Source organism: Citrobacter sp. B72 (assembly GCF_016894305.1).
Classification (GTDB): domain Bacteria; phylum Pseudomonadota; class Gammaproteobacteria; order Enterobacterales; family Enterobacteriaceae; genus Citrobacter; species Citrobacter portucalensis.
Map to the genome: position 1 here is coordinate 1843803 of NZ_CP069801.1, position 115343 is coordinate 1959145.

Below are 115343 nucleotides of genomic sequence, written 5' to 3' on the forward strand. Positions count from 1 at the left end.
GAATGAAAAGCGCGAAAAATTTCATTTACGCTTCCTCTTCCTGACGCGGGAAGCGGCTTTTCACGTACAACGACAGACGGTCAAACAGCAGATAAATCACCGGGGTGGTAAACAGGGTTAATACCTGACTCACCAGCAGCCCACCGACCATGCCAATACCTAATGGACGACGTAACTCTGCGCCCACGCCGGTACTTAACATCAGTGGCAACGCGCCGAGCAGTGCCGCCAGCGTAGTCATCAGGATCGGGCGAAAACGCAGCAGACAAGCCTGGAAAATGGCATCGCGTGGTGACATTCCCTGTTCACGCTCCGCGGCAAGGGCAAAGTCGATCATCATGATGGCGTTTTTCTTAACGATACCGATGAGCAAAATAATGCCGATAATCGCGATGACGTCCAGTTCGCTCCCGGCAATCATTAACGCCAGAAGCGCCCCGACGCCCGCCGTCGGCAGCGTGGAGAGAATAGTAATTGGGTGAATAAAGCTCTCATACAGCACACCCAGTACGATATACATCGCGACAACCGCAGCCACAATCAACCAGATGGTATTTCCCAGCGCGGCCTGGAAGGCGAGCGTGCTGCCCTGGAACTGGGTGGTAATATTTGCGGGCAGGTTAAGCGTTTTTTCTGCATCCAGAATCGCCTGTACCGCATCACCCAGCGACCACTCGTCTGGCACGTTGAACGAGATGGTGGTGACCGGGAACTGATCGAGGTGGTTAATCGACAGCGGGGCAAAACGCTGTTCAACACTGGCGATCGCGCTGAGCGGTACTATGCCACCGTCGCTACTGGTCAGACGAATTGTATCCAGTGCCGCAAGCCCTGGCGTATTGTTGGTGTCATGTTCTAACACCACGCGATACTGATTTGCCTGGGTGTAGATGGTTGAAATCAGTCGCTGGCCGAAGGCGTTGTACAGAGCGTTATCGACATCTGACATGCTGATGCCCAAACGGCTGGCGCTGTCGCGATTGACGTTCACATATGCTACCAGCCCTTTGTCCTGCCAGTCGCTACTGACATCGGACAGTTGCGGTAGCTGATTTAGTTTTGCTATCAGCTGTGGAACCCAGGTGCTGAGGGCATCAAGGGATGTCGCTTGCAGCGTGAACTGATATTGCGTCCGGCTGACCTGAGTATCAATCGTCAGGTCCTGAGTGGGCTGAAGATAAAGGTCAACGCCGGGAACTCTGTCAACCGCGTCCTGTAGGCGCGCAATCACTTTCTGCACCCGATCGTCACGTTCATCCAGCGGCTTAAGGTTGATTTGTAAGCGCGCGCTGTTCAATGCCGTATTAGTGCCGTCCACACCGACAAAAGCGGTCAGGCTTTCTACCGCCGGATCTTGCAGGATAACATCTGAAACCTGACGCTGGCGCTGGGCCATGCTGGCAAATGAGCTGGACTGCGGCGCCTGCAGCGTGCCCTGGATGATGCCGTTATCCTGGATCGGAAAGAAGCCTTTGGGGATAAAGACCCATAGCATAACGCTCAGCACCAGCGTGCCGAGTGCAACGCCCAGCGTGAGCCACGGATGGTTGAGCACTTTCGCCAGCCAGTGGCCGTACCCGGCAATGACGCGATCAAACATTCGCTCTGAGGCACGGGAGAAGCGGTTTTGCTTACGCAATGAGGCCTGATTCAGCATACGGGCGCACATCATCGGCGTAAGAGTGAGCGAGACAACGGCGGAAATCAGAATCGCCACGGCCAGCGTCACAGCGAACTCCCGGAATAATCGACCTACGATATCACCCATAAATAGCAGTGGGATCAGTACGGCGATCAGTGAAAATGTCAGAGAGATGATGGTAAAACCAATCTCGCCCGCGCCCTTCAGGGCCGCAGTCAGCGGTTTTTCGCCTTTTTCGATATAGCGTGAAATATTCTCGATTACCACGATAGCGTCATCCACCACAAAACCTGTCGCAATGGTTAGCGCCATGAGGGTCAGGTTGTTGATGGAGAAATCGAGGAATACCATCACCGCGAAGGTGCCGATTAACGATAACGGTACGGCGACCGCAGGAATAATGGTTGCCGGAATATTGCGTAAAAACAGGTAGATAATCATGACTACCAGCGCAATCGCCAGCATCAATTCAAATTGGGTATCCGCTACGGACGCACGAATATTGGTTGTACGATCGGAAAGTACGCTGACCTTAACCGATTTGGGCAGGCTCTCGGTGAGCTGCGGCAGCATCTGGCGGATACTGTCTGCCGTGGAGATGATGTTTGCGCCAGGCTGACGCTGAACATTCATCACTATAGCTTGTTGCTTATTGGCCCATGCGCCCAGCCAGCTGTTTTCGGCCCCTTGCTCAACGGTGGCAACATCGCCCAGACGAACCGGCGCCCCGTTTTTATAGGCAACAATGAGCTGACGATATTCATCCGCGGACTGCATCTGGTCGTTGGCTGAAAGGGTAACGGCACGCGTTGGGCCATCAAGACTCCCTTTTGCCGAATTGACGTTTGCACCGGTAATGGCCGTACGGATGGTTTCGCTGGTCAGACCGAGTGCGGCAATGGCCTGAGCGTTAAGTTTCACGCGGACCGCCGGACGTTGCCCACCGGAAAGTGTTACCAGGCCCACGCCGGAAACCTGAGAGATTTTCTGCGCGACGCGGGTTTCGACCATATCTTCCACCTGCGTCATCGGCATGGCGCTGGATGTGACCGCCAGCGTCATGATCGGTGGATCTGCCGGGTTTACCTTGCTGTAGACCGGAGGGTTAGGGAGATCGCTGGGTAATAAATTGGTGGCGGCGTTAATCGCGGCCTGAACTTCCTGCTCGGCAACATCCAACGGGAGCGTCAGTTGAAACTGTAACGTAACGACCGATGCGCCACCGGAGCTTTGTGATGACATCTGTTTTAAGCCAGACATCTGTCCAAACTGACGTTCAAGCGGTGCGGTGACCGCCGAGGTCATGACGTCCGGGCTGGCGCCTGGGTAGAGCGTAACGACCTGAATCGTGGGGTAATCCACTTCAGGTAAGGCGGCGATTGGCAGGAAGCGATAACCGATAATTCCGGCAAGCAAAATCGCGACCATCAGCAGCGTGGTGGCGACGGGGCGCAGAATAAACAGGCGCGATGGTCCGCCTGTGTTGTCCGGAGGTAACACCTGCATCAGGAGTTGGCTCCTTTTTTGCCGTATCCGCGTGGCGCTGATTTCTCGTCGGAAACAGAGGCGTCGTGCGCCTCAACGACTTCGACTTTTGCGCCTTCCGTCAGACGATCAATACCGTCGGTCACGACCCGATCGCCCGCAGACAACCCGGCAGTAATCACCACTTTTTGGCTATCCTGAATTCCCGGTTTAACCAGGTGTTTGCTCACTTTGTTATCGCTGTTCAGTACCCAGACAAAATGGCCTTCGTTACCCATTTGCAGGGCGGCAGTTGGGATCACAACAGCATTTTGTTGTGTGTCGACCAGCATGCGGGCGTTAACGAACTGGTTAGGGAATAAAGCATCATCCTGATTGTTAAAACGAGCCTTAACTTTGATTGTTCCGGTGGTGGCATCAATTTGATTGTCGAGACTGAGCAGGACGCCTTCGCTCAGCTTTTGCGAATTGGTTCGGTCCCAGGCTTCGACCTTCAGCGGGCTCCCCGATTTTTGCGCCTGCAACACGGTAGCAATGTCGTTTTCAGGCAACGTAAATATCAGGTCGATGGGATGCGTTTGCGTAATGACGACAATTCCGGTGGTATCACCGCTGGAAATTTGGTTACCGACATCGACCTGTTTCAGGCCGACACGACCATCGACAGGCGCGGTTATCCGGCTCCAGTCGAGCTGCAACTGAGCGCTGGCGACACTGGCTTCATCCGCTTTTATTGTGCCTAACGTCTCGTTGACCAGCGCCTGCTGGGCATCCAGCTCCTGGCGGGAGACCAGATTGGTTTTAACCAACTGTTGATAGCGGGCAAGATCGCGACGGGCATTCGCCAGCGTGGCTTTATCTTTTGCCAGTTGTCCCTGCGCCTGAGCCAGAGCAACTTTGAACTGGCTGGGATCTATCTCTGCCAGCAGGTCACCGGCTTTAACCTGTTGTCCTTCCTCAAAGTGTAAGGCGATGAGTTGACCATCCACCCGACTACGCACCGTGGCGGTATTTGCGGCAGTAACGGTCCCCAGCCCTGTCAGATAGCGTGGCACGGCTTCCTCGGTGGCGGTGGCAGCCTGCACGGGAGCCAACGGTCCGGAGCGCATTCCACGCCGTCCTGACCCCGCCGTGTGCTGCGCGGGTTTGGTCGCGCCCGGTGCGGTTCCCTGGGATGCGCTGCGGCTTTGCCAGAACCAGATGGCGGCGACGGTGGCCACGACGATCACGATTGCTATCACCCAGCGGGATTTATTACTGCCTTTCATTGTTATGAGTTTCTCATCCTGAAACGATTCGCGGAATGATACTAGTTTAGCCAGTGAACAAGGGAGAAAAATGGAGGAATTATGAAACACTGTCGGGATTCGTCTGAATGCTGACGCGGCTTTGCGAGGCGTTACGCAACAATCGGTGGTGAAGATAGCGAATACGCAATTGTGCGATAGAGTGCTGACAAGGCAAAAAGGAGGAAAGCCAGAGATTTCAGCAGGACGCTGGAACGGGAAAGCCCCTCCCGAGGAAGGGCCAAAATAAGGAAAGGGTTATGATGAAGCAGGTCATCATACTGGTGATGCTCTTAGTCATTAGCTTCGCGGCTTACTAAGACACCAGGGGGAGGGGAAACCCTCCCTAACCCTCACTCCTGAAAATAAGCCACAGCAAGGATGATGTCAATACGCACACTTTTCAGCATGCGAGCGGCTTAGCGGAAAACAACGTCAGCCCAGCGGGCCAGTCCGGCGGTGACAGAACCGAAGTCATCGCCACCCGCGATAGGGATCCCGGGAAGCTGCTGGGCGAGGGCTTTTTTAATCAGCGGCGAACGCGCGCTGCCGCCGGTCAGATAAATCACGTCCGGTTTTTCCTGTGCGTTGTCCAGCGCCAACTGGACCTGCTCCAGAATACGCGCCAGGGGCTGATTGAGCGCAGCTTCCAGTCCGTGTTGATTGATATCGGTTGCCAGCGTGTCGCTGATAAACGGTATCGCCGCCGTTACAATGGTCTGGTCGGAAAGTGCGATTTTGCTCTCTTCTGCACTGCGCACCAGGCGATAGCTCAGACGCTCGCGCCAGACTTTAAGCAGCAGAGCGACTTTATCGGCTTCTCTTGCGTCGCGGACAAGATCGTTGAGCAATCTACCGTTGGCGCTGCTGTAGAAATCACTTTGCGCGGGAACGTCGTTGATTGCGACCGCGTTCCACCAGGGGAGAATCGGTAAGGCGATACCTTTTTCAGTCTCACCGCCCATACCCAGCAGCGGCATCAGGTGTTTAAACGCCAGCGCGATATCCAGATCGTTCCCGCCTACGCGGCAGCCACTGTGTCCCAGCAGGCTGTTTTCGCGATCGGCGCGCTGATGCCATTGCGGCCCCATCAGCAGCAGTGAACAGTCAGTCGTACCCCCGCCGATATCCACCACCAACACGCGTTTTTCTTCCTGCAGCGTCGCTTCGTAATCCAGTCCCGCCGCTACCGGCTCGTACTGGAAGACGACATCCTGAAAACCGGCGCGTTTGGCCGCACGTTCAAGAATGCCCTGCGCCTGGGTGTTGGCGTCATCGCCACCTAATCCCTGGAAGTTGATGGGCCGACCAATCACGGCCTGAGTGATAGCTTCCGGCAGCTGGCTTTGCGCCTGGTTGCGAATGTGCAGCATCATTGCGCAGACCAGATCTTCAAAAAGCGCAACCTGCTGCGGCTTCAGACCGCTGGCACCCAAAAATGATTTTGGTGATTTAACGAAGTACACCTCTTCCGGGTCTTCAATATACTGACCCAGCGATGCCAGACCGAACTGCACGCTGTTGGCGTTAACGTCGATGTCTTCTTCGCGGTTGTAGCGCATCGCACGGCGAAGCAGCGCCTGCGTTTCATCGTCCGTAGTTGGGATGTCATGATGGCGATACAGCCACTCGCTAACCGCTTCGCGCGTTGGTGCGCACAGCATTGAGGGTAGCAGCGTGCTGTTATTTTCCATTTTGAGCAGGTGAGGCTGCCCATCACGCATAACGGCCACTGAACAGTTTGCCGTACCGTAGTCAAAACCAATAAACACCGTAAAAATCCCCATGCCAGTGAAGAAGGGGCGTGACTTTAACGAATAGTTGACGCCCCGACAACTGGAATATGAAAGCAAGGCGTACTGATTGAATACCGTTTATGCTTTAGGTTTGCGAAAAAGGAAAACTAAATGTTCACGCTGAGCTGGCAACCGCCTTATGACTGGCCCTGGATGCTGGGATTTCTTGCCGCCCGTGCGGTTGAAGGTGTCGAAACCGTAGAGGAACTGAGCTATGTCAGAAGTCTGTCCGTAGGGGAGCATCGTGGTCTGGTGCGCGTTGTCCCGGATCTGCACGCCAACGTGCTACACGTGACATTGAGCACAGGGTTACAGCCGGTCGCCTCCGAGTGCCTGGCAAAAATAACGCGCTTGTTCGATCTTGGCTGTTGCCCGCAGCAAATTATCGCCGCGCTGGGTAGCCTCGGTGCGGCGCGTCCGGGACTGCGCCTGCCGGGATGTGTCGATGCGTTTGAGCAAGGGGTACGGGCGATTTTAGGGCAGTTAGTCAGCGTATTGATGGCCGCGAAACTGACGGCGAAAGTGGCGCACGCTTACGGGGAAGCGCTGGAGGATGCGCCCGAGTATGTGTGTTTTCCCTCGCCGGAAGCGCTTGCCAATGCCGATCCGCTACGCCTGAAAGCGTTAGGAATGCCGCTCAAACGCGCTGAAGCGTTGATTCACCTGGCTCATGCAACCCTTGAAGGAACGCTCGCGACAACAGCCCCTGCCGATATCGAACAAGGCGTTAAGCAGCTACAAACGTTTCCCGGGATAGGGCGCTGGACCGCCAACTATTTCGCGCTACGTGGTTGGCAGGCGAAAGATGTTTTTCTGCCGGATGACTATCTGATTAAGCAGCGTTTTCCCGGCATGACACCGGCCCAGATCCGACGGTATGCAGAGCGCTGGAAACCCTGGCGCTCCTATGCGCTGTTACATATTTGGTATACGGATGGCTGGCAACCGTCAGTTGATGGCGAAATTACTGGTATTCAGTAGCAGATCCAGCGGTTGGGCATCGGCAATAATATCGCCATAAATCATATCAACACCGATGCCAGAAAGCGTATCCATGATGAGTGGCAACTGCACCGGACCGGCGATAGTTTTTATGTCCAGGCGCTGGGCATGACCCTGGATAATGGACACCCACATTTCGTCGATCAGGTTGCCGGGAGCGCTGGCACTTAGCTCGCTGTCGAGCAACAGGTAATCGACAATGCGATATTTCAGGTTGTCAAAGAGCTCTAAATCGCGACCAACCTGACTTAATATAATTCGACAACCGTACTGACGCAGTCGATGCAGGGCGGATATAGCCTGCGTTGGGTTGGTTTTGAAGACGCTTGCCGGAATGGTCAGATGCAGCAATCGCGGCGGTAGTGGACTGCGTTGCAAGTGCTCCAGCAGCTCATCGATAAGTTCTGTGTTGAGCAGGCCGACGGCGGAAAGGGGCAGGGCAATACTGAGGCCCTTACTGGCTACTGCTTGGGCAGAGTTCTGGAAGAACTCGCTAAATACCCGACGGTCAAGCGCCTTGCTTAACGCGGGATCGACCAGCCCGGCGCGGAAGGCTTGCTCCTCAATGACTTCACCCTCAGCGGAGCCTAAGCGAAGCGAGAGAAGCCAGAAGCTAAACGTCTCCGGTATACGCGGGGAAGCCACACCTCTGGCGATCATCAGCATTGGGTTGTGCATAATGGTGTGTCTTTGTTCATCCAATGTCAGTTGACTACGCGCGGCATGGGCCTGGCTTTGCTGAGGTTCATAGACACAGACTCGCCCACGGCCACTGTTTTTCGCCGCGTAGCAGGCGATATCGGCCTGAGACATCACATCGGTCGCGACATGGTTTTTCTCATCAATGAGCGTAATCCCCGCACTGGCGCCAATGCGGTGTAACCGGCCCTCCCACATAAAGTGGTAATCGTTGATGGCGCTGATGATGCGACCTGAGATAAAGCGGGCGCTTTCGATATTACAATCCGGTAGCAACAGACCAAACTCGTCGCCGCCCAGGCGCGCCAGCATATCGCTGGATCGCAACATGCTGAGCATAAGCGCTGAGAGTTCACGCAGCAGAGCATCGCCGGCGGCATGACCCGCGCTGTCGTTCACTGCTTTAAAACGATCCAAATCGATAAAAACCAACACATGGCGCTGGTGCGTGTCGTGTACTGAATGCAGCAATTGTTTTAGATGGTTTTCGAAGCTGACCCGGTTTGCCAACTGGGTCAGGTCATCATGCGAGGCGCTGTAGCTAAGCTGGCGGAGCATCTTCCGCGACTCTGTGACGTCCTGAATAACCAACACCGAGCCAATGCTGCCGCCATCGAGGGTGCTGAGGGGCGTGATGCTGTACTGAATGTCATAACTGTTGCCGTTACGACAATGCAGGACCACTTCCTGTTCGATTGCCGTACGCGACATGTCAGCACTGTAGATATTTTCCATCAGCGGACCGTTCTCGCCAAAAGTAATATGTAGTACCGTCAATAGCGGAATGCCGATGGCACTGTCCTGCTGCCAGCCGCTCATTTTCTCAGCGACCGGATTCATAAAGGTCACGTTCATCTCGACATCAATACAAATCACCGCTTCGCCGATTGAATCCAGCGTAATGTGAAGGCGCTCTTTTTCCTGATACAGCGCTTCGTTAAGCTGCTTGACTTCGGTCATATCCATATTGATACCAAGTAAGCGTTCAACTTCACCGTCTTTATTCAGTACCCGGTTGGCCAACGAGCGGATATGGCGTATGCCATCTTTTACCGCGATACGAAACTCAAGCTTAAACGGAGCCCGTGCGGCCAGTGAATCACGAATTACATTTTCGGCGTACTCACGATCTTCGGGTACCACGCACTCATACCAGACTTGCCAACTGGGCTTGATATGCGCAGGAACTTCGTAGAGATCGAACATCCGTTTATCCCAACTGATCACGTCAGGCTGGAGTTCCCATTCCCAGATCCCAATCCCCCCGGCTTCATTGGCGAGGGTAATGCGCTCCATCAACCGTTTGTTAATCCACTCGGTATGCTTCAGGTCGTTAATGTCCTCAACCTGCGCGATAAAATAGAGTGGGGTATTGTCGCTATGACGCACCAACGAAACGGCCAGCAACGCCCAGACGACGTCGCCCGAACGGGTGTAATAGCGTTTTTCCATGGAATAGCTATTAATCTCTCCGCGTGCCAGCATGTTCAGCTGTTCAATGTCGTTGTTCAAATCTTCCGGCCAGGTTAATTGCTGGAAGGTCAGTGAACGTAACTCCTCCTGGCTATAGCCCAGAAACTGACATAAGGCTTTATTGGCCTGTAACCATTGCCCCTCGGTACCGACTAACGCCATGCCAATCGCGGAATATTCCATGGCGTTGCGAAAGCGTGACTCGCTTTCTGAAATGTGCTTGCGTTCGGCTCGAAACGCGTACATCACCATGGTCATCATATTGGCGGGCAACAGGATCATCAAAAACGGCAACCAGGGGATGTCCGTCATCATGTTCGGTTTCGGGGTGTAAAGCAGCGAAGGGTCGGCAGCCAGCATCAGCGAAACCATCATCACGGTGCTGAGGAATATTAAAAACGCCTCCATACGCGGCAGACGGACAGCGCTCCACATCAGCAGGACAATAACGCAGGTAAATGGCCATGGAATGTACATCATGGACAGCCAACTGAGCGTTAAGGTCACCAGCAGGGTAATCAGGGTCTCAAGCAATAATCGCGGGTCGCGATGGCGCAACAGGTAATGTGGTTTAAACAGTAAACCTAACGGCACCAACGCCAGTGCGCCAATGGATTCTGACAGTACCCAAATGAGAAAGGTATTTAACGACGTGTCCTTCGGCAGCAACAACCACATCAAAATGCCGCCCAACAGTGGCGGAACAACCGCGCTACCAAATGCCAGGCGCGCCCAGTCATTCAAATTTTGTAAGGGATTGTACCAGGGCAGCAGTTTACGCAATAACATTGCGCCAACAACAGCCTCAATAATGTTAATGACCGTATAGGAGAAATTAAGCGACTGTCCGGGGAAAAAAAGTAAAGAGGCGCCGATGCTACCGAATGAGCAAGCCAGCGCGATCCCAGGCCACATCTTTCCCGCGTGACGGTAAAAAGCCACCATCATGATAGAGGTTGGAAACCACAGAGGGGCAAGCTGTGCGCCGTAACGTGATAGTTCCAGCGAAAACAACGTAAAGATGAAAGCCACCAGACCTAAACTGGCCAGGCGCAGTAGAGGATGGGGTAAGGTAACTAAAACATGTTGGGATTGTTTACTCATTACCACTCTACCCAAATAGCCGTTGTCGCCCAGCAGAGATGCCGGACGCATCACATTTAATCTGGGATTATGCTAGTACAAACAATTTACAATTTATACGCCAGCTGCTCATAAATTAACACTCCCAAGCTATTAATTCCTAAGGCAGGTGAATAAATATAGCGGCTGTTCTAAATCTGACCATTTTAATTTGCGACAGGGACAGCATTGGTGCAGCCTGGGGTGGCATCGCGCCGCTGAAATCCCTATAATTGCCGCGTTTGGCGTTTCGACGCCGCCCTTCCTTACATCCAGGTTAATCAGGTCGCTAAATTTATGACTGATCAGTCCCATCAGTGCGTCATTATCGGCATTGCCGGCGCATCGGCTTCCGGCAAGAGCCTTATTGCCAGTACTCTTTATCGCGAATTGCGTGAACAAGTCGGTGACGAACATATTGGCGTTATTCCCGAAGACAGCTATTACAAAGATCAAAGCCATCTGTCGATGGAAGAACGCGTAAAAACCAACTACGACCATCCGAACGCGATGGACCACAGCCTGCTGTTTCAACATCTGCAAACGCTGAAACGCGGCTCTGCCATTGAGCTGCCGGTATACAGCTACGTTGAGCACACGCGTACGCAAGACACTATTCATATCGAACCGAAGAAAGTCATTATCCTGGAAGGCATTTTGCTGCTGACGGATGCGCGTTTGCGCGATGAGATGAACTTTTCTATTTTTGTTGATACGCCGCTGGATATTTGTCTGATGCGCCGTATCAAGCGGGATGTGAATGAACGTGGTCGTTCAATGGATTCGGTGATGGCGCAATACCAGAAAACCGTCCGTCCAATGTTCCTGCAATTTATTGAGCCTTCAAAGCAATACGCCGACATCATTGTGCCGCGCGGGGGTAAAAACCGCATCGCTATCGATATTCTGAAGGCTAAAATCAGTCAGTTCTTTGAATAAGTTCAGCGAATTGTGTACCGTTCAGTGATAACCTGGTTCACCCTTAACGCACCTGGCATTAAGGGTTTGAAGCACGAAAGGAGAAAGTGCCATGCGTTTATGTGACCGAGATATTGAAGCCTGGTTGGATGAAGGTCGCCTGTCGATCACTCCACGCCCTCCTGTCGAGCGAATCAATGGCGCCACGGTAGATGTGCGTCTTGGCAACAAATTCCGTACGTTCCGCGGTCATACGGCGGCGTATATCGATTTGAGCGGACCGAAAGATGAAGTCAGCGCCGCGCTGGATCGCGTGATGAGTGATGAAATCGTCCTCAAGGACGGCGAGGCATTCTTCTTGCATCCGGGTGAGCTTGCGCTGGCAGTAACGTTCGAATCCGTGACGCTGCCTTCCGATCTCGTCGGTTGGTTAGATGGCCGTTCATCTCTGGCGCGTCTGGGACTGATGGTACACGTCACCGCACACCGTATCGATCCGGGCTGGTCTGGCTGTATCGTACTGGAGTTTTACAACTCCGGAAAATTACCCCTGGCTCTGCGTCCGGGCATGCCGATTGGCGCGTTAAGTTTCGAACCGCTTTCCGGTCCGGCAGCGCGACCATACAACCGTCGTCAGGATGCGAAGTATCGCGACCAGCAGGGCGCCGTTGCCAGCCGGATCGATAAAGACTGAGTGTTTATCAGTCCATTGGGGATAGCATGAGACGATTTCTGACGACGCTGATGATTCTTCTGGTCGTGCTGGTGGCCGGCTTTTCTGCGTTAGTACTGTTGGTGAATCCGAATGATTTCCGCGCGTATATGGTCAAGCAGGTTGCCGCACGTAGCGGGTATCAGCTGCAGTTGGATGGCCCCCTGCGTTGGCACGTATGGCCGCAACTGAGTATCCTCTCAGGGCGAGTGGTGTTAACAGCTGAAGGCGCCAGCGAGCCTCTGGTTCGTGCCGACAATATGCGTCTCGACGTCGCGTTGTGGCCGCTGTTGAGCCACCAGCTCAGCGTGAAGCAGGTGATGCTCAAAGGCGCAGTGATTCAACTGACCCCGCAAACTGAGGCGGTGCGCGGTAAAGATGCGCCCGTTGCCCCAAAAGACAATATGTTGCCCGATCTGGCGGAAGACAAAGGATGGTCGTTTGATATCGCCCGTTTGCGCGTTGCCGACAGTGTTCTGGTATTCCAGCATGAAGACGATGAACAAGTTACCGTTCGTGATATTCGTCTGGAGATGGAACAAGATAGCCAGCACCGCGGCACGTTTGATTTTTCCGGGCGTGTGAACCGCGATCAGCGCGATCTCGCATTATCCTTTAACGGTACGGTCGATGCCTCCGATTATCCGCACAACTTATCTGCGAATATCGAGCAGTTAAGCTGGCAATTGCAGGGGGCCGATTTGCCGCCGCAGGGGATCAACGGTCAGGGACATCTTCAGGCGCAATGGCTGGAAGAGAAAAAACAGCTTTCGTTTAGCCAGATAAATTTGACCGCCAATGACTCTTCGTTCTCCGGGCAAGCGCACGTATCCTTGTTGGAAAAACCGGAATGGGCCGTCGACCTGAAATTTGGTCAGCTCAATCTGGATAACCTGCTCGTACAGCATGACGCAGCGGCGACAGCAAAAGGTGACGTTCAGCAAGGTCAGAGTCAGTCAACGCTGGCGCGCCCCGTCATTGCTTCCCAGGTTGATGCCGTTTCGTATCAGGGACTCAAGGGTTTTTCGGCAGACATCGCTTTGCAGGCTGACAAAGTGCTGTGGCGGAAAATGGCGTTTGAGAATGTTTCGGCAAAAATAGACAACCAGTTCGGCTTACTGAACATTGCGCAGTTGCAGGGAAAAAGTGATGGCGGGCTGATCTCACTGCCCGGCACGCTGGATGCCAGAAAGGGAGAACCGCGAGCGGTCTTTCATCCGCGCCTGGAAGGTGTGGAAATTGGCACGATTCTGAAGGCCTTTGATTACCCCATCGCACTCACCGGCAAGCTGTCGCTGGCGGGAGATTTTTCCGGCTCAGATATTGATGCCCAGGCGTTTCGCCATAGCTGGCAAGGGCAGGCCCATGTCGAAATGAACGATACGCGAATGGAAGGGATGAACTTCCAGCAGATGATTCAACAGGCTGTAGAACGCAGCGGTGGGGATGTTAAATCTCATCAAAACCTCGATAACGTGACCCGGTTGGATCATTTTGTAACCGATATGACGCTGGATAACGGAGAGGTGACGCTGGATAACATGGCAGGCGAGTCCGCGATGTTGGCGCTAACCGGCAAAGGAACGTTAGATCTGGTGAAGCAGAATTGCGACACGCTGTTTAACATTCGCGTGCTGGGCGGTTGGGATGGCGAAAGTAAGTTAATTAGTTTCCTGAAGGCCACCCCGGTTCCTCTCAGGGTCTATGGCCAGTGGCAATCACTGAACTACAGTCTGCAAGTTGATCAGCTTTTGCGTAAGCATCTGCAGGATGAAGCAAAACGTCGTCTGAATGACTGGGCAGATCGCAATAAAGATTCCCGCAACGGCAAAGATGTTAAAAAGTTGCTGGATAAGCTCTGATTCATATTGCCGGATGGTGGCTAATGCCCCATCCGGCCCGTGACTTACACCTCGTAATCCATCTCTTCTTCACCGTGTAGCGGTATCAGCTGGACCTTTTGCACGCGATGATTTTCCACCTGCAGGGTTTTCAGTCGGTAGTCGCCAACCTGAACTTCCTCCCCGGTTTTTGGGATACGCTGCAAATACTCCATTAACAGTCCGGCAATGGTGTGATACTCACGCTTATCGTCTAACGGGATAGGCACGTACTGCACCAGGTCTTCCAGTGGCATATGTCCGTTAGCGGTCCACGAACCATCGGCGTTTTTCTGAATATCATGGCGGGCGTCGATTTCCTCTACCTCGTTTGGCAGATTGCCGGCGATGGTTTCCATCACATCACTCAGCGTCACAATCCCTTCGACGGAACCAAATTCATCGGCTACAAACGCGAAGTGCGTGCGGGCATTACGGAACTGCTCAAGCGCCGGAAGCAGCGGCAAGGTCTCCGGGAACACCAGCGGCTGGCGAATCAATACACGCAGGTCGAGCGGTTCGCCGCGCAGAGACTGTTGCAGCAAATCGATGACATGCACCACGCCCAGCAGTTCCTCCTGCTCGTCTTCGCCAGTGACCACCAGACGCGTATGCTGGTTTTTTTCCAGTAAGGCGCGGATTTCTGCTTCGGGCGCATTGAGGTCGATATGTTCAATATCGTGGCGCGAGGTCATGATACTGCTGACGGTACGCTGATTGAAGTTCAGCACACGTTCAATCATCCGCCGCTCCTGAGGCGCAAAAATCTGACCTTCATGATGATCCGCCAGCATCGCCGCGGTTTCGGCATCCAGTTCGGCATCTTCCTTTTGCCCGCTCAGCAGCCGCATTACCGCCTCGGCGGTGCGCTGGCGCAGAGTATGGTTGGCTGAGAGGAAGCGACGACGGTTAAAGATAGCCAACTGGTTCAATGCTTCGATCATGACCGAGAAGCCGATGGCCGCGTACAGGTAACCTTTCGGGATATGGAAACCAAACCCTTCGGCCACCAGACTGAAACCAATCATCAGCAGGAAGCTCAGACACAGAATAACAATAGTTGGATGGCTGTTAACAAAGCGCGTCAGCGACTTGCTGGCCAGCAACATCAGGCTGATGGCAATAATGACTGCCGCCATCATCACCGCCAGGTGATCGACCATGCCAACAGCGGTAATGACGGAATCCAGAGAGAAGATGGCGTCCAGCACCACGATCTGCGCGACCACACCCCAGAACTTAGCGCCTTTACGCTGGGTGGGGTTATCGCTGTCTTTCCCTTCCAGCCGTTCGTTGAGCTCCATAGTGGCTTTAAACAGCAGGAAGAAACCACCGAACAGCATGATCAGATCGCGGGCGCTGAAGCTGAGATCGCGAATGCTGAACAGCGGCGTGGTCAGCGTTACCAGCCAGGATATTGATGCCAGCAGCAGCAGGCGCATAACCATCGCCAGCAGTAGCCCGGTAATACGCGCCTTATCCCGCTGGGCAGGAGGTAGTTTCTCCGCGAGGATGGCAATAAAAACAAGATTATCAATGCCAAGAACAAGTTCGATCACGATTAACGTGACCAGCCCGGCCCAGATTGACGGATCGGCAATCCATTCCATAGTAAATGCTATACCCATAGTTGTATGACAATTGTCACAATTCGATCATGGGTAAAACTGGCGAAAAATGCAATGGCGAGAAGGGATTTCTCAGTCGGTTATATCAGAACTGATGCAGGATAATAGCCTTAATGTAACTACAGGAAATGATTTTATTAATCTAAATATATTTAGGAAATATCGCAGGTGGAGTATTTCTATATCAATATTGTCAATATCAATAAAATCCTAAAAATATATAAATCCGACGCTTAATATTAATCTTAAAAGCCAGGTATCGGCGGTTTGTTATCTTGCCTGATATTCGCATAGCTGCAACAATTCTTGCGGTAATAATCAAAAGATAAATATTTCCTCATCAATCAGTGGCGCCATTCCCGATGCGTTAATGCTGTAAATGTGATGAAAATAAAGGAGAGGATAAAAATTTAAATTAATCAGTGCATTGGTAGCTAGTGAAGCCAGGGGCGGTAGCGTGTCTGGTCGCCTGAAACAAGCCTAAATTATTCTGTCAAGAGACCGCAGATGAATTCATTTTTTTTAGGACTGATGCCAGTTAAATTCCATTTCAATTAACGGCAAGGTAAATACGTACAGGCGAAGTCGCTATTTAGATTGCATGTGATAAATACTCTGCCAAAGTGATAAATAATCAATGATGAAATCCAAACTTAAATTGATGCCAGTATTGGTATCGGTGATCTTGATAAACGGTTGTACCGTGCTTCCGGGCAGCAATATGTCTACGATGGGCAAAGATGTGATTAAACAGCAGGACGCTGATTTTGATATCGATCGCATGGTGAATGTTTATCCACTCACGCCACGGCTGGTCGAACAATTACGTCCTCGACCAAATGTTGCCCAGCCAAATATGTCGCTGGACCAGGAGATTTCCGGATATCAGTACCGGGTCGGCCCGGGGGATGTCCTGAATGTGACCGTCTGGGACCATCCTGAACTCACCACGCCAGCTGGGCAGTACCGTAGCTCAAGCGATACCGGCAACTGGGTGCAGCCTGATGGCACCATGTTTTACCCCTACATCGGCAAAGTCAGCGTGGTGGGAAAAACGTTGGCAGAGATTCGTAGTGATATTACCGGGCGCTTAGCGAAGTACATTGCTGACCCGCAGGTGGACGTTAATATCGCCGCTTTCCGCTCGCAGAAGGCCTATGTCTCCGGGCAGGTGAACAAATCCGGCCAGCAGGCCATCACCAACGTGCCGCTTACCGTTCTCGATGCCATTAACGCCGCTGGCGGTCTCACCGAGGCAGCAGACTGGCGCAACGTTGTGCTGACTCATAAAGGGCAGGAGCAACGCATTTCACTGCAAGCGCTGATGCAAAATGGCGACCTGAGCCAGAACCGTCTGCTCTATCCTGGCGACATTCTGTTTGTTCCGCGTAATGACGATCTGAAAGTCTTCGTAATGGGGGAAGTGAAAAAACAGAGCACCCTCAAAATGGACTTCAGCGGCATGACGCTTACCGAAGCGCTGGGCAATGCCGAAGGTATTGACCTGACCACCTCCAATGCCAGCGGCATTTTCGTTATTCGACCATTGAAAGGTGAGGGCGGGAACAACGGCAAGATCGCCAATATCTATCAGCTTGATATGTCCGATGCGACGTCGCTGGTGATGGCAACATCATTCCGACTCCAGCCATACGATGTGGTGTACGTCACTACCGCGCCGGTTGCTCGCTGGAACCGTTTGATCAATCAGTTGCTGCCGACTATTAGCGGTGTTCGCTATATGACGGACACGGCCAGCGACCTTCACAACTGGTAATCATCATGTTTAACAAAATCTTAGTTGTCTGTGTGGGGAACATTTGTCGTTCCCCGACGGCAGAGCGCTTATTAAGGCAATTTCATCCGGCGTTAACGGTCTCTTCAGCCGGTCTTGGGGCGCTGGTGGGGAAAGGCGCGGATCCGTGTGCTATTAGCGTGGCGCAGGCGCACAACCTGTCACTGGATAATCATTGTGCCCGGCAGATCTCGGGACGCATGTGCCGGGAGTATGACCTGATCCTGACCATGGAGAAGCGCCATATCTCTGCCCTGTGTGAAATGGTGCCGGAGATGCGCGGCAAAGTGATGCTTTTTGGGCACTGGGACAGCGAGCGCGAAATTCCCGATCCGTATCGTAAAAGCCGTGATGCGTTTGACGCGGTGTACGCATTACTTGAACGGTCTGCCCGCCAATGGGCTCAGGCACTGAACGCAGAGCAGGGAAAACAATGACAGAAAAAGTTAAACAGTCTGCTGCGCCGGTAACCGGCAATGATGAAATCGATATTGGTCGTCTGGTTGCAACGGTGGTGGAAGCCCGCTGGTGGGTATTAGGCATTACCACGGCTTTTGCATTGTGTGCCGCGGTCTACACACTGTTCGCCACACCCATCTACAGTGCGGACGCGCTGGTGCAAATTGAGCAAAATACCGGAAATTCACTGGTGCAGGATATTGGCTCGGCGTTGTCGAACAAACCTCCGGCCTCGGAAGCGGAAATTCAGCTCATCCAGTCGCGTCTGGTATTAGGGAAAACGGTAGACGATCTTAACCTCGATATCGCCGTTACCAAAGATACATTCCCTATTTTTGGCGCGGGCTGGGACCGGCTGATGGGCCGCCAGAACGAAACGGTTAATGTGACCACCTTCACGTTGCCAAAGGCAATGAATGAACAGACCTTCACGCTCAATGTGCTGAATGACAAAAGCTATCAACTGGTGAGTGACGGGGGTTTTAGCGCCCGGGGGCAAGTCGGCAAGGTGTTGGAACATGATGGCGTGACGATGCTGGTTGAGGCGATTCATGCCAGCCCGGAGAGCCAATTTACCGTCAGCAAATTCTCCACGCTGGGCATGATAAACACCCTGCAAAATAACCTGATGGTGACGGAAACGGGCAAAGACACCGGCGTATTGAGCCTGACGTTTACCGGCGAAGACCGCGAGCAAATCCGCCAGATCCTCGACAGTATTACCCGCAACTATCTGCAACAAAACGTGGAACGTAAATCCGAAGAGGCCGCCAAAAGTCTGGCGTTTCTGGCAAAGCAACTGCCTGAGGTACGTAACCGGCTTGACGTTGCTGAAAACAAGCTGAACGCCTTTCGTCAGGATAAAGACTCCGTGGATTTGCCGCTGGAAGCCAAAGCGGTGCTAGATTCGATGGTGAATATCGATGCGCAGCTGAATGAACTGACCTTTAAAGAAGCGGAGATTTCCAAGCTGTTCACCAAAGCGCATCCGGCGTACCGCACGCTGCTGGAAAAACGCCAGGCGCTGGAAGATGAGAAAAGTAAGCTGAACGGGCGCGTAACGGCGATGCCTAAAACGCAGCAGGAAATTGTTCGTCTGACGCGTGATGTGGAGTCCGGTCAGCAGGTCTATATGCAGTTGCTGAACAAGCAACAGGAACTGAAGATTACCGAGGCCAGTACGGTTGGCGATGTGCGCATTGTCGATCCCGCGATTGCCCAGCCTGGCGTGCTGAAGCCGAAAACGGCGCTGATTATTCTCGGCAGTATCATTCTTGGTTTGATGCTTTCTGTGGTGGGCGTACTGCTGCGTTCTCTGTTTAATCGCGGTATTGAAAGCCCCCAGGCGCTGGAAGAGCATGGTATCAGCGTGTATGCCAGTATTCCGTTGTCTGAATGGCAAAAAGCGCGTGATAACGTTCAGACCATTAAAGGTGTGAAACGCTACAAGCAAAGCCAGCTGTTGGCCGTGGGGAATCCAACGGATCTCGCCATAGAAGCGGTCCGCAGCCTGCGTACCAGTCTGCACTTTGCCATGATGCAGGCGCGTAACAACGTATTGATGCTGACCGGCGTCAGCCCGTCGATTGGTAAAACGTTTGTCTGCGCCAACCTGGCGGCAGTCATCAGCCAGACCAACAAACGCGTGCTGTTGATCGACTGCGATATGCGCAAAGGCTATACCCACGAACTGCTGGGGACCAATAACGTCAACGGCCTGTCTGAGATCCTGATTGGTAAGGGGGATATCTCATCCAGCGCCAAACCGACATCGATTCCGCATTTTGATCTGATCCCTCGCGGTCAAGTCCCTCCCAATCCTTCCGAGCTGTTGATGAGCGAGCGTTTCGGCGAACTGATTGCCTGGGCCAGCTCGCACTATGACCTGGTGCTGATTGACACCCCACCAATTCTGGCGGTGACCGACGCGGCGATTGTTGGCCGTCATGTCGGCACCACGCTGATGGTGGCGCGTTATGCGGTCAACACGCTGAAAGAGGTGGAAACCAGCCTGAGTCGCTTCGAGCAAAATGGCATCCAGGTGAAAGGGGTGATCCTCAACTCGATATTCCGCCGAGCCAGCGGGTATCAGGATTACGGCTACTACGAATACGAATATACGTCGGATGCGAAATAAATCACCAACCCTGCCGGATGCGGCGAAAACGCCTTATCCGGCCTACAAAAGCGTATCTATCCGGAAACGAAAATGACGACAGAAAACCCGCTAATTTCAATTTATATGCCAACCTGGAACCGCCAGCAGCTGGCCATTCGGGCGATTAAATCGGTGTTGCGCCAGGACTACCCTCACTGGGAGATGATCATTGTGGATGATTGCTCTTCATCATATGAGCAGTTGCAGCAGTTTGTTGAGGAACTCAACGATCCGCGTGTGTCGTATACGCATAATTCCACCAACTCCGGGGCCTGCGCGGTGCGTAATCAGGCCATTATGCAGGCCAACGGGCAATACATTACGGGGATTGATGATGATGATGAATGGACACCGAACCGCCTGAGCGTGTTCCTGCAGTATCGGCATCAACTGGTCACACGGGCGTTTCTGTATGCCAATGACTATGTCTGTGAGGGCGAAGTGTATTCGCAGCCGACCAGTCTGCCGCTCTATCCGAAGTCCGTATATTCACGCCGCAGGTTTTATAAACGCAACATCATTGGTAATCAGGTATTTACCTGGGCATGGCGGTTTAAAGCATGCCTGTTCGATACCACGCTGAAAGCGGCGCAGGATTACGACATCTTCCTGCGCATGGTGGTGGCGTATGGCAAACCGTGGAAGGTCAAAGAGGCGACGCAGATCCTGCATGTGAATCACGGCGAGATGCGTATTACCTCATCGCCGAATAAATTCTCCGGTTACTTTCAGTTTTACCGCAAGCACAAAGGCAAATTTGACCGGGCCAGCAAGAAATATCAGCTGTTTACCCTCTATCAGATCCGCAACAAACGGATGAACTGGCGCACGCTGCTGACGCTGCTTTCTGTTCGTAACAGTAAGCGTCTGGCCGACGGACTGCGAGGACGCTAATTATGCTGGAAGATTTACGCGCGAACGGCTGGAGTCTGCGCCCCTGCTGCATGGTGGCGGCCTATCGGATTGCCCATTTTTGCTCCGTCTGGCGTAAAAAAAATATCATAAACAACCTGTGGGCTGCCCCGGTGCTGGTGATGTATCGCCTTATCACCGAATGCCTGTTTGGCTATGAAATTCAGGCTGCTGCATCAATTGGTCGTCGTTTCACCATCCATCATGGCTATGGGGTGGTTATCAATAAACACGTGGTAGCGGGGGATGATTTTACCCTACGCCACGGCGTCACTATCGGCAATCTTGGCGCCAACGATCCATCCTGTCCGGTCATCGGTAACGGCGTTGAGTTGGGGGCCAATGTCACTCTGCTCGGCGACGTTGCTATTGGCGATAACGTGACGATTGGCGCGGGGAGCGTCGTGGTGGATAGCGTTCCGGACAATACGCTGGTCGTGGGCGAGAAGGCACGGGTGAAGGTAATAAAATGAAGATATTACAGTTTAATGTGCGACTCGCAGAAGGTGGGGCGGCAGGTGTGGCGTTAGATTTGCATCTTCGCGCGCTGGAAAAAGGGCTGTCGTCACGGTTTGTCTATGGCTATGGCAAAGGCGGTAAAAAAAGCGCCAGTCATGCGAAATACCCACAGGTTATCAAATATACGCCGCGCCTGACGTCGGCGGCTAACATTGCGCTGTTTCGTTTTGCAAATCGCGACATGTTCGGCAATCTCGACAAGCTATATCGCACGGTTACCCGCACCTGCGGCCCGCTGGTACTGCATTTTCATGTGTTGCACAGCTACTGGTTGAACCTGGAAGAGGTGGTGACCTTTTGCCAAAAAGTGAAGGCGCATAAACCGGATATCACCTTCGTCTGGACCCTGCACGATCACTGGAGCGTGACCGGGCGCTGTGCCTTTACCGATGGCTGCGAAGGCTGGAGAACGGGCTGTCAGAAATGCCCAACGCTCAGCAACTATCCGCCGGTAAAAGTCGATAAAGCCCATCAGCAGTTGCCCGGTAAGCGGCAGATGTTCCGTGCCATGCTGGCGCTGGGCTGCCAGTTTATCTCGCCCAGTCAACATGTGGCCGACGCATTCAACAGCCTGTATGGCGTGGGACGCTGCCGCGTTATCAATAATGGCATTGATGTGGCAACCGAAGCCATTCTTGCCGAACTACCCGCGATGCCTGCGGAGAGCGGTCGGCCGAAAATTGCCGTGGTGGCTCATGACCTGCGCTATGACGGCAAAACCAGTCAACAACTGGTGCGAGCGATTAGCGCGCTTGGGGACAAAATTGAGCTGCATACCTTCGGCAAATTTTCGCCATTTGCGGGAGATAACGTCATCAACCACGGTTTTGAGAGCGATAAGCGCACGTTGATGAGTGCGCTTAACCAGATGGATGGACTGGTGTTCAGCTCCCGTGTCGATAACTACCCGCTGATTTTGTGTGAAGCGCTTTCCATTGGCGTACCGGTAATTGCCACGCACAGCGATGCCGCGCAGGAAGTGCTGGCTAAATCAGGCGGTAAAACGTTCAGCGAAGCGGACGTATTGCAGCTGGTGCAGCTGAAAAAATCAGACATTGCGCAGGCGGTATTTGACACGTCCCTTACCGCGTTCAGTCAGCGCAGTCGGGTGGCATACAGTGGGCAACAGATGCTGGAGGAATATGTCTCGTTCTATCAGAATCTGTAGCTATCTGGTGCTACCGCTGCTTTATCTGCTGGTTAACGTCAAACTCGCCCAGCTTGGCGAGAGCTTCCCGATAACTATCGTCACCTTCTTACCCGTTCTGCTGTTGCTGTTTGTCGAGCGCATCAATATCAAAAAATTAATGATCGCGCAGGGGGTAGGGGGCGGGCTGACGGCGTTTAACTACCTGTTCGGTCAATCACTGGATGCCAGTAAGTACGTAACGTCAGCGATGCTGTTTGTTTATACCGTGGTGATCATTGGCATGGTGTGGAGTATTCGCTTCAAAACCATTTCACCGCATAACTACATTAAGATTTTGCGTTTTTTCTGGCTGGTGGTGGGACTGGTGGTGGGGTTAGCTGCGGTTGAAATGGCACAGATAATTCTCAGCGGCGGCAGCAGTTTAATGGAAGTTATTTCGAAATATCTTATTTACAGTAACAGCTATGTTCTGAACTTTATTAAGTTTGGTGGGAAACGTACTACTGCGCTCTATTTCGAACCGGCATTCTTCGCTCTGGCGTTAATCTCAATTTGGCTCAGCATCAAACAGTTTGGTATCAAAACACCTAAGTCCGATGCTATGATTCTGGCAGGGATAATATTATCAGGATCGTTTTCAGGGGTAATGACGTTTATTTTGTTTTATCTCCTGGAGTGGGCGTTCCAGTACCTGAATAAGGATGCGATAAAAAAGAAGCTACCGCTGGCGATAATCTCATTAAGCGTGTTTTTAGTTGGGGTGATATTTGCTTTTCCGTACATCGCAACGCGGCTTGGTGATTTAGGAACTGAAGGTTCGTCATCGTATTATCGTATCGTAGGGCCATTAGTGATGGTCGGTTATTCGTTACTGAACGTTGATGGCGTAGTGAGATTTGGCTCACTTTATGAATACGTCGCGTCATTCGGAATTTTTAACGGTGCAGATGTCGGTAAAACAATAGACAATGGTTTGTATCTGCTGATTATTTATTTTTCATGGTTCGCGGTGATATTAGCCCTATGGTACATGGGGAAGGTCATGAAAATGATGATCAATGCGTTTGGCGATAATCAGAATTATCGGGTGCAGCTTTATCTTTTTACACCGTTGTCACTGTTTTTTACAGGTTCAGTATTTAGTCCGGAATACGCATTTTTAATTGTGTGTCCGTTTATATTGCGCAAGGCGCTGAATATCGCGAGGTAACTCACATGCTGCTCAGTATCATTACCGTCGCCTTTCGCAATCTGGAAGGGATCGTCAAAACTCACGCATCGCTGGCACATCTGGCGCAAGCGGGTGATATCAGTTTTGAGTGGATTGTTGTTGATGGCGGCTCCTCGGATGGTACGTCGGCGTTTCTTGAAGGGCTCAGTGGGGAACACCGGTTACGGTTTGTCAGCGAGCCGGATAACGGCATCTATGATGCGATGAACAAAGGCATCGCGATGGCGCGCGGGCGGTTCGCGCTGTTCCTCAACTCCGGGGATATTTTGCATGCGGACGCGGCACATTTTATCCGCCAGCTAAAAATGCAGAGCGACCAAACCATGGTCATTGGCGATGCGTTGCTGGATTTCGGCAATGGCAACAAAATTAAGCGCCGGGCAAAACCGGGTTGGTATATTTATCACAGCCTGCCCGCCAGTCATCAGGCGATATTCTTTCCGCTCTCAGGACTGAATGTCTGGCATTATGATTTGCAATATAAAATATCGTCTGATTACGCGTTGGCAGCCCAATTATACAAGTCCGGTTACGCTTTTAAAAAGTTGAACGGGTTGGTATCGGAGTTTTCTATGGGCGGAGTGTCAACGACGAATAATCTGGAATTGTGTCGGGATGCCAAAAAAGTACAGCGCCAGATATTACACATGCCAGGTTTTTGGACCGGTTTGTCAGAATATTTACGTCTGCGCACAACCGCTAAAACAAAAACCTTATATGGGAAAATGTAAGGGCATATTATGCAGGACTTAAGCGGATTTAAAGTGCCTGGAGGTTTTCGCGGCGGTGGTGCTATTAAAGTGCAATTATGGTGGGCGGTGCAAGCAACATTATTTCGCTGGTCACCGCAGGTCATGTATCGCTGGCGTGCGTTTTTATTACGAATGTTTGGTGCAAAAATAGGAAAAAACGTAGTCATTCGGCCTTCAGTAAAAATTACTTATCCGTGGAAATTAACCCTGGGAGATTATGCCTGGGTGGGTGACGACGCGGTTTTATATACGTTAGGTGATATTACGATTGGCGCCCATGCGGTTATTTCGCAAAAAAGTTATTTATGCACCGGGAGTCATGATTATGCCAGTCAACATTTTGATATTAACGCCACGCCGATTGTGGTTGGCGCTAAATGCTGGTTGGCGACAGATGTCTTTGTCGCGCCTGGCGTGACGATTGGTGATGGCACCGTCGTTGGAGCACGAAGCAGCGTATTTAAATCGCTGCCAGCAAATGTTGTTTGTCGGGGAAATCCCGCAGTAGTCACGCGCGAACGCGTCGAGAAAGTTACTCCCTGAGGGGATCACTGAAGAGGTTATAACATGTCAAAAGTCGCTCTCATTACTGGCGTAACCGGGCAGGATGGTTCTTACCTGGCAGAACTCCTGCTGGAAAAAGGGTACGAAGTACACGGTATTAAGCGTCGCGCTTCATCATTCAACACCGAACGTGTGGACCACATCTACCAGGATCCGCATTCAGGCAATCCCAAATTTCATCTGCACTATGGCGATTTGACCGACTCCTCCAACCTGACCCGTATTTTACAGGAAGTCCAACCGGATGAAGTCTATAACCTGGGCGCCATGAGCCACGTTGCGGTGTCGTTTGATTCACCGGAATACACCGCAGACGTTGATGCGATCGGCACCTTGCGTTTGCTGGAGGCGATCCGCTTCCTTGGTCTGGAGAAAAAGACCCGTTTTTATCAGGCGTCCACCTCTGAACTGTATGGTCTGGTACAGGAAATTCCACAGAAAGAGAGCACGCCGTTCTATCCGCGTTCACCGTATGCTGTTGCCAAGCTGTACGCCTACTGGATCACCGTCAACTACCGCGAGTCTTACGGGATGTATGCCTGTAACGGCATTCTGTTCAACCACGAATCTCCGCGCCGCGGCGAAACCTTTGTCACTCGCAAAATTACCCGGGCGATCGCCAACATCGCTCAGGGGCTGGAGTCTTGCCTGTACCTGGGCAACATGGATTCACTGCGCGACTGGGGGCATGCCAAAGATTACGTCAGGATGCAGTGGATGATGCTGCAGCAGGATAAGCCGGAAGATTTCGTGATTGCCACCGGCGTGCAGTATTCCGTGCGCCAGTTCGTGGAAATGGCGGCCGCTCAGTTGGGGATTAAATTGCGCTTTGAAGGCGAGGGCGTGAATGAGAAAGGCATCGTGGTTTCTGTGACCGGACACGATGCGCCGGGTGTGAAACCCGGGGATGTCATGATTGCCGTTGACCCGCGCTACTTCCGTCCGGCTGAGGTGGAAACGCTGCTGGGCGATCCGGCCAAAGCACATGAAAAACTGGGCTGGAAACCGGAAATCACGCTGCGCCAGATGATCTCGGAAATGGTTGCCAACGATCTTGATGCGGCGAAGAAACATTCCCTGCTCAAGTCGCACGGTTACGAGGTCGCCATCGCGCTGGAGTACTGAGGATGAAGACACAACGTATTTTTGTGGCGGGCCATCGCGGGATGGTGGGGGCCGCCATCGTCAGACAACTGGCTCAGCGAGATAACGTAGAACTGGTGCTGCGTACCCGCGACCAGCTTAATCTGCTGGACGCCGGTGCGGTGCAGGCGTTCTTTGCCGCTGAACGTATTGACCAGGTGTATCTGGCGGCGGCAAAAGTGGGGGGGATTGTGGCGAACAATACTTATCCTGCTGATTTTATTTATGAAAATATGATGATTGAGAGCAACATTATTCATGCAGCGCATCTGCATAACGTGAATAAACTGTTGTTCCTCGGGTCATCCTGTATTTATCCCAAACAAGCTACCCAGCCAATCGCCGAAAGTGAACTGTTGCAGGGGGCACTTGAACCGACCAATGAGCCGTATGCGATTGCCAAAATTGCCGGTATCAAGCTGTGCGAATCGTATAACCGACAGTATGGCCGTGATTATCGCTCGGTGATGCCGACCAATCTGTACGGACCGCATGACAACTTTCATCCGAGTAATTCGCATGTGATCCCGGCGCTGCTGCGCCGCTTTCATGAGGCTCGCGAGCAAAATACGCCGGATGTGGTGGTGTGGGGAAGCGGGACGCCAATGCGTGAATTTCTGCATGTCGACGATATGGCGGCGGCCAGTATCCACGTGATGGAGCTGGCTCAGGAAGTGTTGCAGGAATATACCCAACCAATGCTGTCGCATATCAACGTGGGCACCGGTGTGGACTGCACCATTCGTGAACTGGCCCAAACCCTCGCGCAGGTAGTGGGTTACAAGGGGCGCGTGGTGTTCGACGCCAGCAAACCGGACGGCACGCCGCGCAAATTGCTCGATGTTACGCGTCTGCATCAGTTGGGCTGGTATCACGAGATATCTCTGGAAGCGGGGCTTGCCAGTACATATCAGTGGTTCCTTGAAAACCAGCAGCGTTACCGGGGGTAAGCATGTTTTTACGTCATGAGGATTTTGCCACCGTTGTACGTTCAACTCCGCTGATTTCCATCGATTTGATCGTGGAAAACGCCCAAGGCGAATTTCTGCTTGGCAAGCGCCTCAATCGTCCGGCGCAGGGGTACTGGTTCGTGCCCGGCGGTCGGGTGCAAAAAGATGAACCGCTGCGCGCGGCCTTTGAGCGGCTGACTGACGCTGAGCTGGGGTTACGTTTACCGCTGTCCGCTGCAGAGTTTTACGGGGTCTGGCAGCACTTCTATGACGACAACTTTTCCGGGGAAGATTTCTCAACGCATTACATCGTGCTGGGATTTCGTCTGCGGGTGTCGGAAAACGACCTGCAACTGCCTGACGTTCAACATGACGCGTACCGCTGGCTGACAATTGAAGAGATCCTGGCCAGTGACCACGTGCACGACAACAGCCGGGCTTACTTCTGTGAGAAGAGTCAGGCCGGAGTACCCGGGCTATGAAGATCCTTGTGTATGGCATCAACTATTCGCCGGAGTTGACCGGTATCGGTAAATACACCGGTGAAATGGTGGAGTGGATGGCGCAACAGGGGCATGACGTACGGGTGATCACTGCGCCGCCTTATTATCCGCAGTGGAAGGTCAACGGTCGCTATTCATCCTGGCGCTATCGTCGTGAAGAGGGCGATGCCATCGTCTGGCGTTGTCCGCTGTATGTGCCTGAGCAGCCTTCTACGCTCAAGCGCTTGCTGCATTTAGGCAGTTTTGCCCTGAGCAGTTTCTTCCCGCTGCTGGCGCAGCGCCGCTGGAAGCCGGATCGCATCATTGGGGTAGTGCCAACGCTGTTTTGTACGCCGGGCATGCGCCTGCTGGCGAAGCTGTCCGGGGCGCGCACGCTGCTGCATATTCAGGATTACGAAGTCGATGCCATGCTGGGGCTTGGCATGGCAGGCAAAGGCAAGCGTGGCGCGGTGGCAAAACTGGCCAGCGCCTTTGAGCGCAGTGGGCTGTTGAATATGGATCATATTTCGACCATTTCTCGCTCAATGATGAATAAAGCGCAGGAGAAGGGCGTTGATGCACAGAAGGTCATTTTCTTTCCGAACTGGTCAGAAGTAGCGCGTTTTCGTGACGTGAACGATGCCGATGCTCTGGCGTTGCGCCAGCAACTGGGCTTGCCTGATGATAAAAAAATCATTCTCTACTCAGGCAATATCGGTGAAAAGCAAGGGCTGGAAAGTGTGATTGACGCAGCGGCCCTGTTGATCGAACAGCCCTGGCTGTTTGTGATTGTCGGGCAGGGCGGAGGTAAAGCACGGTTGGAGAGTATGTCTAGCGAACGCGGCCTGAACAATGTGAAGTTCTTTCCGCTGCAATCTTATGACGCGCTGCCTGCGCTGCTCAAGATGGCGGACTGTCATCTGGTGGTACAAAAGCGCGGTGCGGCGGATGCCGTATTGCCCTCCAAACTGACCAATATCCTCGCCGTTGGTGGTAACGCGGTGATTACCGCCGAACCTGAGACCGAGTTGGGTCAGCTGTGTGACGCTCACCCAGGCATCGCGGTGTGTGTCGAGCCTGAATCAGTGAGTGCGCTGGTTGGCGGGATTCAACAGGCGTTAACCATGCCAAAGATTAACACGGTGGCACGTGAGTATGCCGAACGCACGTTGGATAAAGAAAACGTGCTGAGCCAATTTATTGCAGATATTCGGGGTACATGATGAGTCAAAACAAACTCTTTCCGGTGGTGATGGCCGGTGGCTCGGGTAGCCGTTTATGGCCTCTGTCCCGCGTACTATATCCAAAGCAGTTTCTGTGCCTGAAAGGCGATCTCACCATGCTGCAGACAACGATTTGTCGTCTGAACGGTGTGGAGTGCGAAAGCCCGGTGGTTATCTGTAATGAACAACACCGTTTCATTGTGGCGGAACAGCTACGGCAACTGCACAAGCTGACTGAGAATATTATTCTCGAACCCGCCGGACGTAACACGGCACCGGCGATAGCGCTGGCCGCGCTGGCGGCAAAACGTCAAAGTCCGGGGGAAGATCCGCTGCTGTTGGTATTGGCGGCCGATCACATGATTGCCGATGAAGAGGCATTTCGCGAGGCGGTTCGCAATGCAATGCCGTATGCCAGCGCGGGTAAGCTGGTGACGTTTGGTATCGTGCCGGACCAGCCGGAGACCGGCTACGGCTATATACGTCGCGGCGAGGTTTCGCCGACCAATACCGACGCCGTGGCTTTTGAGGTGGCGCAGTTTGTTGAAAAGCCCAATCTGGAAACCGCGCAGGCTTACGTGGCGAGCGGCGACTACTACTTGAACAGCGGCATGTTTCTGTTCCGGGCCGGGCGCTATCTGGAAGAACTGAAAAAATATCGCTCCGACATTCTTGAGGCCTGCGAAAACGCCATGAGTACGGTTGATCCCGATCTCGATTTTATCCGCGTTGATGAACAGGCGTTTCTCGCCTGCCCGGAAGAGTCTGTGGACTATGCGGTAATGGAACGTACGGCCGATGCGGTGGTGATGCCCATGAACGCAGGCTGGAGCGATGTAGGCTCCTGGTCATCGCTGTGGGAAATCAGCGCCCATACCGCTGAAGGTAATGTGCATCATGGTGACGTCATTAGCCATAAAACGGAAAATAGCTACGTGTATGCCGAGTCTGGCCTGGTGACGACCGTCGGGGTGAAGGATCTGGTGGTGGTGCAGACCAAAGATGCGGTGCTGATCGCCGATCGCAACGCGGTGCAGGACGTCAAAAAAGTGGTGGAGCAAATTAAAGCTGACGGACGTCATGAGCACCATATTCACCGTGAAGTTTACCGTCCATGGGGCAAGTACGACTCTATTGATGCCGGAGACCGTTACCAGGTGAAGCGGATTACCGTTAAACCCGGTGAGGGATTGTCCGTGCAGATGCATCATCACCGGGCTGAACATTGGGTTGTGGTGGCTGGGACCGCGAAGGTGACAATCAATGATGACATCAAACTGCTCGCTGAAAACGAGTCTGTCTATATTCCGCTGGGGGCGACCCATTGTCTGGAGAACCCGGGGAAAATCCCGCTCGATCTGATTGAAGTGCGTTCCGGATCTTATCTCGATGAGGATGATGTGGTGCGGTTTGCGGACAGATACGGGCGTACCTGATGCCGGATGCGCTGCGCTTATCCAGCCTACAACACCGTAGGCCCGATAAGCGAAGCGCGCCGGGAAATGCATTTAACACTCATTAAAAGGCTCATTAAGAGTCAGGGCCTCCTGTTGCCTGAAGAAGGGTAAATCATGACGAAATTAACCTGTTTCAAAGCCTACGATATTCGCGGCAGGCTGGGCGAAGAGCTGAATGAAGATATCGCGTGGCGTATTGGCCGCGCTTACGGCGAGTTCCTGAAGCCAAAAACGATTGTCCTCGGCGGTGACGTGCGCCTGACCAGCGAGACGCTAAAGCTGGCGCTGGCGAAAGGACTGCAGGATGCAGGGGTGGATGTGCTGGATATTGGCATGTCGGGCACCGAAGAGATTTATTTTGCCACTTTCCACATGGGCATTGACGGCGGTATTGAAGTGACCGCCAGCCATAATCCGATGGATTACAACGGCATGAAGCTGGTGCGGGAAGGGGCACGGCCCATCAGCGGAGATACCGGTCTGCGCGACGTGCAGCGCCTGGCGGAAGCCAATGACTTCCCGATGGTTGATGAGACAAAACGTGGCCGCTACCAGCGCATTACTACCCGCGATGCCTACATTGATCACCTGCTGGGTTACATCAATCCCGCCAACCTGAAACCGATGAAGCTGGTGCTCAATTCCGGTAACGGCGCGGCAGGTCCGGTGGTTGACGCTATTGAAGCCCGTTTTAAGGCGCTGGGCGTGCCGGTCGAGTTCATCAAAATTCACAACACGCCGGATGGCAACTTCCCCAACGGTATTCCCAACCCTCTGCTGCCGGAGTGTCGGGCAGACACGCGTAACGCGGTGATTGAACACGGCGCGGATATGGGGATTGCCTTCGACGGTGATTTTGACCGCTGCTTCCTGTTCGATGAAAAAGGTCAGTTCATTGAGGGCTACTACATTGTCGGCCTGCTGGCGGAAGCGTTTCTGGAGAAGAATCCGGGGGCGAAAATTATCCACGACCCACGCCTGTCCTGGAACACCGTGGATGTAGTGACGGCGGCAGGCGGTAAACCGGTGATGTCTAAAACCGGGCACGCGTTTATCAAAGAGCGGATGCGCCATGAAGATGCCATTTATGGTGGCGAAATGAGCGCGCACCACTATTTCCGCGATTTTGCCTATTGCGACAGCGGAATGATCCCGTGGCTGCTGGTGGCGGAACTGCTGTGTCTGAAAGGACAGTCGCTGGGCGAACTGGTCCGTGACCGGATGGTGGCCTACCCGGCGAGTGGTGAAATAAACAGTACGCTGGCAGAGCCGACGGCAGCGATTGCGCGCGTGGAGCAGCATTTTTCTCGTGAGGCGCTGTCGGTGGACAGAACGGACGGTATCAGCATGTCGTTTGTCGACTGGCGCTTCAATTTACGCTCTTCCAATACCGAACCGGTGGTGCGCCTGAACGTGGAATCGCGCGGAGATATTCCGTTGATGGAAGCGCGAACGCGCACTCTTCTGGCGTTACTGAATCAGTAATGCTGGTGCTTCCTTTGCCCGATTCTGGGCAAAGGGTGACTAACAGGAACCACGATGACACATCTAAAGAAGCGCGAGCGCGCCAAAACCAATGCGTCGTTAATTTCGATGGTACAACGCTTTTCAGATATCACCATCATGTTTGGCGGGTTGTGGGTAATCTGCGAATTAAGCGGTTTGCCTTTCCTGTACATGCACCTGCTGGTGGCGCTGATCACGCTGGTCGTTTTTCAGATGCTCGGTGGCATAACGGATTTTTATCGCTCCTGGCGCGGTGTCAAAATTTCCACTGAGCTGGTGCTGTTGCTGCAAAACTGGACGCTGAGTCTGATTTTTTGCGCAGGTCTGATCGCCTTTAATAACGATTTTGATAACCGTCTCGCCGTCTGGCTGGCGTGGTATCTGCTATCCAGTGTTGGCCTGGTGTTGAGCCGTTCGTTTATTCGCTACGGCGCGGGATGGTTGCGTAATCGCGGGTATAACACTCGCCGGGTGGCGGTGGCAGGGGACCTGCCCGCGGGACAAATGCTATTGGACAGCTTTCGCCATGAACCGTGGCTGGGATTTGAAGTAGCAGGGGTCTATCACGATCCTATCCCTGGAAAAAACTCCCGCGACTGGGCCGGTAATCTGCAACAACTGGTGGACGACGCCAAAGCCTCTCGTATTCATAACGTTTATATCGCCATGTCGATGAGCGATGGCGCTAGCGTCAAAAAACTGGTTCGCGAGCTGGCCGATACCACCTGTTCAGTGATCCTTATTCCTGATGTCTTTACCTTCAACATTCTGCATTCACGGATTGAAGAGATGAATGGCGTTCCGGTGGTGCCGTTGTATGACACGCCGCTCTCGGGGATTAATCGCCTGTTGAAACGCGCGGAAGATATCGTGCTGGCTTCGCTGATCCTGCTGCTTATTTCTCCGGTGCTGTGTGGCATAGCGCTACTGGTAAAACTGACCTCCAAAGGACCGGTGATTTTCCGCCAGACCCGTTACGGCATGGATGGGAAGCCGATCAAAGTCTGGAAATTTCGCTCGATGAAAGTGATGGAAAACGACGCGGTGGTGACGCAGGCGACGCAAAACGATCCGCGCGTTACCCCTGTGGGGAATTTCCTGCGCCGAACGTCACTCGATGAACTGCCGCAGTTTATTAACGTGCTGACTGGGGGCATGTCTATTGTTGGGCCACGCCCGCATGCGGTAGCGCATAACGAACAGTACCGCCAACTGATCGAGGGGTACATGTTACGCCATAAGGTGAAACCGGGTATTACCGGCTGGGCGCAAATCAACGGCTGGCGCGGTGAAACCGATACGCTGGAAAAAATGGAAAAACGTGTGGAGTTTGACCTCGAATACATTCGCGAGTGGAGCGTGTGGTTCGATATCAAAATTGTTTTTCTGACGGTATTCAAAGGCTTTGTCAACAAAGCGGCGTATTAACATGAGCTTACGAGAAAAAACGCTGAACGGCGCAAAGTGGTCGGCGATTGCCACGGTGATCATCATTGGTCTGGGGCTTATCCAGATGACCGTACTGGCACGGATTATTGATAACCACCAGTTCGGGTTGTTAACCGTGGCGCTGGTGATCATCGCGCTGGCAGATACGTTGTCTGACTTTGGTATCGCCAACTCAATTATTCAGCGCAAAGAGATTGGCTATCTTGAACTGACCACGCTGTACTGGCTCAACGTTGGGTTGGGTATCGTGGTATGCGTGGCGATGTTTCTACTGAGCGAGACGATTGCCAGCGTACTTAATAACCCGGAACTGGCACCGCTCATCAAAACGTTATCGCTGGCGTTTGTGGTGATACCGCACGGGCAGCAGTTTCGCGCGCTGATGCAAAAAGAGCTGGCCTTCAACAAAATTGGCATGATTGAAACCAGTTCGGTACTGGCCGGTTTTACCTTTACCGTAGTCAGCGCCCATTTCTGGCCGCTCGCACTGACGGCCATTCTCGGGTATCTGGTAAACAGTACGCTACGTACGCTGCTGTTCGGCTATTTTGGTCGCCGGATTTACCGTCCGGGGCTGCATTTTTCGCTGGCATCCGTTTCGTCGAATCTGCGTTTTGGTGCGTGGCTGACGGCAGACAGCATCATCAATTACATCAATACCAACCTTTCCACGCTGGTTTTGGCCCGCACGTTGGGAGCTGGCGTGGCGGGTGGATTCAATCTCGCCTGGAATGTGGCGGTTGTCCCCCCGATCAAACTGAACCCGATTATCACCCGCGTGCTGTTTCCGGCGTTTGCCAAAATCCAGGACGACAGTGAAAAGCTACGGGTGAATTTTTACAAGCTGCTGTCGGTGGTTGGGATTATCAACTTCCCGGCGCTACTGGGACTGATGGTGATATCGAATAACGTGGTGCCACTGGTATTTGGCGAGAAGTGGAATGGCATTATCCCCATCCTGCAACTGCTGTGCATTGTTGGGCTGCTGCGCTCGGTGGGGAACCCGATCGGTTCACTGCTGATGGCGAAGGCGCGGGTCGATATCAGTTTCAAATTCAATGTGTTCAAAACCTTTCTGTTTATTCCCGCCATTTTCATCGGTGGACATCTGGCCGGAGCGATTGGCGTGACGCTGGGCTTTTTGCTGGTCCAGGTGATTAACACCGTCCTCAGCTATTTCGTGATGATTAAACCTGTTCTTGGCCCCAGCTACCGCCAGTACATGCTCAGTCTTTGGCTGCCGTTGTATCTCTCCTTGCCAACCCTTGTAGTGAGCTATGCGCTGGGCGTAATGCTGCATGACCAGCTGTCGTTGGGCGTGTTGTTGGGGAGCCAGATAGCGGCAGGGGCGCTGGCGTTTGCGCTAATGATAGTGCTGTCGCGTCATCCGCTGGTGGTGGAAATAAAACGCCAGCTCTGTCGCAGTGAAAAAATGAAAACCTTGCTCCGTGCAGGATAAGAACAACGCTTTAAGAGGTCAAAATGAAACTATTAATTTTGGGCAACCATACCTGCGGAAACCGAGGGGATAGCGCGATCCTGCGCGGTTTGCTGGATGCCATTAACGCGTTGCGTCCCGAGACTGAAGTGGATGTTATGAGCCGTTACCCAGTGAGCTCCTCATGGTTACTGAACCGCCCGGTGATGGGCGATCCGCTGTATTTGCAGATGAGACAACACAACAATGCAGTGGGTGTTATGGGGGGCGTGAAGAAAGTGCTGCGTCGTCGCTATCAGCACCAGGTACTGCTCTCGCGTGTTACCGACTCCGGTAATCTGCGCAATATCGCTATCGCCCAGGGCTTTACCGATTTTGTTCGTTTGTTGTCGCGCTATGACGCCATCATCCAGGTCGGCGGATCGTTCTTTGTCGATCTGTATGGTGTGCCGCAGTTTGAACATGCGTTGTGTTCGTTTATGGCAAAAAAACCGCTGTACATGATTGGTCATAGCGTGGGGCCATTCCAGGATGAGCAGTTTAATCAACTGGCGAACTACGTGTTTGGCCACTGTAATGCATTGATTTTACGTGAATCCGTCAGTCTGGATCTGATGAAGCGCAGCGCAATTACCACGGATAAAGTCGAAACAGGCGTAGATACGGCCTGGCTGGTCGACAATCATCATGAGGATTTTGAGCCGGGTTATGCGGTACAGCACTGGTTAGACATGGCGGCTAAACAGAAGACCGTTGCCATTACATTGCGCGAGCTGGCGCCTTTTGATAAGCGTCTGGGGACAACGCAGCAGGCCTATGAGCAAGCCTTTGCCGGGGTAGTGAACCGCATACTCGACGAAGGTTACCAGGTGATAGCGCTGTCAACCTGCACCGGTATTGATAGTTACAACAAAGATGATCGCATGGTGGCGTTAAACCTGCGCCAGTATGTTAACGACCCGGCCCGATATCACGTGGTGATGGATGAACTTAACGATCTGGAGATGGGGAAGATTCTGGGGGCATGCGATCTGACGGTGGGTACTCGGTTGCACTCGGCCATTATCTCGATGAATTTTATGACGCCAGCCATCGCCATTAACTACGAGCATAAATCGGCAGGGATCATGCAACAGTTGGGGTTGCCGGAGATGGCTGTCGAAATTCGCCATCTGCTCGATGGCAGTCTGGAAGGAAAGGTCGCCGATACCCTCGGACAGCTACCTGAACTGAACATACGGCTTGGGGATGCTGTGACACGCGAACGCGAACGCGGGGTGCACATGGTGCAGTCGGTTTTAACGCGTATTGAGGGGGAAAAATGAAGATTGGCTTTTTCCTGCTTAAATTTCCTCTCTCTTCTGAGACCTTTGTACTCAATCAGATAACCGCATTTATCGATATGGGCTACGACGTGGAGATTGTCGCTTTGCAGAAGGGCGATCTTGAAAATACGCATGCCTCATTTAATACCTACCGGCTGGGTGAAAAAACGCGCTGGTTGCTGAATGAACCGGAAAGCAAACTGGCGAAGCTGAAATATAGGGCGGCGGCGGCTCTGCACGGTCTCACCCGCGCAGCGACCTGGAAAGCGCTTAATGTTGCACGCTATGGCGAGGAAGCGCGCAATCTGATTTTGGCGGCCATTTGCGGTGGGAATCCGCGGGCGTTTGAAGCGGATGTCTTTATTGCTCATTTTGGGCCAGCAGGCGTAACGGCCGCCAAGCTGCGAGAGCTTGGGATGATCCGCGGAAAAATCGCCACGGTATTTCACGGCGTCGATGTTTCGCATCGGGATGTGCTTACCCGCTATACCCCTGAGTATCAGCAGCTGTTTCAACGTGGAGATTTGATGTTACCCATCAGCAATCTCTGGGCCGGACGTTTAAAAAACATGGGATGCCCGCCGCAAAAAATCGCGGTTTCGCGTATGGGTATTGATATGACGCGTTTTACCCCTCGCCAACTGAAAGCACCAGCTGCAGCGCTGGAAATTATCTCTGTCGCCCGGTTAACCGAGAAAAAAGGACTGCACGTCGCCATCGAAGCTTGTCGTCAGTTAAAAGAGCAGGGCGTTTCATTTCGTTATCGCATTCTGGGTATCGGCCCTTGGGAGCGTCGTTTACGCACACTGATCGAGCAATATCAACTCGATGACGTGATTGAGATGCCCGGCTTTAAGCCCAGCCATCAGGTAAAGGAGATGCTTGAACAGGCGGATGTATTTTTGCTGCCGTCGATTACCGGAAGAGACGGCGATATGGAGGGGATCCCGGTGGCGCTGATGGAGGCGATGGCGGTAGGTATCCCGGTAATTTCAACTGTTCACAGTGGGATCCCGGAGCTGGTCGAGTCGGGCAAGTCTGGCTGGCTGGCACCGGAAAACGATGCGCAGGCCCTGGCTGAGAGATTAGCGGCATTTAGCCTGCTCGACAGTGAGCAGGTACAGCCGATTGTGCAGTGTGCGCGCGAAAAAATTGAAACTGAATTTAATCAGTTAGCGATCAATAAACAGTTAGCCAGTCTGCTGCAAACGATGTAAATCGAGGTTGTATGTCAGAGAACAAACTCTCACGCCGTACTTTTCTGACGGCAGGCTCTGCGCTTGTCGTACTGCATTCTCCCGTTGTCCGGGCGCTTGAATCATCGGACAGCGTCAACATTCAGAATTACAACCCAAAGGATTGGGTCGCTTCTTTCAGGCAGGCGTTCAAAGAAGGACAAACGGTAGTCGTACCCAAAGAACTGGAATGTAAGGATCTCAATACCGCTATCGTTATTCCTCCTGGCAAAACGCTACACCTGCAAGGCAGAATCAGCGGCAATGGCCGTGGTCGCTTTGTTCTGCAGGATGGATGTAAGGTAGTGGGTGAGCAGGGGGGGAGCCTGAGGAATGTTACCCTCGATGTGCGCGGTTCGGACTGCGTGATAAAAGGGATTGCCATGAGTGGTTTTGGCCCAGTGACACAAATCTATATCGGCGGCAAAACACCGAGGCTGATGCGCAATCTGATTATCGATGATATTACCGTCACGCGCGCCAACTATGGGATCCTGCGTCAGGGCTTTCATAACCGGATGGATGGCGTAAAGATTACAAACTGCCGTTTTAGCGATCTACAGGGAGATGCCATTGAGTGGAATGTGGCGATCAACGACAGCAACATCCTCATTTCTGACCATGTCATTGAACGTATTAACTGTACCAATGGCAACGTGAACTGGGGCATCGGCATTGGGCTGGCGGGCAGTACCTATGACAATACCTATCCCGATGAGCTGGCGGTAAAAAACTTTGTGGTGGCGAATATCACCGGCACCGACTGTCGACAGTTAGTCCATGTAGAGAACGGCAAACATTTTATCATTCGTAATATCACCGCACGAAATATTACCCCAGATTTTAGCAAGAAAGCAGGCATTGATAATGCAACGGTCGCTATTTATGGCTGTGATAATTTCGTGATTGATAATATCAATATGGAAAATAGCGCAGGCATGCTCATTGGCTACGGTGTTATTAAAGGACGATATTTATCCATCCCGCAGAACTTTAAGTTAAATAATATCCATCTGGATAACACGAAACTTGAATATAAATTACGAGGCATTCAGATCTCATCAGGTAATGCAACGTCGTTCGTGGCCATCACCAACGTGGAGATGAAGCGAGCCACGCTTGAGTTGCACAACCAACCGCAGCACCTTTTTTTACGTAACATCAGAGTGATGCAGCAATCCGCAACAGGACCCGCGCTCAAGATGCACTTCGATCTGCGCAAGGACGTACGCGGCAAGTTTATGGCCAGGCAGGACACACTGCTCTCACTGGCCAACGTACATGCAGTAAACGAAAGCGGGCAAAGTTCAGTTGACATTGACCGGGTAAACCATCAGGTAGTGAATGTCGAAGCGGTGAATTTTCGACTGCCGGGGCAGGGGAGGTAACTTTGCGACCATTCCTGGCAAAAGTTGTACCCGCCTGGGATTAAGATTACTGCATTCCGCAGTTAAGCGGCGTAACATACGCCGCATCGGAGTAATGTAATTCATACTGGCTAAAACAAGCTAAAAAGCTATAATTCAGCAACAATTGAATAGGTGAATGACTTAATGATTAATTTGAAAGCAGTTATTCCGGTAGCAGGTCTGGGGATGCACATGTTGCCTGCCACGAAGGCAATCCCTAAAGAGATGCTGCCGATCGTAGACAAGCCGATGATTCAATACATTGTCGACGAAATTGTAGCTGCCGGTATCAAAGAAATCGTTCTGGTGACTCATGCGTCTAAGAACGCCGTTGAGAACCACTTCGACACCTCTTACGAACTCGAATCACTCCTTGAGCAGCGTGTTAAGCGCCAGCTCTTAGCCGAAGTGCAGTCTATCTGTCCTCCGGGCGTGACTATCATGAACGTTCGTCAGGCTCAGTTGCTGGGTCTGGGCCATTCCATTCTTTGTGCTCGCCCAATTGTTGGGGATAATCCGTTTGTCGTGGTATTACCTGACGTTGTTCTGGATACCGCGACTGCAGATCCCCTGCGCTACAACCTGGCTGCCATGGTTGCTCGTTTTAACGAAACCGGGCGCAGTCAGGTGCTGGCAAAACGCATGGAGGGGGATCTGTCTGAATATTCGGTTATTCAGACCAAAGAGCCTTTGGATAACGAAGGTAAGGTCAGCCGTATCGTTGAGTTCATCGAAAAACCGGATCAGCCGCAAACGTTGGATTCCGATCTGATGGCCGTAGGACGCTATGTGCTTTCTGCTGATATCTGGGCAGAACTGGAAAAAACTGAACCAGGTGCCTGGGGACGTATTCAGTTAACAGATGCCATTGCAGAACTGGCGAAAAAACAGTCTGTTGATGCCATGTTGATGACCGGCGAAAGCTACGACTGTGGTAAAAAAATGGGCTACATGCAGGCGTTTGTGAAGTACGGGTTGCGTAACCTGAAAGAAGGATCGAAGTTCCGTAGGAGCATTGAAAAGCTACTTAGCGAGTAGATATTTACAGATCTTCGTGAAGGTAAGCCAGAAAAAATAACGGCAGTTAACATTCCACCGCCTATGATTTATGCAGCGGAGTGTTACTGTCGTTTTTCATATAAAAACAAAGAATTACAATAAGTTAACCTACCAGGTTTAATCTGTTTTTTGTTGGATTTTTTCTTGTTTCTGGTCGCATTTGGTAAGACAATTAGCGTTTGAATTTTAGATAGCTTCGCGCTAACTGGCGGGGGCTAGTTACATCATTATCATTCAAGTAGTGCTCTGGTTGCTGCAAAGCCAGGGGCGGTAGCGTGCGTAATGCCCAGAAACGTGCATTATGTGCCAGCATATTAATAGTATTCGTACAAACGATATTCGGAATTAAACGTGAAAATACTAGTTACTGGTGGAGCGGGTTTCATTGGATCTGCAGTAGTTCGTCATATTATTAAAAATACTCAGGATACCGTTGTTAATGTTGATAAACTAACCTACGCCGGTAACCTGGAATCTCTTGCCGAAGTCAGCGAAAATAATCGCTATTATTTTGAACACGCGGATATCTGTGATAAAGCGGCAATGGAGCGTATTTTTGCCACTCATCAACCGGATGCGGTGATGCATCTGGCAGCTGAAAGTCATGTTGACCGCTCTATTACAGGGCCAGCAGCGTTTATCGAAACGAATATCGTCGGTACTTATGTACTGCTGGAAGCTGCTCGTGGCTACTGGAACGAGCTGGATGCAGATAAAAAACAGGCATTTCGTTTCCATCATATCTCCACAGATGAAGTATACGGCGACCTGCCACATCCAGATGAAGTGGCTGCCGGTGATGTGTTGCCTCTGTTCACTGAAAAGACAGCTTATGCGCCGAGTAGCCCATATTCTGCTTCAAAGGCCTCAAGCGATCATCTGGTTCGTGCATGGTTGCGCACCTATGGCTTCCCAACAATTGTCACCAACTGTTCCAATAACTACGGGCCATATCACTTCCCTGAAAAACTAATCCCGCTGGTGATTCTGAATGCGCTGGAAGGTAAAGCATTGCCAATTTATGGCAAAGGCGACCAGATTCGCGACTGGCTTTATGTCGAAGATCACGCCCGAGCGTTGTACACCGTAGTGACCCAGGGGATTGTAGGTGAAACATACAATATCGGTGGCCATAACGAGAAGAAAAATCTGGACGTGGTCCATACTATCTGCGACTTGTTGGACGAAATAGTGCCAAAAGAAGGTTCTTACCGCGATCAACTTACCTACGTAGCCGACCGCCCAGGACACGATCGCCGCTATGCGATTGATGCAGCGAAAATCAGCAATGAACTGGGGTGGAAGCCGCAGGAAACCTTTGAGAGCGGGATCCGTAAGACCGTTGAATGGTATCTCTCGAATACGCAGTGGGTTGAAAATGTGAAAAGCGGCGCCTACAAGACGTGGATCGAGCAGAATTATGCAGCACGTTAATTTTTTGATTTTATATTATATCAAAAAAACAGCGGCTATACTTAATACTAAGTAATATAGAGAAGGTTAAATGATAAAGCTAAATTGCCCCATTGTTCCAGATATATCTAAGTATACATCACTAATAGAAAAAATTAATGAAAATGGATGGTATACAAATTTTGGGCCAATGCATGAAGAACTAACAGAACGATTATCATTATATCTTGGAGTTGATAATTTACTATTGGTCTCAAATGGTACATTAGCGCTTCAGGTTGCGTATGAAACTCTTGGTGTCAAAAGAGCAATAACCACACCATATAGCTTTGTTGCAACTGCATCAACGTTAGCTTGGCAAAAAAAAGATATTATTTATGCAGATATTCAAAAAGAAACCGGTAATATTTGTTTCGATAATGTTCAGAATATATTAAATGAAAAAAATGATTATGATAGTGTAGTTGCGACACATGTATTCGGAAATCCATGCGAAGTTGATAAGTTTATAGACTTAGATAAAAAAGTAAATGTGATATATGATGCCGCGCATGCTTTTGGTGTAAAGAATAAAGGTAAAAGCATCCTGAGTTATGGAGATGCCAGTACGATTAGTTTTCATGCAACGAAAGTTTTTCACACTATAGAAGGTGGGGCGATTGTTTTTAAGACAAAAGCTCATTTTGAGGAAGCTAAGCGATTAATCAATTTCGGTATAGAGTTAGATAAAGGCATTCAATCTGTTGGTATAAATGCAAAACTAAATGAATACCAAGCAGCTGCAGGCCTTGTGTTAATGGACAATATCGGCGAAATCATAGATAAAAGGGTCAGTTTATTCGAATTATATCGCGAGTCTCTAGATGATGTTATTGCTATGCCTAAATGGCTAGAAGGCTCAACCTATAATGGCGCGTATATGCCGATTTTTTGTAATAGTGAAGAACAGCTTATCCTCTTAATGGAAAAATTAGGAGCTTGTGGTATTCAGACAAGAAGATACTTTTATCCATCATTAAATAATGTTATTAAAGCTAATGATACAAGCTGTACTTCGAATTCGGATGATCTGGCCAGACGATCACTGTGTCTTCCACTACATTATTATATGACAAACAAAGACGTACTAACTGTAACTGAAAATATAAAAAAAGTTTTAAAATAAATAAGGAATGGAAATGAAAGTAGGAATAATGCAGCCATATTTTTTCCCTTATGTTGGATATTTTCAGCTTGCTAGTGCAGTTGATAAATTTGTTATTTATGATGACATAGAGTTTTCAAAGAAAGGGTGGATACAGAGAAATCGCATATTGATTAATAAACAGCCAACAACCTTTAGTATAGCTCTTAAAAAAGATTCAGACTATTTGGATATAGTACAAAGAGAGTTGGCTGATACCTTTGATCGTATGAAACTATGTAGACAAATACAAGGTGCATATAGGAAAGCACCATATTTTAATGAAGTATATAAATTACTAGAAGATATAATATTGTATGAGGATAATAATTTATTTAATTATATTAAAAACTCAGTGGTACAGTTATTAAATATATTAAATATTGATGTCGAATTAGTTACTTCATCGGCTTTAAATTTATCCAGAGACTATAAGTCACAGGAGCGTGTTATTCGTACGTGTATTGCACTGGGAGCTGATGAATATATTAACCCACCCGGTGGTTTAGAATTGTATACGGAATCTGAATTCGTAAAGAATGGATTGAAGTTAAAGTTCCTGGAACCTGTAATAGAACCTTATCAGCAGTCAGTTGATTCATTTATTTCCCATCTTTCTATTATTGATGTAATGATGTGGAATGGTCTCGAAAAGACTCAACAAATGGCGCACAAAAATGCATTCATACAAAATAGCTAAGGTCGATGAGTTTTTAGCAGCAGGTTTTATTGATTTTGTGGTAAGGAATGATGTTTTTTTTACGCCACCTCTTTCACAACGTGTGGTGCTACATAATTACATAACGAAACTTTTGGAAAATGCAAGGAGTTATCTTCTTCTTATGGATGAAGATAACGAAATAGCCTGTGCTGTATCCTGCTATGTGAATAGAAAAGAGTTTGCTTTTATAACGATGGTACTCACCGATTATAAATTCAAAGGCAAAGGGTATGCTCGAATACTGTTGCAACATGTGTTGTCTGATATTGGTACATATGGCCACTCTGAGGTACGGTTAGAAGTACACAAAGATAATAAGGCAGCAATCGGATTATACAAAAGTCTAGGTTTTTCGATATTACAAACTCATAAAGATGTTTACTATATCATGACATTGGTGTCACATGATAAATAAGTTATTTGTTAATGTAGTGGCTAACTATATAGGACAAGTATACATTGCAATCGTTGGGATTGCGGTAGTTCCTATATATCTATCAAAGCTCGGAAGTGAAGGTTTTGGGCTGGTTTCATTTTTCACATTATTGCAATCATTACTAGTTGTATTAGATTTAGGCATCTCATCCACTTTATCCAGAGAGGTGGCTATTTTAAAATCTAAGGCTGGCTATTTGCCAGTCTTTAAAAAAATATTAAAATTTGTGATTATTGCTTTTCTGATTGTGGCAGTTTTGATCATTGGAAGCATCAATTTTTCCAAAGAAATAATAGCGACAAAATGGCTGAATACATCAGGTACTAATTTATTTTTAGTAGAATACTCACTCTCTATCATTGGAGTAATTATTGCTTTAAGGTGGTGTGCAGGTCCATTCAAAAGCGTTATTCTTGGTTGTGAAGAGCAAATTAAATTCAATATAATAAATACTATAGTTGCTACGTTAAGGTTTGTGATAGTAATACCAGTAATGTCTTTTTATGGTAATAATGTTAAAGTTTTTTTTACATATCAACTCTTGGCCGCAATAATTGAATTTGTATTATTTTTACTATTGTCTATATTCTGTTTTAAAAAAATAGAGAAAGAAGTCAAAGAAGATACTCACAGTTCATTTACTCATGAGTTTTATTCAGAGATTAAGCGAGTGGGAAAATTCTCTTGTGGCATTGCACTGACATCCGCAGCATGGATAGCGATCAGTCAATCAGATAAAATAATTCTTAGCAAGTTCTTAACTATTTCTGATTATGGGATGTTTTCTGTAGCTGCAACTATTGCAGGTGGTATATTAATTCTGAGCACTCCGATATCACAAGCTATATTACCCAGGATGAGCTCATTATATAGCGATGGTGATCTCGATGGCCTATATAATGTATATTCTTTAGCTTCAAAGGGGGTGATTAGTTTACTTGCGCCGATATCGTTGGTAATGGCAGCAAATTCAGAATTGGTTTTATCTGTTTGGACTGGAAATAATGTTATTGCCACTCACTCAGCAGATGTTTTAACTTGTTATGCTTTAGGTAATTTATTTTTTGCTATTGCTGCATTCCCATATTATCTGCAATATGCTTTTGGTCAGATTAGATTACATGTATATGGGAATATTTTCTTCATAATCATTATTATTCCTAGTTTAATTTTATCAATTAAGACTTTTGGAGCTATTGGTGCTGGTTATGTTTGGCTAATACAAAATGCTATTTTCCTTATTCTTTGGAGTTGGTTTATTCATGGGCGATTTATTCGTTCTAAACGTATAGCATGGCTCATAAGTGACGTATTAGTAACTTTAATACCTACAATATTAATTATTATAATATTCAAAATAATTTATCCTTCGGAAGAACATGGCCGCATGTTTTCGTTTTTTATTCTGGCATCACAATCTGTAATAGCTTTTTTATCAACTATATTAGCAGACACTAGAGTAAGAAAAATTATAAAAATAAAAATAATTAAGAGGAAATATGAAATTTAAGATTACTGATGCGCGAGTGATTATTTTTCTGATCTATCTTGTCCCAAATCTTATCGCTTTTATTTTGTCTAGTAGTCAAGGCAATATCTTGGTAGAAAGTTACTCCTTTAGTTATGAATCAATAAATGGGGTTATAGGTTTTGGGTATGTTATCTTTTCATTGATATTTATCACTGTTGGATATTTTGTATTTTCGAATATATGTTATCCAAAGAATAAACCCTTAGCAGAATTAGGTTATACCCAATGTACTAGAATTGGATTTTTTATCTTTATCATTCAATTTCTTTTTATCATTTTTAATAGGTATTATGGGTTAAATATAGCTGGTGCTGAGATCGATATCAGTGCCAGCCCAGTAGTCTTGCGTTATTTTTTTGTTATCTTAAATCCTGATATATTCTTCCTTATCTATGCTTGTAAATCTGCTAACAATAATTTATTCAAAGTTAACTGTGTGATCTATTTATCTTCAACCATTTTAAGAGGTTGGAGTGGGGGGGTTGTATTTCTGTTCTTAATATTTCTCTGCAGATCTAACACAATTAAAATTGGTCTGAAAGTAATACTTCTTTCTTGTCTTCTTATTCTTATTTCACCATTTATAATGGAAATTAAATGGTTTATCAGATCTAATGGCATGGAATCTGCTAATTTATTTTCAACGATTCACTATAGCGAAGCTCTTTACCAATTTTTTGAATATTTGGTCTATAGATTACAACAGTTAACAAATGTCATTTTTCTTACTGACAGAGTTGGTTATTTCTCTCTTTTATATCAACAGAATGAAATAGTTCCATATTGGGGAGAGATTTTAGGACTTAAGAATATTTATCAGGCTTCATATCCAAACGCACTTCCATTAGGCCAATGGCTAAATAGCTGCGCGGAATAGTAGATCACTGAAAGGGAACTCAGCCCGGATTGCGCGATCTGATCATTCGCCAAACCAACCAAAACCACCAACCGGACTGAGCGATGCCGATCATAGCACCAATACCCCGTGGCGAACGACGCCTGATGCAGAAAGCTATTCATAAAACGCGCGATAAAAATCATGCCCGCAGACTCACGGCCATGCTGATGCTTCATCGGGGTGAACGGGTCAGCGATGTTGCCAGAACTCTCTGTTGTGCCCGTTCATCCGTTGGTCGCTGGATTAACTGGTTTACGCACTCAGGTATTGAAGGCCTGAAATCCTTACCCGCAGGGCGCTCCCGACGCTGGCCTTTTGAACATATCTGCACCCTGTTACGTGAGCTGATAAAGCATTCTCCCGGCGATTTTGGTTATCAACGTTCACGCTGGAGCACCGAATTACTGGCAATAAAAATCAATGAGATAACCGGTTGCCAGTTACATGCAGGAACCGTTCGCCGCTGGTTGCCATCTGCGGGGCTTGTATGGCGCAGGGCCGCGCCAACTCTGCGCATCCGTGACCCACATAAAGATGAAAAGATGGCGGTAATCCACAAAGCGCTGGATGAATGCAACGCAGAGCATCCGGTATTTTATGAAGATGAAGTGGATATTCACCTTAATCCTAAAATCGGTGCGGACTGGCAGTTGCGCGGACAGCAGAAACGGGTAGTGACGCCGGGGCAGAACGAAAAATACTATCTGGCCGGCGCACTGCACAGTGGCACGGGTAAAGTCAGCTACGTGGGCGGCAACAGCAAAAGTTCAGCGCTGTTTATCGCTCTGCTGAAGCACCTGAAAGCCACTTACCGGCGGGCGAAAACAATCACGCTGATCGTTGATAACTACATTATCCATAAAAGCCGCGAAACACAGCGCTGGTTGAAAGCAAATCCCAAGTTCAGGGTAATTTACCAGCCGGTTTACTCGCCGTGGGTGAATCATGTGGAACGGCTATGGCAGGCACTTCATGACACGATAACCCGTAATCATCAGTGCCGCTCAATGTGGCAGTTACTGAAAAAGGTCCGCCATTTTATGGAAACCGCCAGCCCATTCCCCGGAGGAAAACATGGTCAGGCAAAAGTGTAGCGGTATTAGGCGCAGCTATTTAGGTGGAAGTATTGAAAATACGGTTGTATCATGGAACTCCAACCCAGGTCTCGCAGGATGGATTATCTTACTTTCGAACTATTCGCTGATTTCAGCTGGTCTTGCAATCTTGGTTGTAATTGTTTCTTTATTCTTTAATATATACTTTTCATCTCTAATTGGTGGTGAGGTTTTAAAGAGATTCTCTTATGTCTTTTGCATTCTCTATCTTTTTCCAGGATGGATGGGAATGTACATTAATCTATTATTTTATTTCGTTATTTGGCTTGTGATATGTAAATTCTTAAGGGTTAAATGAATGAAACTTAGCGTATGTGTAAGTACATATAACCAAGAAAAATATATTAAAGAATGTCTTGATAGTATTGATATGCAGGAAATGGAAATTCCTTTTGAAATCATTGTTGGGGTTGATAAATCCTCTGATAATACTTTGAGTATAGTTTCAAATTTCGCTAAAACAGCAACTAATACTGTAAAAATAATAACGAGTGACACTCAGGTTGGGGCATCCGAAAATTATTTAAGGATTCACCAAATAGCCAATGGTGAGTATGTTTGTCACATCGATGGCGATGATTTAATGTTGCAGGGTAAATTACAAAAACAGGTTTCCATATTAGATAGTAATTCAAATTTAAGTGCTGTATGGCACAATATGGTATTATTTTCTGATTCAGGCGATGTTTTAAATCCCAGTTATGCGTCTGTGTGGGATGGTGAGATCTCATTAAGTGATTTTCTTCGCGTTGGATTCGTTTCAGCACATTCTTCGATTATGTACAGGCGTGATTGCAGGAGCACTTACAAATACGACTACCCAGTTCCAGATTATGCAATATTCTTAGACCTTTTAGCCCATGGCAATGGATACGTTATTAATCAATCCCTTGGTCAATACAGACACAATGTTGTTTCCGGTGTTATTAGCACAGGATTTAATAGTTTCAAATGTAATCTATATCGCTCATTATATGATTTTGTACTGACGGCCGATGGAAGTAGTTATAGGAAAAAAGATATATTTTGTTTCTCTCTATTGAATTTGTTATCTGACATTAAGTCGAAAAGGGGAGTAGATAGACTATTAATGCTCATTTTGAAAAAAAATATATCACTAGTAAATCCCTTTATACTAATTGACAGCTATAAGAAAATGATGCTCGCTAGTGTCAGGAAAAAAGGATAGCGTAATGAAAAAAGCTATAGTTGATGTATGTGATACGCTTTATTATAGTAATACTACGTTTGATTTTCTTGAAAGGATCGCGTCAAAAAAACTGGAAACCCAGCTATTAGCTTTGCGTAGAGTAAGAAGTCTGATGCTGTTGAATTCAGTACTCTTTAAATTATTTAAAGTAGATATTTATCGACGATTGTGTATTTATAAACTCCTGTCAGGAAAAAAATTATCAGAAATAAAGTCAGAGAGTGAATTATTTTATGAAAATGTTTTATGTGCAAAGAAGATTATTGAAACGCATGCAATAATAAAAAAGTTGAGTGAAGATTTTCAATTTATCCTCTGTTCCGCCTCGATTGATCCTGTAGTCGAAGTGATCGCTGATAAAATGGGGTGTGAACAATTTTTTAGTACTCGCCTTATAGCAAAAGATGGTATCTATACAGGGCAGATTTTCGTAGATTTGTTAGGCCGGAAAGGTAAGCATCTAAAAGAAGCAGATGTAAGCTATAATTTAGTTATCACGGACAACAAAAGTGATATAGATTTAATAGAAACCTGCGGAAAAGCCATAATAATTTCAGAAGAGAAAAATATTAACTTTTGGAATGATTTTAAATTAAAAAATAAGACAATGGATATCAAGGTTGTGATTGTATGATTTTCTATTATGTGCCAATTTTATATTTATTCCACACGAGATTAAAATCACTCCCGGAAATTATCTCATGGACTATATTTTATTTGCTTCCAATGTTTGTAATAGGATGCAATATAGTAACTATAAGTAATGTTATTTATATAATACTTGCAATTTTATTTGTTTATACCTTTTATGAGGTTGGCTATATATTCAACGATGCTATTTTAATTAAAAAGGAAAAAAATCCAACGCTACGCCTAACAGATATTGAACTTGAATATGTATATCATAATTTCTCTAAGATTATGATTGTTAGGACTGTTTGGGCAATATTAATTCTTTCTTTGTTCTATTTTTCTGGTTTCCACTATATATCGGCTAGCCTGGGTGGCATTGGAATTCTATTGATATATTATTTTTATAATACGACAAGAAGTAATTTTAGTGCTATCTTATATTATTTGCTTATTAGTTTTAGGTTTTGTGTTCCTTTTATGATCCTTTACCAACATATCCCTCTCTTGCTTCTGGTGATGCAGCCACTTTTGGCAACATTGGAATACACTGGAAAGAAAAAACTTTTCAATGGAATGTTTACATGGTTTATAGCTTACAAGGAGTATACACGATTTATTTGGTATCTCGTAATATCCTCTCTTATCTATGTTCTTCCTTTCCCTTTGGGTGAGGATATCCGCTCAAGTCTGTTATTTGTTGCGTTAATGGGGCTGATGTTTAGAAGTGTGATTTTGTTTAAAATGGTTGTAAAAAAAATGTAAGGCTTGGAACATAGATATGAAAATTACACTAGTTACTAACACCGTATCATCAATATTCTATTTTAGGTTAAGGCTAATTTCTAGACTTCTTCAAGACCATCATCAGATATCAATTCTTATTCCAGAAACTGAGTCCATGAATCCACTAATCGTGGACCTTAAAAAATTAGGTGTTTTGGTGCTTTTTTATAACGCATCAAGAACTGGCATTAATCCCTTTACAGAATTCCTAACTATAATTTCTCTTTATAAAGTAATAAAAAAGATCAGTCCTGACGTAGTATTTTCTTTTTTCCCAAAACCAATTGTTTTTGGTTCTATAGCCGCAAAGTTAGCTGGAGTGAAACGTATTGTTTCTATGTTTGAGGGGCTCGGTTTTTGTTTTACTAAACGCCCAGAAGAGGATGGCGTAAAGAAAGTAATTCTTAGGGCAGTACAACTTTCTCTATATAAAATTTTTTTGAGGTTATCTGATTCCGTTTTATTTTTGAATGTTGATGATGCAAACGAATTAATAAAAAAACATAATATTAAAGTCAGGCATCATCAGGTGGTCGGTGGTATTGGGGTTAATTTGGAAACGTATAAGTTGAAAGACCTGACCTATAAAAATGGACCACTAACGTTTACTATGGTATCACGATTGCTAATTGATAAGGGTATTCGTGAGTATGTTTCTGCCGCAGAAATTGTTAAGAGAGAATATCCAGATACGATTTTCCAGGTTATTGGTGGAATGGATGATAATCTTGGTGGTATATCTTATCCGGAGTTTGAAAAATGGAAATCTGATAATAATGTTGTTTTCACTGGTGTAATTAGCAATGTTATTGATATTTTGAAGAGTTCTGACGTTTTTGTTCTTCCATCCTATCGCGAGGGAGTGCCACGAAGTAGTCAAGAGGCTCTTGCTGTTGGCTTACCTATTATTACTACAGATGTGCCTGGGTGCAAAGAAACGGTAGTTGACGGTGTTAACGGATTTCTCGTACCACCTTGGGACTCAGAATCATTATCCAAAAAAATGATAGAGCTTATTGAAAACAAAAAATTACTTATAGAAATGGGAAAACAAAGTAGATTGTTAGCAGAGAATAGGTTCGATGAAGAAAGTTTTTGTGACAGGGTGATTAATATATTGATTAATAGAAAATGTAATTAAGCAGTTGGTGGTTTTTGATTGCTGAAATAGTTTGTCTTGTGATAAATCTATTAAGTTCCTTAGGTATCTTATATTTGTATCACTAATCAAAACTCGTTAACATGATTTTCCTCAATATCATCTATTTATTTAATCAGTACTTTATTATTGCTTGTAAGATGATACTTCTGTCAGGTCATGCGTTGATTAAATGATGATATATTGTTCAATCGAAATGTAAAGAATGAATTTTTTGGAGCTGAAATGAAAGGTATTATATTGGCTGGTGGTTCCGGATCCCGACTTTACCCCATTACATTAGGTGTCTCAAAACAACTGATGCCGGTTTATGATAAGCCGATGATCTATTATCCCTTGTCAGTGCTAATGCTTGCAGGTATTCGTGATATTCTTATAATCACTACACCATATGATTTACCCAGTTTCAGACGCTTACTTGGTACTGGTGAACGTTTCGGAGTTAATATTAGCTATCAAGAACAACCATCCCCTGATGGTTTAGCACAGGCGTTCATTCTTGGTGAAGAGTTTATTGACAATCAAAGATGCGCCTTGGTGTTGGGTGATAATATCTTCTTTGGTCAAAATTTTGCGCCTCGGCTTGAATTTGTAGCTGAACGTGATATAGGGGCAACGATTTTTGGCTACCAAGTAATGGACCCAGAGCGATTTGGAGTTGTTGAGTTTGATAGTTCCAATCGAGCTATTTCAATAGAAGAGAAACCATTAAAACCTAGGTCAAACTGGGCTGTTACTGGGCTTTATTTTTATGATAGTAATGTCGTCGAAATGGCAAAGAAAATAAAACCATCTGCTCGTGGCGAATATGAAATTACTTCCCTTAATCAAATGTACCTTGAACAAGGTTTGCTTAATGTTGAACTTTTAGGTCGTGGGTTTGCTTGGTTAGATACAGGAACCCACGAAAGTCTTCTTGATGCGAGCATGTTTGTAAATACTATCGAAAAAAGACAAGGATTTAAAATTGCCTGTCTTGAAGAGATAGCTTTACGAAAAGGATGGGTTTCACCTGAACAGTTGGCTGAAGATGCTAACATATTAGGAAAAACAGATTATGGTAGATACATTCTACAACTGATTAATAAATGAAGCATACAGCTAAAATCTTATAGTGCTTTTCCTTTTGTCTGATTTATATATTTAATTTATTTATGATTTACTAGCTGTAATTTTTTGGGTTAACATTTTAGATACATTCAAGCCGCCCACAAGTCGCGCGGTGATCACACCTGACAGGAGTATGTAATGTCCAAGCAACAGATCGGCGTCGTCGGTATGGCAGTGATGGGGCGCAACCTGGCGCTCAACATCGAAAGCTGTGGTTATACCGTCTCCATCTTCAACCGCTCCCGCGAGAAAACTGAAGAAGTTGTTGCCGAGAACCCGGGTAAGAAACTGGTTCCTTATTACACGGTGAAAGAGTTCGTCGAGTCTCTTGAAACCCCACGTCGTATCCTGTTAATGGTGAAAGCGGGTGCAGGCACCGATGCTGCTATCGATTCCCTGAAGCCGTATCTGGATAAAGGCGACATCATCATTGATGGTGGTAACACCTTCTTCCAGGACACTATCCGTCGTAACCGTGAACTGTCCGCTGAAGGTTTTAACTTCATCGGTACTGGCGTATCCGGCGGTGAAGAGGGTGCTCTGAAAGGCCCTTCCATCATGCCTGGTGGTCAGAAAGAAGCCTATGAACTGGTTGCGCCGATCCTGACCAAAATCGCAGCCGTTGCGGAAGATGGCGAGCCGTGCGTGACCTATATTGGCGCTGACGGCGCAGGCCATTACGTGAAGATGGTTCACAACGGCATCGAATATGGCGATATGCAGCTGATTGCTGAAGCCTATTCTCTGCTGAAAGGCGGTCTGAACCTGTCTAACGAAGAGCTGGCAACTACCTTCACCGAGTGGAATGAAGGCGAGCTGAGCAGTTACCTGATCGACATCACCAAAGACATCTTCACCAAAAAAGATGAAGACGGTAAATACCTTGTTGATGTGATCCTGGACGAAGCGGCGAACAAAGGTACCGGTAAATGGACCAGCCAGAGCTCTCTGGATCTGGGCGAACCGCTGTCGTTGATCACCGAATCCGTATTCGCTCGCTATATCTCTTCTCTGAAAGACCAGCGCGTTGCGGCATCTAAAGTACTGTCCGGCCCGCAGGCTCAACTGGCTGGCGATAAAGCCGAGTTCATTGAGAAAGTCCGTCGCGCGCTGTACCTGGGTAAAATCGTCTCCTACGCGCAGGGCTTCTCTCAACTCCGTGCCGCGTCTGACGAGTACAACTGGGATCTGAACTACGGTGAAATCGCGAAGATCTTCCGCGCAGGTTGCATCATTCGTGCGCAGTTCCTGCAGAAAATCACTGACGCTTATGCTGAAAACAAAGGCATTGCTAACCTGCTGCTGGCTCCGTACTTCAAAAATATCGCTGACGAATATCAACAAGCGCTGCGTGATGTAGTGGCTTACGCTGTGCAGAACGGTATTCCGGTACCGACCTTCTCTGCAGCGGTAGCCTACTACGACAGCTACCGTTCTGCGGTGCTGCCGGCTAACCTGATCCAGGCCCAGCGCGACTACTTTGGTGCACATACGTATAAACGCACCGATAAAGAAGGTGTGTTCCACACCGAATGGCTGGATTAATCTGATTTAGTCTAACTGTAAATGCAGGCCCGGAGCGCTCCTCCGGGCTTTTTTATTGCCAAAAAATGGGATTCAGTCAGGTCTGATATCCGGTGTTGTAGCAAAGCACGATATACTGGTGCAATGCAGAGCCGATGCGCGACGTTGTTTGCAGCGTGTTCACCCTCAAATGTTTAACCGGAAGAAGTTACACAGCGAATGAAGATAACTATCTCAGGAACAGGTTATGTTGGTTTGTCGAACGGTATTCTGATTGCCCAGCACCATGAAGTGGTCGCTCTGGATATCGTTCCGACGAAGGTCGAGATGCTGAATCAGAAAAAATCGCCGATCGTTGATAGAGAGATCGAAGAGTATCTGGCGACAAAACAGCTGAATTTCCGTGCAACGACCGATAAGTATGATGCTTACCGCGACGCGGACTACGTCATCATCGCGACACCGACTGATTACGATCCGAAAACGAACTACTTTAACACCTCCAGCGTCGAGTCAGTGATCCGCGATGTGGTCGAAATCAACCCAAATGCGGTGATGGTAATTAAATCAACGATTCCTGTTGGCTTTACGAACTCCATTAAAGAACAGTTAGGTATTGACAATATTTTCTTTTCGCCAGAATTCCTGCGTGAAGGTCGTGCACTGTACGACAACCTGCATCCGTCCCGTATCGTTATTGGTGAACGCTCTGAACGCGCCGAGCGGTTTGCTGCGTTGTTGCAGGAAGGTGCGGTTAAAAAAGATATTCCGACGCTGTTTACCGACTCGACTGAAGCTGAAGCCATCAAGCTGTTTGCTAACACCTATCTGGCGTTACGTGTGGCTTACTTTAACGAGCTGGATAGCTATGCAGAAAGTCTTGGCTTGAACTCACGGCAGATTATTGAAGGTGTGTGCCTGGATCCGCGTATCGGTAATCACTACAACAATCCGTCATTCGGCTATGGTGGCTACTGTCTGCCGAAAGATACTAAGCAGTTGCTGGCGAACTACGCGTCTGTGCCGAATAACATTATTGGCGCGATCGTTGATGCGAACCGTACGCGTAAGGACTTCATTGCAGATTCTATTCTTGCGCGTAAGCCTAAGGTGGTTGGCGTGTACCGTTTGATCATGAAAAGTGGTTCCGATAATTTCCGGGCTTCATCGATTCAGGGCATCATGAAGCGCATCAAGGCAAAGGGCGTGCCCGTTATTATCTATGAACCGGTCATGGAAGAGGATGAATTTTTCCATTCCCGAGTTGTGCGTGATCTTAATGCGTTCAAAAATGAAGCAGATATTATTATTTCTAACCGCATGACGTCAGAATTAGCTGATGTTGCCGATAAAGTTTATACCCGCGATTTGTTTGGTAGTGATTAATCTCGTTTCCATAAAAAAGGCCTTATATAAGGCCTTTTTTATTTTAATCAGGTCAGTAATTAAACTTTGTAGAAATCACGGTACCAGTCAACAAAGTTCTTCACCCCATCTTTAACCGTGGTTTCAGGTTTAAAACCAATAACATCATACAGCGCTCTGGTGTCTGCGCTGGTTTCCAGCACATCACCTGGCTGTAGCGGTAGCATATTTTTCTTCGCTTCAATACTCAGTGCATCTTCCAGAGCCTGGATATAGTCCATGAGCTCAACCGGTGAACTATTGCCGATATTGTAGACGCGATAGGGCGCAATGCTGGCTGCTGGCGTACCTGTTTCAACGGTCCACTGGCTATCTGCGTGTGGAATGACATCCTGCAGGCGAATGATTGCTTCTGCGATATCATCAATATAGGTAAAGTCACGCTTCATTTTGCCATAGTTATATACGTCAATACTTTTACCTTCCAGCATCGCTTTGGTGAACTTGAACAGCGCCATATCAGGACGACCCCAAGGACCGTACACGGTGAAAAAACGCAACCCGGTTGTGGGCAATCCGTACAAATGGGAATAAGTATGGGCCATCAGTTCGTTGGCTTTTTTGGTTGCTGCATACAGCGACACGGGATGATCGACGGAATCATCCGTAGAGAAAGGCATTTTGCGATTCAGGCCGTAAACTGAACTGGATGAGGCATAGAGTAAATGCTGAATTTTATGATGGCGACACCCTTCCAGTATGTTCAGAAAGCCGGTGAGATTTGAGTCTGCGTAGGCATGCGGGTTTTCGAGTGAATAACGTACACCAGCCTGTGCGGCGAGATGGATCACACGCTCAAAATGCTCGGATGCGAAGAGCTAACTCATACCCTCGCGGTCGGCTAAATCAATTTTATGAAACTGGAAACCAGGCTGCGCCAGTAATTCCAGACGAGCTTGTTTAAGGCTGACGTCGTAGTAATCGTTCAGGTTATCAATACCGACTACTTGATGGCCAGCCTCAAGGAGGCGTTTGCTAACGTGGAAGCCGATGAAACCAGCGGCACCCGTAACCAGGTATTTCATGTTTATTCCTCTTTTTGGCTAAATAATAGCCAGGCACCAACATGTGCTACTAAAAAGTGGAATGATACCTTTAGATGGTAAAAAAGCTAATTGTTATATTATTTACGCCTACCATTTTTACTGGTTAGACGGTAAATATTCATGCTGTGAATTCAATAAAATGAATTGTAAAGTATAACGATTAGCGGGCATGAAACCTGTTTGTTGATGGTTTATTGCGCATGAAGACGCTCTTTGAGTATTGACACTTTTGTTTAATCGTATCGCTATTCAGTAGTGTTTGAAATACCAATCAAAATCCCAGAAACAATTTGATTTTTTTATCATTAATCCTATGGCATTGCCTCAATTTATAGCTAAACTAATCCCAGTTTAAGTCTTTCCTTATCTAGGGTTTCTATGTCTGTAAGTGATAACAACATGTCCGGGCGCAGTCACGATCCGGAACAGATTGATCTGATTGATTTACTGGTACAGTTGTGGCGTGGGAAAGTAACAATCGTTATCGCGATTGTTATTGCCTTAGTACTTGCTGTGGGCTATTTGGCAGTTGCTAAGGAGAAATGGACCTCAACAGCCATTATTACTCAACCGGATGTAGGTCAGATCGCTACATATAACAACGCCCTCAATGTGTTGTATGGTGTCAGCGCCCCCAAGGCTACTGAACTGCAGACAAACGTGGTTGGTCGTTTCAGTACTTCTCTCTCTGCATTGGCTGAAATGCTAGATAATCAGGAAAAACCACAGAAACTGTCAATTGAACAGTCTGTTAAAGGTCAACCGCTGCCGCTAGCGGTTTCTTATGTGGGTAGCTCACCAGAAGACGCTCAGCGTCAACTGGCTGAATACATTCAACAAACAGATGAAAAGGTTGCTAAAGAGCTGGAGCTTGACCTGGTTGATAATATCAAGTTGCAAACAACCACGTTGCAAGACTCTCTGAAAACTCAGGAAGTGGTCGCGCAGGAGCAAAAAGATCTGCGAATTAAGCAAATTCAAGAAGCGCTGCGTTATGCAGAGCAGGCTGGGGTGATTAAGCCGCAAATTCAGCAGACGCAGGATGTGACGCAGGACAGTATGTTCCTGTTGGGTAGTGATGCCCTCAAGTCCATGATTGAGCACGAATCTACACGTCCTTTGATATTGTCTGATAACTACTTCCAGACCAAGCAAAAGCTTTTGGATATTGAAAATCTTAAGCTTGAAGGGGCTGAGTTACACGCCTACCGCTATGTGATGAAACCAACGTTACCGATTCGTCGTGACAGCCCGAAAAAAGCGATTACCCTCGTGCTGGCGGTTCTGCTCGGTGGGATGATTGGTGCAGGCGTAGTGCTGGGGCGAAATGCTCTGCGTGGTTACAAAGCCAAAGCTGAGTAAGTTTGAACCTGACGACAAAAAACCGGGCAGCGCCCGGTTTTTTCATATCTGCAACTTACTGATGACGCTTACGTAAATTCTCAATCACCGTCGTCAGGTCGAGGTCCTGGTCCTGCAGCAGCACCAGCAGGTGATACATCAGATCAGAAGCTTCATTTGTCAGCTCAAAACGATCGTTCACGGTCGCAGCCAGCGCGGTTTCTACGCCTTCTTCACCTACTTTCTGTGCGATGCGTTTGGTGCCGCTGGCATACAGTTTCGCGGTGTAGGAGCTGGCTGGGTCAGCGGTTTTACGTTCGGCCAGCAGTTGCTCAAGCTGATACAGGAACAGCCACTGGTGGCTGGCGTCACTAAAGCAGCTTGAGGTGCCTTTATGGCAGGTTGGGCCAATCGGGTTAACCAGCACCAGCAGGGTGTCGTTGTCGCAGTCAGGCGCAATGCTCACCACATTCAGGAAGTGACCGGAGGTTTCTCCTTTGGTCCACAGGCGCTGCTTGGTCCGTGAGAAAAAAGTCACTTTGCCGCTTTCGAGCGTTTTATCCAGCGCCTCCGGGTTCATATACCCCAGCATCAGTACTTCACCGGAAACCGCATGCTGCACGATGACTGGCATCAGTCCGTCGGTTTTTTCCCAGTCCAGCTCGCGGCATTGTTGCTTCGTTAACATATCCTGATCTCCACGCCCTGTGTTGCCAGGTACGCTTTTAATTCGCCAATATTGATAATTTGCTTGTGGAAGACGGAGGCGGCAAGCGCGCCGTCAACGTCGGCATCCCGGAAGGCTTCCAGGAAGTGTTCCATGGTGCCCGCACCGCCGGAGGCAATCAGCGGAACGTGGCAAACATCACGCACTTTTTTCAGTTGCTCCAGGTCATAACCGTTACGTACGCCGTCCTGGTTCATCATGTTCAGGACGATTTCGCCCGCGCCGCGTTTTTGGACTTCCTGCACCCAGTCCAGTGTTTCCCACTGCGTGACGCGGGTACGGCTTTCATCTCCGGTATACTGATTTACATGATATTTGCCGGTTTCGGCGTCATACCAGGTATCAATACCCACCACGATGCACTGCACGCCAAAGCGATCAGCCAGACGGGTGATAAGTTCCGGTTCGGCCAGCGCCGGGGAGTTGATGGAGATTTTGTCCGCCCCGAAGGAGAGAATGCGCGCCGCATCGTCGATGGATTTAATGCCACCGGCAACACAGAACGGAATATCGATCACTTCCGCTACGCGTGATACCCAGCTTTTATCCACTACGCGTCCATCGCTGGAAGCGGTGATATCGTAGAACACCAATTCATCTGCGCCTTCATCGGCATAGCGTTTTGCCAGCGGGACAATGTCGCCAATAATCTCGTGATTGCGGAACTGGACGCCTTTTACCACCTGCCCATCACGGACGTCCAGACAAGGAATTATGCGTTTTGCCAGCATTGAATGGCCTCCTCAACGGTGAACTTACCTTCCAGCAGGGCTCGTCCGACGATCACGCCACGAACACCAGTCCCGCGCAGGGCCGCTACGTCCTCGATTCCGCCAATGCCGCCAGATGACTGAAATGCCACCTGCGGGTATTTGGCGCACACTTCTTCATACAGCGCGACGTTTGAGCCTGCCAGCGTACCGTCGCGGGAGATATCGGTGCACAGCACGTGCTTCAGGCCGACGGGTAAATAGGTCTCAACCAGTTCTTCCAGTGAAACCCCTGAATCTTCCTGCCAGCCACTGACCGCAACCTGTTTATTCCCGTGCTCGTCAATACGAACGTCCAGCGCCAGTACCAGCGCATCGGCACCAAAACGGGCAAACCAGCTCTTGACTATCGCGGGGGATTTTACCGCCGTCGAACCCACCACCACGCGCGCCACACCTGCGTCAAGAAGCGCCGCCACGTCTGCTTCCGTACGCACGCCGCCGCCAACCTGTACCGGAACATTGACGCCAGCGACCAGCGTTTTGATCAGCGGGATCTGGCGCTGTGCCGGGTCTTTCGCGCCGGTTAAATCTACCAGGTGCAGCACTTCAGCCCCCTGGGCTGCATAATCCTGCAAACGGGGGAGAGGATCGTTACCGTAATCACGTTGCTTAGCGTAATCGCCCTGATGAAGACGCACCACCGTGCCGTCGATTAAATCTAATGCCGGAATAATCATTACATCTCCAGAAAGTTTTTCAGCAACTGTGCCCCAGCCGCGCCCGAACGTTCCGGGTGAAACTGTACGCCAAAGAAATTGTCTTTTTGTACTGCCGCGGTAAACGGTTCGCCGTAATTGCACTGGGCGATGGTCCACGGGTTTACCGGCATAGCGTAGCTGTGTACAAAGTAGAAATACGCACCATCTTCAATACCCTGGAACAGACGGTTCCCCGCCTGCGGATAGACGCGATTCCAGCCCATATGCGGCAGCGGCAGACCGAAATCGGTCATCTTCGGGACGTCCTGCTCAATAATGCCCAGCAGGGAAACACCGTTACTCTCTTCGCTGCGACGGCCCAGTAGTTGCATACCTAAACAGATCCCCAGTACCGGTTGCGTACAGGCTTTAATCAATTCGATCAGTTCGCGCTCGCGCAACTGGTCCATAGCCGCCTGCGCGGTGCCGACGCCCGGCAGAAACAGTTTATCGGCGCGCAGCACTACGTCCGGGTCACGGCTGACAACCGGGTCGTATCCGTGGCGTGCGACGGCGGATTTTACCGAATGCAGGTTGGCGCAGCCGGTGTCCAGAATCACCACGTTCATTACAGCACTCCTTTTGAAGAGGGCAGCGTGTCGCCTTCTACACGAATCGCCTGACGCAGCGTACGGCCAAAGGCTTTAAACAGGCTTTCCACGCGGTGGTGATCATTTTTGCCTTTGGTTTTCAGGTGCAGGGTGACGCCCATGGTGTAGGAGAGTGAACGGAAGAAGTGTTCGATCATCTCCGTGCTCAGATCGCCAACGCGCTGGTAGGTAAACTCCGCGCGGTACTCCAGGTGTGGACGCCCGGAGATATCCAGCGCGCAACGTGCCAGACACTCATCCATCGGCAGCACAAAACCAAAACGGTTGATGCCGCGTTTATCGCCTAACGCCAGCTTTAAGGCTTCGCCCAGCGCCAGACCGGTATCTTCAACGGTGTGGTGATCGTCTATATACAGATCGCCCTTGACGGCAATCTCCATGCGAAAACCGCCGTGGGTGGCGATTTGATCCAGCATGTGGTCAAAGAAGCCAACGCCAGTATTGATTTTGCTGCGGCCTTCGCGGTCCAGCCAGACTTTGACGTCAATCTGCGTTTCTTTAGTATTACGCTCAACGTGTGCGTAGCGGTCACGTTTGGTCAGCTGCTCGCCGATCATCGCCCAGTTCAGGGTGTCGCGATGGTAACGCAATCCGCTAATGCCCATGTTTTCAGCGAGCTGAATATCGGTCACCCGGTCGCCAATGACGTAGCTGTTCGCCATATCCATGGCCTGTTCAACCAGATACTGTTCAACCAGCTTCACTTTTGGCTTACGGCAATCACACTCGTCCGCTGGCAGGTGCGGGCAAATCAGTACCTCATCAAACGTCACACCCTGAGAGGTGAAAATTTGCATCATCAGGTTATGCGGACCGTCAAAATCAGTCTGTGGGAAACTCTGGGTTCCGAGTCCATCCTGGTTAGTAATCATAACCAGCTTAAAACCTGCTTTTTGCAGTTTCAGCAAAACGGGAACAACTTCCGGCTCGAAGGCGAGTTTGTCAAAGCGATCGACCTGAAAGTCACTTGGCGGTTCGGAAATCAGGGTTCCATCACGGTCAATAAAAAGATACTTCTGGCTCATACTTGCTCCGCACGTAAGGCGTCAATGACGCGCTGGCTCTCTTCACGGGTTCCGACAGTAATTCGCAGGCAGCCGCTTAACGAAGGTTGTTTATTCTGATCTCGTAAGATAATGCCCTGATCCCACAAAGATTTAAATACGCTACTTGATGCGGTGAAGCGCGCCAGAACATAGTTGGTTTCAGAATCGAATACCTGCTCTACACAGCGAATTGTTTTCAGGTTATCTACCAGATACTGACGCTCTTCCAGGATCTGCTCTACGCGTTTACGCATGGCGGAAATCCCTTGCGGCGTCAGCGCCTGGGCGGCGATATCTGCCACCGGCGTAGAGAGTGGGTAAGGGGCTATCACCTTTAACAGCAGATTGATAACCTCTTCATTCGCCAGCGTAAACCCGCAGCGTAAACCGGCGAGCGCAAACGCTTTGGACAACGTGCGTAATATCACCAGATGCGGATACTCAGACAGCCAGCCTGCCAGCGTGGCCTGTGGGCAAAACTCGATATAGGCCTCATCAGCGACCACAATAGCTTTACCCTGCGCCATTTCGAGCAGTGAACGCAGATCCTGCGGGTTAATTAGCTGGCCGGTTGGGTTATTAGGGCTGCATACGTAGACCACCTTCACGCCATCAAGCTTGTCCGCGATGCCTTGCAAATCCAGTTGCCAGTTATCAAGGGTCGGAACGGTGCGGCACTCAACGCCAATCGTTTCGGCGCTGACGCTGTACATGCCGTAAGTCGGCGGGCAGTAGAGAATGGCATCTTTACCGGGTTCGCAAAAAGCGCGCACCAGCAGTTCGATCCCTTCATCTGCGCCGCGGCTGACCAGTACCTGCTCCGGTTTGACGTCAGCATACTGCGCGTAATTCTCAATCACCGCTTTCGGCTGGCATTCAGGGTAGCGGTTCAGCGTTTGCTGAGTGAGCTGGAACTCAACGGCGGTTGGGTACTCATTCGCGTTGAGCCAGACATCGCCGTTACCACCGAGACGACGGGCAGACTGATAGGGTGTTAACTCGCGAACATTCTTACGGGCTAAATCAGTGACGCTGAGAAAGTTGTCAGTGCTCATGCTTGCTCCTTCAGGGCGTTAACGCGCAGGGTGACGGCATTTTTGTGGGCAGTCAGTCGTTCAGCAGCGGCCAGTATTTCAATGGTTGAGGCCAGGGCCGAGAAACCTTGTGGGTTTAATTCCTGTACGGTCATCCGTTTCTGGAAATCAGCCAGCCCAAGGCTTGAGCAGGTCGCGGTATAGCCGTAGGTCGGAAGAACGTGGTTGGTGCCAGAAGCATAGTCGCCTGCGGATTCCGGCGACCAGTCGCCGAGGAACACCGAACCGGCGCTAGTGATCTCATCAACCAGTTCACGCGCGTTGCGAGTCTGAATAATCAGGTGTTCCGGACCGTAGGCGTTAGATATTTCAACGCACTGCGCCAGATCTTTCGCCACGATTAAGCGGCTGGCGGAGAGTGCCTGACGTGCGGTCTCTGCGCGGGAAAGCTCAGCAAGCTGGCGTTCAACGGCTTTGGCAACGCCTTCGGCAAGCGTAGCGTCTGGCGTCAGAAGGATAACCTGCGAGTCGGGGCCGTGTTCTGCCTGAGATAGCAGGTCAGAGGCAACAAAGTCCGGCGTCGCGCCGCTGTCGGCGATAACCAGCACTTCTGACGGGCCTGCAGGCATGTCGATGGCCGCGCCGTCAAGACGCTGGCTGACCTGGCGTTTGGCTTCGGTCACATACGCATTGCCCGGCCCGAAGATTTTATCAACCTTAGGAATAGATTCGGTGCCCAGCGCCAGCGCGGCAATAGCCTGCGCGCCGCCTACATTAAACACCTCTTTTACGCCACACAGCTGCGCGGCGTAGAGGATTTCATCGGCAATCGGCGGCGGTGAGCACAGTACCACTTTTTTGCAACCGGCGATGCGCGCCGGGGTCGCCAGCATTAATACGGTAGAAAACAGCGGCGCCGAACCTCCAGGAATATACAGGCCCACGGAAGCGATAGGGCGGGTAACCTGCTGGCAACGCACGCCTGGCTGGGTCTCGATATCCACCGGCGGCAGGATCTGCGCGGTGTGGAAAGTATCAATATTACGCACCGCCGCCTGCATGGCTTGTTTCAGTTCGTCGCTCAGGCGACTGCTGGCTTGCTGGATTTCTTCCTCGGTCACGCGCAGCGCGCCAACCTCGGTTTTATCGAACTTTGCGCTGTATTCACGCAGCGCCCGGTCGCCGTTATTTTTGACGTTCTCAAGGATCTCGGCCACCGTACGGCTGATGCTTTCAGAGGCGGAAATCGCCGGGCGCATCAGCAGTTCGCGCTGCTGCTCAGGGCTATAGCTATTCCAGTCAATCAGGGTATTGAAGCTCATGGTCGTTACTCCATCATCGGGTGTTGCCGGATGGCGGCGCTGCCTTATCCGGCCTACAAGACCCGTAATATCAATGATTGTGACAATTCTTGTAGGCCTGATAAGCGAAGCGCCATCAGGCATCAGATCACTCCATCATCTTCTCAATCGGCAACACCAGAATTGAGCTGGCACCGAGCGCTTTCAGTTTTTCCATTGTTTCCCAGAACAGGGTTTCGCTGCTGACCATGTGCATGGCAACACGCTGCTGGTCGCCCGCCAGAGGCAGAATGGTAGGGCGCTCAGCGCCGGGCAGCAGGGCGATGACCTCGTCCAGACGCTCGCTCGGCGCGTGCATCATGATGTATTTGGATTCACGGGCCTGAATAACCCCCTGGATACGGGTTAGCAGTTTGTCGATCAGTTGTTGCTTGGCTTCGGCCATTTCGCCGTCGCGCTGAATCAGACAGGCTTTAGAGCGGTAGATCACTTCTGCTTCGCGCAGACCGTTGGCTTCAAGCGTTGCGCCGGTGGACACCAGATCGCAAATCGCATCAGCCAGACCCGCACGGGGAGCAACTTCTACAGAACCGTTTAACAGACAAGATTTAAACGAAACTCCTTTCTGATCGAGATAACGTTTGAGCAGGTGTGGGTAAGAGGTCGCGATACGTTTACCGTTCAGCGCTGCCGGGCCATCCCAGGCTTCATCAACCGGGGTAGCCAGCGAGAGACGGCAGCCGCCGAAGTCCAGACGGCGCAGGGTAAAATAGCGAGGGTCTTCACCCTGTGCCCGGCGGTTGAGCAGTTCCTCTTCCAGAACGTTTTCCCCGATGATGCCGAGGTCAACGACACCGTCCATCACCAGACCCGGGATATCGTCATCACGCACACGCAGAATATCGATCGGCATGTTCTCCGCCATCGCAATCAGGCGCTGGGTGTGAAGATTAATTTTAATGCCGCAACGGGCCAGTAATTCGCGTGAATCATCGCTTAAGCGGCCTGATTTCTGCATAGCTATGCGTAAACGGGTGTTGTCTAACATTCTTTATTCCTCGTTATCCTGTCTGAATCAGTTTGGGTCACGCACAAAAAAAAGCCCCCGGAAGAAATCTTCCGGGGGCTTTCTCATACGCTCATGCACCGCTGGAAGATTTAAACGTCTCCCAGCACACATCGCCTGAAAGACTAGTCAGGATGATGGTGATGATGGTGTTTGAATTGAGCGCGTGTCATAAATTTTCTCGATGAATGTTTATTCATTTGATGTCTTTTAACCTAAACCACTTTAGCTACGGAAAGCAAGGGCTTTTTTTGATCATTAATTCATTTCATATTGATACTATGAATTGTCAGCCACCGTGGGCTGGCGTAGCCTTGCGTTATAGGCCAAAAGTCAGGAGAGAAGGCATGAAAAAGGTCGCAATTGTCGGGTTAGGTTGGTTAGGCATGCCGTTAGCCATGTCGCTGGCGGCGAGAGGCTGGCAGGTTACCGGCAGCAAAACCACATTGGATGGGGTGGAAGCGGCCCGCATGAGCGGTATCGAGAGTTATTCGCTGCGCCTGGAACCTGAACTGGTCTGTGAGGCTGACGATCTCGATGCACTGATGGACGCCGATGCGCTGGTTATTACGCTACCTGCGCGTCGTAGCGGTCCTGGGGAAGCATTTTACCTGCAGGCCATGCAGGAGCTGGTCGACAGCGCGCTGGCGTATCGGATCCCACGAATTATTTTTACCAGTTCGACGTCAGTCTATGGTGACGTTCAGGGCACAGTGAAAGAGGGGACGCCGCGTAATCCGGTCACGGCGAGCGGTCGTGTCCTGAAAGAACTTGAAGACTGGTTGCACAATTTGCCAGGCACGTCGGTGGATATTTTGCGTCTGGCCGGGTTGGTCGGTCCGGGAAGACATCCTGGTCGCTTCTTCGCTGGCAAGACGGCACCTGACGGACATCATGGCGTCAATCTGGTGCATCTGGACGATGTAGTATCTGCCATCACGTTACTGCTGCAAGCGCCTAAAGGGGGACACATCTATAATATATGTGCGCCTATGCATCCGGCGCGTAACGTGTTCTATCCGCAGATGGCCCGCCAGTTGGGGATGGAGCCGCCGGAATTTCGCGGCGGTACGGATAACGGTAAAGGTAAAGTCATTGATGGCAACCGTATTTGTAATGAGCTTGGGTTTGAGTACCAGTATCCCGACCCGCTGGTGATGCCAATGGAGTGACAGGCCAGCAGAGTGCCGCTGTATACCGCCAGGGGGCGAGTATGAAACCACTGCTGGACGTTCTTATCATCCTCGATGCATTAGAAAAAGAGGGCAGTTTCGCGGCGGCGTCGGCAAAATTGTTTAAGACGCCGTCTGCGCTCAGCTACACCGTCCATAAGCTGGAAAGTGATCTTAATATTCAGCTACTCGATCGCAGCGGACACCGGGCTAAGTTCACCCGCACCGGGCAGATGCTGCTGGAAAAGGGGCGGGAGGTGCTGCACACCGTTCGCGAACTTGAAAAGCAGGCGATTAAACTTCACGAAGGCTGGGAGAATGAACTGGTTATTGGCGTAGATGATACGTTTCCCTTTTCACTGCTGGCCCCACTCATCGAGTCTTTCTATCAACACCACAGCGTGACGCGCCTGAAATTTATCAATGGCGTGCTGGGCGGCTCCTGGGATGCCCTCACTCAGGGCCGGGCGGATATTATCGTTGGCGCCATGCATGAACCCCCTGCAGCGAGTGAATTTGGCTTTGCACGGCTCGGGGTTTTGGAACAGGTGTTTGTGGTTGCGCCGCATCACCCGCTGGCGCAGGAACAGGAACCGTTAAATCGTCGTACCATTCGCCGTTTTCGCGCCATTGTGGTGGGCGACAATGCGCAGCATGCCAACGTCTCAGGTTCCCAGGTGCTGGACGATCAAGAAGCCATTACCGTTTTTGACTTCAAAACCAAGCTGGAACTGCAAATCAGCGGTCTGGGATGTGGCTATATTCCGCGCTACCTGGCGCAGCGATTTCTGGAGAGCGGCGCACTGATTGAGAAAAAAGTGGTCGCGCAAATTGTCTTTGAACCCGTGTGGATAGGCTGGAATGAACAGACCGCCGGGTTGGCCAGTGCCTGGTGGCGGGATGAAATTTTAGCAAATAGTGCTATTGCGGGGGTGTATGTTAAAACGGCTGCTGACAAATCAATCAGTTAAGAAAAAATATTCTTTTGTGGCCGCTTCAATCTCTTGTTATTTCTCCCCAAATTAGTGCAAAATACGCCGCTTGCAAAAAATGACATTAACCGACGTTTTAATACGCGTCGGTTATTTTTTTGCATCAAACCAATCATTCATAAAAGAGGCCGGGCTTCGTACCGGATAGATACTTACTTAAAAATCGACAGTTGTTGTCGCTGAGGATTAACAAAAAATGGGGCAATTTTTTGCTTACGCGACGGTTTTCGCCGTAATGGGGGATAACCATGTCGCATAACGCTACTCCAAACACCTCTCGCGTGGAATTACGTAAAACGCTTACGCTGGTTCCGGTTGTCATGATGGGCCTTGCCTATATGCAGCCGATGACGCTGTTCGATACATTCGGTATCGTATCAGGAATGACCGATGGTCACGTCCCGACAGCTTACGCCTTTGCACTGATAGCCATCCTCTTTACCGCACTGAGCTACGGTAAACTGGTGCGTCGCTATCCGTCTGCAGGCTCTGCCTACACTTACGCCCAGAAATCCATTAGCCCGACCGTTGGCTTTATGGTGGGTTGGTCATCACTGCTGGACTACCTGTTCGCTCCGATGATCAACATTCTGTTGGCAAAAATTTATTTTGAAGCCTTGGTGCCGTCGATACCGTCATGGATATTCGTGGTGGCGCTGGTGGCCTTCATGACCGCCTTTAACCTGCGCAGCCTTAAATCCGTTGCGAATTTCAACACCGTAATCGTGTTGTTGCAGGTGGTGCTGATTGCAGTGATCCTCGGCATGGTCGTTTATGGCGTGTTCGAAGGGGAAGGTGCTGGTACATTGGCGAGCAGCCGTCCGTTCTGGTCAGGTGATGCACACGTGATCCCGATGATCACGGGCGCTACCATCCTGTGCTTCTCGTTCACCGGTTTTGACGGTATCAGCAACCTGTCAGAAGAAACCAAAGACGCTGAGCGCGTGATCCCGCGTGCGATTTTCCTGACTGCGCTGATTGGTGGCCTGATCTTTATCGTCTCCACCTATCTGTTGCAGCTGTACTTCCCGGATATCTCGCGCTTCAAAGATCCAGATGCTTCACAGCCGGAAATCATGCTGTACGTTGCCGGTAAGTTCTTCCAGGTTGGCGCGCTGATTTTCTCTACCATTACCGTACTGGCGTCCGGTATGGCAGCGCATGCTGGCGTAGCGCGTCTGATGTACGTGATGGGGCGTGACGGCGTGTTCCCGAAAAGCTTCTTCGGTTATGTACACCCGAAATGGCGTACTCCGTCCATGAACATCATTCTGGTTGGTGCGATTGCTTTGCTGGCAATCAACTTCGACCTGGTAATGGCGACGGCGCTGATTAACTTTGGTGCGCTGGTGGCGTTTACCTTCGTTAACCTGTCGGTGATCTCCCAGTTCTGGATCCGTGAGAAGCGTAACAAGACGCTGAAAGACCACTTCCAGTATCTGTTCCTGCCGATGTGCGGTGCGCTGACCGTTGGTGCGCTGTGGGTGAATCTGGAAGAGAGCTCAATGGTTCTGGGTCTGATCTGGGCTGGTATCGGTCTGATTTACCTGGCTTGTGTGACCAAAAGCTTCCGCAACCCGGTGCCGCAGTACGACGAAGATGTCGCGTAATAACGGTATTTAGCTGAAAAAAAACGGAGACAAGTTCTCCGTTTTTTTATACGTGGGATTTATACAATCTCTTCGGCGTACTGCCAGAGTGATTTCAGCAGCATCAACTTTTCTTTGTTATCCGCATATTGCTGGCTCAATAGCTGCAATTCATTGGCGTAATTTTGCAAAAACTCCGGTGTGAATACCTGGCGACGATGGTCCAGCCAGCGCTGCTGTTCAGCTTCGTCCAGCGTTCCCGGGAAGTTACGTGCACGGTAATTAAACAGCAGTTTTTCAATGCGCTTATCGACAAAGGAGATATCCAGCGCCGGTAAATTGCGCGGTTCGGTTTCCAGAACGATTTTCATCGCCGCACGGTCAGCATCGCTGAAAAAGCCGTTATACAGTTGGGCATCCACGTTATCTGATGGTGTAAAGGGTTCCGCATCGGCAAAGATCGCGACCACTTTGTCGCGTATCTGCGGATTTTCGCGCAGGACTTTGAGATTATCCAGACAGTGCTGGCGGTTAATGCCAAGACGGTCGGCATCTTCCGGACGCAGGGTATTCGCCTGTGCCAGTACCGGGCATTTGTTGATGTGCACAAGTTTAACCGGTACGGCCGGGTTATCACCCAGATCCGCTTTAGACGTGTAGAGCCGCTCGCGCAGGGCGTCACTGTCGAGCTCGAGCAGCGGCGAAATATCACCGGCTAAGTCGACCATAATAACCGCGTTACGATTCTCCGGATGCCACGCCAACGGCGCTACCCAACTGGTGTTTCCGCGCCATGCGCCGAACATACCAGAGACATGGACCAGCGGCTTCATTTGCGGGACATCAATCAGCGCGGCCAGCTTGTGTTTATTACGATGGCTGTAGAGATAATCAAACAGACGCGGCTGGCGCGACTTCACTAATTGCGCCATTGCGATTGTAGCGTATACGTCCGCCATAGCATCGTGAGCATTGGTATGCTCAATACCGTTGGCTTTGGTCAAATGCTCCAGCCGGAAGCTGGGTAAGCCGTCGTCGTTTTCCGGCCAATTAATGCCTTCAGGGCGCAGGGCATAGCAGGCGCGCATCACATCCAGCAGATCCCAGCGCGAATTATCGTTCTGCCAGCTCCAGGCATAGGGATCGTAGAAATTGCGATACAGGATGTTGCGCGTCACCTCATCATCGAAGCGAACGTTGTTATAACCCAGGATACAGGTTTTCGGCACGGTGAACAGGGCGTGGATGCGTGCAGCAAAAGCGGCTTCATTTTCTCCCTTTTCACGTGCTTCCTGCGGTGTGATACCCGTAATCAACACCGCCTCAGGCTGCGGCAGATAATCGTCCGCGGGTTTGCAATAAAAGACTTCTGGTTCACCGATGATGTTGAAATCATTATCTGTGCGGATAGCCGCAAATTGCGCGGGTCTGTCCAGCGCCGGATGGGTACCAAAGGTCTCGTAATCGTGGAAGAGAAAACCAGGTTGCTGCTTGCCGTCATTCATTGTTCAGTTATGTCCGGGATCAATTTAGCGCTGGTTCAAGAATACCAAAAAATAGCGAGATAATCAGCTATGGCATTATAGAAGCTGGATTGTGTACGCAATAAAATTGAGATAAACAGGACATTAATGGAATTAACTAATAAATTTCGCGCGGTTAAAATAAATTACGGAAATAAAATATCTTGAGGTTGCGGGTTTGTAAATAATCTAACTGATAACCATTATTGTTATTTTCCTTTTCTTTGCTGTGTTCTGGAAACTTTAAAAATCTTTTATAAACAATGGGTTTTTATTTATGTCAATTCGCTGTCATGCATTGTAATGAAATGTGATTGATGTAAAAAATAAATAATCTAAACGCCATATAATTATTGGATATATCTAATAACAGGAGGTTATATGAGTATTAGTCGGCGTAATTTTTTGCGAGGCGTGGGTATAGGCTGTTCAGCCTGTGCGATAGGCAGTTTCCCGCCTGGGGCACTGGCGCGAAATTCTCCAGAGAGTATCAAAGGGAAAACATCACTGACGCCAAGTTTGTGCGAGATGTGTTCTTTTCGCTGCCCAATTCAGGCTCAGGTGATTAATAATAAAACGGTTTTTATTCAGGGGAACCCTAATGCGCCACAGCAGGGGACACGTGTCTGTGCTCGCGGCGGCAGCGGCGTTAGCCTGGTCAACGACCCTCATCGCATTGTTAAACCCATGAAACGCACAGGACCTCGCGGGAGCGGTGACTGGCAGGTTATTAGCTGGGAACAGGCGTATAAAGAAATTGCCGAAAAAATGACGGCAATAAAAACGCAATATGGTCCCCAGGGAGTAGTCTTCTCGTCTAAATCTGGCTCGCTGTCTGGCCATTTATTTCACCTCGCGACGGCTTTCGGGTCACCGAATACCTTTACTCACGCATCAACGTGTCCTGCCGGTAAAGCCATTGCCGCTAAAGTTATGATGGGTGGCGATTTAGCCATGGATATCGCCAATACCCGTTATATGGTCTCTTTTGGCCATAACCTCTATGAAGGGATCGAGATTGCTGATACGCATGAGCTGATGACCGCGCAGGAGAAGGGGGCGAAGATGGTCAGCTTCGATCCCCGTCTGTCCGTATTCTCCAGCAAGGCGGATGAATGGCATGCGCTCAAGCCGGGCGGCGACTTACCGGTGCTGATGGCCATGTGTCACGTCATGATCAATGAAAATCTGTATGACGCGGACTTTGTTGCGCGCTACACCACGGGGTTTGAGCAGCTGGCAGAAGCGGTACAAGAGACCACGCCAGAATGGGCGCAGCAGCTCGCGGATGTGCCTGCTGATGTCATTGTTCGGATCACCCGCGAAATGGCCGCCTGCGCGCCTCATGCCATCGTCAGTCCGGGCCATCGCGCGACGTTTTCGCAAGAAGAAATTGATATGCGGCGCATGATTTTTACCCTCAATGTGCTGCTTGGCAATATTGAGCGTGAAGGCGGTTTGTATCAGAAAAAAGCGGCGGCAACTTACAATAAGCTGGCTGGAGAGAAGGTCGCTCCGGTGCTGGCAAAACCCGATGTCAAATTACCCAAGCCAACGGCTCAGCGTATCGATCTGGTAGCCCCGCAGTTTAAGTACATCGCGGCGGGCGGTGGTGTGGTGCAAAGCATCATTGATGCTGTGTTAAACCAGACGCCTTATCCGGTGAAGGGATGGATTATGTCCCGACACAACCCTTTCCAAACCGTAACCTGTCGACCAGATCTGGTCAAAACCGTTGAACAGCTCGACCTTGTGGTCAGTTGTGATGTCTATTTAAGCGAAAGCGCGGCGTATGCCGACTACCTTTTGCCTGAATGTACTTACCTTGAGCGCGATGAAGAAGTTTCAGATATGTCGGGTCTGAATCCAGCCTATGCCCTGCGTCAGCAGGTAGTAGAACCTATTGGTGATGCGCGTCCGAGCTGGCAAATCTGGAAAGAGCTGGCCGTGCAGTTAGGCCTTGGCCAATTCTACCCATGGCAGGATATGCAAACGCGTCAGTTATACCAGCTTAATGGCGATCATGCGCTATCTGCTGAATTGCGTCAGAAAGGGTATCGGGAGTGGGGTGTTCCGTTGCTGCTGCGTGAACCTGAAGCGGTGCGTCAGTTTGTGGAACGCTATCCGGGCGCGGTGGCGGTTGACAGCGACGGTACCTATGGCGAGCAACTGCGCTTTAAATCTCCGTCAGGAAAAATCGAACTCTATTCCGAAGAGCTGGAAACGCTCCTGCCTGGCTACGGTATTCCGCGCGCGCGCAATTTTGCGCTTAAAGGCGACAGTGAACTCTATTTTATCCAGGGAAAAGTGGCGGTGCATACCAACGGTGCGACGCAATACGTGCCACTGCTTAGCGAGTTGATGTGGGATAACGCAGTGTGGATCCACCCGCAAACGGCCCGTGAAAAAGGCATCAAAAGCGGTGATGACATCTGGCTGGAAAATGCGACCGGCAAGGAAAAAGGCAAAGCGCTGGTCACCGCCGGAATTCGGCCCGATACGCTGTTTGTTTATATGGGATTTGGCGCCAAGGCGGGAGCCAAAACCGCAGCGACAACGCACGGTATCCATTGCGGTAATTTGCTTCCGCATGTTACCAGTCCGGTTTCCGGTACGGTGGTCCACACCGCTGGCGTTATGCTTCGTCGGGCATGAGAAAGGAGAACATCATGAATCAATCTACAAACCCTTATGTCATGCTGCATGACGAGAAACGCTGTATCGGCTGTCAGGCATGCACGGTTGCCTGCAAAGTTCTGAATGATGTGCCAGAGGGATTTAGCCGTCTACAGGTGCAGATCCGTTCACCCGAACATGAACCCGAGGTGCTGTCCCACTTCCAGTTTGTTCGCGTTTCCTGTCAGCATTGTGAAGATGCGCCTTGCGTCAGCGTTTGTCCGACCGGTGCATCATTTCGCGACGAAAATGGCATTGTGCAAGTGGATAAGTCTCGCTGTATTGGCTGTGACTACTGCGTTGCCGCTTGTCCGTTCCATGTCCGTTATCTCAATCCGCAAACGGGAATTGCCGACAAATGTAACTTCTGCGCAGATACCCGACTCGAGAGCGGTCAATCGCCCGCCTGCGTTTCCGTTTGTCCGACGGATGCGCTGAAATTTGGTCGTCGTGACGATCCGGAAATTCAGCACTGGATAAATCAAAAAGAGGTTTATCGCCAGCAGGATACGCGTAGCGGTCCGGTGAGTGTTTATCGGCGTAAAGAGATCCATCAGGAGGGTAAAGCATGAATTCTATCTGGGGAGCAGAGCTTAACTATGCGCCGGACTACTGGCCGCTGTGGCTCATTTATGCAGGCGTTGTTGTTGTGCTGATGATTGCGGGCCTGGTTATGCACGCGCTGTTACGTCGGATGCTGGCACCCAAGACGGCAACCGGAGAAGAGCACCGGGATTACCTCTATTCTCTGGCAGTCCGCCGCTGGCACTGGGGTAATGCGCTGCTTTTTATCCTGCTTTTGCTGAGTGGCCTGTTTGGGCACTTCTCTGTCGGACCGGTGGCATTGATGGTGCAGATACATACCTGGTGCGGTTTCGCCTTGTTGGCCTTCTGGGTTGGTTTTGTGCTAGTCAACGCAACCAGCGGCAACGGTTGTCATTACCGGGTGAAGTTTAATGGGTTGATATCACGCTGCTTGTTGCAAACGCGCTTTTATCTGTATGGCATCATGAAGGGTGAACCACACCCGTTTGCCGCAACGGCAGAGAGTAAATTTAACCCGCTACAACAGCTGGCTTATCTGGCCATCATGTATGCGCTGGTTCCGCTGCTAATCATCAGCGGGTTGTTATGCCTCTACCCGCAGGTGATAGGGGCAGGGCCTGTGATGCTGGTGCTGCATATGGTGTTGGCGATTGTCGGCTTACTGTTCATCTGTGCACATATTTACCTGTGCACGCTGGGTGACACGCCGGGGCAAATTTTCCGCAGCATGATAGATGGCTATCATCGTCATCGTAGCCATCACGCAGAAACGGCACCGCGCAAAGGGTAACGCCAGACGCGGTCGATATCTGAAATCCTTTCCTTACAGCAAGAAAATGTGCCTTATGTCACATTTTCTTGCAATTTATCCATGTTTGTTCGCCAGAACTTCCGTAAAAAGAACGGCTATTTCTCCATTTCCTGAGGACATGCTGTTGAAACGCCGTTTGTTTATTGCCGCTTCACTATTTGCGATGAGTTTTTCGCCCGCGTACGCGACTGACGTCGCCAGTTTCGCTCCACAGCCTCCAGCAATTAATGCCGGGGCGTGGGTATTAATGGATTACACCACGGGCCAAATCCTGACAGCCGGAAATGAACACCAGCAGCGCAACCCTGCCAGCCTGACCAAGCTGATGACCGGCTATGTTGTCGATCGCGCAATCGACAGCAAGCGTATTAGTCCGACAGATATTGTCACTGTAGGACGAGATGCCTGGGCGAAAGATAATCCGGTATTCGTCGGTTCATCCTTAATGTTCCTGAAAGAAGGGGATCGCGTATCTGTGCGCGATCTGAGTCGCGGGTTAATTGTTGATTCCGGTAATGATGCCTGTGTGGCGCTGGCGGATTACATCGCCGGAGGGCAGCCGCAGTTTGTCGCGATGATGAACAACTATGTGCAAAAGCTGAACTTGCGGGACACGCATTTTGAAACGGTACATGGTCTGGATGCGCCAGGTCAGCATAGCTCAGCTTACGATCTGGCCGTGCTTTCGAGAGCTATCATCCATGGAGAGCCGGATTTCTACCATATGTACAGTGAAAAAAGCCTTACCTGGAACGGAATCACGCAGCAAAACCGTAACGGTTTGTTGTGGGATAAAACCATGAACGTCGATGGTCTGAAGACAGGACATACCTCCGGCGCTGGATTCAACCTGATTGCTTCTGCCGTTGATGGGCAGCGCCGCCTGATTGCAGTTGTGATGGGGGCGGAGAGTGCGAAAGGGCGTGAAGACCAGGCGCGAAAACTGCTGCAATGGGGACAACAGAACTTCGATACCGTGCAGGTTTTACGTAGCGGTAAGCAGGTTGGTATTGAACGGATCTGGTACGGCGATAAAGAAAAAATTAGCCTTGGCACAGAGCAGGATTTCTGGATGGCTCTGCCTAAAGCCGAAGTCGCTAATATCAAGGCAAAATATGTTCTTGATAAGAAAGAACTGGTTGCCCCCATTACTGCCCATCAACGTGTGGGGGAAATTGAACTCTACGATCGGGATAAACTGGTGGCGCACTGGCCTCTGGTTACGCTGGAGTCTGTCAACGAAGGCGGCGTCTTCTCGCGTTTGAGCGATTACTTCCACCACAAGGCGTAGTTTTTCCTGATGTGCCTGACTGGCAAGAGTGCGAATCTGCTCACATAATAATCACTGATTCCTTGTGGCCGTCATACCTAAAAATTACACTGTATATAAATACAGTGTAATAACGGAGGTTATATGGAGTACGAGATAAAGCAGGTCGAGAAACGCATAATTGCCGGTTTCCATATGGTTGGACCGTGGGAACAAACGGTAAAGCAGGGTTTCGAGCAGTTAATGATGTGGGTCGACGGTAAGCAGATCGTACCGCTGGAATGGATAGCTGTTTATTACGACAATCCTGACGTTGTTCCGGCGGAAAAACTGCGTTGTGATACCGTGGTGTCTGTGCCTGAAGGTTTTGAGATCCCAGAAAACAGCGAAGGGGTGATCCAGACCGAACTGGCGGGGGGCGACTATGCTATCGCCGTTGCGCGCGTTGAAAATCATGACTTTGCGACGCCGTGGTATCAGTTCTTTGAGCGCCTGCTGCAGGATTCGACGTATGCGATAGCCGCTAAACCCTGCTTTGAAGTTTATATGAACAATGGCATGGAGGACGGTTACTGGGACATTGAAATGTACGTGCCGGTACAGTCGAAGTAACTGTTTTTGGTGTAAATCAGGATGAATGTCCTGGTCATCAGGGTGATGTTTTCACTCAAAAAACAGGTACAATTCTGTTCTTTGCAATTCCCTGACGGAGTGCATGAGTGCGTGCAGATAAGTCACTGAGTCCTTTTGAAATTCGTTTGTATCGTCATTATCGTGTGGTGCATGGTGTTCGCATTGCGCTGGCGTTTCTTTTTACTTTTCTGTTGGTTCGCCTGTTGAACATTCCTGAAGGTACATGGCCTCTGATTACGCTGGTGGTAATCATGGGGCCTATTTCCTTTTGGGGGAACGTTGTCCCCAGAGCGTTTGAGCGTATTGGTGGGACAATTCTGGGTTCGGTACTTGGGCTGGTGGCTCTTCGTCTGGAGCTCTTTTCACTTCCGCTAATGCTGATATGGTGCGCGGTGGCGATGTTTCTCTGCGGCTGGCTGGCACTGGGTAAAAAGCCGTATCAGGCGTTGCTGATTGGTATAACGCTTGCGGTCGTTGTGGGTGCCCCCGCTGGAGATATGAACACAGCGTTATGGCGCGGTGGCGATGTTATTCTGGGTTCATTACTGGCAATGCTGTTTACCGGTATCTGGCCGCAGCGGGCATTTATACACTGGCGAATTCAGCTGGCGCATTGCGTAACGGGGTACAATCGAGTGTATCAGGCTGCGCTATCTCCCAACCTGCTGGAGCAACCGCGACTGGAAAAGCATTTACAACAGCTTTTAAGCGATGTTGTCAAAATGCGTGGGCTCATCGTTCCTGCCAGCAAAGAAACCCGCATTCAAAAATCCATCTTTGAAGCTATTCAGACGGTTAATCGCAACCTGGTCTGCATGCTTGAGCTGCAAATCAATGCGCTATGGGCCAGCCGTACCAGCCACTTTGTCATGTTGAATGCGCATACTTTGCGTGAAACACAGCTCAGGACACAACAGGCGCTACTGACGATAACCCACGCATTGTATGAAGGTAATCCACAACCGGTGCTTGCCAATACGGAAAAACTCAATGACACCGTGGTGGAGTTACGTCAGCTTATTGCTGAGCATAAGGGCGATAATGTCGCTGAAACGCCCATTCACGGCTACGTTTGGCTAAATATGGAAATGGCGCGACAGCTGGAGTTGCTCTCTCATTTGATCTGTCGCGCGCTGCGCAAATAAAGAGCAGATGAGGGGATTGGTTCTACTGCTGCTTCGATTCAGCAACGAATAGAGGTATGATACTGAAAAAGGCTAAAACCATTGGTAACTGCAATGGCTTTACCCTCGATAATTCAGGTTTCAACCATGCATGGTCGATGCAGATGCAACTTGAAGTATGGCGGGCATGAAAGTAATGTTGACCCACTTTAGCCGTTGTTTTAACGAATCCGAATCTCACATTATCAGGGGTGTAAAAATGGAAACTACCAAGCCTTCTTTCCAGGACGTGCTGGAATTTGTTCGTCTGTTCCGTCGTAAAAACAAACTGCAACGTGAAATCCAGGACGTTGAGAAAAAGATCCGTGACAACCAGAAACGTGTTCTGCTGCTGGACAACCTGAGCGACTACATCAAGCCTGGAATGAGCGTGGAAGCGATTCAGGGCATTATCGCCAGCATGAAAAGCGATTATGAAGATCGTGTTGATGATTACATCATCAAAAACGCTGAGATCTCTAAAGAGCGCCGCGACATCTCTAAAAAGCTGAAAGCGATGGGCGAAGTGAAAAACGGCGAAGCGAAAGCCGAGTAACGATTTTATGCTTGTCCGGGTCGCTGCTTAGCGGCGGCCCTTATTGCAGTTCGACCCCGCCAGTTACCATCCGCAACAAATGCTGTTCCGGCCAGTGTTCCGTTAATTTTTTCTGCGTCAGCATCCATTTAATGTAGTCCACATCATGACGCTTTCTGTCGAGCATCAGACCGACTACGCTGCCACTGTGCGCAACGTTGACACCGTATAAATCACATTCTTCTACCAGCGCTAAAAGTGAATCAAAATTTGGTTTAGGTAACAGCAACTGGCTGGCGATCGCGCTCAGCGTGGCGGCTTCACCCATCCGATAAGGATTTTGACTGACACAGGCTTCCTGTACCTTTTCCCATGCGCGTTTCAGCGTTGGAGCGCCTGCCAGTAACCCTGACTGGCGTGGAGTACGGTGATAATCAGCAGTAAGCAAGGTTTCCGGACTTTCGAGAACCAGCAGATCGAGTTGAGGCTGGGCTTCACAGGCAATTTGCGTGGAGGCGTCGTTATGATCGAACAGCGTAAGCTGGCGGAAAACGGTGCTGTCGGTAGGTTCCAGCGAAACGCAAAGCTGCGCCAGAGTGGATTCGTCTAGCTGATGCCCCAGATACTGCGCCGTGGCGATTGCCGTGGCGGCGATATCCGCTGTGCTGCTGGCCATCCCTTTAGCGACAGGAATGGTTGACTGGACATCAATTCGGATATCCTGACTCATGTGTGCCGGGTATTGCCAGTGCAGCAATAACCTCTTAACCATCGCCCGCGAAAGTGGGCGTTCATCTGTCAGCGGTGAACCTGAAGTGACCTCAACGGTGCTATACCATTCAACCGGGCAGGAGACCAATTTCTCACTGCCCAGAATCCAGCCCTGGATAAGTTCTCCGCACGATGCGGGACATTGCGCAACAGCCACGTCTTCACCTATGTGATCAGCAATCCTCGGCGCATAGTGTCATGGCGATCGCGCTATTACCATGATTTGCCGCAATTTGCGGTGCGGCAGTATTATGCAGGAATGCCCAATGTCACAGTTTCAGATATTGCTAAACGCATAACGTCTTGCGCAATCATCAGCTCTTCATTGGTATTAATCACAGCTACTTTGACCATCGCATTTTCCGTCTGAATGAAGGTGGTATTACGCTGATTTTTTTCCTCATCAACGGCCAGCCCCAGGAAATTCAGGTTACGACAAATCGCAGCGCGCGCCCGTGCGGAGTTTTCGCCAATACCACCGGTAAATACCAGGGCATCCAGACCGCCCATCTGCATAATATAGCTACCAATGGTGGCACGAATGCGCTCAGCAAAAAGCGTCAACGCCAGCGCAGCCTGGTGATTGCCCGTATCTGCGGCATGTTCAACGTCGCGGTAGTCAGGGGAGATGCCAGAAACACCGAGCAATCCGGACTCATTGTTGAGCAATTGGTTGAGCTGCTGCGGTGTTTTGCCTTCTCGCAGGGCAATCCACGGTAAAATGGACGGATCGATATCGCCACTTCGCGTGCCCATCATCACGCCAGACTGCGGCGTAAAGCCCATTGACGTATTCACCGATTGTCCGCCTTTGATGGCGCAGATGCTGCTGCCGTTGCCCAGATGACAACAAACAACGCGCAGGGCGCTGAGTGGTACACCCAGTTTTTCAGCAAGCTGTGAGCTAACGTATTTGTGGCTGGTACCATGAAAACCATAGCGACGAATACCCAACTCTGAATAGTAACGCCAGGGCAGGGGATAGATGAAAGAAGGCTCATCAAGCGTTTGATGAAAGGCAGTGTCGAACACCGCAACGGCTGGCGTTTTGGGCAATAGCTGGCGGAATACCGCGATCCCCAACGCATTTACCGGGTTATGCAGAGGGGCCAGTTCCGCGAGTCGCTCGATTTCTGCGAGCGTTTCATCAGTTACCAGCGCAGAGTCTTTAAAGGATTCCCCGCCGTGCGCGACGCGATGGCCCACGCCGTCGATCTCTTCCAGACTGCTGATAATGTGGTGGTTGAGCAGTTTTTCCAGGAGCAACGTTACGGCTTCACGGTGATCGGCTACGGGCAAAGTCTCCTGCCATTTCTGCGCTGGTGTTTTTAGGGTGACCTGCGCATCAGACAAACCGATACGTTCAATCAACCCCTGACAGATCATTTCACCCTGCGGCATCGCCAGTAGTTGAAATTTAAGCGAGGAACTACCTGCATTAATGGCCATTATTTTGTGAGACATGAAGGTTCCTTTGCATTCAGAAAAATGAACATCTCATCGACCCCAGTATTCTCCAGCGCGCTGGTGACAAATACTTTTTGCGCGCCAGCCTGAACTATCCAACTCTCCACAAGAGAAATACGCTGCGGGTTGGCTAAATCGGCTTTGGTAACGAGGCCAATAACTGGTCGGTTCATTGGTCCGGTAAAACCGGGAGAAAATGGTGACCACGGCGCGTCAGCATTGAGTACCAGGGCAATAATGTCTGCTTCACAGGCGCTGGCCAGCAGCGCGCTGTACAGGCAGCGGTTCTCAAGATATTCACCCGGTGTGTCTATTGTCGTAGGAGACCAGACTATGGCCTGAGTTTTCTGGTAGTGAAGCGCTTCTCCCCGCATGCACTGTGTGAGCGATGTTTTACCGCACTGGCTGGGGCCAATTAGCATGATACGTTTCATGAGATTACGTCCGAGTGATGGGACACGCGGTAAAACGCATCATTTCGCCCAGCGTTCGGGTTACCTGTTTCAGCGCGTACTCAACGGCGGAAACATCACCCGTCAGAACCACCGCACCGGTAAACCTGTCGAGAAAACCAATCTCTACCGCCCCGGATTTCGTGGCGATATCACAGGCGATGATTGAGGCTTCGCTGGGGGTAATGGTCAGAATACCGATTGCGGAAACCGCATCTGGTAATCCCAGCTTCTTGAACAAATCTTTACCTGGATTAGCAATAAGATGCGCCAGCGTGACCTGTTTGCCAGGAACATATTCCTGAATCATTCGATCCGTGGTGGGTTGTCTTTCCATTATCCCTCCACCATTTGTCGCCACATGCTTTCATGCGGGCGAGGTATGACCGAGCGGTAAACCAGCAGGCCTTTTTCTCCCGCACTTTCACTGGCAACCGTCACTGCGTTATTCACATCGGATACATCGCCAGCAACGACCATGTAGCACTTACCGCCAATACCAAATGCCATATGGACGCGTACCAGCGTGACGTTGGAGGCTTTAACCGCCCGGTCGGCGGCGCAGATGCAGGCAGCAACGCTCCATGTTTCGACAATACCAACTGCCTGACGCTTATCCACGCTGTTTAGCCCGCTGATTGCGGGGAGTACGCTGGCATGAATGTTGGGGAGTACCAGACTGTCAACGAGCATATCGCCGGCAAGAGATGTTCCAGTGGCAATCGCCTGCTGTACGGCACCTACGTCACCACCGAGCATGAGTAGAAATTTTCCCGGGCAGATGGTCTTGCTGACCAGTAAATTCACATTCGCGCTTTTTAACATGGCATCACCCGCTTCCATTCCTTTGGCAATGCTGGTGAGTTCTAAAATCCCTATAGCCTGAGACATGATTAACCTCTAATTACCGTGATAGATTGCTCAGTGATTTCGCTGACAATACCGTCAATGCTGGCGTGAACAGGCGCGCCTAATGCACCGGACGGCACATCGGCAACGCATTGACCGCGAACAACGTGTTCGCCTTGTTCTACACATGGGATGGCGCTGGCACCAATATGCTGGCGTAACAACAGCGTCGTTTTATCTGTGGAATAATCAGTTTCAGCCAGTGGCGCATCGTGATACCAGTCGCTAAGACCCAGTTTGGTAATAAGGCGCTTAACCGGGATCAACCGGTACTTCGCCATTTCATCCTCAGGATTTAGCGGCCCTTCATAACGATGGTTGAGCGCCCGCAGCTCGCGTTTCAGCATACGGTTGATGCGCATCGGTGAAATCCCAACCGGGCAGGCTACGCTTTCACACACGTTGCATTCTGAACAGGTCAGGGCCGTGAGCAGCAGCTGCGGTGTGGCCGCCTGCTGATAATTAACCGCACGAACCAACAGGTGCGGGGATAATTCATGGCCGATCAAATGTCTTGGGCACAAATCCGTACACAAACGGCACTGCTCGCAAACGGTTTTTGCTACAGAAAGCACGGTGCGTTCATCCTGCATCCGCCGCTGAATCAACGCATGAGACTTAGGCAAAACCAGCAGGCCCCCGGTGGTCTTGCTTACGGGGGTATCCAGTGAAGTAATCAGGCCGCCCATCATCGGACCACCGTTAATAAAGCCGGGATCGTCAACGGTTGCGCCACCGGCCAGCGCCAGAACGTCACGTAAAGACATTCCGATAGGGACAGTGAGTGTGATGGGACTGGCGACTGCACCGTTAACGGTCAGGGTGCGACGCGTAACGGGGTACTGCTGCTCAACTGCTCTGGCGATGTTGAGCACGGTCTGAACGTTATTGACCACCACACCGACGCTGACCGGCAGCGCGGCAGGCGGAACTCTCCGACCTGTTGCCATCCAGATGGTCAGAACCTCGTCACCAGCCGGGTAGACATCAGGCAAAATATGTAAGCGGATCCCGGCAGGTAGAAGGGGTGTTAATGCATTGATAGCACCTTGGTATTTCTCCTTGAGCGCAATAATTCCGGCACTGGCTCCCGTCGCCGTCATGGCATATTGAACGCCGCGGATAAGTCGCTCAGCCTGGACGGCCATCAACTGCTGGTCAACTTTCAGCATTGGCTCACATTCAGCCGCATTGACCAGAAAGGTATCGACCTGCGCCTGTAATTTTACGTGAGTAGGAAAGCCTGCGCCTCCGGCTCCGACAACACCCGCTGCGCGAACGCGTTCGCTAATGGTCTGTGCATCATAAAGCGTGGACTCTGCCGTCATGGCTGTCTTCATAATAATTCCTCAAGCAGTTCCTGCATGGCACTGGCATCGGCAACACGAGGATTGGTTTGCAGCGTGACGTCAGCCAGCGCGGCCTGAACCATCGACGGGATACGTTGTGACCAGACTTGCTTTCCGTCTTTAAGCGCGTCAACGAAAGAAGGTAACGCACACTGTTTTTTGAGAAGCTCAATTTGATGAATGAGCGTATTCAGCGCAGCCGTATCGTTCGCATTATCCGGGCATAAATGGCAGGCTTTAGCAAAACGGGCATAGCGCTTCGCAGCTCGCGGATCGCGGGCATTAAAATGAATGACATGGGTCAGCAGCAGCGCATTGGCAAGTCCATGCGGCAGATGAAACTGACCACCCAATTGATGGGCAATTGCATGATTGATCCCCAGTCCAGCCTGACTAAATGCCATTCCCGCGAGCGTTGATGCATTGTGCATTTTCCCCCTGGTTGCCAGACAGTCGCCTTTGCTGACGGCGACAGGCAGGTACTGGAAGACGATTTGAGCCGCTTTTTCAGCCAGTGCGTCTGTGAAGTCGCTGGCCTTCGTGGACACGTAAGCCTCCAGCGCATGCGTTAACACGTCCATGCCGGTATTCGCGGTGATGGCAGGTGGTACGCTGACAACCAACGTTGGATCAAGGATGGCCATGTCCGGGTAAAGCGCATTATTAAACAATGGATATTTAATGCCTTTATCCGGATCGCTAATCACGCAGGCACTGGTTACCTCGGAGCCTGTGCCGCTGGTGGTGGGAATTGCGACACAGGTTTCAATTTCAATACCGAACTGTCGGCTGAACCAGACGATGGCTTTTGCGGCGTCCAGTGCTGAGCCGCCACCAAAACCCATCACGACGTCCGGTCGCAGGGACTGCATTTGTGCAATCCCTTGTACTACCGTACCGATGGTGGGATCGGGGGTGATATCGCTGAAAATGCTGATGCGGTTATCCGCTGGCAGAGCGTTGCGCAGCTTTTCAATCAGGGGAGAACGCGCGAGAAAACCATCGCAAATAATCCAGATATGCTTATTCGTGAAACGCTTGAGCACATCCAGACTTCCCTGGCCGCTGTACAATCGAGTTTGCAGTGAAAAGCTATTCATAACGGCCCCATTAGCGAATAGAAAAACCGTTTGTCAGCACGCAACGACGAGAGCGTGCGAAAGTGCGCGCAGATGTTGTTCCTTCACCGGTTGGCGTCGCAATAGTGAAGGTTGTAAAACCTTCGCCACCAACGCCGATCCCGGCGTAAGAGGGGCCATTTTTCACAAAGATGGAGGTCTGAAGCGTGCGCGCGGCAAGGTTCAAACGTGACACATTTTGCGAATGCATAATGGCGGTGTGATGCAATCCCTCTTCAACTTTCAGGGCCAACGTTAATGCACTGTCAAAATCGCTCACCGTTACGACGGGGAGCATTGGCATCAATTGCTCGCTGGTAACCCACGGGTCGTCAGCCTTGACGATGCCTGTCAGTAATCGAGGTGCTTTTGCCGGAACCGGTATTCCTGCTGCTTCCAGTAAGGTTGCTGGGCTTTTACCTACCAGTTTTTTATTGGCTATGCCTTCTGGTAGACAGACAGCGCGCAGTTTGTCTACCTCTTCGCTATTGAGAAGCATCGCACCAAAAGACTGCATCTGTTGAACCAGTCGTTCGGCAACGGCATCAACAACAATCAGGCTCTTCTCAGCAATGCAGGGGAGGTTGTAATCAAAGGATGCGCCATTGATGATATCTTCCGCCGCCTTAACCAGATCGGCCGTTTCATCAACAATGCAGGGTGGATTTCCTGCGCCTGCGCCAATGACTTTTTTCCCGCTTTTCATGCCCATAGCAACAATGCCAGGGCCACCGGTAATCGCCAGAACTGCGATTTTAGGGTGCGCCATCATCTGCTGGGTAGCCTCAAAAGTGGGTTCTGTGACCGTGACGACAAGATTACGAATTCCGCAGCAACGGAAAGCAATATCTTCAATCATGGCAATCAGCTTGAGTGAAACCTTTTTAGCACCCGGATGCGGACTGAAGTAAACGCTATTCCCTGCCGCCAGCATGCTGATGCTGTTGTTAATAATGGTCTCTGTCGGGTTAGTACTGGGGGCGACAGAACCAATCACGCCAAATGGGGAATACTCGAATAACACCATGCCGCCGTCACCGGTTAACGCCGTGGTAGTGAGATCTTCGATTCCTGGAGTGTTGTCCAGCGCAGCTTTATTCTTGAGGAATTTATCCTCTTTGTTGCCCATTCCTGTTTCAGCTGCGCTCTCAGCGGCCAGTGAAGCAAGATGAGGCGTCAGTTCTTCGCGTAGGGCGTTTATGATAGCGCTGCGGGTTTTCAATGGACATTGCTGGTAACGCAGAAAAGCCTGATGCGCTGCATCGATAGCTTCGCCAACGGACGGAAAAATACCGTTACCCTGAACTTCTGCTTTTGCCGGGGCGAGTTGCTCACTCAAAATGTTACGAATAAGGGTTTCAAGTTCTGAAGTATTCATTGATGTGTTCTCACGTTAATCGCCGCAATGGCCGTTTCTGCAATGTCCATATCCTGTTCAACGCTTCCTCCGCTGATGCCAAGACCCCCGAGGAGTAAACCCTCACGCCATAATGCGTACCCGCCACCGAAGGTGACGACTTTTCCCTGCATATGGCTTTCCAGACCGTAAAGCGCAGCGCCGGGTTGCACTGCCGATGTCAGCTCATGCGTGGCGGTTTTCATCGCCACGGCAGTCCAGGCTTTTTTGGGTGCCAGTTCGCTACTCACGAGTAAAGCGTCAGGCATGCGCCAGGCCACCATTTGGGTCCCGTTCGCATCAACAATGCTTATGACGACCGGAACCTGAAGTTCTTCTGCTCTCGTCACCGCAGCGCGAGTGAGTTGGTGGAGCTCCTGAAAAGACAGAGACATAGTCGGCTCCTTTATGGCTGGTGCTTGAACGGCAGCGAGATAGCGCTCAGCCACTTTCTGAATGATGTCGTTTTGATGTGCGTCATGATCTTCTGCCCGTGCAATTGCATATAAGCAGTCGGACAGGCGATTGATATAACGCATCAGCACGTGTCTGACGGATATCTCGGTGGAGAGCTCGACCAGTCGTCTCTCTGCGCGGCGTGCCAGCGTACGGGCAAAGTGCAGTCGGCTGGCGGCTTCGCTGCGGCCAGGTAGAATAAAGCTGCGCAGGGGCGGTACTCTTCCCATTGCGGTATCGATGGCCGCTTCCAGTGCTGCAATTTCTTCTGAGCTGATGTAGCGCTGCTCTGGCGTTGGTTCTTCGCTTTCGCTTGCCAGTTCGGCGCTGAACCAAAAAAGCTGCAGCTGGATATTCTCAAGTAACTGCCGGTGCTGCGGGTTTTTCGCTGCACAAATGCACAGACTTAGCGCCGCATTCAGTTCGTCCAGCGTACCGTAGGCTTCCACGCGTGGATGCGTTTTGCTCACGCGCTGTCCGGTAAAGAGGGCTGTTGTTCCGGTATCACCAGTGCGGGTATAAATCGCCATAATTCCTCCTAACGAGAAAGCGTGTCGACAATGCCGACGATAGCCAGATCGATGGCCTCGTTAGGGCCAGAAAAAACGTGTCTGGCGCTGGATCCGCTGCTGAGTAATACCAGTTCGCCGGTCCCTGCGCCGACAGAATCAACAGCGACTTCATCTCCACTCACCGGGGATGCAGGAAGCTCTCCGTCAGCACTTACCCGACGTACCAGCAACAGTTTTTTTCCCACCAGTGATGGGGATTTTTGCGTGGAAACCACAACGCCTGTAACCCGGGCCAGATGCATAGCTCACTCCTGCTTAATTAGTTGGACATTTCGCAGACTGACTGCTTCCTGAGCCAGAGCCGTCACGACACACCGACGGCGCAACACCAGTACGCCATCCCTTAATTGGGCGACGTCGGCATAGCTGAGAAGCTTCTCAGGATGCAAAAAGATGATTCGTCCCCGTTCGTCATTGAACTCCAGCGGCAGACGTGCGAGTTTTTTCACGGGGATTGCGGGTAACAATCGGTGTTGTAGTGAAATTTTCACGCGGACTCCGCATGCCAGCGCGTCGTGAATCTTTCCCACCGACATGTTGGCTGGGCAGCCTTCGGCAATTTGTTCCAGTAATGGCAGATCCACTTGCTGGAGATGGAGCGACGAGTACTGGCAGCATACTGTCCGTGAATCGATTTCCCGTAACTGCGCGACGCTAAGAGTGAGCGTGCTTTCCGCGCGTTTTTTTAATCGGGAAACAACCTCCTCGATAATGCGTTGCAGCAGTTCGTTGTTCATCGTGAGGTCACCAGTGTGGCGAATGCCTGGGGATTATCAGCGCCTGCGGCATTGGCTTCGTCTGTATCGATATGCATTTCGAGGCGCATATCCGGCGAAACGCGTACGGCGACGTTATCGAAAATCAGTCGACGTTCATCGCCATTAATGGCAACCGAGACTTTATCACCATGGGAAACCCGCAGAATCAGAGCATCGAGCGGAGACATATGGATATGCCGTTGGGCGACGATCACCCCAGATGCTAAGTCCAGTTCAGCAAATGGGCTGACGAGACGAACACCGGGTGTGCCCTGAATATTGCCCGACATCCGCAGCGGAGCAGCAATTCCCAACGTGCGGGCGTCGGTACGAGAAATTTCGACCTGGCTGGTACTGCGCAGCGGGCCGAGTAAACGCACATTTTTTAACTGACCTTTTGGTCCCACCAGCGTGACAGTCTGCTCTGCTGCATATTGTCCCGGCTGCAGCAGCCCTTTTTTCTCACTAATGGGGTGATTGGGAAACAAGCGACCGTAATCTTCAGCGCACAGATGAATATGACGATTAGAGATCCCCAGCGGAATCGGGCGCTCGCGCATTTCATCCAGAACCTTAGCGACAGTGGTCTCCAGTTGCTGTTTATCCATTACGCTTCACCTCGTTTGCCAGAGTGAAGACAAAGCGTGCGCGGCTCGCCTTTTTGGCGAGGGCAGGCAGGATCAAGACACAAATTGCAGCTAATCAACTCTGCATCTTGCGGTGCTTCGGGTACATCATGGTCTACAAATATCTCTTCATGCGGTACGGCTGGTATGGGTTCGGGCGTTGGCTCAGGCTCCAGGACAACGCTATGCGACAGGATCCCGTCCCCGGGTCTGGAAATGACTTTGTGAGCCACCAGTCCATCTCGCTGGTCAGCGAAACTGACACCGGTGGAAATGGCCGCCTGGACGGAGGCCACATCCCCGATTATCTTGATCACCGTCCAGCCTGAGCCGTTGGTTTTTTCGAGGCCCACCAGCGTGATGGAGGCGGCTTTCGCCATGACGTCCGCGCAACTGATGGCTAATGCCAGACCACTAACTTCAAGTAATCCCAGTGAGTGCTTCACGCTGTGCTCCTTGGTTGCAACGACTTATGCGGATTTAGGTAAAATGGCTTCAACGTCGCTGTGCGGACGCGGGATAACGTGGCAGGATTTCACCTCACCAACGGCGCTTGCGGCTGCGCTTCCAGCATCTACGGCTGCTTTCACCGCGCCGACATCACCGCGAACCATAACGGTGATAAGGCCAGAGCCGATTTTTTCGTAACCAACCAACTGCACGTTTGCGGATTTCACCATGGCATCAGCGGCTTCAATAGCGCCGACAAGCCCTTTTGTTTCAACCAGTCCCAGTGCGTTATTCATACTGCTTTTCTCCTGTGGGTTATGAGTGGCATTCCCGGAACGGAATGCCTTTAACCAGCCGCGCAGCGTTGTTACCAATGCTGCGGCGATCGTGGCTATTTTGTTGATACGTCAGCGTAAAAAGTGGTGCTGACGTGGGTAAGTTTTTGTAGTGCACGACCAGTTTTTCGCTGCTACAGCCAATACCGACCAGCAATGGAGACTGGCAGGCGGCCAACCATGCGTTGTGGATAACGTCAGTTGAGCTACTCTCCTGAATCACAAAGGGAATCCCTTCTTCTTCAATACCCAGCAGTACGTCATTCCAGACGTCAGCACAGTCAGCACTGGTGAAGATAACGATGGCTGGTGTGGTGAGATTACTTTCCATGAGCGAATGCCTTATGCCAGGAGAGAATCAGTCCTGTCGCAACCGCATTGCGCGGACCTTCGGTACCACGAATGTTGCCGCGCCCGGCAACCAGTCGATAATGCGCCAGAGCATCGGTGACCAGCTGTGGAACTTCAAAATCCAGAGATGAGCCGCCAACCAGTACCACAAAGGGAATATCCCGAATGTTCCCGGTCGGACTGACCTGGCGTAGCGCTCTGAGTGCGTTAGTAACGAAAACGCGCTCCTTGGCGCTGCGACGAATGGCCCGTACTTTCTCCAGCGCCAGTTCACCAGGCAGTGGCACCAGTTCATCGGGTTTCACTACGCACACGCGCGCAAAAACCGTTGGTGGGAGAGGCGTAGGGAAGAACTGAACGCTGCCGTCTTCGTGGCGAAGGTGGAACAAGCTCTCAACTTTCGCCAACGGATACTTTTTAATTTCTTCAGCGAGATAACGGTCATCCAGACCCAGTTCACGGGCAATGATCATCGTGACCATATCGCCTGCGCCTGCCAGGTGCGTGGCAATAATTTCGCCCTTAGGATTGATGATAGAAGCGTCGGTTGAACCCGCGCCGAGATCCAGAATAGCCAGTGGTCGTGTTGTGCCCGGAGTTGTTAAGGCTCCCAGAATGGCAGCTTCGGCTTCGGCCCCGCCAACCTGGACGTCAATGTTGAACTTTTGCGTGATCTCCTGGGCAATCATCGCCATTTGCAGGCGGTCTGATTTCACCATGGAGGCTATGCCGACAGCCTGCTCCAGCGAGAACTCACCGGCAAGTCCACCCGTCACACTGACGGGAACCGAGGTATCGACCGCCAGCAGATCCTGAATAAAAATTTCATGACTGGGTTTGTTGGTTAATTCAGCCATCGTCTGGCGCACATGCTCCAGCATGCCGCCAATATTGGTGCCAGCTTCTCCGGTAACGTTATCCAGTTTCGGGCATTCACCAACCTCTTTCATAATCGCTTCGGCGCCCGCGGCAACGTCGACCCGTACGGTACGACCCTGAGACTGTAGCTCCAGATTTCCGGCAGGAATCGCTCGCGCTTTCACATCACCTGACGGCGTTTTCACCACCACGGCTGAACGGTTGCCGATCAGCGCCCGTGCCATCGGAACAATGTTTTTAGTCTCATCGGCATTGAGGCCAAAGACAGTTGCAATGCCGTAGGGGTTAGAAAGGGTTTCAATGACCTTTCCTGGTACAGCGACCTCAATGGCAGCCAGCATCCCCAACGGGATGCGGTCGATATGAAGGACTTCATCGACGATGGGCAGGGGGTGAGTCAGACGATTGCTGACCAACACGCCATCGTCCTGCTGCAAAATAACGCCAGTTAACTGGTATCCAGCTCGGACGGAGGCATTAATCATCGTAGCGACATCGGCGAAATCAAATGCCGATGACACCACCAGAATATAGGGCGTATCCGCCGGGCGACTGAGAAGGTCTTCCGGCGTAATAGTGACGCCCACGCCTAACCCGACGCCGCCCGGTGTTTTAGGGTTATGGCCGATCATGGTGGATTCAGTGATGATGGTTTCGGTTATTGTTTCCATCGCCACGTCGCCAATGACCGGGGTGGCTTCGTTAATACGGATGAGCGAAATATCGCTGACATTGATACCGGCGTTTTTTGCCGCCAGCGTAAGGGCCTCCTGAATGCCAAACACATTACGTAATGTGCCCTTAATTCCGGTGGTTTCTGCCAGCGCGCTGCCGGTGATGCTCAGCACGCCAGACTCATCCAGAGTAGCCAGAGCGACTTCCGTTGATGAGTTGCCTATGTCAATGCCAGCTATATATCGCATGATCCTGTCCCTGAGTTAGTCGTCGCCTTTGAGTTTTTTACGCTCAACGTACAGCGCTGCCGCTTCACGAACGAAAGCTGCACAGATTTTTGCCTGATAACGATTTTCGAGATCGTCGGCGATAGCCATCAGCTCATCTTTTGTTGAGCGGTACGGGCGCAGCGCGTTGTAGATCTCAAGAATGCGATCGTCAGGAACAGCGGTTAGCTCGGCTGCGCGCTCGAAGTTCATCGCCAGCCTGTCACGTCCGGCATCTTTGGCAATTTCCGCCTGCAGGCGCAGTGTTTCAGGGGTGATGCGCATGTCCTGCGCGGTCACTTTGTTGCTCAGAACATTTTCAAGCGTGAAGTCGTCCAGCGTTTTGTTGGTCGCAGTTTTTACCCACTCAGGATGTTTTTTCGCGAGAGGGTAATCCGTGACTTTCGCGGTATGTGCTGATGAACTCGCCGCGGGCGGAGTCGCAGACTCGCCTTGCAGGCTGTTCATCCGGCTCAACACATCCCGAACCATCGATTCAATTGCGTCGGTATTCATGGAGGTATCCTTTATCAAAGCGCCACGCGCAGTTCCTGCGGGTTTTTGCCTGTCACAACGTATTTGGTCTCTTTAATGTGCAGAATGGCTGATTTGGCCTGGTACTTAGGACGGGCCATCTGGTCATTCAAAGTAGGGACCGGTTGCGGAGATTCACGCTTGGCATAACGCGCGGCGTTTTTACCGATCTGACGATAGGTTTCCAGCGTCAGAAGCGGTGCCTGAGGGAACAGCTCCAGGTTTGAAAGCGGCGGTAACCCCTGCTGGTGGATCACCGTGGTACCTTTTGACTGGATGCCGATAGAGATCCCGGAACCGCTCAGACGGTTCCCCTCAACGGCGACAAACGCCACATCGGAGGATTTAAAGCAGCGGATAACGCGCGCTTTAATGCCTTCTTCTTCAATACCGGCAATCACTTCGCGCAAGATATTCTTATGCGGGATCCCTACGATATTGACGGTTTGCGAGAGCCCGAACGCCGGCCCTACGGCAATAATCACTTCGTCCTGTTGCTGGCCTTGTTTGGCTTCACCAATCTCGGTCAGAAAGCTGTCTCCCTGTGTCGCCGCAGCCTGAGGTGCGCTTGCCGCTGTAGATGCGCGGAAAGAGACGGGTTTGTCGCTGGTCTGCATTTCAGACAACACATCTTCAATTATCTGGCGCAGCAGTTTTTCATTAATTTCCATTTTTCACCCCTTAGCCAAGCTCGTTGGGATCAAGTGCGCCAGGGATGTTTTTGATCTCTTCCCAGCGTTCGCCTTGCAGGCGATAACCTGTTGCCGGACCGGCATAGTCGTTAACATCATTGACAGCGGATAGCACCTGTCCGTCGCCAACGATAATGGCGGAGGTATGCAGGTAATCCCCGGTTAACTTGGCTTTCTGGATGTTGAGCATGTCCTGAGCGACATCGGTAAATCCGCCCTGAGCTAGGGCTTTCACCACTTCCAGACCGTTACGGTTTTTATTGATGATCTCTTGTGCAAACTTGATGTCTTCAACGATGTTACGTTCCGGCATATCTTTCGAACCGTGGGCGTAAGTCGCAGCTTCCACTTCTTCATCAGTGATTGGTGGTAATCCCATCCCGGCAAAGACGGCCTGCAGCGCACGTGCCGCTTTGTTACGAATGGCAATAACGTCTTCTTCCCGAACCGGGCGCAGACCACCGTCTACTTTCAGGTCACGCTGGAGAACGTTGTAGTCGTCAAAATCTTCAGCATCTTCGTTCGAACCCGCAAACATGTTGTCGTAGTTCGGCACCGCGGAATAACCAGAAGAAATGAAGTCAGTACCCGGCAGGAACTGCATCAGCAGACGCGCAGTACGACGCATATCCGAGTGGGTAAAGGTTTGGTCGTTGCTGGAGGCGCATTCCAGATCCAGAGAGGAACAAATCAGGTTTTCAGCCAACACTGCACGAATGCCTGACGGCACGGCGGAAGGGACACCGATGCAGCTTACTGAACCGTTTTGCAGGCCCTGTACACCCGCAGCTTTGGTGATGTAAATGCAGCGGGCTTCCAGATAAAGCATCGATTTGCCTTCGGCGTAACCCATCTGAACTTCTGAGCCAGAGCCGGAGGTAAAGCGCATTTTCAGACCACGGGAAGCATAGGACGAGGCGAGGAAGCCTTTCGACCATGGCGTGTCATCGCCGTCGGTAAAGACGGGTTCAGTACCATAGACGGAGATGGTTTCCGCGTAGCATGTGTGGCCTAGCATGCCGAGTTTAAGTTCGGTAGCTTCTTCCAGCGAGCACTGGGTTAATACGCCCGGGCGTCCAACCTGTGAGCCGACTAACAGCGCAATGGCGTTAAATGGCGCATAACGTGCAACGGCAACGGTCGTTTCCTGCTCGTCAAACCCGCGCCATGCGCCTTCAGCGGCATCAGCGGCAATCTGCACCGGGTTATCTTTGACGTTAGTGACGTGCGCTTGTTGAGAGGGTGTACGACGAGCGCGCATTTTCTGCATCGCCATCATCATCTCAACGACGTTCATATGGGACACCACTTCGACAATTTTTGCCGGCGTCATTGCGGTGGTCAGCGGCACTATGTCTTTGCGCTTTACGTTAGGGTCGCAAAGCATATTGGCCAGTTTGACCGAGTCCATCGCCATGACCTCTTCAGCGCGCGCCAGGTTAATGCCATAGCGGGCAATGAAATGGTCGATTAAGTCAAATTCACTGGCGGATTTACCGTCCAGTTCAGTGACTGTACCGTTGACGATTTTAATCGACGGTTTGGGGTCGTTCGGGCTTTCCATCGCAATGAAGCCTTCTTCGATCCACTCCTTAACGAAACCATCCTGATTCACAGGGCGTTTCGCCAGTGCTTCAAATCTTTTCGATCTCATGAATCAGCCTCACTGATATCAGATGTAGGACGGACGATCGTTTTTCGGCTCTGAGCCGAGGGTCCCGAGTACGGTTTTACCGATTTCACGGGCGGAGATAACGGCCTGACGAACAGCGCCAGAGTCACCCGAAATAACCAGAATGGCTTCGTTACTGAAGCTGGTGCCATGGGCAGGGGAGCTGTAGGCCACAACTTCCACGTTGGCGGATTTCAGGGCCGTATCGGCCATCAGGACACCAACAGATGCCGGCGCGCCGACGATAACGCCACAGGCACGGCCAATCGGTGCGCCAAAGGCTTTTTCCAGTGCGTAGCTGGCGCGTGCGGTGTACTGCATTTCGATGTGACCGGCTTCGTTGGCATAAACATCGCCAAAGGTGCGATCAAGTTCTTTCAGTGCGACTTCAATGCCACGTTTCACGTCGGAAACATCGTTGCCACCAAGGATAATCAGCGAGCCATGACCTGCGCCGCCTTTGGTATCACGTGGTAACTCAATACTGACGACTTCAGTATTGGTGGCTTTTACCGCTTCATCGGCGGCCATGATGTGCGGGCCAGCGCCAGTACGGGCACCAAGGATGCCAATGGAGCGATACCGTTTTTCAAGTTTCATTGCGTCCAGTAGGGCGCTGTCTACGTTGGCGATTACCAGACCGACGGTGTCGCCAATCGCGGTACCGACAAACTCCGTTAAACTGCAGCTTTTCTCTGCCATAGCCGTTTCTCGTGTTGGGGGATTATTTTCAGGGATAGCCTGCTGTTCCGGCGTTGCCACGCGAGCAATCACCTGCGCCATGATCTGTTCAACCAGCTCATTGCTGCTCATTAGCTAATTCCCTTCGGTAAGATTTTTTCTACATCGGTATGCGGGCGTGGGATGACGTGTACGGCTTTCACTTCTCCCACATTACGGGCTGCGGCGGCACCTGCATCTGTTGCTGCTTTGACTGCGCCGACATCGCCACGGACAATGACTGTTACCAGCCCCGAACCAATTTTTTCGTAGCCGACCAGCATTACATTGGCTGACTTCACCATTGCATCTGCGGCCTCTATGGCTGCAGTTAAGCCTTTGGTTTCTACCATTCCTAACGCTTCTTGTTGCATAAAGACCTCGCCTGGGTTGTCCCGATTTTCATGACTATAAAAAGAAGCGAGGAAAAAGAATGGCTGAGTTGAAAGTAAGAGTGAAAAAATAGTGGGGTTATGGTGAGATAAAATTGCCATTTATCATTATAACAATTTGTTTTTGTTGGTTATTTTTAGTTTAGGTGATGTGACTATTTGGTTATGTTAATTCCATATTTACACTTTTCCGAGTGACAGTTTAAATATCATTTGCTATGCGAGAAAAATGAAATTGTGATGATCGTTTGAAAATGGAATTCTGCTGTTCGCAATATTTTATTATTTTGAAAATGTACTTTTAATAGGGTAAATCCTCGTTTTACCGCCTGCTTTAATAAAGGTAATAGCAAGAATTTGCTATCACAACACGATTTTTAAGGGCATGTCGCTTGCAGATTGCCAACAATTTGCCGATACAGATTTTTATAGTAAGCCTTGAAGTAATCTTCCTGCCAGCAAGGAGTCCGCTGGTAAAGACACGAACTCTGCTTAGAAGGTGTCACAATGAACGATTCACTAAGAGCGCAATGTATTGCTGAGTTTTTGGGTACCGGACTATTTTTGTTTTTTGGTATTGGGTGCCTGAGCGCCCTGAAGGTCGCGGGTGCCAGTTTGGGATTGTGGGAGATCTGCATCATATGGGGCTTGGGGATCTCGCTTGCAGTTTACCTGACAGCCGGGATTTCTGGGGCCCATCTCAATCCTGCTATTACCATCGCACTTTGGTTGTTTGCCTGTTTTCCGGGTCGTAAGGTACTACCTTATTCTGTCGCTCAGATAGCGGGGGCCTTTGGTGGCGCTATGCTGGCCTATTTGTTGTACGGCAGCTTATTTATTGAGTATGAATCAGCCCATCAAATGGTACGCGGTAGTCTGGAAAGCCTGCAACTTGCCAGCATTTTTAGTACGTATCCTGCCGCCGCACTGAGTGTCTGGCAGGCCGCACTGGTCGAAGTGGTGATTACCTCCATTCTGATGGGGATGATTATGGCGCTAACGGATGACGGTAACGGTGTTCCCAAAGGCCCGTTAGCACCACTGCTGATTGGTATTCTGGTTGCTGTTATCGGCGCATCAACCGGTCCACTTACCGGTTTTGCGATGAACCCGGCACGTGATTTTGGTCCTAAATTGTTTGCCTGGATGGCCGGGTGGGGTGATGTTGCGATGACCGGGGGGCGTGATATCCCATATTTCATTGTGCCGATTGTGGCTCCCATCATCGGCGCCTGTGCGGGCGCAGCAATTTATCGTTATTTTATTGGCAAAAATTTACCGTGTAATTCGTGTAAGTTGGAGGAAAACGAGAGCTAGCTTCACGAAAGATGTTTATTATTGAAAGGTAAAAACTGTTTTCGTGATCCGGTTTCCTGAACGGCTTAAAAAGTCTCCCAACAATGGGAGACTTTTGTTATGTTCAATGCTGACTTTCATCAGAGCGCTGGATCGCGAGATGAAAATGAATGTGTGAATAATATGTTTTATTTATAACAATAAATTAACTGAGAGGTTTTATCATGATTTCTGCGAGTGCCCTGAACTCAGAACTCATTAATAAAATCGCACAGGATTTTGCACAGGCCACCAGTCTGGCTGTTGTGGTTGTCAATATTCACGGTGATGAAATTTCTGAGCTTTTTAATTTCACTCCTTTTTGCCAGTTGATGCGCCAGCATCCTCAGCATAGTACGCGTTGTCGTATGAGCGACCGCTGTGGAGGGTTGGAAGCCTCTAAATCCGATCAACCCTGCATTTATCGCTGCCATGCCGGACTTACCGATTTCTCAATTCCGCTGGTCATCGCGGGACACCTGGTAGGATTTGTGCTTTGTGGACAAGTACGCTTAAGTAACGATGTTGGCCTCGTTGATATTCTGAACGTCGATGACCGCTGGCAAGCCGATCCCGAACTGGTCAACGAGTTCCGTAATGTACCTGAAATGGACTATTCTCGAGTCATTGCTTCAGCGGATTTACTCAAGCTCATCGTCGAAAATTGCCTTAAGAAACAACTTAATTTTGTTGTTATCAAAGATAACCCGCAGCAGTCAGAGCCGGTACGCGCTAACCGTAGTACCAACCCTCATGACAGTAAAATGAAAAAAGCCCTGCGCTATATTGATGCACATTTATCAGACGATCTACGTCTGGAAGATGTTGCCTCTCATGTTTTCCTTAGCCCGTACTATTTCAGCAAATTGTTCAAAAAATATCAGGGTATTGGTTTTAACGCATGGGTAAACCAGCAAAGAATGGCCAGTGCCAAAGAGCTGCTTTGTCACAGTGACTGGAGTATAGCCAGCATTGCGCGTAATTTAGGCTTTTCGCAAACAAGTTATTTTTGCAAAGTTTTCCGCCAGACCTATCAGGTTACGCCGCAGGCATTTCGTCAGCAAATAAATGTCATTTCACGCGGTGAATCCGCTTAAATAGCAATATTTTGCTATTGCCGATTTTTGATATCGGGCGCTATGTTAGTCATTATAAAATGAAATGTGACAACAGCAGTCAATAAATTGTCATAGCGCAACAAAATAATGGTATTAGAGGGATAAACTGCACCAGTTTTTATTTTTGTGATGAGATACAGTGTCTGTGTGAATGACTTTCTTTATTCTTAGCTGATACTTTCATTCAAAAAGTGAACGTGTGAATAAGTGGGTTAAGGCCAGAAAATTGGCTGAATGAACTCGGAAAGATATTAAATTGAATTATTGTCATGAGGTCGTGAATTTACCTCATAACAGAGAGCTTAATTAACCAGGCTCTTGAACTGACAGGTTTGCCACATTTGTGGTAGGGAAGGGGGTGAGAATCCCCCGCAGCCCCCGCTGCTGTGATGCTGACGACCCCGTATGGACCACTGATCGCAAGATTGGGAAGGACGGGTGAGGATGACGCTAAGCCAGAAGACCTGCCTGTCAGTGACTACCAACAACTTCGGTGGGAAGTGGGTGGTTCAGATGCATACAGTCGAGAGACTGGGTATCTCTACACCCCTACCACCCTGAACAGGATCAGGGTATGGCGGCCAATTTTCACGCATTTGTTCTTGCAGGTACCGGAAGCGGCTGTGGTAAAACCACGGTGACGCTGGGCTTGTTGAGCTTGTTGAAAAAACGCGGTTTGCGCGTCCAACCTTGCAAAGTGGGTCCTGATTACCTTGATACCGGCTGGCATACAGCGGTATGCGGTACCGCTTCCCGCAATCTTGATAGCTTCATGCTTCCCGTCCCCACGCTGAACGCTCTATTCAACGAGCAGATGCAACATGCGGATATCGCCGTTATTGAAGGTGTGATGGGGCTGTATGACGGCTATGGTACCGATCCAAACTACTGCAGCACCGCCGCGATGGCTAAACAGTTAGGCTGTCCGGTCATCTTACTGGTTGATGGCAAAGCCGTTTCCACTTCAATCGCCGCAACGGTAATGGGTTTTCAGCATTTTGATCCCACCCTGAACATCGCCGGCGTTATTGTTAATCGGGTTAACAGCGAAACGCATTACCAGTTACTGAAAGTCGCAATCGAACGTTACTGCGATGTACCCGTCTTGGGCTACGTACCCCGTATGGAGGGCGTTGCCCTTCCCGAACGTCATCTGGGTTTAGTAACCGCACGTGAGTCGGTTATCAATCAGCAACCGTGGCAGGCTTTTGCCGCGACGCTGGAGCAAACCCTTGATATCGACGCGCTACTGACACTAAGCCAGTCAACCAATCTTCCTGCTGGCGAATGGCCCGCGCTTCCTGCCGCAGACGCCGGAGCAGGGCTAACGGTTGCAATTGCCGATGACGAAGCCTTCAACTTCTACTACCCGGACAACATTACGCTGCTGGAACGTACGGGGCTTAAAGTTGTCCGTTTTAGCCCGTTGCACGACACCTGTTTACCGGACTGTCAGATGATCTGGTTAGGTGGCGGATATCCTGAGCTACACGCTGCGGCGCTGGCTCGCAATGTCTCGATGCTGAATCAACTGCGAGAGGCACATCAACGTGGCGTCGCGATTTATGCAGAGTGCGGCGGGCTGATGTATCTCGGCAGTTCGCTTGAGGACAGCAACGGCGATACCTGGCTGATGGCGGATATCATTCCCGGCCACAGCAAAATGGGGAAACGTCTGACCCGATTTGGCTATTGCGAAGCGCAGGCCGCGCAGCAAACATTGTTAGCTGCAGAAGGCGAAGTGCTGCGCGGACATGAATTCCACTACTCCGATTTTACCCCTGAAACGCCAGCGGTAATGAACTGTCGCAAAGTGCGCGATGGTAAAACGCTGCAAGCCTGGTCCGGCGGCTGGCAGGTCGGAAACACCTTCGCCAGCTATCTACACGTTCATTTTGCTCAACGTCCGCAGATGCTTAACCATTGGCTGGCAGCTGCGAGGAGTGCGCTATGACGATCCTTGCGTGGTGTGTTGCCTGGCTGCTTGATTTTATCATCGGCGATCCGCAGAACTGGCCGCATCCGGTGCGCTGGATTGGCAATCTGATTTCTGCCGTGCAGCGAGTTATTCGGCGTTATTGCCATAGCGACCGTGCGCTGCGCATCGGCGGCGCGGTGATGTGGATTGTGGTGGTTGGTCTGACCTGGGCGGTGTCCTGGGGCGTGCTGGCACTGGCAGAATCTATTCATCCCTGGTTGGGTTGGGTGGTAGAGGTATGGATGATCTTTACCGTGCTGGCCGGGCGCTGCCTGGCAAAGGCCGCGCAGGATGTCGAACGTCCTCTACGTGCCGGTGACCTTGCTCAGAGTCGGGAGAAATTGTCATGGATTGTGGGGCGTGATACCTCACAGCTGCAACCGCAGCAGATCAATCGCGCGGTGGTGGAAACCGTGGCTGAAAACACCGTAGACGGCATTATCGCGCCGTTGTTCTTTCTCCTCCTCGGCGGTGCGCCCCTGGCGATGGCCTACAAAGCGGTAAACACCCTTGACTCCATGGTGGGCTACAAACATGAAAAATACCGCGCTATTGGTATGGTCAGCGCGCGTCTGGACGATGTCGCGAACTTTATTCCTGCAAGACTGAGCTGGCTGTTGCTGGGCGTGGCGGCATTTTTATGTCGTAAAGACGGCTCGCGAGCTTTACAGATTGGCTGGCGCGATCGCTACAACCACAGCAGCCCAAACTGTGCATGGTCAGAGGCATCCGTAGCCGGGGCATTAGGCATTCGGCTGGGTGGTCCTAATGACTACTTTGGCGAGCGCGTTGAGAAACCGTGGATCGGTGATGCTCAACGTGACATTTCGGTAGACGACATTTCCCATACGATTCGACTGATGTGGGTGGCATCGACGCTGGCACTGGCGCTGTTTATTGCGCTGCGGTGGCTGTGGGTCGGTGTAGCCTGAGGACAACATAATGCAATACATCCAGCAACCCCAGGCGATTGAAGCCAAAAGTTTCGACATTATTGGCGAGATCATCCGTGAAACCCGTCCGGACTATCAGTTTGCCAGTCCGTTACATGAAGCCATTATCAAGCGGGTTATTCACACGACGGCAGATTTCGACTGGCTGGACATTCTGTGGTTTTCCAGTGATGTGCTGGAGCAGTTTTGTGCGGCGCTTAGCCGTTCGAGCGTGATTTATACCGATACCACGATGGCGCTTTCCGGGATCAATAAAACGCTGCTGGCAAAATTCGGCGGTGAGTGCCGCTGCTACATCAGCGACCCGCGGGTTGTGCGTACGGCAAAAGAGCAGGGTATTACCCGGTCCATGGCGGCAGTCGACATTGCGGTGAAGGAAGAGGGGGAAAAGCTGTTTGTCTTTGGCAACGCGCCGACTGCGCTGTTCCGCCTGCTTGAGCATGATGTTGCCGTCAGCGGTGTGGTGGGTGTACCGGTCGGATTCGTTGGTGCTGAAGAGTCGAAAGATGCCCTGACCCAAAGCAATTTGCCCGCCATTGCAGCGTTAGGCCGCAAAGGGGGAAGCAATGTCGCCGCCGCTATCGTCAACGCCATGCTTTATCACATGCAGGGGGCGCGATGAGCGAGGCCTTCGATACGCCGGTGTGGCACAACGGTAAAGCGCTGCGTAAAGGGTATACCACGGGATCGTGCGCCACGGCGGCGGCAAAAGTTGCCGCGTTGATGGTATTGCGCCAACACCTCATCCATCAGGTTTCCATCGTGACGCCTTCCGGGGTGACGCTGTGCCTGAACGTGGAGTCACCGCATATCGAAGGGCAGCAGGCAATAGCGGCCATCCGCAAAGACGGTGGAGATGATGTGGACGCCACCCACGGCATGCTGATTTTTGCCCGTGTGACGTTAGACGATAGTGGCGTGATTGCCTTACAGGGCGGTGAAGGGGTCGGTACGGTAACCCGCAAAGGGATTGGCCTGCCGGTGGGCAGTTCGGCGATTAACCGTACACCTCGCCAGACCATTGAATCTGCCGTCCGCGAAGCGATTGGCCCAAATCGTGGGGCGCAGATTGAAATCTTCGCGCCAGAAGGCGAAGAACGGGCGCAAAAAACCTACAACTCTCGCCTTGGCATTCTTGGCGGCATTTCGATTATCGGCACCACGGGTATTGTCACGCCGATGTCAGAAGAGAGCTGGAAGCGTTCACTGTCGCTTGAGCTGGAAATTAAGCGGGCGGCAGGGCTGGAGCGTGTTGTACTGGTGCCGGGAAACCACGGCGAGCGTTTTGTGCGCGAGCAGATGGGTATCGACACCCAGGTTGTGGTCACCATGAGCAACTTTGTCGGTTACATGATTGAAGAAGCCGTACGTCTGGGGTTCCGACAAATCGTACTGGTGGGGCACCCCGGTAAGCTCATCAAAATCGCGGCGGGGATCTTCCACACTCATAGCCATATTGCCGATGCCCGCATGGAAACGCTGGTGGCTCACCTCGCGCTACTTGGCGCACCGCTGGAACTGCTGACGTTGGTCAGCGAGTGCGATACCACCGAAGCGGCGATGGAACATATCGAGGCGTACGGTTTCCAGCACATTTATGACCATCTGGCTCAGCGCATTTGTATGCGTGTCCTGCAAACATTGCGCTTTACCAAAAATCCACCGACCTGCGATGCCATCATGTTTTCTTTTGATAATCAGGTTCTTGGAAGTAATCGTCCGGTCGCAGAAATTGCTGAGGAGATGCAATGTTAACCGTTGTAGGGATGGGCCCCGCCGGTTTGCATTTGATGACGCCTGCCGCACGAGAAGCGGTCGCGACGGCGGATGTTCTGGTCGGTGGAAAGCGGCATTTGCAGCAATTCCCGGATTTTGCCGGTGAACAGTTTGCTCTTGGCGCCAATATCCCGGAACTCCTGAGCTGGATTAGCGCGCACCAGGAGAAGCATGTTGTGGTACTGGCGTCTGGCGATCCCCTATTTTACGGCATCGGGACGCGCATGGTGGCGCATTTTGGTATTGAGAATGTGCGGATTATTCCCGGCATTAGTGCGGTGCAGTACCTGTGCGCGCAGTCCGGTATTGATATGAACGATATGTGGCTGACCAGTAGCCATGGCCGCAGCGTCTGTTTTGATGAGCTGGCGCGACATAACAAGGTGGCGATGGTGACTGATGCGCTGTGTGGCCCGCGTGAAATCGCGCAGCAGCTCATTGCCCGAGGCAAGGGGCATCGCTGGATGGTGATTGGCGAAAACCTGGCGATGGAAAACGAACAGATCCATTTCCTGCCTGTGCGTGAAGTTAACGCTGAATATGACATGAATGCAGTGGTGATCCTTGATGAAAGATGAGCTGTTTCTGCGTGGAGAGAAAGTGCCGATGACCAAAGAAGCGGTACGCGCACTTGCCCTCTCAAAACTTGAATTACACCGCGCCAGTCACCTGATTGATATTGGTGCCGGAACCGGCAGCGTGTCGATAGAGGCGGCGTTGCAATATCCCGGATTACGTGTAACGGCCATCGAACGTAACCCGGCTGCGCTCAGGTTGCTGGATGAAAACCGCCAGCATTTTGCCTGCGCAAATATCGATATTTTTCCCGGCGTTGCTCCCATGACCATCGCGGAAAAAGCCGATGCCATTTTTATGGGCGGCAGCGGCGGCCATCTGACCGAACTGATTGACTGGTCGATGCGCCAATTGCATCCCGCAGGGCGTTTGGTGATGACGTTTATCCTCCAGGAAAACCTCAACACCGCGCTGGCACATCTGGATCATCTTGGCGTACAGGGAGTGGATTGCCTGCAGCTACAGGTTTCCTCGCTTACCACGCTTGGCAATGGTCACTATTTTAAACCGAATAACCCCGTATTTGTTATCGCCTGTCAGAAGGAAGGAAACCATGTCTGAGATTTTTGATCCCCGTAGCGTGTGGTTTGTTGGCGCAGGTCCTGGCGATCGCGAGCTGATTACCCTCAAAGGTTACCGGTTGCTGCAGCAGGCGCAGGTTGTTATCTACGCCGGATCGCTGATTAACACTGAATTGCTGGAGTATTGCCCTGCCGGTGCTGAATGTCACGACAGTGCCGAACTGCATCTGGAGCAGATCCTTGATCTGATGGAAGCCGGAGTGAAAGCGGGCAAGACCGTTGTGCGCCTGCAAACCGGCGATGTCTCGTTGTACGGTTCCGTACGCGAGCAGGGTGAGGAGCTGACCAAACGCGGGATTGACTGGCAGGTGGTGCCCGGCGTCAGCGCGTTCCTCGGCGCGGCGGCAGAGCTGGGAGTTGAGTATACCGTGCCCGAAGTTTCACAGAGCCTGATCATTACGCGCCTGGAAGGCCGCACCCCGGTACCAGAGCGTGAACAGCTGGAGTCTTTTGCCAGCCACCAGACATCAATGGCGATTTATCTTTCCGTCCAGCGCATTCATCGGGTGGCTGAGCGTCTGATTGAAGGCGGCTATCCGGCGACCACGCCCGTGGCGGTGATCTATAAAGCGACCTGGCCGGAAAGTCAGACCGTGCGCGGGACCCTTGCGGATATTGGCGACAAGGTTCGCGATGCGGGCATCCGTAAAACGGCCCTTATTCTGGTCGGTAATTTCCTGGGCTCGGAGTATCACTACTCCAAACTCTATGCGGCGGACTTTAGCCATGAATACCGTAAAGCCTGAGTCAATTGCGCTTTTTTGCCTGACTCCTGGTGGCGTTGTGCTGGCGAAACGTCTGGCAGCCATGCTGCCGGTTACCTGTTTTACCAGTGAAAAGCTGCTGGAGGAGGGGTTTATTCCCTTTGAAAACGGCTTTGCGAATACCGCCCGCGAAGCGTTTACGAATTACTCGGCGCTGATTTTTATCGGTGCGACCGGCATTGCGGTGCGCGTACTGGCCCCGCTGGTCAATGACAAATTCTGCGATCCGGCGGTGGTGGTCATTGATGAACGTGCCCAGCATGTCATCAGCCTGCTCTCCGGTCACGCGGGCGGTGCCAATGCGTTGGCGCGTTATCTGGCGGGCATGTTGGGCGCTGACCCGGTTATCACTACCGCGACGGATGTGAACGATATGGCGGCACTGGATACGCTGGCATTTCAACTGAATGCCCGGATGAGTGATTTCCGTTCGGCGGTGAAGATCGTGAATCAGATGCTGGTCAGCAATAAGCGGGTTGGTCTGTGGTGGGATGACGAACTGACGCAGGATGTCAGCCATTGCGACCGGCGCGGATTTATCACGGTAACCGATCTCAACCAGCTCCCTGAACTGGATGCGTTGGTGTGCATCACCTTACGCACCAATTTACCTGACCTGCCTGTTCCGCACTGGAAGTTGGTGCCACAGCGGGTTGTGGCCGGAATTGGCTGTCGCCGTGATACGCCGTTCCCTCTGCTGGCTGCGCTGCTTGCCCGGCAACTTGAAGCTCAACAGCTCGATCCGTTGGCACTAAAAGCGATTGGCAGCATCACGCTGAAAAAGGATGAACAGGGACTTATCCAACTGGCTTCGTGCTGCCGCGTTCCTTTCGAAACCTTTACTGCTGACGCGCTGCGTGAGCATGAGCACCGTTTTCCAGCCTCATCGTTTGTTCGCAAAACGGTGGGTACAGGAAGCGTTTCCGGTCCTGCAGCCTGGCTGTTGAGCCACGGAAAACTGTTGGGCGAGACCCTGCGAGAACAGGGCGTCACTATCACTTTGGGAGTTTCACACTGATGTTAAGCGTAATTGGAATTGGCCCTGGCTCGCAGGCAATGATGACCATGGAAGCCGTTGAAGCACTGCAGGCAGCGGAAATCATCGTTGGCTATAAAACCTACACCCATCTGGTAAAAGCGTTCACGGGTGACAAACAAGTGATCAAAACCGGGATGTGCAAAGAGATTGAACGCTGCCAGGCGGCGATCGAACTGGCACAGGCGGGTCACAACGTGGCGCTGATCAGTAGCGGTGACGCGGGGATTTACGGTATGGCCGGGCTGGTGCTTGAACTGGTCAGCAAGCAAAAGCTGGATGTTGAGGTCAGGCTAATACCTGGCATGACCGCTAGTATTGCCGCGGCCTCTTTGCTGGGCGCGCCGCTGATGCACGACTTCTGCCACATCAGCTTAAGCGATCTGTTAACGCCATGGCCGGTTATCGAAAAACGCATCGTTGCCGCCGGTGAGGCAGACTTTGTTATCTGTTTCTACAACCCGCGCAGTCGGGGTCGCGAAGGTCATCTGGCGCGCGCATTTGAACTGCTTTCCGCCAGCAAAAGCGCACAAACGCCGGTGGGTATTGTGAAGTCTGCCGGACGTAAAAAGCAGGAAAAATGGTTAACCACGCTCGGTGAAATGGATTTCGAACCGGTTGATATGACCAGCCTTGTGATCGTGGGTAATAAAACAACCTATGTTCAGGACGGCCTGATGATCACACCACGAGGTTATGTGCTGTGAATTATGGTGATGTGCTGGTCATGGGCGGTACGAGCGATGCGCGCATGCTGTGCCAGCAACTGGATGCGGCAAACGTGGCCTATACCCTGTCAGTTGCAACCCCAACAGGGAAACAACTGGCGGGAGACATCAAAGGCCAGGTGCGCTGCGGGCGTCTGGAGCGCGAACAAATGATTGCCTGGCTACAGGAAAATCGGACGCGCTGGGTGATCGATGCCTCGCATCCGTACGCCGAGGTGGTGAGCCGCAACATCATGAGCGCCTGCGAAGCGGCGGGCGTACTGCTGAGCCGCTACCAGCGCCCTGAGCAGTTGAGTGGTTTAACTCACCCGCACCTGTATACCGTACAAAGCATTCCGCAAGCCTGTGAGGTGGCGCGACGCTTCGGCGATCGTGTGCTGCTGACGACCGGCAGTAAAGATCTGGCCATCTGGCGCGAAGGGTTGCCTGAAAAAACGCTGCTGGCGCGCGTTCTGCCTGTTCCTGAGGTCATTCAGCAATGCGCGGATCTGGGATTTGGCGTCGGTGAAATTTTCGCACTGTGCGGGCCGTTTAGCGCCGAGTTCAACGCCGCGTTTTATCGTCAGTGTCAGGCTGATGTGGTGATCACCAAAGCATCCGGTGCGGAAGGTGGTTATCAGGAAAAAGTTCAACCCTGTCTGGATGCCGGTATCCCCTGCATCGTGATTACACGTCCGGCACCGTTGGTGACGGGAGAAGAGTTACTGGAAAGTCAGGCCGCCTTTGGGGCGCGTTTAACGCGCTGGCTGGCCACTGCTTAAGGAGTTTGAGATGAAAAAGGCGCTTCTGGTGGTCAGCTTTGGCACCAGCTATCACGACACCTGCGAGAAAAATATCGTGGCCTGTGAGCGCGATCTTGCAGCTAGCTGCCCTGACCGCGACCTGTTCCGGGCGTTTACCTCCGGGATGATAATCCGCAAGCTCAAGCAGCGCGACGGCATTGAAATCGACACGCCGCTGCAGGCGCTGCAAAAACTGGCGGAGCAGGGGTATCAGGATGTAGCTATTCAGTCGCTGCACATTATTAATGGTGATGAATACGAAAAAATTGTCCGCGAAGTGCAAAGTATGCGTCCGCTGTTTTCACGCCTGACGCTCGGCGTACCGCTGCTGAGCAGCCATGAAGATTACGCACAGTTGATGCTGGCGCTGCGACAGCAGATGCCGGCGCTTGGCGAAAGTGAAAAAGTGGTCTTTATGGGACACGGTGCCAGCCACCATGCATTTGCCGCCTATGCCTGTCTCGATCATATGATGACGGCGCAGCGCTTTCCCGCGCGGGTTGGGGCGGTGGAAAGCTATCCGGAAGTGGATGTGCTGATTGAAAGTTTATCTAAGGAAGGGGTGACGGCGGTGCATCTGATGCCGCTGATGTTAGTCGCTGGTGACCATGCCATCAACGATATGGCCTCCGACGAAGATGATTCCTGGAAAACGTTGTTCAATGCAGCAGGGATACCGGCTACGCCGTGGCTTAGTGGTCTGGGTGAGAACCCAGCGGTTCGCGCCATGTTCGTGGCACATTTACAGCAGGCGCTTAATGTGGCGCTGGAGGAAGCAGCATGAGCGGAAAACTGTATGCACTGAGCACCGGGCCAGGTGCTTCCGACTTGATTACCGTGCGTGCCGCACGCACGCTGGGCGCGCTGGATATTCTCTATGCGCCTGCCGGGCGTAAAGGCGGCGACAGTCTGGCATTGTCGATTGTACGTGAGTATATCGGTGAACAGACCGAAGTCCGCTGCTGCCATTTTCCTATGAGTGCCGATAGCGCTGAAAAAGAGGCCGTCTGGGATGAAGTTGCTGCCGCGCTGGTTCAGGAAGTCGAGGCCGGTAAGCAGGTGGGGTTTATCACTCTCGGCGATGCGATGCTGTTCAGCACCTGGGTCTTTTTACTTCAGCGTATTGGTTGTCCTGACTGGCTGGAAATCGTTCCTGGCGTCACGTCTTTCGCCGCGATTGCCGCGCGTTCCAAAACGCCGCTCGCTATGGAGCAGCAGTCACTGGCGGTGGTCTCCTGTACCGCACCGGAAGCGGAAATCCAGCAGGCATTAAAACAGCATGACAGTCTGGTGTTGATGAAAGTGTACGGTCGTTTTGCGCGTATTAAAGCGCTGCTACAACAAGAGGGTTTGTTGGACTGTGCATTAATGATGTCTGAAGCCACGCTGCCGGGTGAACAGTGCTGGCGTCATCTCGATGAGGTGAGCGACGATCAGCCGCTGCCTTATTTTTCGACCATTCTGGTCAATAAACAGTGGGAGTATGCACAATGAAGCTTGAACAACAGCTAAAACAGCTGTCTTTCAGCGGGTTGGCTGCGGCGCTATTACTGATGATTGTTCCTGAACAAGCGTTCGCCATGCACATTATGGAAGGTTTCTTGCCGCCGATGTGGGCGCTGGCCTGGTGGCTGCTGTTTTTACCCTGCCTGTGGTACGGACTGGTACGTCTGCGCCAAATCGTGCAGGAGGATAACCACCAGAAGGTTTTGCTGGCCCTGTGTGGCGCTTTTATTTTTGTGCTGTCGGCGCTGAAAATTCCTTCCGTTACTGGAAGCTGCTCACATCCTACCGGTGTAGGCCTGGCGGTTATCCTGTTTGGACCGGGCGTGGTAGCCATCCTTGGTGCGATTGTCCTGCTGTTCCAGGCACTTTTGCTGGCGCACGGTGGTTTGACGACGCTCGGCGCGAACGGCATGTCGATGGCGGTAATTGGCCCGGTAGTGGGTTACATGGTGTGGAAAATGGCCTGCCGTGCAGGGCTGCGTCGTGATGTCTGCGTCTTCCTGTGCGCGATGTTGGCGGATCTCGTCACCTATTTCGTGACCTCGGTGCAGTTGGGCGTTGCGTTCCCGGATCCGTCCGCTGGCGCTACCGGCTCAATCATCAAGTTCATGGGGATTTTCTGCCTGACGCAGATCCCAATTGCGATAGCGGAAGGGTTACTTACCGTGCTGATTTACGATCAGCTAACCAAACGCCAGTTGATAACCGCACAAGGGCATTAACGATGAAAAAGACGCTGATTATATTGGGCATGGTAGTGGCGCTGGTGATCCTGCCGTTCTTTATCAACCACGGTGGGGAGTACGGCGGTTCAGATGGTGAGGCGGAAAGCCAGATTCAGGCTATTGCCCCGCATTATGAGCCCTGGTTCCAGCCGTTGTATGAACCCGCAAGCGGTGAAATTGAAAGTCTGCTGTTTACGCTCCAGGGATCGCTTGGCGCAGCCGTGATTTTCTATATCCTGGGTTACACCAAGGGCAGGCAACGCCGTGATGACCGGGCTTGACAGGCTTAGCTATCAAAGCCGTTGGGTTCATGTCTCGCCGGTGCGGAAATTTCTGCTCTGGCTGGTGATGATGATTCTGGCGTTTACTCTGCCCCCATTGGGGCAGGGTATTGAGCTTTTACTTATTGCCGCGCTGAGCTGCTGGCTGCTGCGTATTTCCTTCTGGCGCTGGTGCCGTTGGATGGCATTGCCATTTGGTTTTCTCACGGTTGGCGTGGTGACCATTTTGTTTAGCATCAGCCGCGATCCACAGACGCTGTTGGCCAGCATACCTGTGGGAAGTTACTGGTTGGGGATCAGCGCACCTGGCCTGGTAACCGCCAATGAAACCTTCTGGCGCAGCCTTGCCGCGTTGGCGGCAACCTTCTGGCTGGTACTGAATCTGCCGTTTCCGCAATTAATTATCTTACTCAAACGCGCGCACGTTCCTCGCCTGCTAACTGAGCAGATCCTGCTGACCTGGCGGTTTATTTTTATCCTGTTAGACGAGGCGCTGGCTATACACCGCGCACAAACGCTGCGTTTTGGTTATCGTAGCTTGCCGTTGGGCTACCGCTCTCTGGCAATGCTGGTGGGATTGCTGTTTACCCGTGTGTTGATCCGCTACCAGCAAATGACCACCACACTGGATATCAAACTGTATCAGGGTGATTTTCACCTGTAAGGAAAAGTATGCTTGCCACCTCAGCGCTTTGGTTTCGCTATCAGGATGACCCGATCCTCAAAGGGCTAACGCTGGATTTTTCGACGCATGCCGTCACCGGACTGGTAGGCGCTAATGGCTGCGGGAAATCCACGCTGTTTATGAACCTGAGTGGCTTATTGCGCCCACAGCAAGGCGCGGTGATGTGGCAGGGCAAACCGCTGGATTACAGCAAGCGCGGCCTGCTGGCGCTGCGTCAACAGGTGGCAACGGTATTTCAGGACCCCGATCAGCAAATCTTTTATACCGATATTGACAGCGATATCGCCTTTAGCCTGCGCAATCTTGGGGTGGATGAAGCTGAAATCGCTCGGCGCGTGGAAGATGCGCTTACGCTGGTCGACGCCCAGCATTTTCGCCATCAGCCCATTCAGTGTTTAAGCCACGGGCAAAAAAAACGTGTAGCAATTGCCGGGGCGTTGGTGTTGCAGGCGCAGTATCTGCTGCTGGATGAACCTACTGCGGGCCTCGACCCGTCAGGCCGCACGCAGATGATTGAGATAATCAAACGCATCGTTGCGCAAGGAAACCACGTCGTAATTTCCAGCCATGATATCGATCTTATCTATGAAGTCAGCGATGCGGTGTACGTTTTACGCCGGGGCGAAGTGCTCACGCACGGTACGCCAGGCGACGTTTTCGCCCGTACGGATCTTATTGAACAAGCGGGATTAACTCAGCCCTGGCTGGTGAAGCTGCATACAGAGTTGGGCTTCCCGCTGTGTAAAACAGAGGCTGAATTTTTTAGCTGTATGCGAGAGAACGCACTGAAGGAGGCGTCATGACGCAGGCAATAATGTTGCAGGGAACGGCATCTGATGTGGGTAAAAGCGTATTGGTCGCCGGGCTGTGTCGTATTTTTTATCAGGATGGACTGCATACCGCGCCGTTCAAATCGCAGAACATGGCGCTGAACTCTGGCATTACGCCAGAGGGAAAAGAAATGGGCCGCGCGCAAATTTTTCAGGCCGAAGCCGCAGGCATTACGCCAGATGTGCGTATGAACCCAGTGTTACTTAAACCGACCAGCGATCGAAAAGCGCAGGTAGTGCTGATGGGTAAAGTGGCAACCGATATGGACGCGGTGAGTTACCACGAGTACAAGCCACGTCTGCGGGAACAGATCCTGTCAGTTTATAACAGCCTGGCGCAGGAGTTCGATGTGCTGGTGCTGGAAGGTGCGGGGAGCCCGGCAGAGATTAACCTGCGCGATCGCGATATCGTCAATATGGGTATGGCAGAGATGGCGCAGTGCCCTGTCGTTTTGGTGGCGGATATCGATCGTGGCGGGGTGTTCGCCTCCATTTACGGCACGCTGGCGCTGTTGCACGATCACGAACGCGCGCGGGTAAAAGGGGTGATCATCAACAAGTTTCGCGGTGATGTGACGCTACTGCACTCCGGTATCGAGCAAATTGAAGCGCTGACCGGTGTTCCGGTACTGGGCGTGATGCCATGGCTGGATGTTGATCTGGAAGATGAAGACGGCGTTGCGCTGCAAAAGGGCAAGTATTTGCGCACTGACAAACGCGATATCGACATCGCCGTAGTTCAAATACCGCACATTTCTAACTTTACTGATTTCAATGCGCTTGCTGCTCAGCCGGACGTGCGCGTGCGCTATGTTCGCCAGCCTGAAGAGCTGGCGGGGGCCGATTTGGTGATTTTGCCGGGTAGCAAAAACACCCTTGGCGATCTGGTGTGGCTGCGTGAAAGCGGGATGGCGCATGGCGTCGTGCAATTACATCGTAATAACGTACCGGTGGTTGGGATTTGTGGCGGCTATCAAATGCTCGGCGACACCATCATTGATGAAGTAGAGTCGGGCCTCGGTACGCTGCCGGGTCTGGGCTTACTTAATACAGTCACCCATTTTGCCCAGCACAAAACCACGACCCTGGTTGAGGGACAAATGTCTTCATCGCTGCCTGACTGGCTGGCGGGCACGGCGGGGTTATCCGTTCGCGGTTATGAAATTCATATGGGCGAAACAGCATTAACCGATGAATGCCGGTCGGTGATGACGTTGCACAAAGACGGCGGCAACGTTGTTGACGGCGCGGTCACTCCGGATGGCCTGGCGTTCGGCACCTATCTTCACGGTCTTTTCGACAGCGATGATTTCACCCGTGCGTTGGTCAATGGCCTGCGAGAACGTAAAGGGTTAGCTCCGCTGGATTCCACCTTCCATTACGCGCAATATAAATCGCAGCAGTTTGATCTGCTGGCGGATGCGATGCGGCAACACATCGATATTGAAAAAATTTATACCATCATGCAGCAACACCGGGAGCCAGTATGATGATTCTGGTTACTGGCGGCGCGCGAAGCGGTAAGAGTCGGCATGCGGAAGCGCTGATCGCTGATTCCCCAAACGTTTTGTATATCGCGACTTCGCAGATTTTTGATGAGGAGATGGCTGCGCGAATTCAGCATCATCGCGATGGACGTCCTGCGCACTGGCGGACAGCCGAACGTTGGCAACATCTTGATGAACTGATCACGGACACGAACGATCCTCAGGAAGCTATTCTGCTGGAATGCATCACCACGATGGTGACCAACTTGCTGTTTGCGCTGGGCGGTGAAAGCGATCCGGACAGCTGGGATTACGCGGCGATGGAGCAGTCTATCGAAGGTGAAATCCGTTCGCTGATCGCAGCCTGTCAGCGCTGCCCGGCAAAGATCGTGTTGGTCACTAACGAAGTGGGTATGGGGATTGTGCCGGAGAATCGTCTGGCGCGGCATTTTCGTGATATTGCAGGACGCGTGAACCAGCGACTGGCGGCGGCAGCGGATGAGGTCTGGCTGGTGGTATCAGGAATTGGAGTCAAAATTAAATGAGTAAGTTGTTCTGGGCAATGCTCTCTTTTATCAGTCGCTTGCCCGTTCCTGCTCGCTGGTCGCAAGGACTGGATTTCGAGCACTATTCCCGCGGTATTGTAATGTTTCCCCTGATTGGCGTCGTGTTGGGAGGGCTGACGGGGCTGGTCTTTATGGCGCTCCAGCCCTGGTGCGGTATTCCGTTGGCGGCCCTTTTTGCGGTGCTGACACTGGCATTGCTGACCGGGGGATTTCATCTGGATGGTCTGGCGGATACCTGTGACGGCATTTTTTCGGCGCGCCGACGCGAGCGGATGCTGGAAATCATGCGCGACAGTCGTCTGGGCACCCACGGTGGACTGGCGTTAATTTTCGTTTTACTGGCGAAGGTGCTGGTGGTGAGCGAACTGGCTTTGCGTGGCACGCCAATGCTGGCCGCGCTGGCAGCGGCATGTGTCGCCGGGCGAGGAACGGCGGTGTTGCTGATGTATCGGCATCGCTATGCCCGTGAAGAAGGGCTGGGCAACGTTTTTATTGGCAAAGTCACCGGGCGTCAAACCTGCGTTACGTTGGGATTAGCGGCGATCCTTGCCGCCGTGCTACTTCCTGGCATGCGCGGCGTGGCAGCGCTGGTTGTCACAATGGTGGCGGTTTTTATTCTTGGGCAGTTATTAAAACGCACGTTGGGTGGGCAAACCGGCGATACGCTGGGCGCTGCCATTGAACTTGGCGAGTTGATTTTCTTGCTGGCTCTGCTCTGAGTCAGCCCACATACTGGAACCCTTATGCAGACTTTAACCTCTTTACTCCGCACGATCCCATCACCAGACAGTGCCGCGATGCTGCGTGCACAGCAGCATATCGACGGCTTGCTTAAGCCGCCGGGAAGTTTGGGGCGACTCGAATCTCTCGCCGTACAATTGGCCGGGATGCCTGGCCTGAAGGGTGTGCCGCATGTGAACGGCAAAGCGATGCTGGTGATGTGCGCCGATCACGGCGTGTGGGATGAAGGGGTTGCCGTTTCGCCTAAAGTTGTCACGGCTATTCAGGCTGCCAATATGACGCGTGGAACGACCGGCGTCTGCGTCCTGGCCGCTCAGGCTGGGGCGAAGGTTCATGTGATAGATGTTGGGATTGATGCTGAACCTATTCCCGGTGTGGTGAATATGCGTGTGGCACGCGGTTGCGGCAATATAGCCGAAGGCCCGGCAATGAGCCGTTCGCAGGCCGAGGAGCTGTTGCTGGAAGTCATCCGCTATACCCATGAACTGGCAAAAGACGGTGTAACGCTGTTTGGCGTCGGGGAGCTTGGTATGGCAAATACCACACCTGCGGCGGCCATTGTCAGCGTGCTGACCGGCAGTGATGCTGAGGAAGTCGTGGGTATTGGCGCTAACCTTCCTCTTTCTCGGGTGGGGAATAAGGTAGACGTTGTGCGCCGGGCAATTGCCGTCAATCAACCGGATCGCCATGACGGTGTCGATGTGCTGGTTAAGGTTGGCGGGTTTGATCTTGTCGGTATGGCGGGGGTGATGCTTGGGGCGGCCTCCTGTGGTCTGCCTGTGGTGCTGGACGGTTTTCTTTCGTATTCTGCTGCTCTGGCGGCCAGCCAGATTGCGCCGCAGATTAAACCCTACTTAATTCCGTCACACTTCTCCGCTGAGAAGGGCGCTCGCACCGCGCTGGCGCATCTTGAATTGGATCCTTATCTGAATATGGGGATGCGTTTGGGTGAAGGCAGTGGGGCCGCGCTGGCGATGCCGATTGTTGAAGCTGCCTGTGCGATGTACAAAAATATGGGGCAGCTCGCCGCCAGTAACATTGTGCTTCCAGATGGTAAGGAAGCGTAGTTACCGTTCAACCTGAACCTCGCCTGATGGCGAGGTTTTTTTATGCGCAAATATGTCGTAACCCACTAAAACAGATAATAAAAGCTATACTTAACGGATATCTGTTGCGACGAAGGAAAGGAAAAAGATGCGTCGTGTAAAACTGCTTTGTTCACTCATTATGCTGCTTGCGAGTCAGGGCGCGCAGGCGGTGAGTTATCCGCTGCCGCCAGAGGGGAGTCGCCTGGTGGGTAGCCCATTGACTATTACGGTTCCACCAGGAAACACCAAGCCGCTGGAGGCATTTGCCGCTCAGTACGGGCAGGGGTTGAGCAATATGCTTGAAGCCAATCCGGGCGTCGATGTTTTTCTGCCTAAATCGGGTTCAACGCTGGTTGTGCCACAGCAACTGATACTTCCGGATACCGTGCGCGAGGGGATTGTCATCAACGTCGCCGAGATGCGGCTTTACTATTATCCTGCTGGCAGCAATACGGTTGAGGTTTTACCCATTGGCATTGGTCAGGCGGGTAGAGAAACGCCGCGTAACTGGGTGACGGCGGTCGAACGTAAGCAGGAAGCACCAAGCTGGACGCCGACGCCAAATACCCGACGTGAATACGCCGCTCGCGGGGAAAGCTTGCCGGCATTTGTTCCTGCCGGACCAGAAAATCCGATGGGCCTGTATGCAATTTATATTGGCAGGCTTTATGCCATTCACGGGACAAACGCCAATTTCGGTATTGGTCTGCGGGTAAGTCAGGGGTGCATCCGTTTGCGGAATGATGACATCAAGTACCTGTTTGATACGGTGCCTGTAGGGACGCGTGTACAACTGATAGACCGACCGGTGAAATACAGCGAAGAGCCGGACGGTAGTCGCTGGGTAGAAGTACATGAGCCGCTGTCACGAAACCGTTCGGAATACGAGTCTGACAGAAAGGTGCCTTTGCCAGTCACTCCCGCTCTGCGCACCTTTATCAGCGGGAATGACGTGGATGTGAGCCGCGGGAGCCAGGCGTTGGAAAGACGTTCCGGTATGCCGGTGAACATCAGCCTGGTACAGAAGCATTATTAATTTTCAGGGCGACCCTGTTGACCTTCAGGTCGGATGGGTCGCTTTTTTAATTTGATACTGCCCCATTTTTACCACGCCAATATGGTCAGCCATTAGCTGGGCTTCGTGTTCACTGTGGGTAACCAACAGCGCCGTTTGCCCGGCGGCGCGCAAAATATCCCGTACCTCGTTGCCAAGACGCTCACGCGTGCGCTTATCAAGGCTGGAGAAGGGTTCATCCAGCAACAGGATTTCCGGATGTGGCGCCAACGCGCGAGCAAGGGCGATACGCTGTTGTTGCCCGCCGGAAAGCTCATGCGGATAGCGGTTGGCATGGCTGTGTAACTCCACCATTTTCAACAGCTCAGTCACTCTGGCCTGTTGTTCCTCACGCGGCAT

112 protein-coding genes, 2 pseudogenes, 1 riboswitch and 1 other annotated feature (2 of these 116 cut by a window edge) are annotated in these 115343 nt (G+C 50.9%); of the genes and pseudogenes, 75 read left to right on the forward strand and 39 right to left on the reverse strand.

From position 1 onward, the window contains the following. The 3 genes in view from mdtC to JQN59_RS08645 are tightly spaced (each overlapping or abutting the next) and all read right to left on the reverse strand, a layout consistent with a single transcriptional unit that may run on beyond the window. Positions 1-25, reverse strand: the 5' end (the start) of a protein-coding gene (mdtC, locus tag JQN59_RS08635; protein ID WP_103014219.1) for a multidrug efflux RND transporter permease subunit MdtC. The gene continues 3056 nt to the left of window position 1, outside the view; the window shows 25 of its 3081 coding nt (coding positions 1-25); it begins with the start codon at positions 23-25; its stop codon lies off the left edge, out of view. Continuing rightward, on the reverse strand, positions 26-3148 hold the full coding sequence (locus JQN59_RS08640) for an MdtB/MuxB family multidrug efflux RND transporter permease subunit (protein ID WP_149607994.1): 3123 nt from the start codon (positions 3146-3148) through the stop codon (positions 26-28). Further along, positions 3148-4395, reverse strand: coding sequence for an MdtA/MuxA family multidrug efflux RND transporter periplasmic adaptor subunit (locus tag JQN59_RS08645; RefSeq protein WP_103014221.1), 1248 nt, complete (start codon positions 4393-4395; stop codon positions 3148-3150). Before JQN59_RS08645 ends, JQN59_RS08640 begins: the two co-directional genes overlap by 1 nt. Before the next feature lie 278 nt (positions 4396-4673). On the opposite strand from JQN59_RS08645, the gene JQN59_RS08650 reads away from it, so the two are divergent. After that, positions 4674-4733, forward strand: a complete 60-nt coding sequence (locus tag JQN59_RS08650) for a type I toxin-antitoxin system Ibs family toxin (protein WP_133158643.1) — start codon at positions 4674-4676, stop codon at positions 4731-4733. A 99-nt stretch (positions 4734-4832) separates the two neighbouring features. Here the strand turns inward: JQN59_RS08650 and yegD are convergent, their stop codons facing one another. Beyond that, the gene (gene yegD / locus JQN59_RS08655) at positions 4833-6185 is read right to left on the reverse strand and encodes a molecular chaperone (RefSeq protein WP_032943940.1); all 1353 of its coding nucleotides are present in this window, start codon (positions 6183-6185) and stop codon (positions 4833-4835) included. Positions 6186-6320: 135 nt separating this feature from the next. Here yegD and alkA point away from each other — a divergent pair, with 135 nt between their 5' ends. Then, complete coding sequence (gene alkA / locus JQN59_RS08660; RefSeq protein WP_103014222.1) at positions 6321-7190, forward strand: DNA-3-methyladenine glycosylase 2; 870 nt, start codon at positions 6321-6323, stop codon at positions 7188-7190. On the opposite strand, the gene JQN59_RS08665 is transcribed toward alkA, so the two are convergent. Further along, positions 7158-10487, reverse strand: coding sequence for a diguanylate cyclase (locus tag JQN59_RS08665; RefSeq protein WP_149607993.1), 3330 nt, complete (start codon positions 10485-10487; stop codon positions 7158-7160). The two genes, alkA and JQN59_RS08665, sit on opposite strands and share 33 nt — an antisense overlap. A 315-nt stretch (positions 10488-10802) precedes the next feature. On the opposite strand from JQN59_RS08665, the gene udk reads away from it, so the two are divergent. From udk to asmA, 3 genes are all read left to right on the forward strand, one after another. After that, positions 10803-11444 carry a uridine kinase gene (gene udk, locus JQN59_RS08670; protein ID WP_003036776.1) on the forward strand — a complete coding sequence of 214 codons (642 nt, stop codon included), beginning with the start codon at positions 10803-10805 and terminating at the stop codon, positions 11442-11444. Between the two features lie 91 nt (positions 11445-11535). Continuing rightward, the gene (dcd, locus tag JQN59_RS08675; protein ID WP_003834269.1) at positions 11536-12117 is read left to right on the forward strand and encodes a dCTP deaminase; all 582 of its coding nucleotides are present in this window, start codon (positions 11536-11538) and stop codon (positions 12115-12117) included. Between the two features lie 26 nt (positions 12118-12143). Further along, a complete protein-coding gene (gene asmA / locus JQN59_RS08680) occupies positions 12144-13997 on the forward strand; it encodes an outer membrane assembly protein AsmA (protein ID WP_149607992.1) in 1854 nt (617 codons plus the stop codon). Positions 13998-14041: 44 nt separating this feature from the next. Here asmA and JQN59_RS08685 read toward each other — a convergent pair whose 3' ends face one another. Then, positions 14042-15625 carry a TerC family protein gene (locus tag JQN59_RS08685; protein ID WP_032941964.1) on the reverse strand — a complete coding sequence of 528 codons (1584 nt, stop codon included), beginning with the start codon at positions 15623-15625 and terminating at the stop codon, positions 14042-14044. 655 nt (positions 15626-16280) lie between these two features. On the opposite strand from JQN59_RS08685, the gene JQN59_RS08690 reads away from it, so the two are divergent. The 35 genes from JQN59_RS08690 (at position 16281) to ugd (ending at position 54961) form a co-directional block, all read left to right on the forward strand. Further along, positions 16281-17420 carry a polysaccharide export protein gene (locus JQN59_RS08690; protein WP_003834266.1) on the forward strand — a complete coding sequence of 380 codons (1140 nt, stop codon included), beginning with the start codon at positions 16281-16283 and terminating at the stop codon, positions 17418-17420. A gap of 5 nt (positions 17421-17425) precedes the next feature. After that, positions 17426-17875, forward strand: a complete 450-nt coding sequence (gene wzb / locus JQN59_RS08695) for a low molecular weight protein-tyrosine-phosphatase Wzb (protein WP_032949610.1) — start codon at positions 17426-17428, stop codon at positions 17873-17875. Beyond that, on the forward strand, positions 17872-20034 hold the full coding sequence (gene wzc, locus JQN59_RS08700) for a tyrosine-protein kinase Wzc (protein ID WP_048215955.1): 2163 nt from the start codon (positions 17872-17874) through the stop codon (positions 20032-20034). The genes wzb and wzc overlap by 4 nt, the downstream gene beginning before the upstream one ends. Positions 20035-20106: 72 nt before the next feature. Continuing rightward, entirely contained in the window at positions 20107-20949 is an 843-nt protein-coding gene (wcaA, locus tag JQN59_RS08705) for a colanic acid biosynthesis glycosyltransferase WcaA (RefSeq protein WP_000206145.1), read from the forward strand. A 2-nt stretch (positions 20950-20951) separates the two neighbouring features. After that, positions 20952-21440 carry a colanic acid biosynthesis acetyltransferase WcaB gene (gene wcaB / locus JQN59_RS08710; RefSeq protein WP_032943932.1) on the forward strand — a complete coding sequence of 163 codons (489 nt, stop codon included), beginning with the start codon at positions 20952-20954 and terminating at the stop codon, positions 21438-21440. After that, the gene (wcaC, locus tag JQN59_RS08715) at positions 21437-22654 is read left to right on the forward strand and encodes a colanic acid biosynthesis glycosyltransferase WcaC (RefSeq protein ID WP_111465365.1); all 1218 of its coding nucleotides are present in this window, start codon (positions 21437-21439) and stop codon (positions 22652-22654) included. Before wcaB ends, wcaC begins: the two co-directional genes overlap by 4 nt. Then, positions 22629-23846 carry a colanic acid polymerase WcaD gene (gene wcaD / locus JQN59_RS08720; RefSeq protein ID WP_149607991.1) on the forward strand — a complete coding sequence of 406 codons (1218 nt, stop codon included), beginning with the start codon at positions 22629-22631 and terminating at the stop codon, positions 23844-23846. Before wcaC ends, wcaD begins: the two co-directional genes overlap by 26 nt. 5 nt (positions 23847-23851) lie before the next feature. Then, on the forward strand, positions 23852-24598 hold the full coding sequence (gene wcaE, locus JQN59_RS08725) for a colanic acid biosynthesis glycosyltransferase WcaE (protein WP_149607990.1): 747 nt from the start codon (positions 23852-23854) through the stop codon (positions 24596-24598). Positions 24599-24607: 9 nt separating this feature from the next. Next, a complete protein-coding gene (wcaF, locus tag JQN59_RS08730) occupies positions 24608-25162 on the forward strand; it encodes a colanic acid biosynthesis acetyltransferase WcaF (protein ID WP_001153539.1) in 555 nt (184 codons plus the stop codon). A 24-nt stretch (positions 25163-25186) separates the two neighbouring features. Then, on the forward strand, positions 25187-26308 hold the full coding sequence (gmd, locus tag JQN59_RS08735) for a GDP-mannose 4,6-dehydratase (RefSeq protein ID WP_003036748.1): 1122 nt from the start codon (positions 25187-25189) through the stop codon (positions 26306-26308). Positions 26309-26310: 2 nt separating this feature from the next. Continuing rightward, the gene (gene fcl, locus JQN59_RS08740) at positions 26311-27276 is read left to right on the forward strand and encodes a GDP-L-fucose synthase (protein WP_149607989.1); all 966 of its coding nucleotides are present in this window, start codon (positions 26311-26313) and stop codon (positions 27274-27276) included. A 2-nt stretch (positions 27277-27278) separates the two neighbouring features. Further along, positions 27279-27758 carry a GDP-mannose mannosyl hydrolase gene (locus tag JQN59_RS08745; RefSeq protein ID WP_048215960.1) on the forward strand — a complete coding sequence of 160 codons (480 nt, stop codon included), beginning with the start codon at positions 27279-27281 and terminating at the stop codon, positions 27756-27758. Beyond that, positions 27755-28981 (forward strand): colanic acid biosynthesis fucosyltransferase WcaI, encoded by a 1227-nt coding sequence (gene wcaI / locus JQN59_RS08750; RefSeq protein ID WP_149607988.1) that lies wholly within the window; start codon positions 27755-27757, stop codon positions 28979-28981. The genes JQN59_RS08745 and wcaI overlap by 4 nt, the downstream gene beginning before the upstream one ends. Next, positions 28981-30417 (forward strand): mannose-1-phosphate guanyltransferase, encoded by a 1437-nt coding sequence (gene cpsB, locus JQN59_RS08755; RefSeq protein WP_204528209.1) that lies wholly within the window; start codon positions 28981-28983, stop codon positions 30415-30417. Before wcaI ends, cpsB begins: the two co-directional genes overlap by 1 nt. A 135-nt stretch (positions 30418-30552) precedes the next feature. After that, on the forward strand, positions 30553-31923 hold the full coding sequence (gene cpsG / locus JQN59_RS08760; RefSeq protein WP_149607987.1) for a colanic acid biosynthesis phosphomannomutase CpsG: 1371 nt from the start codon (positions 30553-30555) through the stop codon (positions 31921-31923). 54 nt (positions 31924-31977) lie between these two features. Beyond that, positions 31978-33372 (forward strand): undecaprenyl-phosphate glucose phosphotransferase, encoded by a 1395-nt coding sequence (gene wcaJ, locus JQN59_RS08765; protein WP_008785190.1) that lies wholly within the window; start codon positions 31978-31980, stop codon positions 33370-33372. Between the two features lies 1 nt (position 33373). Further along, positions 33374-34852: a colanic acid undecaprenyl disphosphate flippase WzxC gene (gene wzxC, locus JQN59_RS08770; RefSeq protein WP_136392119.1), complete on the forward strand. Its 1479-nt coding sequence runs from the start codon at positions 33374-33376 to the stop codon at positions 34850-34852. A 23-nt stretch (positions 34853-34875) separates the two neighbouring features. Further along, the gene (gene wcaK / locus JQN59_RS08775; protein WP_204528196.1) at positions 34876-36156 is read left to right on the forward strand and encodes a colanic acid biosynthesis pyruvyl transferase WcaK; all 1281 of its coding nucleotides are present in this window, start codon (positions 34876-34878) and stop codon (positions 36154-36156) included. Beyond that, on the forward strand, positions 36153-37373 hold the full coding sequence (gene wcaL, locus JQN59_RS08780) for a colanic acid biosynthesis glycosyltransferase WcaL (protein ID WP_149607985.1): 1221 nt from the start codon (positions 36153-36155) through the stop codon (positions 37371-37373). Before wcaK ends, wcaL begins: the two co-directional genes overlap by 4 nt. A gap of 11 nt (positions 37374-37384) precedes the next feature. Next, on the forward strand, positions 37385-38779 hold the full coding sequence (gene wcaM, locus JQN59_RS08785) for a colanic acid biosynthesis protein WcaM (protein WP_149607984.1): 1395 nt from the start codon (positions 37385-37387) through the stop codon (positions 38777-38779). A gap of 165 nt (positions 38780-38944) precedes the next feature. Continuing rightward, on the forward strand, positions 38945-39838 hold the full coding sequence (gene galF, locus JQN59_RS08790) for a GalU regulator GalF (protein WP_149607983.1): 894 nt from the start codon (positions 38945-38947) through the stop codon (positions 39836-39838). A gap of 372 nt (positions 39839-40210) precedes the next feature. Further along, entirely contained in the window at positions 40211-41293 is a 1083-nt protein-coding gene (gene rfbB / locus JQN59_RS08795; protein WP_149607982.1) for a dTDP-glucose 4,6-dehydratase, read from the forward strand. Between the two features lie 70 nt (positions 41294-41363). Continuing rightward, positions 41364-42437 carry a DegT/DnrJ/EryC1/StrS family aminotransferase gene (locus tag JQN59_RS08800; protein ID WP_188110109.1) on the forward strand — a complete coding sequence of 358 codons (1074 nt, stop codon included), beginning with the start codon at positions 41364-41366 and terminating at the stop codon, positions 42435-42437. Between the two features lie 13 nt (positions 42438-42450). Further along, complete coding sequence (locus JQN59_RS08805; RefSeq protein WP_032939569.1) at positions 42451-43155, forward strand: WbqC family protein; 705 nt, start codon at positions 42451-42453, stop codon at positions 43153-43155. Next, positions 43133-43591 carry a GNAT family N-acetyltransferase gene (locus JQN59_RS08810; protein WP_188110108.1) on the forward strand — a complete coding sequence of 153 codons (459 nt, stop codon included), beginning with the start codon at positions 43133-43135 and terminating at the stop codon, positions 43589-43591. The genes JQN59_RS08805 and JQN59_RS08810 overlap by 23 nt, the downstream gene beginning before the upstream one ends. Then, entirely contained in the window at positions 43581-45122 is a 1542-nt protein-coding gene (locus JQN59_RS08815) for an oligosaccharide flippase family protein (RefSeq protein WP_204528197.1), read from the forward strand. Before JQN59_RS08810 ends, JQN59_RS08815 begins: the two co-directional genes overlap by 11 nt. Continuing rightward, positions 45112-46020, forward strand: a complete 909-nt coding sequence (wzy, locus tag JQN59_RS08820; protein ID WP_204528198.1) for an oligosaccharide repeat unit polymerase — start codon at positions 45112-45114, stop codon at positions 46018-46020. Before JQN59_RS08815 ends, wzy begins: the two co-directional genes overlap by 11 nt. Before the next feature lie 83 nt (positions 46021-46103). Further along, positions 46104-47135 carry an IS630-like element ISEc33 family transposase gene (locus JQN59_RS08825; RefSeq protein ID WP_003033020.1) on the forward strand — a complete coding sequence of 344 codons (1032 nt, stop codon included), beginning with the start codon at positions 46104-46106 and terminating at the stop codon, positions 47133-47135. A 319-nt stretch (positions 47136-47454) separates the two neighbouring features. Further along, complete coding sequence (locus JQN59_RS08830) at positions 47455-48345, forward strand: glycosyltransferase (RefSeq protein ID WP_149607978.1); 891 nt, start codon at positions 47455-47457, stop codon at positions 48343-48345. Positions 48346-48349: 4 nt separating this feature from the next. Continuing rightward, the gene (locus tag JQN59_RS08835) at positions 48350-49000 is read left to right on the forward strand and encodes an HAD family hydrolase (RefSeq protein WP_006683934.1); all 651 of its coding nucleotides are present in this window, start codon (positions 48350-48352) and stop codon (positions 48998-49000) included. Then, on the forward strand, positions 48997-49761 hold the full coding sequence (locus JQN59_RS08840) for a hypothetical protein (RefSeq protein ID WP_149607977.1): 765 nt from the start codon (positions 48997-48999) through the stop codon (positions 49759-49761). The genes JQN59_RS08835 and JQN59_RS08840 overlap by 4 nt, the downstream gene beginning before the upstream one ends. A 16-nt stretch (positions 49762-49777) precedes the next feature. Continuing rightward, positions 49778-50923, forward strand: coding sequence for a glycosyltransferase family 4 protein (locus JQN59_RS08845; RefSeq protein WP_149607976.1), 1146 nt, complete (start codon positions 49778-49780; stop codon positions 50921-50923). Positions 50924-51166: 243 nt separating this feature from the next. Next, entirely contained in the window at positions 51167-52033 is an 867-nt protein-coding gene (gene rfbA / locus JQN59_RS08850) for a glucose-1-phosphate thymidylyltransferase RfbA (protein ID WP_149607975.1), read from the forward strand. 156 nt (positions 52034-52189) lie between these two features. Next, positions 52190-53596: an NADP-dependent phosphogluconate dehydrogenase gene (gene gndA, locus JQN59_RS08855; RefSeq protein WP_149607974.1), complete on the forward strand. Its 1407-nt coding sequence runs from the start codon at positions 52190-52192 to the stop codon at positions 53594-53596. 198 nt (positions 53597-53794) lie between these two features. Beyond that, positions 53795-54961: a UDP-glucose 6-dehydrogenase gene (gene ugd / locus JQN59_RS08860; protein ID WP_048215977.1), complete on the forward strand. Its 1167-nt coding sequence runs from the start codon at positions 53795-53797 to the stop codon at positions 54959-54961. 59 nt (positions 54962-55020) lie between these two features. Here ugd and JQN59_RS08865 read toward each other — a convergent pair. Further along, positions 55021-56025, reverse strand: a pseudogene (locus JQN59_RS08865) (NAD-dependent epimerase). Between the two features lie 399 nt (positions 56026-56424). Between JQN59_RS08865 and wzzB the strand changes: the two are divergent. Then, positions 56425-57408 (forward strand): LPS O-antigen chain length determinant protein WzzB, encoded by a 984-nt coding sequence (gene wzzB, locus JQN59_RS08870; RefSeq protein ID WP_149607973.1) that lies wholly within the window; start codon positions 56425-56427, stop codon positions 57406-57408. A gap of 55 nt (positions 57409-57463) precedes the next feature. Here wzzB and hisIE read toward each other — a convergent pair whose 3' ends face one another. From hisIE to hisL, 9 genes are all read right to left on the reverse strand, one after another. Further along, positions 57464-58075 (reverse strand): bifunctional phosphoribosyl-AMP cyclohydrolase/phosphoribosyl-ATP diphosphatase HisIE, encoded by a 612-nt coding sequence (gene hisIE / locus JQN59_RS08875; RefSeq protein ID WP_149607972.1) that lies wholly within the window; start codon positions 58073-58075, stop codon positions 57464-57466. After that, positions 58069-58845 (reverse strand): imidazole glycerol phosphate synthase subunit HisF, encoded by a 777-nt coding sequence (gene hisF / locus JQN59_RS08880; protein ID WP_019077116.1) that lies wholly within the window; start codon positions 58843-58845, stop codon positions 58069-58071. The genes hisIE and hisF overlap by 7 nt, the downstream gene beginning before the upstream one ends. After that, positions 58827-59564 (reverse strand): 1-(5-phosphoribosyl)-5-[(5-phosphoribosylamino)methylideneamino]imidazole-4-carboxamide isomerase, encoded by a 738-nt coding sequence (hisA, locus tag JQN59_RS08885; protein WP_149607971.1) that lies wholly within the window; start codon positions 59562-59564, stop codon positions 58827-58829. The genes hisF and hisA overlap by 19 nt, the downstream gene beginning before the upstream one ends. Continuing rightward, positions 59564-60154, reverse strand: coding sequence for an imidazole glycerol phosphate synthase subunit HisH (gene hisH, locus JQN59_RS08890; RefSeq protein ID WP_008785165.1), 591 nt, complete (start codon positions 60152-60154; stop codon positions 59564-59566). Before hisH ends, hisA begins: the two co-directional genes overlap by 1 nt. Then, positions 60154-61221: a bifunctional histidinol-phosphatase/imidazoleglycerol-phosphate dehydratase HisB gene (hisB, locus tag JQN59_RS08895; protein ID WP_003834194.1), complete on the reverse strand. Its 1068-nt coding sequence runs from the start codon at positions 61219-61221 to the stop codon at positions 60154-60156. The genes hisH and hisB overlap by 1 nt, the downstream gene beginning before the upstream one ends. Continuing rightward, complete coding sequence (gene hisC, locus JQN59_RS08900; protein WP_048224388.1) at positions 61218-62297, reverse strand: histidinol-phosphate transaminase; 1080 nt, start codon at positions 62295-62297, stop codon at positions 61218-61220. The genes hisB and hisC overlap by 4 nt, the downstream gene beginning before the upstream one ends. Further along, the gene (gene hisD, locus JQN59_RS08905; protein WP_149607970.1) at positions 62294-63598 is read right to left on the reverse strand and encodes a histidinol dehydrogenase; all 1305 of its coding nucleotides are present in this window, start codon (positions 63596-63598) and stop codon (positions 62294-62296) included. The genes hisC and hisD overlap by 4 nt, the downstream gene beginning before the upstream one ends. A 127-nt stretch (positions 63599-63725) precedes the next feature. Next, positions 63726-64625 (reverse strand): ATP phosphoribosyltransferase, encoded by a 900-nt coding sequence (gene hisG, locus JQN59_RS08910; RefSeq protein WP_149607969.1) that lies wholly within the window; start codon positions 64623-64625, stop codon positions 63726-63728. Between the two features lie 45 nt (positions 64626-64670). Continuing rightward, positions 64671-64793: a sequence feature (His leader region), on the reverse strand. Continuing rightward, positions 64769-64816, reverse strand: coding sequence for a his operon leader peptide (gene hisL, locus JQN59_RS08915; RefSeq protein WP_100250077.1), 48 nt, complete (start codon positions 64814-64816; stop codon positions 64769-64771). It overlaps the preceding feature by 25 nt. A gap of 174 nt (positions 64817-64990) precedes the next feature. Here hisL and JQN59_RS08920 point away from each other — a divergent pair, with 174 nt between their 5' ends. The 4 genes and pseudogenes from JQN59_RS08920 to plaP all read left to right on the forward strand — a co-directional run bounded on the left by JQN59_RS08920 (position 64991) and on the right by plaP (position 68417). Next, positions 64991-65815 (forward strand): SDR family oxidoreductase, encoded by an 825-nt coding sequence (locus tag JQN59_RS08920; protein WP_008785162.1) that lies wholly within the window; start codon positions 64991-64993, stop codon positions 65813-65815. A 41-nt stretch (positions 65816-65856) separates the two neighbouring features. Next, positions 65857-66841: pseudogene (locus tag JQN59_RS08925) on the forward strand (LysR family transcriptional regulator). A 162-nt stretch (positions 66842-67003) separates the two neighbouring features. Next, on the forward strand, positions 67004-67066 hold the full coding sequence (gene yoeI / locus JQN59_RS27235) for a membrane protein YoeI (protein WP_099045591.1): 63 nt from the start codon (positions 67004-67006) through the stop codon (positions 67064-67066). After that, positions 67056-68417, forward strand: coding sequence for a putrescine/proton symporter PlaP (gene plaP / locus JQN59_RS08935; protein WP_003834188.1), 1362 nt, complete (start codon positions 67056-67058; stop codon positions 68415-68417). Before yoeI ends, plaP begins: the two co-directional genes overlap by 11 nt. Before the next feature lie 59 nt (positions 68418-68476). Here the strand turns inward: plaP and sbcB are convergent, their stop codons facing one another. Continuing rightward, positions 68477-69901, reverse strand: coding sequence for an exodeoxyribonuclease I (gene sbcB, locus JQN59_RS08940; RefSeq protein ID WP_048215987.1), 1425 nt, complete (start codon positions 69899-69901; stop codon positions 68477-68479). A 399-nt stretch (positions 69902-70300) separates the two neighbouring features. On the opposite strand from sbcB, the gene phsA reads away from it, so the two are divergent. The 7 genes from phsA to JQN59_RS08975 all read left to right on the forward strand — a co-directional run bounded on the left by phsA (position 70301) and on the right by JQN59_RS08975 (position 77574). Continuing rightward, the gene (phsA, locus tag JQN59_RS08945; protein WP_149607968.1) at positions 70301-72574 is read left to right on the forward strand and encodes a thiosulfate reductase PhsA; all 2274 of its coding nucleotides are present in this window, start codon (positions 70301-70303) and stop codon (positions 72572-72574) included. Positions 72575-72588: 14 nt separating this feature from the next. Then, a complete protein-coding gene (phsB, locus tag JQN59_RS08950; protein WP_003834185.1) occupies positions 72589-73167 on the forward strand; it encodes a thiosulfate reductase electron transport protein PhsB in 579 nt (192 codons plus the stop codon). Further along, on the forward strand, positions 73164-73931 hold the full coding sequence (gene phsC, locus JQN59_RS08955; RefSeq protein WP_048224373.1) for a thiosulfate reductase cytochrome B subunit: 768 nt from the start codon (positions 73164-73166) through the stop codon (positions 73929-73931). The genes phsB and phsC overlap by 4 nt, the downstream gene beginning before the upstream one ends. A 139-nt stretch (positions 73932-74070) precedes the next feature. After that, positions 74071-75243 (forward strand): serine-type D-Ala-D-Ala carboxypeptidase DacD, encoded by a 1173-nt coding sequence (gene dacD, locus JQN59_RS08960; protein ID WP_149607967.1) that lies wholly within the window; start codon positions 74071-74073, stop codon positions 75241-75243. 123 nt (positions 75244-75366) lie between these two features. Next, complete coding sequence (sbmC, locus tag JQN59_RS08965; protein ID WP_008785156.1) at positions 75367-75834, forward strand: DNA gyrase inhibitor SbmC; 468 nt, start codon at positions 75367-75369, stop codon at positions 75832-75834. Positions 75835-75941: 107 nt separating this feature from the next. Further along, positions 75942-77000 carry an FUSC family protein gene (locus JQN59_RS08970; RefSeq protein ID WP_008785155.1) on the forward strand — a complete coding sequence of 353 codons (1059 nt, stop codon included), beginning with the start codon at positions 75942-75944 and terminating at the stop codon, positions 76998-77000. 238 nt (positions 77001-77238) lie between these two features. After that, the gene (locus JQN59_RS08975) at positions 77239-77574 is read left to right on the forward strand and encodes a DUF496 family protein (protein WP_003834176.1); all 336 of its coding nucleotides are present in this window, start codon (positions 77239-77241) and stop codon (positions 77572-77574) included. 40 nt (positions 77575-77614) lie between these two features. Here the strand turns inward: JQN59_RS08975 and JQN59_RS08980 are convergent, their stop codons facing one another. The 21 genes from JQN59_RS08980 to pduA form a co-directional block, all read right to left on the reverse strand. Further along, the gene (locus tag JQN59_RS08980; protein WP_149607966.1) at positions 77615-78481 is read right to left on the reverse strand and encodes an L-threonine kinase; all 867 of its coding nucleotides are present in this window, start codon (positions 78479-78481) and stop codon (positions 77615-77617) included. Between the two features lie 92 nt (positions 78482-78573). Further along, positions 78574-79788, reverse strand: coding sequence for an acetate/propionate family kinase (locus JQN59_RS08985; RefSeq protein WP_149607965.1), 1215 nt, complete (start codon positions 79786-79788; stop codon positions 78574-78576). After that, positions 79773-80225, reverse strand: coding sequence for a propanediol utilization protein PduV (gene pduV / locus JQN59_RS08990; protein WP_149607964.1), 453 nt, complete (start codon positions 80223-80225; stop codon positions 79773-79775). The genes JQN59_RS08985 and pduV overlap by 16 nt, the downstream gene beginning before the upstream one ends. A gap of 4 nt (positions 80226-80229) precedes the next feature. Beyond that, positions 80230-80580 carry a propanediol utilization microcompartment protein PduU gene (pduU, locus tag JQN59_RS08995; protein ID WP_008785151.1) on the reverse strand — a complete coding sequence of 117 codons (351 nt, stop codon included), beginning with the start codon at positions 80578-80580 and terminating at the stop codon, positions 80230-80232. After that, a complete protein-coding gene (gene pduT / locus JQN59_RS09000; protein WP_003030201.1) occupies positions 80580-81134 on the reverse strand; it encodes a propanediol utilization microcompartment protein PduT in 555 nt (184 codons plus the stop codon). The genes pduU and pduT overlap by 1 nt, the downstream gene beginning before the upstream one ends. 2 nt (positions 81135-81136) lie before the next feature. Beyond that, positions 81137-82492 (reverse strand): cobalamin reductase PduS, encoded by a 1356-nt coding sequence (pduS, locus tag JQN59_RS09005; protein WP_149607963.1) that lies wholly within the window; start codon positions 82490-82492, stop codon positions 81137-81139. Beyond that, the gene (locus JQN59_RS09010) at positions 82489-83601 is read right to left on the reverse strand and encodes a 1-propanol dehydrogenase PduQ (RefSeq protein ID WP_149607962.1); all 1113 of its coding nucleotides are present in this window, start codon (positions 83599-83601) and stop codon (positions 82489-82491) included. Before JQN59_RS09010 ends, pduS begins: the two co-directional genes overlap by 4 nt. A gap of 10 nt (positions 83602-83611) precedes the next feature. Next, the gene (pduP, locus tag JQN59_RS09015; protein WP_048215996.1) at positions 83612-84997 is read right to left on the reverse strand and encodes a CoA-acylating propionaldehyde dehydrogenase PduP; all 1386 of its coding nucleotides are present in this window, start codon (positions 84995-84997) and stop codon (positions 83612-83614) included. Beyond that, positions 84994-86001 (reverse strand): two-domain cob(I)yrinic acid a,c-diamide adenosyltransferase PduO, encoded by a 1008-nt coding sequence (pduO, locus tag JQN59_RS09020; RefSeq protein ID WP_149607961.1) that lies wholly within the window; start codon positions 85999-86001, stop codon positions 84994-84996. Before pduO ends, pduP begins: the two co-directional genes overlap by 4 nt. Positions 86002-86009: 8 nt before the next feature. Continuing rightward, positions 86010-86285, reverse strand: a complete 276-nt coding sequence (locus tag JQN59_RS09025; protein ID WP_003030211.1) for a EutN/CcmL family microcompartment protein — start codon at positions 86283-86285, stop codon at positions 86010-86012. Between the two features lie 3 nt (positions 86286-86288). After that, on the reverse strand, positions 86289-86780 hold the full coding sequence (gene pduM / locus JQN59_RS09030) for a microcompartment protein PduM (RefSeq protein ID WP_008785146.1): 492 nt from the start codon (positions 86778-86780) through the stop codon (positions 86289-86291). Continuing rightward, positions 86777-87409: a phosphate propanoyltransferase gene (locus JQN59_RS09035; protein WP_008785145.1), complete on the reverse strand. Its 633-nt coding sequence runs from the start codon at positions 87407-87409 to the stop codon at positions 86777-86779. The genes pduM and JQN59_RS09035 overlap by 4 nt, the downstream gene beginning before the upstream one ends. Further along, complete coding sequence (locus JQN59_RS09040; RefSeq protein WP_136392086.1) at positions 87409-87873, reverse strand: BMC domain-containing protein; 465 nt, start codon at positions 87871-87873, stop codon at positions 87409-87411. Before JQN59_RS09040 ends, JQN59_RS09035 begins: the two co-directional genes overlap by 1 nt. Positions 87874-87897: 24 nt before the next feature. Beyond that, entirely contained in the window at positions 87898-88173 is a 276-nt protein-coding gene (pduJ, locus tag JQN59_RS09045) for a propanediol utilization microcompartment protein PduJ (RefSeq protein ID WP_001057752.1), read from the reverse strand. Positions 88174-88192: 19 nt separating this feature from the next. Further along, positions 88193-88543 (reverse strand): glycerol dehydratase reactivase beta/small subunit family protein, encoded by a 351-nt coding sequence (locus JQN59_RS09050; protein ID WP_048216000.1) that lies wholly within the window; start codon positions 88541-88543, stop codon positions 88193-88195. Beyond that, positions 88533-90365, reverse strand: coding sequence for a diol dehydratase reactivase subunit alpha (locus JQN59_RS09055; protein WP_149607960.1), 1833 nt, complete (start codon positions 90363-90365; stop codon positions 88533-88535). Before JQN59_RS09055 ends, JQN59_RS09050 begins: the two co-directional genes overlap by 11 nt. A 15-nt stretch (positions 90366-90380) precedes the next feature. Further along, positions 90381-90899 carry a propanediol dehydratase small subunit PduE gene (gene pduE / locus JQN59_RS09060; protein WP_149607959.1) on the reverse strand — a complete coding sequence of 173 codons (519 nt, stop codon included), beginning with the start codon at positions 90897-90899 and terminating at the stop codon, positions 90381-90383. A gap of 14 nt (positions 90900-90913) precedes the next feature. Beyond that, a complete protein-coding gene (gene pduD, locus JQN59_RS09065) occupies positions 90914-91588 on the reverse strand; it encodes a propanediol dehydratase medium subunit PduD (RefSeq protein WP_003834131.1) in 675 nt (224 codons plus the stop codon). 10 nt (positions 91589-91598) lie between these two features. After that, complete coding sequence (gene pduC, locus JQN59_RS09070; protein ID WP_003030249.1) at positions 91599-93263, reverse strand: propanediol dehydratase large subunit PduC; 1665 nt, start codon at positions 93261-93263, stop codon at positions 91599-91601. 18 nt (positions 93264-93281) lie between these two features. Continuing rightward, a complete protein-coding gene (gene pduB / locus JQN59_RS09075; RefSeq protein WP_003834129.1) occupies positions 93282-94094 on the reverse strand; it encodes a propanediol utilization microcompartment protein PduB in 813 nt (270 codons plus the stop codon). Beyond that, complete coding sequence (gene pduA, locus JQN59_RS09080) at positions 94094-94375, reverse strand: propanediol utilization microcompartment protein PduA (RefSeq protein ID WP_003030255.1); 282 nt, start codon at positions 94373-94375, stop codon at positions 94094-94096. The genes pduB and pduA overlap by 1 nt, the downstream gene beginning before the upstream one ends. Before the next feature lie 525 nt (positions 94376-94900). Here pduA and pduF point away from each other — a divergent pair. The 23 genes from pduF to ldtA all read left to right on the forward strand — a co-directional run bounded on the left by pduF (position 94901) and on the right by ldtA (position 114965). Beyond that, the gene (gene pduF / locus JQN59_RS09085; protein WP_003030258.1) at positions 94901-95710 is read left to right on the forward strand and encodes a propanediol diffusion facilitator PduF; all 810 of its coding nucleotides are present in this window, start codon (positions 94901-94903) and stop codon (positions 95708-95710) included. A gap of 203 nt (positions 95711-95913) precedes the next feature. After that, positions 95914-96825, forward strand: coding sequence for a transcriptional regulator PocR (gene pocR, locus JQN59_RS09090; RefSeq protein WP_003834122.1), 912 nt, complete (start codon positions 95914-95916; stop codon positions 96823-96825). A 332-nt stretch (positions 96826-97157) separates the two neighbouring features. Then, positions 97158-97332: riboswitch (cobalamin riboswitch) on the forward strand. An 88-nt stretch (positions 97333-97420) separates the two neighbouring features. Further along, complete coding sequence (locus JQN59_RS09095; protein WP_103285487.1) at positions 97421-98800, forward strand: cobyrinate a,c-diamide synthase; 1380 nt, start codon at positions 97421-97423, stop codon at positions 98798-98800. After that, positions 98797-99756, forward strand: coding sequence for an adenosylcobinamide-phosphate synthase CbiB (gene cbiB / locus JQN59_RS09100; protein ID WP_048216004.1), 960 nt, complete (start codon positions 98797-98799; stop codon positions 99754-99756). The genes JQN59_RS09095 and cbiB overlap by 4 nt, the downstream gene beginning before the upstream one ends. Before the next feature lie 10 nt (positions 99757-99766). Continuing rightward, complete coding sequence (locus JQN59_RS09105; RefSeq protein WP_008785140.1) at positions 99767-100399, forward strand: cobalt-precorrin-8 methylmutase; 633 nt, start codon at positions 99767-99769, stop codon at positions 100397-100399. Beyond that, positions 100396-101532, forward strand: a complete 1137-nt coding sequence (gene cbiD / locus JQN59_RS09110; RefSeq protein WP_048216005.1) for a cobalt-precorrin-5B (C(1))-methyltransferase CbiD — start codon at positions 100396-100398, stop codon at positions 101530-101532. Before JQN59_RS09105 ends, cbiD begins: the two co-directional genes overlap by 4 nt. Next, positions 101526-102131, forward strand: a complete 606-nt coding sequence (locus JQN59_RS09115) for a cobalt-precorrin-7 (C(5))-methyltransferase (RefSeq protein WP_103014233.1) — start codon at positions 101526-101528, stop codon at positions 102129-102131. The genes cbiD and JQN59_RS09115 overlap by 7 nt, the downstream gene beginning before the upstream one ends. Beyond that, the gene (locus tag JQN59_RS09120; RefSeq protein ID WP_008785138.1) at positions 102121-102690 is read left to right on the forward strand and encodes a decarboxylating cobalt-precorrin-6B (C(15))-methyltransferase; all 570 of its coding nucleotides are present in this window, start codon (positions 102121-102123) and stop codon (positions 102688-102690) included. Before JQN59_RS09115 ends, JQN59_RS09120 begins: the two co-directional genes overlap by 11 nt. After that, positions 102683-103456, forward strand: coding sequence for a cobalt-precorrin-4 methyltransferase (locus JQN59_RS09125; RefSeq protein ID WP_003030275.1), 774 nt, complete (start codon positions 102683-102685; stop codon positions 103454-103456). The genes JQN59_RS09120 and JQN59_RS09125 overlap by 8 nt, the downstream gene beginning before the upstream one ends. Then, a complete protein-coding gene (gene cbiG, locus JQN59_RS09130; RefSeq protein ID WP_003834107.1) occupies positions 103437-104492 on the forward strand; it encodes a cobalt-precorrin 5A hydrolase in 1056 nt (351 codons plus the stop codon). The genes JQN59_RS09125 and cbiG overlap by 20 nt, the downstream gene beginning before the upstream one ends. Further along, complete coding sequence (locus JQN59_RS09135) at positions 104492-105217, forward strand: precorrin-3B C(17)-methyltransferase (RefSeq protein WP_003030278.1); 726 nt, start codon at positions 104492-104494, stop codon at positions 105215-105217. The genes cbiG and JQN59_RS09135 overlap by 1 nt, the downstream gene beginning before the upstream one ends. After that, on the forward strand, positions 105214-105999 hold the full coding sequence (locus JQN59_RS09140) for a cobalt-precorrin-6A reductase (protein ID WP_048216008.1): 786 nt from the start codon (positions 105214-105216) through the stop codon (positions 105997-105999). Before JQN59_RS09135 ends, JQN59_RS09140 begins: the two co-directional genes overlap by 4 nt. 10 nt (positions 106000-106009) lie before the next feature. Beyond that, positions 106010-106804 carry a sirohydrochlorin cobaltochelatase gene (cbiK, locus tag JQN59_RS09145; RefSeq protein ID WP_149607958.1) on the forward strand — a complete coding sequence of 265 codons (795 nt, stop codon included), beginning with the start codon at positions 106010-106012 and terminating at the stop codon, positions 106802-106804. Next, positions 106801-107514, forward strand: coding sequence for a cobalt-factor II C(20)-methyltransferase (locus JQN59_RS09150; RefSeq protein WP_003834099.1), 714 nt, complete (start codon positions 106801-106803; stop codon positions 107512-107514). Before cbiK ends, JQN59_RS09150 begins: the two co-directional genes overlap by 4 nt. After that, positions 107511-108248 (forward strand): cobalt ECF transporter S component CbiM, encoded by a 738-nt coding sequence (cbiM, locus tag JQN59_RS09155; RefSeq protein ID WP_003834098.1) that lies wholly within the window; start codon positions 107511-107513, stop codon positions 108246-108248. Before JQN59_RS09150 ends, cbiM begins: the two co-directional genes overlap by 4 nt. 2 nt (positions 108249-108250) lie before the next feature. Next, positions 108251-108532 carry an energy-coupling factor ABC transporter substrate-binding protein gene (locus tag JQN59_RS09160; RefSeq protein ID WP_003030289.1) on the forward strand — a complete coding sequence of 94 codons (282 nt, stop codon included), beginning with the start codon at positions 108251-108253 and terminating at the stop codon, positions 108530-108532. Continuing rightward, a complete protein-coding gene (locus tag JQN59_RS09165) occupies positions 108519-109196 on the forward strand; it encodes an energy-coupling factor ABC transporter transmembrane protein (protein WP_003834087.1) in 678 nt (225 codons plus the stop codon). Before JQN59_RS09160 ends, JQN59_RS09165 begins: the two co-directional genes overlap by 14 nt. An 8-nt stretch (positions 109197-109204) precedes the next feature. Then, positions 109205-110020: an energy-coupling factor ABC transporter ATP-binding protein gene (locus JQN59_RS09170; protein WP_003839037.1), complete on the forward strand. Its 816-nt coding sequence runs from the start codon at positions 109205-109207 to the stop codon at positions 110018-110020. Further along, the gene (locus JQN59_RS09175) at positions 110017-111537 is read left to right on the forward strand and encodes a cobyric acid synthase (RefSeq protein ID WP_048216011.1); all 1521 of its coding nucleotides are present in this window, start codon (positions 110017-110019) and stop codon (positions 111535-111537) included. Before JQN59_RS09170 ends, JQN59_RS09175 begins: the two co-directional genes overlap by 4 nt. Then, positions 111534-112079 (forward strand): bifunctional adenosylcobinamide kinase/adenosylcobinamide-phosphate guanylyltransferase, encoded by a 546-nt coding sequence (gene cobU / locus JQN59_RS09180; RefSeq protein ID WP_048216012.1) that lies wholly within the window; start codon positions 111534-111536, stop codon positions 112077-112079. The genes JQN59_RS09175 and cobU overlap by 4 nt, the downstream gene beginning before the upstream one ends. Continuing rightward, positions 112076-112819, forward strand: coding sequence for an adenosylcobinamide-GDP ribazoletransferase (gene cobS, locus JQN59_RS09185; RefSeq protein WP_048216013.1), 744 nt, complete (start codon positions 112076-112078; stop codon positions 112817-112819). Before cobU ends, cobS begins: the two co-directional genes overlap by 4 nt. A 24-nt stretch (positions 112820-112843) precedes the next feature. Continuing rightward, entirely contained in the window at positions 112844-113908 is a 1065-nt protein-coding gene (cobT, locus tag JQN59_RS09190) for a nicotinate-nucleotide--dimethylbenzimidazole phosphoribosyltransferase (RefSeq protein ID WP_149607957.1), read from the forward strand. A 127-nt stretch (positions 113909-114035) separates the two neighbouring features. Next, positions 114036-114965 (forward strand): L,D-transpeptidase, encoded by a 930-nt coding sequence (ldtA, locus tag JQN59_RS09195; protein WP_048235113.1) that lies wholly within the window; start codon positions 114036-114038, stop codon positions 114963-114965. 24 nt (positions 114966-114989) lie between these two features. Here the strand turns inward: ldtA and JQN59_RS09200 are convergent, their stop codons facing one another. Then, positions 114990-115343 carry the 3' portion of an ABC transporter ATP-binding protein gene (locus JQN59_RS09200; protein WP_149607956.1) on the reverse strand. It continues 330 nt past the right edge of the window, so only the last 354 of its 684 coding nucleotides appear in the window; its start codon lies off the right edge, out of view — the gene reads right to left on this strand; the stop codon is at positions 114990-114992.

What these genes read in the sequence shown, in the direction of transcription:
- JQN59_RS08640 (WP_149607994.1), bottom strand. Translation starts at nt 3,148, where the DNA reads ATGCAGGTGTTACCTCCGGACAACACAGGCGGACCATCGCGCCTGTTT.
- JQN59_RS08645 (WP_103014221.1), bottom strand. Translation starts at nt 4,395, where the DNA reads ATGAAAGGCAGTAATAAATCCCGCTGGGTGATAGCAATCGTGATCGTC.
- alkA (WP_103014222.1), top strand. Translation starts at nt 6,321, where the DNA reads ATGTTCACGCTGAGCTGGCAACCGCCTTATGACTGGCCCTGGATGCTG.
- JQN59_RS08665 (WP_149607993.1), bottom strand. Translation starts at nt 10,487, where the DNA reads ATGAGTAAACAATCCCAACATGTTTTAGTTACCTTACCCCATCCTCTA.
- udk (WP_003036776.1), top strand. Translation starts at nt 10,803, where the DNA reads ATGACTGATCAGTCCCATCAGTGCGTCATTATCGGCATTGCCGGCGCA.
- dcd (WP_003834269.1), top strand. Translation starts at nt 11,536, where the DNA reads ATGCGTTTATGTGACCGAGATATTGAAGCCTGGTTGGATGAAGGTCGC.
- asmA (WP_149607992.1), top strand. Translation starts at nt 12,144, where the DNA reads ATGAGACGATTTCTGACGACGCTGATGATTCTTCTGGTCGTGCTGGTG.
- JQN59_RS08685 (WP_032941964.1), bottom strand. Translation starts at nt 15,625, where the DNA reads ATGGAATGGATTGCCGATCCGTCAATCTGGGCCGGGCTGGTCACGTTA.
- JQN59_RS08690 (WP_003834266.1), top strand. Translation starts at nt 16,281, where the DNA reads ATGATGAAATCCAAACTTAAATTGATGCCAGTATTGGTATCGGTGATC.
- wzb (WP_032949610.1), top strand. Translation starts at nt 17,426, where the DNA reads ATGTTTAACAAAATCTTAGTTGTCTGTGTGGGGAACATTTGTCGTTCC.
- wzc (WP_048215955.1), top strand. Translation starts at nt 17,872, where the DNA reads ATGACAGAAAAAGTTAAACAGTCTGCTGCGCCGGTAACCGGCAATGAT.
- wcaA (WP_000206145.1), top strand. Translation starts at nt 20,107, where the DNA reads ATGACGACAGAAAACCCGCTAATTTCAATTTATATGCCAACCTGGAAC.
- wcaB (WP_032943932.1), top strand. Translation starts at nt 20,952, where the DNA reads ATGCTGGAAGATTTACGCGCGAACGGCTGGAGTCTGCGCCCCTGCTGC.
- wcaC (WP_111465365.1), top strand. Translation starts at nt 21,437, where the DNA reads ATGAAGATATTACAGTTTAATGTGCGACTCGCAGAAGGTGGGGCGGCA.
- wcaD (WP_149607991.1), top strand. Translation starts at nt 22,629, where the DNA reads ATGTCTCGTTCTATCAGAATCTGTAGCTATCTGGTGCTACCGCTGCTT.
- wcaE (WP_149607990.1), top strand. Translation starts at nt 23,852, where the DNA reads ATGCTGCTCAGTATCATTACCGTCGCCTTTCGCAATCTGGAAGGGATC.
- wcaF (WP_001153539.1), top strand. Translation starts at nt 24,608, where the DNA reads ATGCAGGACTTAAGCGGATTTAAAGTGCCTGGAGGTTTTCGCGGCGGT.
- gmd (WP_003036748.1), top strand. Translation starts at nt 25,187, where the DNA reads ATGTCAAAAGTCGCTCTCATTACTGGCGTAACCGGGCAGGATGGTTCT.
- fcl (WP_149607989.1), top strand. Translation starts at nt 26,311, where the DNA reads ATGAAGACACAACGTATTTTTGTGGCGGGCCATCGCGGGATGGTGGGG.
- JQN59_RS08745 (WP_048215960.1), top strand. Translation starts at nt 27,279, where the DNA reads ATGTTTTTACGTCATGAGGATTTTGCCACCGTTGTACGTTCAACTCCG.
- wcaI (WP_149607988.1), top strand. Translation starts at nt 27,755, where the DNA reads ATGAAGATCCTTGTGTATGGCATCAACTATTCGCCGGAGTTGACCGGT.
- cpsB (WP_204528209.1), top strand. Translation starts at nt 28,981, where the DNA reads ATGAGTCAAAACAAACTCTTTCCGGTGGTGATGGCCGGTGGCTCGGGT.
- cpsG (WP_149607987.1), top strand. Translation starts at nt 30,553, where the DNA reads ATGACGAAATTAACCTGTTTCAAAGCCTACGATATTCGCGGCAGGCTG.
- wcaJ (WP_008785190.1), top strand. Translation starts at nt 31,978, where the DNA reads ATGACACATCTAAAGAAGCGCGAGCGCGCCAAAACCAATGCGTCGTTA.
- wzxC (WP_136392119.1), top strand. Translation starts at nt 33,374, where the DNA reads ATGAGCTTACGAGAAAAAACGCTGAACGGCGCAAAGTGGTCGGCGATT.
- wcaK (WP_204528196.1), top strand. Translation starts at nt 34,876, where the DNA reads ATGAAACTATTAATTTTGGGCAACCATACCTGCGGAAACCGAGGGGAT.
- wcaL (WP_149607985.1), top strand. Translation starts at nt 36,153, where the DNA reads ATGAAGATTGGCTTTTTCCTGCTTAAATTTCCTCTCTCTTCTGAGACC.
- wcaM (WP_149607984.1), top strand. Translation starts at nt 37,385, where the DNA reads ATGTCAGAGAACAAACTCTCACGCCGTACTTTTCTGACGGCAGGCTCT.
- galF (WP_149607983.1), top strand. Translation starts at nt 38,945, where the DNA reads ATGATTAATTTGAAAGCAGTTATTCCGGTAGCAGGTCTGGGGATGCAC.
- JQN59_RS08800 (WP_188110109.1), top strand. Translation starts at nt 41,364, where the DNA reads ATGATAAAGCTAAATTGCCCCATTGTTCCAGATATATCTAAGTATACA.
- JQN59_RS08805 (WP_032939569.1), top strand. Translation starts at nt 42,451, where the DNA reads ATGAAAGTAGGAATAATGCAGCCATATTTTTTCCCTTATGTTGGATAT.
- JQN59_RS08810 (WP_188110108.1), top strand. Translation starts at nt 43,133, where the DNA reads ATGCATTCATACAAAATAGCTAAGGTCGATGAGTTTTTAGCAGCAGGT.
- JQN59_RS08815 (WP_204528197.1), top strand. Translation starts at nt 43,581, where the DNA reads ATGATAAATAAGTTATTTGTTAATGTAGTGGCTAACTATATAGGACAA.
- wzy (WP_204528198.1), top strand. Translation starts at nt 45,112, where the DNA reads ATGAAATTTAAGATTACTGATGCGCGAGTGATTATTTTTCTGATCTAT.
- JQN59_RS08825 (WP_003033020.1), top strand. Translation starts at nt 46,104, where the DNA reads ATGCCGATCATAGCACCAATACCCCGTGGCGAACGACGCCTGATGCAG.
- JQN59_RS08830 (WP_149607978.1), top strand. Translation starts at nt 47,455, where the DNA reads ATGAAACTTAGCGTATGTGTAAGTACATATAACCAAGAAAAATATATT.
- JQN59_RS08835 (WP_006683934.1), top strand. Translation starts at nt 48,350, where the DNA reads ATGAAAAAAGCTATAGTTGATGTATGTGATACGCTTTATTATAGTAAT.
- JQN59_RS08840 (WP_149607977.1), top strand. Translation starts at nt 48,997, where the DNA reads ATGATTTTCTATTATGTGCCAATTTTATATTTATTCCACACGAGATTA.
- JQN59_RS08845 (WP_149607976.1), top strand. Translation starts at nt 49,778, where the DNA reads ATGAAAATTACACTAGTTACTAACACCGTATCATCAATATTCTATTTT.
- rfbA (WP_149607975.1), top strand. Translation starts at nt 51,167, where the DNA reads ATGAAAGGTATTATATTGGCTGGTGGTTCCGGATCCCGACTTTACCCC.
- gndA (WP_149607974.1), top strand. Translation starts at nt 52,190, where the DNA reads ATGTCCAAGCAACAGATCGGCGTCGTCGGTATGGCAGTGATGGGGCGC.
- ugd (WP_048215977.1), top strand. Translation starts at nt 53,795, where the DNA reads ATGAAGATAACTATCTCAGGAACAGGTTATGTTGGTTTGTCGAACGGT.
- wzzB (WP_149607973.1), top strand. Translation starts at nt 56,425, where the DNA reads ATGTCTGTAAGTGATAACAACATGTCCGGGCGCAGTCACGATCCGGAA.
- hisIE (WP_149607972.1), bottom strand. Translation starts at nt 58,075, where the DNA reads ATGTTAACGAAGCAACAATGCCGCGAGCTGGACTGGGAAAAAACCGAC.
- hisF (WP_019077116.1), bottom strand. Translation starts at nt 58,845, where the DNA reads ATGCTGGCAAAACGCATAATTCCTTGTCTGGACGTCCGTGATGGGCAG.
- hisA (WP_149607971.1), bottom strand. Translation starts at nt 59,564, where the DNA reads ATGATTATTCCGGCATTAGATTTAATCGACGGCACGGTGGTGCGTCTT.
- hisH (WP_008785165.1), bottom strand. Translation starts at nt 60,154, where the DNA reads ATGAACGTGGTGATTCTGGACACCGGCTGCGCCAACCTGCATTCGGTA.
- hisB (WP_003834194.1), bottom strand. Translation starts at nt 61,221, where the DNA reads ATGAGCCAGAAGTATCTTTTTATTGACCGTGATGGAACCCTGATTTCC.
- hisC (WP_048224388.1), bottom strand. Translation starts at nt 62,297, where the DNA reads ATGAGCACTGACAACTTTCTCAGCGTCACTGATTTAGCCCGTAAGAAT.
- hisD (WP_149607970.1), bottom strand. Translation starts at nt 63,598, where the DNA reads ATGAGCTTCAATACCCTGATTGACTGGAATAGCTATAGCCCTGAGCAG.
- hisG (WP_149607969.1), bottom strand. Translation starts at nt 64,625, where the DNA reads ATGTTAGACAACACCCGTTTACGCATAGCTATGCAGAAATCAGGCCGC.
- JQN59_RS08920 (WP_008785162.1), top strand. Translation starts at nt 64,991, where the DNA reads ATGAAAAAGGTCGCAATTGTCGGGTTAGGTTGGTTAGGCATGCCGTTA.
- plaP (WP_003834188.1), top strand. Translation starts at nt 67,056, where the DNA reads ATGTCGCATAACGCTACTCCAAACACCTCTCGCGTGGAATTACGTAAA.
- sbcB (WP_048215987.1), bottom strand. Translation starts at nt 69,901, where the DNA reads ATGAATGACGGCAAGCAGCAACCTGGTTTTCTCTTCCACGATTACGAG.
- phsA (WP_149607968.1), top strand. Translation starts at nt 70,301, where the DNA reads ATGAGTATTAGTCGGCGTAATTTTTTGCGAGGCGTGGGTATAGGCTGT.
- phsB (WP_003834185.1), top strand. Translation starts at nt 72,589, where the DNA reads ATGAATCAATCTACAAACCCTTATGTCATGCTGCATGACGAGAAACGC.
- phsC (WP_048224373.1), top strand. Translation starts at nt 73,164, where the DNA reads ATGAATTCTATCTGGGGAGCAGAGCTTAACTATGCGCCGGACTACTGG.
- dacD (WP_149607967.1), top strand. Translation starts at nt 74,071, where the DNA reads ATGCTGTTGAAACGCCGTTTGTTTATTGCCGCTTCACTATTTGCGATG.
- sbmC (WP_008785156.1), top strand. Translation starts at nt 75,367, where the DNA reads ATGGAGTACGAGATAAAGCAGGTCGAGAAACGCATAATTGCCGGTTTC.
- JQN59_RS08975 (WP_003834176.1), top strand. Translation starts at nt 77,239, where the DNA reads ATGGAAACTACCAAGCCTTCTTTCCAGGACGTGCTGGAATTTGTTCGT.
- JQN59_RS08985 (WP_149607965.1), bottom strand. Translation starts at nt 79,788, where the DNA reads ATGTCTCACAAAATAATGGCCATTAATGCAGGTAGTTCCTCGCTTAAA.
- pduV (WP_149607964.1), bottom strand. Translation starts at nt 80,225, where the DNA reads ATGAAACGTATCATGCTAATTGGCCCCAGCCAGTGCGGTAAAACATCG.
- pduU (WP_008785151.1), bottom strand. Translation starts at nt 80,580, where the DNA reads ATGGAAAGACAACCCACCACGGATCGAATGATTCAGGAATATGTTCCT.
- pduT (WP_003030201.1), bottom strand. Translation starts at nt 81,134, where the DNA reads ATGTCTCAGGCTATAGGGATTTTAGAACTCACCAGCATTGCCAAAGGA.
- pduS (WP_149607963.1), bottom strand. Translation starts at nt 82,492, where the DNA reads ATGAAGACAGCCATGACGGCAGAGTCCACGCTTTATGATGCACAGACC.
- JQN59_RS09010 (WP_149607962.1), bottom strand. Translation starts at nt 83,601, where the DNA reads ATGAATAGCTTTTCACTGCAAACTCGATTGTACAGCGGCCAGGGAAGT.
- pduP (WP_048215996.1), bottom strand. Translation starts at nt 84,997, where the DNA reads ATGAATACTTCAGAACTTGAAACCCTTATTCGTAACATTTTGAGTGAG.
- pduO (WP_149607961.1), bottom strand. Translation starts at nt 86,001, where the DNA reads ATGGCGATTTATACCCGCACTGGTGATACCGGAACAACAGCCCTCTTT.
- JQN59_RS09025 (WP_003030211.1), bottom strand. Translation starts at nt 86,285, where the DNA reads ATGCATCTGGCCCGGGTTACAGGCGTTGTGGTTTCCACGCAAAAATCC.
- pduM (WP_008785146.1), bottom strand. Translation starts at nt 86,780, where the DNA reads ATGAACAACGAACTGCTGCAACGCATTATCGAGGAGGTTGTTTCCCGA.
- JQN59_RS09035 (WP_008785145.1), bottom strand. Translation starts at nt 87,409, where the DNA reads ATGGATAAACAGCAACTGGAGACCACTGTCGCTAAGGTTCTGGATGAA.
- pduJ (WP_001057752.1), bottom strand. Translation starts at nt 88,173, where the DNA reads ATGAATAACGCACTGGGACTGGTTGAAACAAAAGGGCTTGTCGGCGCT.
- JQN59_RS09050 (WP_048216000.1), bottom strand. Translation starts at nt 88,543, where the DNA reads ATGGAAAGTAATCTCACCACACCAGCCATCGTTATCTTCACCAGTGCT.
- JQN59_RS09055 (WP_149607960.1), bottom strand. Translation starts at nt 90,365, where the DNA reads ATGCGATATATAGCTGGCATTGACATAGGCAACTCATCAACGGAAGTC.
- pduE (WP_149607959.1), bottom strand. Translation starts at nt 90,899, where the DNA reads ATGAATACCGACGCAATTGAATCGATGGTTCGGGATGTGTTGAGCCGG.
- pduD (WP_003834131.1), bottom strand. Translation starts at nt 91,588, where the DNA reads ATGGAAATTAATGAAAAACTGCTGCGCCAGATAATTGAAGATGTGTTG.
- pduC (WP_003030249.1), bottom strand. Translation starts at nt 93,263, where the DNA reads ATGAGATCGAAAAGATTTGAAGCACTGGCGAAACGCCCTGTGAATCAG.
- pduB (WP_003834129.1), bottom strand. Translation starts at nt 94,094, where the DNA reads ATGAGCAGCAATGAGCTGGTTGAACAGATCATGGCGCAGGTGATTGCT.
- pduA (WP_003030255.1), bottom strand. Translation starts at nt 94,375, where the DNA reads ATGCAACAAGAAGCGTTAGGAATGGTAGAAACCAAAGGCTTAACTGCA.
- pduF (WP_003030258.1), top strand. Translation starts at nt 94,901, where the DNA reads ATGAACGATTCACTAAGAGCGCAATGTATTGCTGAGTTTTTGGGTACC.
- pocR (WP_003834122.1), top strand. Translation starts at nt 95,914, where the DNA reads ATGATTTCTGCGAGTGCCCTGAACTCAGAACTCATTAATAAAATCGCA.
- JQN59_RS09095 (WP_103285487.1), top strand. Translation starts at nt 97,421, where the DNA reads ATGGCGGCCAATTTTCACGCATTTGTTCTTGCAGGTACCGGAAGCGGC.
- cbiB (WP_048216004.1), top strand. Translation starts at nt 98,797, where the DNA reads ATGACGATCCTTGCGTGGTGTGTTGCCTGGCTGCTTGATTTTATCATC.
- JQN59_RS09105 (WP_008785140.1), top strand. Translation starts at nt 99,767, where the DNA reads ATGCAATACATCCAGCAACCCCAGGCGATTGAAGCCAAAAGTTTCGAC.
- cbiD (WP_048216005.1), top strand. Translation starts at nt 100,396, where the DNA reads ATGAGCGAGGCCTTCGATACGCCGGTGTGGCACAACGGTAAAGCGCTG.
- JQN59_RS09115 (WP_103014233.1), top strand. Translation starts at nt 101,526, where the DNA reads ATGTTAACCGTTGTAGGGATGGGCCCCGCCGGTTTGCATTTGATGACG.
- JQN59_RS09120 (WP_008785138.1), top strand. Translation starts at nt 102,121, where the DNA reads ATGAAAGATGAGCTGTTTCTGCGTGGAGAGAAAGTGCCGATGACCAAA.
- JQN59_RS09125 (WP_003030275.1), top strand. Translation starts at nt 102,683, where the DNA reads ATGTCTGAGATTTTTGATCCCCGTAGCGTGTGGTTTGTTGGCGCAGGT.
- cbiG (WP_003834107.1), top strand. Translation starts at nt 103,437, where the DNA reads ATGAATACCGTAAAGCCTGAGTCAATTGCGCTTTTTTGCCTGACTCCT.
- JQN59_RS09135 (WP_003030278.1), top strand. Translation starts at nt 104,492, where the DNA reads ATGTTAAGCGTAATTGGAATTGGCCCTGGCTCGCAGGCAATGATGACC.
- cbiK (WP_149607958.1), top strand. Translation starts at nt 106,010, where the DNA reads ATGAAAAAGGCGCTTCTGGTGGTCAGCTTTGGCACCAGCTATCACGAC.
- JQN59_RS09150 (WP_003834099.1), top strand. Translation starts at nt 106,801, where the DNA reads ATGAGCGGAAAACTGTATGCACTGAGCACCGGGCCAGGTGCTTCCGAC.
- cbiM (WP_003834098.1), top strand. Translation starts at nt 107,511, where the DNA reads ATGAAGCTTGAACAACAGCTAAAACAGCTGTCTTTCAGCGGGTTGGCT.
- JQN59_RS09160 (WP_003030289.1), top strand. Translation starts at nt 108,251, where the DNA reads ATGAAAAAGACGCTGATTATATTGGGCATGGTAGTGGCGCTGGTGATC.
- JQN59_RS09165 (WP_003834087.1), top strand. Translation starts at nt 108,519, where the DNA reads ATGACCGGGCTTGACAGGCTTAGCTATCAAAGCCGTTGGGTTCATGTC.
- JQN59_RS09170 (WP_003839037.1), top strand. Translation starts at nt 109,205, where the DNA reads ATGCTTGCCACCTCAGCGCTTTGGTTTCGCTATCAGGATGACCCGATC.
- JQN59_RS09175 (WP_048216011.1), top strand. Translation starts at nt 110,017, where the DNA reads ATGACGCAGGCAATAATGTTGCAGGGAACGGCATCTGATGTGGGTAAA.
- cobU (WP_048216012.1), top strand. Translation starts at nt 111,534, where the DNA reads ATGATGATTCTGGTTACTGGCGGCGCGCGAAGCGGTAAGAGTCGGCAT.
- cobS (WP_048216013.1), top strand. Translation starts at nt 112,076, where the DNA reads ATGAGTAAGTTGTTCTGGGCAATGCTCTCTTTTATCAGTCGCTTGCCC.
- cobT (WP_149607957.1), top strand. Translation starts at nt 112,844, where the DNA reads ATGCAGACTTTAACCTCTTTACTCCGCACGATCCCATCACCAGACAGT.
- ldtA (WP_048235113.1), top strand. Translation starts at nt 114,036, where the DNA reads ATGCGTCGTGTAAAACTGCTTTGTTCACTCATTATGCTGCTTGCGAGT.